The 115,343-nt window shown below is 57.4% G+C and carries 87 protein-coding genes and 1 tRNA gene (1 of these 88 running past the window's edge); 46 read left to right on the plus strand and 42 right to left on the minus strand.

The genetic code is table 11. From position 1 onward, the window contains the following. Positions 1 to 628: 628 nt before the first annotated feature. From JAO29_RS00005 to JAO29_RS00015, 3 genes are all read left to right on the plus strand, one after another. Positions 629 to 1,186 (plus strand): PEP-CTERM sorting domain-containing protein, encoded by a 558-nt coding sequence (locus JAO29_RS00005; RefSeq protein ID WP_334266114.1) that lies wholly within the window; start codon positions 629 to 631, stop codon positions 1,184 to 1,186. Positions 1,187 to 1,701: 515 nt separating this feature from the next. Then, the gene (gene rimO, locus JAO29_RS00010; protein WP_334266596.1) at positions 1,702 to 3,447 is read left to right on the plus strand and encodes a 30S ribosomal protein S12 methylthiotransferase RimO; all 1,746 of its coding nucleotides are present in this window, start codon (positions 1,702 to 1,704) and stop codon (positions 3,445 to 3,447) included. Between the two features lie 3 nt (positions 3,448 to 3,450). Continuing rightward, a complete protein-coding gene (locus tag JAO29_RS00015; protein ID WP_334266115.1) occupies positions 3,451 to 4,005 on the plus strand; it encodes a hypothetical protein in 555 nt (184 codons plus the stop codon). 122 nt (positions 4,006 to 4,127) lie between these two features. On the opposite strand, the gene JAO29_RS00020 is transcribed toward JAO29_RS00015, so the two are convergent. Beyond that, positions 4,128 to 5,051, minus strand: a complete 924-nt coding sequence (locus JAO29_RS00020) for a glycosyltransferase family 2 protein (protein WP_334266116.1) — start codon at positions 5,049 to 5,051, stop codon at positions 4,128 to 4,130. Positions 5,052 to 5,271: 220 nt separating this feature from the next. Here JAO29_RS00020 and JAO29_RS00025 point away from each other — a divergent pair, with 220 nt between their 5' ends. From JAO29_RS00025 to JAO29_RS00075, 11 genes are all read left to right on the plus strand, one after another. Then, positions 5,272 to 6,048: an SDR family NAD(P)-dependent oxidoreductase gene (locus JAO29_RS00025; RefSeq protein WP_334266117.1), complete on the plus strand. Its 777-nt coding sequence runs from the start codon at positions 5,272 to 5,274 to the stop codon at positions 6,046 to 6,048. A gap of 30 nt (positions 6,049 to 6,078) precedes the next feature. Continuing rightward, positions 6,079 to 6,288, plus strand: coding sequence for a DNA gyrase inhibitor YacG (locus JAO29_RS00030; protein ID WP_334266118.1), 210 nt, complete (start codon positions 6,079 to 6,081; stop codon positions 6,286 to 6,288). Beyond that, complete coding sequence (locus tag JAO29_RS00035) at positions 6,288 to 6,797, plus strand: phosphatidylglycerophosphatase A family protein (RefSeq protein ID WP_334266119.1); 510 nt, start codon at positions 6,288 to 6,290, stop codon at positions 6,795 to 6,797. Before JAO29_RS00030 ends, JAO29_RS00035 begins: the two co-directional genes overlap by 1 nt. A gap of 55 nt (positions 6,798 to 6,852) precedes the next feature. Further along, positions 6,853 to 7,893, plus strand: coding sequence for an SMP-30/gluconolactonase/LRE family protein (locus JAO29_RS00040; RefSeq protein WP_334266120.1), 1,041 nt, complete (start codon positions 6,853 to 6,855; stop codon positions 7,891 to 7,893). Positions 7,894 to 7,977: 84 nt separating this feature from the next. Beyond that, positions 7,978 to 8,322 carry a hypothetical protein gene (locus JAO29_RS00045; protein ID WP_442886285.1) on the plus strand — a complete coding sequence of 115 codons (345 nt, stop codon included), beginning with the start codon at positions 7,978 to 7,980 and terminating at the stop codon, positions 8,320 to 8,322. 179 nt (positions 8,323 to 8,501) lie between these two features. Further along, complete coding sequence (locus tag JAO29_RS00050; RefSeq protein ID WP_334266122.1) at positions 8,502 to 9,821, plus strand: Gfo/Idh/MocA family protein; 1,320 nt, start codon at positions 8,502 to 8,504, stop codon at positions 9,819 to 9,821. 113 nt (positions 9,822 to 9,934) lie between these two features. Then, positions 9,935 to 10,642 (plus strand): 2OG-Fe(II) oxygenase, encoded by a 708-nt coding sequence (locus JAO29_RS00055; RefSeq protein ID WP_334266123.1) that lies wholly within the window; start codon positions 9,935 to 9,937, stop codon positions 10,640 to 10,642. Next, the gene (gene alkB, locus JAO29_RS00060; protein WP_334266124.1) at positions 10,632 to 11,240 is read left to right on the plus strand and encodes a DNA oxidative demethylase AlkB; all 609 of its coding nucleotides are present in this window, start codon (positions 10,632 to 10,634) and stop codon (positions 11,238 to 11,240) included. Before JAO29_RS00055 ends, alkB begins: the two co-directional genes overlap by 11 nt. 153 nt (positions 11,241 to 11,393) lie before the next feature. Further along, positions 11,394 to 12,650: a competence/damage-inducible protein A gene (locus JAO29_RS00065; protein ID WP_334266125.1), complete on the plus strand. Its 1,257-nt coding sequence runs from the start codon at positions 11,394 to 11,396 to the stop codon at positions 12,648 to 12,650. A 70-nt stretch (positions 12,651 to 12,720) separates the two neighbouring features. After that, positions 12,721 to 13,350, plus strand: coding sequence for a glycerol-3-phosphate 1-O-acyltransferase PlsY (gene plsY / locus JAO29_RS00070; RefSeq protein WP_334266126.1), 630 nt, complete (start codon positions 12,721 to 12,723; stop codon positions 13,348 to 13,350). Continuing rightward, the gene (locus JAO29_RS00075) at positions 13,347 to 14,345 is read left to right on the plus strand and encodes an NAD(P)H-dependent glycerol-3-phosphate dehydrogenase (RefSeq protein WP_334266127.1); all 999 of its coding nucleotides are present in this window, start codon (positions 13,347 to 13,349) and stop codon (positions 14,343 to 14,345) included. Before plsY ends, JAO29_RS00075 begins: the two co-directional genes overlap by 4 nt. A 116-nt stretch (positions 14,346 to 14,461) precedes the next feature. Here JAO29_RS00075 and JAO29_RS00080 read toward each other — a convergent pair whose 3' ends face one another. Beyond that, positions 14,462 to 14,773, minus strand: a complete 312-nt coding sequence (locus JAO29_RS00080; protein WP_334266128.1) for a hypothetical protein — start codon at positions 14,771 to 14,773, stop codon at positions 14,462 to 14,464. 185 nt (positions 14,774 to 14,958) lie between these two features. Between JAO29_RS00080 and ftsY the strand changes: the two genes are divergently transcribed. The 6 genes from ftsY (at position 14,959) to JAO29_RS00110 (ending at position 19,811) form a co-directional block, all read left to right on the plus strand. Beyond that, a complete protein-coding gene (ftsY, locus tag JAO29_RS00085) occupies positions 14,959 to 15,948 on the plus strand; it encodes a signal recognition particle-docking protein FtsY (protein WP_334266129.1) in 990 nt (329 codons plus the stop codon). Positions 15,949 to 16,006: 58 nt separating this feature from the next. Then, on the plus strand, positions 16,007 to 17,167 hold the full coding sequence (gene ribD / locus JAO29_RS00090) for a bifunctional diaminohydroxyphosphoribosylaminopyrimidine deaminase/5-amino-6-(5-phosphoribosylamino)uracil reductase RibD (RefSeq protein ID WP_334266130.1): 1,161 nt from the start codon (positions 16,007 to 16,009) through the stop codon (positions 17,165 to 17,167). 33 nt (positions 17,168 to 17,200) lie between these two features. After that, positions 17,201 to 17,500: a GNAT family N-acetyltransferase gene (locus JAO29_RS00095; RefSeq protein ID WP_334266131.1), complete on the plus strand. Its 300-nt coding sequence runs from the start codon at positions 17,201 to 17,203 to the stop codon at positions 17,498 to 17,500. A gap of 59 nt (positions 17,501 to 17,559) precedes the next feature. Next, complete coding sequence (locus JAO29_RS00100) at positions 17,560 to 18,225, plus strand: riboflavin synthase (RefSeq protein WP_334266132.1); 666 nt, start codon at positions 17,560 to 17,562, stop codon at positions 18,223 to 18,225. Positions 18,226 to 18,250: 25 nt separating this feature from the next. Continuing rightward, a complete protein-coding gene (locus tag JAO29_RS00105) occupies positions 18,251 to 18,859 on the plus strand; it encodes a DJ-1/PfpI family protein (RefSeq protein ID WP_334266133.1) in 609 nt (202 codons plus the stop codon). 202 nt (positions 18,860 to 19,061) lie between these two features. After that, positions 19,062 to 19,811, plus strand: coding sequence for a glucose 1-dehydrogenase (locus tag JAO29_RS00110; RefSeq protein ID WP_334266134.1), 750 nt, complete (start codon positions 19,062 to 19,064; stop codon positions 19,809 to 19,811). A gap of 305 nt (positions 19,812 to 20,116) precedes the next feature. Here the strand turns inward: JAO29_RS00110 and rho are convergent, their stop codons facing one another. From rho to JAO29_RS00125, 3 genes are all read right to left on the minus strand, one after another. Further along, positions 20,117 to 21,367 (minus strand): transcription termination factor Rho, encoded by a 1,251-nt coding sequence (gene rho, locus JAO29_RS00115; protein ID WP_334266135.1) that lies wholly within the window; start codon positions 21,365 to 21,367, stop codon positions 20,117 to 20,119. Between the two features lie 163 nt (positions 21,368 to 21,530). Then, the gene (locus JAO29_RS00120) at positions 21,531 to 21,749 is read right to left on the minus strand and encodes a DNA-directed RNA polymerase subunit omega (RefSeq protein ID WP_334266597.1); all 219 of its coding nucleotides are present in this window, start codon (positions 21,747 to 21,749) and stop codon (positions 21,531 to 21,533) included. 738 nt (positions 21,750 to 22,487) lie between these two features. After that, a complete protein-coding gene (locus JAO29_RS00125; RefSeq protein ID WP_334266136.1) occupies positions 22,488 to 24,080 on the minus strand; it encodes a YifB family Mg chelatase-like AAA ATPase in 1,593 nt (530 codons plus the stop codon). Positions 24,081 to 24,232: 152 nt separating this feature from the next. Between JAO29_RS00125 and JAO29_RS00130 the strand changes: the two genes are divergently transcribed. After that, positions 24,233 to 25,678, plus strand: a complete 1,446-nt coding sequence (locus JAO29_RS00130; protein WP_334266137.1) for an L-serine ammonia-lyase — start codon at positions 24,233 to 24,235, stop codon at positions 25,676 to 25,678. A gap of 5 nt (positions 25,679 to 25,683) precedes the next feature. On the opposite strand, the gene JAO29_RS00135 is transcribed toward JAO29_RS00130, so the two are convergent. The 3 genes from JAO29_RS00135 to JAO29_RS00145 all read right to left on the minus strand — a co-directional run bounded on the left by JAO29_RS00135 (position 25,684) and on the right by JAO29_RS00145 (position 28,883). Then, positions 25,684 to 26,448: a class I SAM-dependent methyltransferase gene (locus JAO29_RS00135; RefSeq protein ID WP_334266138.1), complete on the minus strand. Its 765-nt coding sequence runs from the start codon at positions 26,446 to 26,448 to the stop codon at positions 25,684 to 25,686. 36 nt (positions 26,449 to 26,484) lie between these two features. Beyond that, positions 26,485 to 27,672 carry an acetyl-CoA C-acetyltransferase gene (locus JAO29_RS00140; RefSeq protein ID WP_334266139.1) on the minus strand — a complete coding sequence of 396 codons (1,188 nt, stop codon included), beginning with the start codon at positions 27,670 to 27,672 and terminating at the stop codon, positions 26,485 to 26,487. A gap of 392 nt (positions 27,673 to 28,064) precedes the next feature. Continuing rightward, a complete protein-coding gene (locus JAO29_RS00145) occupies positions 28,065 to 28,883 on the minus strand; it encodes a hypothetical protein (protein ID WP_334266140.1) in 819 nt (272 codons plus the stop codon). A 135-nt stretch (positions 28,884 to 29,018) separates the two neighbouring features. On the opposite strand from JAO29_RS00145, the gene JAO29_RS00150 reads away from it, so the two are divergent. Together JAO29_RS00150 and JAO29_RS00155 are read left to right on the plus strand one after the other, a co-directional pair. Beyond that, a complete protein-coding gene (locus JAO29_RS00150; RefSeq protein WP_334266141.1) occupies positions 29,019 to 30,086 on the plus strand; it encodes an NAD(P)/FAD-dependent oxidoreductase in 1,068 nt (355 codons plus the stop codon). Positions 30,087 to 30,194: 108 nt separating this feature from the next. Continuing rightward, on the plus strand, positions 30,195 to 31,328 hold the full coding sequence (locus JAO29_RS00155) for a citrate synthase (RefSeq protein ID WP_334266142.1): 1,134 nt from the start codon (positions 30,195 to 30,197) through the stop codon (positions 31,326 to 31,328). A gap of 71 nt (positions 31,329 to 31,399) precedes the next feature. Here the strand turns inward: JAO29_RS00155 and JAO29_RS00160 are convergent, their stop codons facing one another. Beyond that, complete coding sequence (locus tag JAO29_RS00160) at positions 31,400 to 32,005, minus strand: DinB family protein (RefSeq protein ID WP_334266143.1); 606 nt, start codon at positions 32,003 to 32,005, stop codon at positions 31,400 to 31,402. A 134-nt stretch (positions 32,006 to 32,139) separates the two neighbouring features. On the opposite strand from JAO29_RS00160, the gene JAO29_RS00165 reads away from it, so the two are divergent. Together JAO29_RS00165 and JAO29_RS00170 are read left to right on the plus strand one after the other, a co-directional pair. Next, positions 32,140 to 33,324: a cysteine desulfurase family protein gene (locus JAO29_RS00165; protein WP_334266144.1), complete on the plus strand. Its 1,185-nt coding sequence runs from the start codon at positions 32,140 to 32,142 to the stop codon at positions 33,322 to 33,324. Positions 33,325 to 33,376: 52 nt separating this feature from the next. Further along, a complete protein-coding gene (locus JAO29_RS00170; RefSeq protein WP_334266145.1) occupies positions 33,377 to 34,900 on the plus strand; it encodes an alpha-amylase C-terminal beta-sheet domain-containing protein in 1,524 nt (507 codons plus the stop codon). Here JAO29_RS00170 and JAO29_RS00175 read toward each other — a convergent pair whose 3' ends face one another. After that, on the minus strand, positions 34,901 to 36,769 hold the full coding sequence (locus JAO29_RS00175; RefSeq protein ID WP_334266146.1) for an APC family permease: 1,869 nt from the start codon (positions 36,767 to 36,769) through the stop codon (positions 34,901 to 34,903). 71 nt (positions 36,770 to 36,840) lie between these two features. On the opposite strand from JAO29_RS00175, the gene JAO29_RS00180 reads away from it, so the two are divergent. Further along, positions 36,841 to 37,407: a glutathione peroxidase gene (locus JAO29_RS00180; RefSeq protein WP_334266147.1), complete on the plus strand. Its 567-nt coding sequence runs from the start codon at positions 36,841 to 36,843 to the stop codon at positions 37,405 to 37,407. A gap of 87 nt (positions 37,408 to 37,494) precedes the next feature. Beyond that, the gene (locus tag JAO29_RS00185; protein WP_334266148.1) at positions 37,495 to 39,387 is read left to right on the plus strand and encodes a M61 family metallopeptidase; all 1,893 of its coding nucleotides are present in this window, start codon (positions 37,495 to 37,497) and stop codon (positions 39,385 to 39,387) included. A gap of 25 nt (positions 39,388 to 39,412) precedes the next feature. Here the strand turns inward: JAO29_RS00185 and JAO29_RS00190 are convergent, their stop codons facing one another. The 6 genes from JAO29_RS00190 to treY form a co-directional block, all read right to left on the minus strand. Beyond that, entirely contained in the window at positions 39,413 to 41,416 is a 2,004-nt protein-coding gene (locus JAO29_RS00190) for an enterotoxin (RefSeq protein WP_334266149.1), read from the minus strand. Between the two features lie 14 nt (positions 41,417 to 41,430). After that, positions 41,431 to 43,053, minus strand: coding sequence for an ArnT family glycosyltransferase (locus tag JAO29_RS00195; protein WP_334266150.1), 1,623 nt, complete (start codon positions 43,051 to 43,053; stop codon positions 41,431 to 41,433). A 111-nt stretch (positions 43,054 to 43,164) separates the two neighbouring features. Continuing rightward, positions 43,165 to 46,107, minus strand: coding sequence for a TonB-dependent receptor (locus JAO29_RS00200; protein ID WP_334266151.1), 2,943 nt, complete (start codon positions 46,105 to 46,107; stop codon positions 43,165 to 43,167). 45 nt (positions 46,108 to 46,152) lie between these two features. Then, positions 46,153 to 47,358 carry a DUF5666 domain-containing protein gene (locus JAO29_RS00205; RefSeq protein WP_334266152.1) on the minus strand — a complete coding sequence of 402 codons (1,206 nt, stop codon included), beginning with the start codon at positions 47,356 to 47,358 and terminating at the stop codon, positions 46,153 to 46,155. A 204-nt stretch (positions 47,359 to 47,562) separates the two neighbouring features. Then, on the minus strand, positions 47,563 to 49,305 hold the full coding sequence (gene treZ, locus JAO29_RS00210) for a malto-oligosyltrehalose trehalohydrolase (protein ID WP_334266153.1): 1,743 nt from the start codon (positions 49,303 to 49,305) through the stop codon (positions 47,563 to 47,565). After that, entirely contained in the window at positions 49,298 to 51,994 is a 2,697-nt protein-coding gene (gene treY / locus JAO29_RS00215; protein WP_334266154.1) for a malto-oligosyltrehalose synthase, read from the minus strand. Before treY ends, treZ begins: the two co-directional genes overlap by 8 nt. 680 nt (positions 51,995 to 52,674) lie before the next feature. Between treY and JAO29_RS00220 the strand changes: the two genes are divergently transcribed. Both JAO29_RS00220 and JAO29_RS00225 read left to right on the plus strand, forming a co-directional pair. Next, positions 52,675 to 53,886: a hypothetical protein gene (locus JAO29_RS00220; protein WP_334266155.1), complete on the plus strand. Its 1,212-nt coding sequence runs from the start codon at positions 52,675 to 52,677 to the stop codon at positions 53,884 to 53,886. A 37-nt stretch (positions 53,887 to 53,923) separates the two neighbouring features. Continuing rightward, positions 53,924 to 54,655 carry a hypothetical protein gene (locus JAO29_RS00225; protein ID WP_334266156.1) on the plus strand — a complete coding sequence of 244 codons (732 nt, stop codon included), beginning with the start codon at positions 53,924 to 53,926 and terminating at the stop codon, positions 54,653 to 54,655. A 158-nt stretch (positions 54,656 to 54,813) separates the two neighbouring features. Here JAO29_RS00225 and fucP read toward each other — a convergent pair whose 3' ends face one another. After that, positions 54,814 to 56,145: an L-fucose:H+ symporter permease gene (gene fucP, locus JAO29_RS00230; protein WP_334266157.1), complete on the minus strand. Its 1,332-nt coding sequence runs from the start codon at positions 56,143 to 56,145 to the stop codon at positions 54,814 to 54,816. Positions 56,146 to 56,237: 92 nt separating this feature from the next. Then, complete coding sequence (locus JAO29_RS00235; protein ID WP_334266158.1) at positions 56,238 to 57,098, minus strand: amidohydrolase family protein; 861 nt, start codon at positions 57,096 to 57,098, stop codon at positions 56,238 to 56,240. A gap of 136 nt (positions 57,099 to 57,234) precedes the next feature. Here JAO29_RS00235 and JAO29_RS00240 point away from each other — a divergent pair, with 136 nt between their 5' ends. After that, a complete protein-coding gene (locus tag JAO29_RS00240) occupies positions 57,235 to 58,989 on the plus strand; it encodes a S53 family peptidase (RefSeq protein ID WP_334266159.1) in 1,755 nt (584 codons plus the stop codon). Between the two features lie 76 nt (positions 58,990 to 59,065). Here JAO29_RS00240 and JAO29_RS00245 read toward each other — a convergent pair whose 3' ends face one another. From JAO29_RS00245 to cysD, 5 genes are read right to left on the minus strand one after another with little or no spacing between them, the layout of a single operon-like run. Continuing rightward, a complete protein-coding gene (locus JAO29_RS00245; RefSeq protein ID WP_334266160.1) occupies positions 59,066 to 59,647 on the minus strand; it encodes a nucleotidyltransferase family protein in 582 nt (193 codons plus the stop codon). Next, on the minus strand, positions 59,623 to 60,735 hold the full coding sequence (locus JAO29_RS00250; RefSeq protein WP_334266161.1) for an XdhC family protein: 1,113 nt from the start codon (positions 60,733 to 60,735) through the stop codon (positions 59,623 to 59,625). Before JAO29_RS00250 ends, JAO29_RS00245 begins: the two co-directional genes overlap by 25 nt. Positions 60,736 to 60,776: 41 nt before the next feature. Continuing rightward, a complete protein-coding gene (locus tag JAO29_RS00255; RefSeq protein WP_334266162.1) occupies positions 60,777 to 61,472 on the minus strand; it encodes a phosphoadenylyl-sulfate reductase in 696 nt (231 codons plus the stop codon). After that, positions 61,469 to 63,115 carry a sulfate adenylyltransferase subunit CysN gene (gene cysN / locus JAO29_RS00260; protein WP_334266163.1) on the minus strand — a complete coding sequence of 549 codons (1,647 nt, stop codon included), beginning with the start codon at positions 63,113 to 63,115 and terminating at the stop codon, positions 61,469 to 61,471. Before cysN ends, JAO29_RS00255 begins: the two co-directional genes overlap by 4 nt. Beyond that, complete coding sequence (gene cysD / locus JAO29_RS00265; RefSeq protein ID WP_334266164.1) at positions 63,115 to 64,056, minus strand: sulfate adenylyltransferase subunit CysD; 942 nt, start codon at positions 64,054 to 64,056, stop codon at positions 63,115 to 63,117. Before cysD ends, cysN begins: the two co-directional genes overlap by 1 nt. Before the next feature lie 359 nt (positions 64,057 to 64,415). On the opposite strand from cysD, the gene JAO29_RS00270 reads away from it, so the two are divergent. Together JAO29_RS00270 and JAO29_RS00275 are read left to right on the plus strand one after the other, a co-directional pair. Continuing rightward, positions 64,416 to 64,492, plus strand: a tRNA-Pro gene (locus JAO29_RS00270). 350 nt (positions 64,493 to 64,842) lie between these two features. Then, positions 64,843 to 65,322: a tyrosine-type recombinase/integrase gene (locus JAO29_RS00275; RefSeq protein WP_334266165.1), complete on the plus strand. Its 480-nt coding sequence runs from the start codon at positions 64,843 to 64,845 to the stop codon at positions 65,320 to 65,322. 108 nt (positions 65,323 to 65,430) lie between these two features. Here the strand turns inward: JAO29_RS00275 and JAO29_RS00280 are convergent, their stop codons facing one another. Next, positions 65,431 to 66,555, minus strand: coding sequence for a hypothetical protein (locus JAO29_RS00280; protein WP_334266166.1), 1,125 nt, complete (start codon positions 66,553 to 66,555; stop codon positions 65,431 to 65,433). Between the two features lie 1,649 nt (positions 66,556 to 68,204). Here JAO29_RS00280 and JAO29_RS00285 point away from each other — a divergent pair. Then, positions 68,205 to 68,384, plus strand: a complete 180-nt coding sequence (locus tag JAO29_RS00285) for a hypothetical protein (protein WP_334266167.1) — start codon at positions 68,205 to 68,207, stop codon at positions 68,382 to 68,384. A 126-nt stretch (positions 68,385 to 68,510) separates the two neighbouring features. Here the strand turns inward: JAO29_RS00285 and JAO29_RS00290 are convergent, their stop codons facing one another. The 4 genes from JAO29_RS00290 to JAO29_RS00305 form a co-directional block, all read right to left on the minus strand. Beyond that, a complete protein-coding gene (locus tag JAO29_RS00290) occupies positions 68,511 to 70,601 on the minus strand; it encodes a GWxTD domain-containing protein (RefSeq protein ID WP_334266168.1) in 2,091 nt (696 codons plus the stop codon). A gap of 60 nt (positions 70,602 to 70,661) precedes the next feature. Further along, positions 70,662 to 74,015, minus strand: coding sequence for a TonB-dependent receptor (locus JAO29_RS00295; protein ID WP_334266169.1), 3,354 nt, complete (start codon positions 74,013 to 74,015; stop codon positions 70,662 to 70,664). A 1,162-nt stretch (positions 74,016 to 75,177) separates the two neighbouring features. Further along, positions 75,178 to 75,318 (minus strand): hypothetical protein, encoded by a 141-nt coding sequence (locus JAO29_RS00300; RefSeq protein WP_334266170.1) that lies wholly within the window; start codon positions 75,316 to 75,318, stop codon positions 75,178 to 75,180. A 337-nt stretch (positions 75,319 to 75,655) separates the two neighbouring features. Then, positions 75,656 to 78,022, minus strand: coding sequence for an LpqB family beta-propeller domain-containing protein (locus JAO29_RS00305; RefSeq protein ID WP_334266171.1), 2,367 nt, complete (start codon positions 78,020 to 78,022; stop codon positions 75,656 to 75,658). Between the two features lie 280 nt (positions 78,023 to 78,302). On the opposite strand from JAO29_RS00305, the gene JAO29_RS00310 reads away from it, so the two are divergent. Then, a complete protein-coding gene (locus tag JAO29_RS00310) occupies positions 78,303 to 81,545 on the plus strand; it encodes a TonB-dependent receptor (RefSeq protein WP_334266172.1) in 3,243 nt (1,080 codons plus the stop codon). A gap of 117 nt (positions 81,546 to 81,662) precedes the next feature. Further along, on the plus strand, positions 81,663 to 83,042 hold the full coding sequence (locus tag JAO29_RS00315) for a hypothetical protein (protein WP_334266173.1): 1,380 nt from the start codon (positions 81,663 to 81,665) through the stop codon (positions 83,040 to 83,042). Between the two features lie 271 nt (positions 83,043 to 83,313). Here JAO29_RS00315 and JAO29_RS00320 read toward each other — a convergent pair whose 3' ends face one another. The 3 genes from JAO29_RS00320 to JAO29_RS00330 form a co-directional block, all read right to left on the minus strand. Further along, positions 83,314 to 84,774, minus strand: a complete 1,461-nt coding sequence (locus JAO29_RS00320; protein WP_334266174.1) for a metallophosphoesterase — start codon at positions 84,772 to 84,774, stop codon at positions 83,314 to 83,316. A 398-nt stretch (positions 84,775 to 85,172) separates the two neighbouring features. Beyond that, the gene (locus JAO29_RS00325; protein WP_334266175.1) at positions 85,173 to 87,299 is read right to left on the minus strand and encodes an outer membrane protein assembly factor BamB family protein; all 2,127 of its coding nucleotides are present in this window, start codon (positions 87,297 to 87,299) and stop codon (positions 85,173 to 85,175) included. A 69-nt stretch (positions 87,300 to 87,368) separates the two neighbouring features. Beyond that, positions 87,369 to 87,908, minus strand: coding sequence for a mannonate dehydratase (locus tag JAO29_RS00330; protein ID WP_334266176.1), 540 nt, complete (start codon positions 87,906 to 87,908; stop codon positions 87,369 to 87,371). Here JAO29_RS00330 and JAO29_RS00335 point away from each other — a divergent pair. Next, positions 87,795 to 88,964 carry a hypothetical protein gene (locus tag JAO29_RS00335; protein ID WP_334266177.1) on the plus strand — a complete coding sequence of 390 codons (1,170 nt, stop codon included), beginning with the start codon at positions 87,795 to 87,797 and terminating at the stop codon, positions 88,962 to 88,964. The two genes, JAO29_RS00330 and JAO29_RS00335, sit on opposite strands and share 114 nt — an antisense overlap. A gap of 45 nt (positions 88,965 to 89,009) precedes the next feature. Here the strand turns inward: JAO29_RS00335 and JAO29_RS00340 are convergent, their stop codons facing one another. Beyond that, entirely contained in the window at positions 89,010 to 90,509 is a 1,500-nt protein-coding gene (locus JAO29_RS00340; RefSeq protein ID WP_334266178.1) for a CehA/McbA family metallohydrolase, read from the minus strand. A gap of 172 nt (positions 90,510 to 90,681) precedes the next feature. On the opposite strand from JAO29_RS00340, the gene JAO29_RS00345 reads away from it, so the two are divergent. The 6 genes from JAO29_RS00345 (at position 90,682) to JAO29_RS00370 (ending at position 99,329) form a co-directional block, all read left to right on the plus strand. After that, a complete protein-coding gene (locus JAO29_RS00345) occupies positions 90,682 to 92,520 on the plus strand; it encodes a CRTAC1 family protein (protein ID WP_334266179.1) in 1,839 nt (612 codons plus the stop codon). Between the two features lie 63 nt (positions 92,521 to 92,583). Continuing rightward, positions 92,584 to 94,824, plus strand: coding sequence for a tetratricopeptide repeat protein (locus tag JAO29_RS00350; protein ID WP_334266180.1), 2,241 nt, complete (start codon positions 92,584 to 92,586; stop codon positions 94,822 to 94,824). Beyond that, entirely contained in the window at positions 94,821 to 95,177 is a 357-nt protein-coding gene (locus JAO29_RS00355) for a c-type cytochrome (RefSeq protein ID WP_334266181.1), read from the plus strand. The genes JAO29_RS00350 and JAO29_RS00355 overlap by 4 nt, the downstream gene beginning before the upstream one ends. Before the next feature lie 59 nt (positions 95,178 to 95,236). Then, positions 95,237 to 98,158: a sensor histidine kinase gene (locus tag JAO29_RS00360; protein WP_334266182.1), complete on the plus strand. Its 2,922-nt coding sequence runs from the start codon at positions 95,237 to 95,239 to the stop codon at positions 98,156 to 98,158. A gap of 6 nt (positions 98,159 to 98,164) precedes the next feature. Continuing rightward, positions 98,165 to 98,791 carry a response regulator transcription factor gene (locus tag JAO29_RS00365; protein ID WP_334266183.1) on the plus strand — a complete coding sequence of 209 codons (627 nt, stop codon included), beginning with the start codon at positions 98,165 to 98,167 and terminating at the stop codon, positions 98,789 to 98,791. Positions 98,792 to 98,807: 16 nt separating this feature from the next. After that, positions 98,808 to 99,329, plus strand: a complete 522-nt coding sequence (locus JAO29_RS00370; protein WP_334266184.1) for a hypothetical protein — start codon at positions 98,808 to 98,810, stop codon at positions 99,327 to 99,329. Between the two features lie 2 nt (positions 99,330 to 99,331). Here the strand turns inward: JAO29_RS00370 and JAO29_RS00375 are convergent, their stop codons facing one another. Further along, positions 99,332 to 101,005 carry a uroporphyrinogen-III synthase gene (locus JAO29_RS00375; RefSeq protein WP_334266185.1) on the minus strand — a complete coding sequence of 558 codons (1,674 nt, stop codon included), beginning with the start codon at positions 101,003 to 101,005 and terminating at the stop codon, positions 99,332 to 99,334. A 285-nt stretch (positions 101,006 to 101,290) separates the two neighbouring features. Here JAO29_RS00375 and JAO29_RS00380 point away from each other — a divergent pair, with 285 nt between their 5' ends. The 4 genes from JAO29_RS00380 to JAO29_RS00395 all read left to right on the plus strand — a co-directional run bounded on the left by JAO29_RS00380 (position 101,291) and on the right by JAO29_RS00395 (position 105,066). After that, complete coding sequence (locus JAO29_RS00380) at positions 101,291 to 102,148, plus strand: slipin family protein (protein ID WP_334266186.1); 858 nt, start codon at positions 101,291 to 101,293, stop codon at positions 102,146 to 102,148. Continuing rightward, positions 102,149 to 102,883 carry an SPOR domain-containing protein gene (locus tag JAO29_RS00385; RefSeq protein ID WP_334266187.1) on the plus strand — a complete coding sequence of 245 codons (735 nt, stop codon included), beginning with the start codon at positions 102,149 to 102,151 and terminating at the stop codon, positions 102,881 to 102,883. A 116-nt stretch (positions 102,884 to 102,999) separates the two neighbouring features. Continuing rightward, the gene (locus JAO29_RS00390) at positions 103,000 to 103,797 is read left to right on the plus strand and encodes a hypothetical protein (RefSeq protein WP_334266188.1); all 798 of its coding nucleotides are present in this window, start codon (positions 103,000 to 103,002) and stop codon (positions 103,795 to 103,797) included. A 57-nt stretch (positions 103,798 to 103,854) separates the two neighbouring features. Next, a complete protein-coding gene (locus tag JAO29_RS00395) occupies positions 103,855 to 105,066 on the plus strand; it encodes a hypothetical protein (protein WP_334266189.1) in 1,212 nt (403 codons plus the stop codon). A 386-nt stretch (positions 105,067 to 105,452) separates the two neighbouring features. Here JAO29_RS00395 and JAO29_RS00400 read toward each other — a convergent pair whose 3' ends face one another. From JAO29_RS00400 to JAO29_RS00440, 9 genes are all read right to left on the minus strand, one after another. Then, positions 105,453 to 106,172 (minus strand): lysophospholipid acyltransferase family protein, encoded by a 720-nt coding sequence (locus JAO29_RS00400; RefSeq protein WP_334266190.1) that lies wholly within the window; start codon positions 106,170 to 106,172, stop codon positions 105,453 to 105,455. A 306-nt stretch (positions 106,173 to 106,478) separates the two neighbouring features. After that, the gene (mpl, locus tag JAO29_RS00405; protein ID WP_334266191.1) at positions 106,479 to 107,927 is read right to left on the minus strand and encodes a UDP-N-acetylmuramate:L-alanyl-gamma-D-glutamyl-meso-diaminopimelate ligase; all 1,449 of its coding nucleotides are present in this window, start codon (positions 107,925 to 107,927) and stop codon (positions 106,479 to 106,481) included. 15 nt (positions 107,928 to 107,942) lie between these two features. After that, the gene (locus tag JAO29_RS00410; RefSeq protein WP_334266192.1) at positions 107,943 to 108,893 is read right to left on the minus strand and encodes a S66 peptidase family protein; all 951 of its coding nucleotides are present in this window, start codon (positions 108,891 to 108,893) and stop codon (positions 107,943 to 107,945) included. Beyond that, on the minus strand, positions 108,890 to 109,693 hold the full coding sequence (gene dapF / locus JAO29_RS00415) for a diaminopimelate epimerase (RefSeq protein ID WP_334266193.1): 804 nt from the start codon (positions 109,691 to 109,693) through the stop codon (positions 108,890 to 108,892). The genes JAO29_RS00410 and dapF overlap by 4 nt, the downstream gene beginning before the upstream one ends. Before the next feature lie 6 nt (positions 109,694 to 109,699). Then, on the minus strand, positions 109,700 to 110,401 hold the full coding sequence (locus JAO29_RS00420) for an MgtC/SapB family protein (RefSeq protein WP_334266194.1): 702 nt from the start codon (positions 110,399 to 110,401) through the stop codon (positions 109,700 to 109,702). A 51-nt stretch (positions 110,402 to 110,452) separates the two neighbouring features. Beyond that, positions 110,453 to 112,102, minus strand: coding sequence for a hypothetical protein (locus tag JAO29_RS00425; RefSeq protein WP_334266195.1), 1,650 nt, complete (start codon positions 112,100 to 112,102; stop codon positions 110,453 to 110,455). Beyond that, complete coding sequence (locus tag JAO29_RS00430; RefSeq protein WP_334266196.1) at positions 112,083 to 113,027, minus strand: PfkB family carbohydrate kinase; 945 nt, start codon at positions 113,025 to 113,027, stop codon at positions 112,083 to 112,085. The genes JAO29_RS00425 and JAO29_RS00430 overlap by 20 nt, the downstream gene beginning before the upstream one ends. Before the next feature lie 40 nt (positions 113,028 to 113,067). Then, the gene (gene mtnP / locus JAO29_RS00435) at positions 113,068 to 113,928 is read right to left on the minus strand and encodes an S-methyl-5'-thioadenosine phosphorylase (protein WP_334266197.1); all 861 of its coding nucleotides are present in this window, start codon (positions 113,926 to 113,928) and stop codon (positions 113,068 to 113,070) included. Positions 113,929 to 113,941: 13 nt separating this feature from the next. Next, positions 113,942 to 115,343, minus strand: partial view of a hypothetical protein gene (locus tag JAO29_RS00440; RefSeq protein ID WP_334266198.1) — the 3' portion only. Its footprint extends 167 nt past the window's final position; 1,402 of the gene's 1,569 nt are visible here — the last part of the coding sequence; the start codon falls outside the window, past its right edge; the stop codon is at positions 113,942 to 113,944.

Below are 115,343 nucleotides of genomic sequence, written 5' to 3' on the forward strand. Positions count from 1 at the left end.
CGCCGAGATCAATGGACGCTTCCCCGGGCTCGTCGCCTCGATCATCGACGCATACACCCAACAAAACAGGAACATACAAAAGCCGCGAAGCTGAGATAAGGATGAGCGTCGTTCCTCAGGAACAGGTGCCGCTGACGTTACCGGCGCTACCCCAATGACAAGCCCTGCTGCCGGACGACGACAGACTTACCTCTCCGCCGACTGATCGACCTCACGCCTCTGCCTTCTTCACCCATCTAAGGTGCAAGACAATTCAACTTCTCTCGGGAAAATTGCGCCTTATCGGAACCAGATCGATGCTCTCCAAATTGGCCATTCCCTTCGCGCTCAGCGACTCAGGATCACTTCGTCCTTCGACGACGCTGCTGTGGACGCTCCGATAATCGGTCGTATTTCCATCCTCAACATGCATTTACTTGCGCATCCTAAATAAATTTTCGATACACCAACCATAGAGGCGTCCGCTCCTATCCCATGGCGAATCATGACGTGCAGGCTACTTGCAATCTCTTGCAGCACCCCCAGAAAACGCTTTCAGTCTAGGAAAGCTGACACACTTCACATCTACTACTTCAGAAATACCTAGCACCTAATCTCTCTCATTTCATCTCTTTAGGAGAACCAGTCTGTGAAGAAAATCCTGTCGGCCTTTGTAGTACTCGCGGCCCTCGCTATCTCTCCGGCTCTGCATGCTACCCCAATCACCGGTCAGTTCTCTGTGACCGGCGATGCAGTGACTGACAACGGTACCTCTCTCGTCTTCACACCCAACACCATCTCTGTCGGCGCAGCCAGCACACTGAGCGGTGACTTCGTCACCCTTCTCACTGCTGGCGAACTGGGCATCATCACATCGCCGATCAACTATGCAAGCTACGTTCCCGGCTCTGCAGCCCTTGTCTTTGGAAGCGGAAGCGATTTGCTGACCTTCACCCTCAACTCGATCACCTCCGACCACGTCGGATCGTTCGGTCTCTTCACGGGTATGGGTACGATCACCAGCGCCAACAGCGCTTATGATCCCACCCTGGCAAATCTGTACTTCTCGACCCAGGCGGACGGCACTGTGACCTTCTCGGCCACAGCTGTCAGCACCCCGTCGGCGGTGCCCGAACCCTCCACCCTCATGCTTCTTGGCACTGGCCTCATCGGTGTCGCAGGAGCCATGAAGCGTCGCCTGTCGTAACCGCAGTCTCTTTGATCCGGCGATCCGAATAGCTCCTTCTCCGATCGAGCCATTCGACCGACGCTCATAGGAATTCACCCATGCAGATCTCGCCATGCGCGAACCCTGCATGGGTGAACTCGTTTAAGCTGTCTCGCCCCCGACCGTGTCAAGATCGGTAAGCCTCTATGTGCCAAGTAAACTCCAGATATCAGATGACTTCCCCAATCTCCTGAATTGCCGTATCGGTGGCCGCCCGCGATAAAATAGAATCAGGGTTGCGGGCTCGAGGTGAAAGATTGTGCGCCTGAGAGGAAAGAGGGATTCGCGACCGCTTCTCTCCTCCATCACCACGTAATACCTTCTGTTTCAAGACTTTGCGAATGACTGCTCAGTAGAATCAATACTTTAGCGCTTTGGTCCGGACCTAAGCACAGTAGTTTGAATACTTTGCACAAAATCAGCCGGGGTAGCACCGGGTTCGTTTATCCTTCTGAAAACTGGTAAACTAATAGGCTGTGGCTTTCTCATCGACAATGGAAATTCAGCCGGACGGTCTGACCGAATCCCCTCGCCCGAAGATCGGCTTCGTCTCGCTCGGCTGCCCCAAGAATCTGGTCGACTCTGAAGTGATGATGGGCCTATTGCACTCCGCTGGCGGCGAGCTCACATCCGAAGCGGAAGAAGCCGAGATTCTGGTCGTCAATACCTGCAGCTTCATCGACTCCGCCAAACAGGAATCGGTGAACACCATCCTGGAGATGGTGCAGCACAAGCAGGCAAACGGAGGCCGCGCCAGAAAGCTGATCGTCGCCGGCTGCCTCGTCGAGCGCTATCGTGACGAGATCCGGAAGAACATCCCAGAGGTCGATGCTGTCGTCGGAACCGGAGAGCTCGAGGCGATCCTCAATGCCGCTGGCCTCGCTCCCAGACCGGCTGCAACATCGGACTCGCCCTTCAACATCCTTCCCCCAGGCCAGGAGTCGCAGACGCTGGTCAGCCGCGCTGCCAGCGCCGTCCACCAGCACTCGCACCCCACTGAGCAGGGCTCACAGCTTCAGATCGAACACCGGAAAGAACTGGGGGAGACTGAGGCTGTCATCCTGAGCGAAGCCGCAGCCGGAATCGAAGGATCTGCGGTTCTATCGCTGAGCCAAGGTTCGGGAAGCATGCCCGGGACTGGCGCCACTGAAGTCTCGCCGCGAGCCATGCGAAGCAACTCGCCGGACGCGCAGTCCTCGCGCCCCGAAGGCGACCTGCGCGAACAGCAGGGCCGCTTCTCCCGCGCGACCTGGGACGGAGCCACTGCGGCACTTCCCGACTATCTTTACTCCGACGAGACGCCACGCATCCTCGCCACTCCGCGAGCCTCCGCCTACATCAAGATCGCCGAGGGCTGCGACCACCCCTGCAGCTTCTGCATCATCCCGCAGCTTCGCGGAAAATTCCGTTCGCGCCGCCTCTCATCGATCGTCGCCGAGACCGAGAAGCTCATCGCTCAGGGCGTCCGCGAGATCACGCTCATCGGCCAGGACACGACCTGCTACGGCGAAGACCTTGGCCTCACCGACGGGCTGGCCCAGCTCCTCGATGCTCTCGCCGCTCTGCCCGGCCTCCGCTGGCTTCGCTTCCTCTACACCTACCCGAATAAGGTGACGACGCGGCTGCTCGAGACGATGGCGAAGCACGACAACATCGCGAAGTACCTTGATGTGCCGCTGCAGCATGCGAGCGCCTCGGTCCTCAAGCGAATGAAGCGCGGCGGAAACGCGCAGATCTTTCTCGATCTCATCGAGAAAGCGCGGCGCATTGTTCCCGGCATCGTCATCCGCACCAGCTTCATCGTCGGCTTCCCCGGCGAGACCGAAGAGGACTACAAGGAGCTCGAAGCCTTCATCAAGACCGCGCGCATCGACTGGCTCGGAGTCTTCACTTACTCCGACGAAGAGGGAGCCAAGGCCTTCGAGCTCGACCCCGCACTCAAGGTTCCTGAGCGAACCATCCAGGCACGCCGCCGCAAGCTGATGAAGCTCCAGCAGAAGATCAGCGCGAAGGCCAAAGCGGAGTGGGTAGGCCGCGAGGTCGATCTGCTAGTCGAAGGCGAATCCGAAGAAACAGAACTCCTCTGGGAGGGCCGCACCATCCAGCACGCCCCCGAGATCGACGGCAAGGTCTTCATCAACGACTTCGGGCCCCACGAAGAGCTAGTCCCCGGCACCTTCTACCGCGCCGAGATCACTGAATCCCACGACTATGATGTTGTGGCGCGAATCATCGACTAGGAAATGAAAAGAATTACAGGCTTGCTCGCAGGCGCGATTGCGCTTGTCGTCGCTTTTCTCTTTTTCTGGCCTTGGTTGCGTCCTCGTGTCTGGCAGATGGCTTACGGAAAAACATACAGGGACAGCCGTTTCACGATGAATCTCAACCGAAATTGGCTGGTTGTGACAGGCGATTACGGGCATCAATCTTTAGTGCGGCCTTTCGCCTACTGGCCACCAATGATCGATGTCGATCGACTTACCCTTCATCAATCAGAACAATGCCCAGACCCAGATCAAGATGCGAAGGAAAATTTTCGCAAAGTGATCGGGGGCACCCTTCTGAACTCTCTGAGATACTCAAACAAATCCGAGTTCGTGATTCATACAAAAGCTGGGGACCTTCTTTGTCTTTCATCCGCGTTTCAAGTCAAAAGCAAGAATATGACTTCGACATACTGCCTTCTACAGAACGACTCGACGATAATCGCTTTTGAAGGAATGGATCCTGTACGTGAAGAAGTCTTGTCCATGCTGCCTACACTTACACAAATAAGATCATGTACTGCGAAACATTGAAACAGCATCCACGGACCAAAAACCACAATGAGTCTTCACATCGCTCGGTTCCCGGACGCAGCAAAGCGTAGTCGTTCGCATCACAAGTAACTCTATTACGAATCTCGTGGAGGCAGTAACGTCTACGCGGTCTTTGGATAGCCACGCAGCAGCATATGCGCCGCAATCTTATATCGCCGAAGCTCGTGAAACGGGTGCCGCGCAATCGACTTCAGCATCAGCGCGAGCGCGCCGGGAGAGCCGTTCTGGCGCAGCAGAATCGCCGCCTCCCCTTCAAGCCGGCTGATGATGCAGCGTCCGCGCGTCGCGCGCTCGAACCACGAGAAGTGAGGCAGAACGTGCTGCTCGATTACGCCAACCGAGTGCTTCAGGGTCTGCAGCGCCTTGTGGGTGCGCGATGCGGGATGCACGCGATACAGCAGCGTCGGCTCCGGCGTGTGAATGAACTTCGCGCCGTTGTGAAACAGCCGCAGCCATAACTCCCAGTCCTGCAGGTTGACGAAGCGGCTGTCGAAGCCTCCCACAGCAAGCACAGCGGATCTGCGCACCGCGGTAGCGCTCGGAATGAACGCGCATCGCTCCATCAGCATCGTGGGAAGCTCCGCCTCCGTGGGAAAAGGCATCAGCACATCAGGGTGAAAGACTCCGGTAACAGGATCAGGCGTCAGCTCCCTTCCTCCGCTGTAGCACACGTCGGACTCGGGCCGCTGAGCGATGGCGCGAGCCAAGTTCCGCAGGTGCTCCTTCTCCCACAGATCGTCGTGATCCATCAGCGCGACCCACTCGGTGGAGGCGGCAGTGAGACCGGCGTTCCGGCTGGCCGAGACGCCGGAGTTCGGGCGATCGAGGATGCGAACGCGATCGCCGAATGCCTCCGCAACCGCACGCGTCCCATCGGTTGACCCATCGTTCACCACAATAACCTCAACAGCGGGATAGTCCTGCGCAAGCACGCTCTCCAGCGTCTCGCGAAGAAAGTTCTCGCCGTTGTACACAGGGATCACAACGGTAAGCAGTGGAATGCTGTTCTCTGCTGCGTCTGTCATTGCGAGTTTCCCCACGGCGCGAATTGAACGGATCGATATCGTCAGGCTACATTGTCAGGCTACCTCGACTCCGAGTGAGTCGCCAGCCGTATCCGCAGCGATCCTCGTGGCTGTTCTTCACTAATGTTCAAAGAGGCTCAACCTCTTCGCCTGAATCCCTCACATCCATATCGTCATCTACTTTCTGTAGCCGGATCGAGACATCGGCAAGGAGAATTGGATGGACCTGCAGCTCAAAGGCAAGACAGCGATCGTAACCGGAGGCTCCGCAGGCATCGGCCTCGCCATCACGCAAGCACTTGCCGCCGAGGGCGTAACGGTCACCGTCCCGGGCCGCAGCAAAGAGAAGCTCGATAAAGCTCTCGCCGGAATCAGCACCGTCAAAGCCGTTGTTGCAGATCCCGGAACCATTGAAGGCGCCGACTCGCTGATCCAGCAGGTTCCCGAGACCGACATCCTCATCAACAATCTCGGCATCTACGAGCCCAAGCCCTTCGTCGAGATCACCGACGCCGACTGGCTGAAGATCTTCGAGGTCAACGTCCTCAGCGGAGTCCGCCTCTCGCGTCATTACTTTCCGCGCATGCTGGAACGCAAGCAGGGCCGCATCATCTTCATCTCGAGCGAGTCTGGCATTATGACTCCGCCTGAGATGATTCACTACGGAGTCACCAAGTCCTCGCAGCTCGCCCTCTCGCGGGGTCTCGCCGAGCTGACAAAAGGAACAGCCGTGACGGTGAATACGGTGCTGCCCGGCCCCACACGTTCTGAAGGGATCGTCGACTTCCTCAAAAACATCTCCTCCACCGCGGACCCGACCCCTGAGCAGGCAGAGAAGGAGTTCTTCGAAAAGCATCGCTCCAGCTCGCTTCTCCAGCGCCTTATCGAAAGTGAAGAGATCGCCAGCCTGGTTGCCTATGTCGCCAGCCCGCTCTCCGCTGCCACTAACGGAGCCGCACTCCGCGCCGAAGGCGGGCTGCTTCGCTCTATCGCGTAATTCCCCTCGAGATTTACAATCGATACTGCAATGCCGAAAGCGCTCTTCTGTCCGACCTGCCGCAACGTTGTCCTCATCGACAACGAGAACTTCCCTTTTTGCAGTGACCGCTGCCGCCTGCTCGATCTTGGCAAGTGGGCGTCGGGCGACTACAAAGTCTCGACACCCATCCAGGATCCCGACCTGCTCGAAGAACTTTCGCGGTCGCAACACAATAAACCGACAGACGACGAGAGCTAGTGCCTAACTCGACGACGCAGTTGCATCCTCCGTCAGAGAAGAAAACCCTTTGGGCCTGGACGCTTGCCACGTTCTTCGGTGCCGGCCTTCTTAAGCCTGGCCCTGGAACGTACGGTTCCGTCGCTGCCGCGCTGCTCTGGTATGCGGCAGCACACATCCTGGCACCATCGTTCCTTCAACTTGCAGTCGGCACTGCACTCTCCGCGTTCGTTATCACGCTCATCGGCATTCGAGCCGCAACCATCGTGGCCCACGAGTCTGGAAGAGAAGACCCAGGCTTTGTCGTGGTCGACGAGGTGGCCGGGCAGTTGATCGCGCTGATTGCGATTGTCCCCGACTGGCGGCACGCAGTCATATCGCTTCTGCTGTTTCGAATCTTTGACATTCTCAAACCTCCTCCGGTACGGCAGCTGGAACGGCTGCCCAAAGGAACGGGAATCATGATGGACGATGTGGCAGCCGGATTCCTGGCATTGCTTTGTGCGCAGCTGCTAAGACTTTTCATTTGAGACTATAAGCGGGCTCCTTGTATTGCATCTCCCCTCGTTCTACCCTTAGAGGGCGATGAGCCTCTTTCACCCCACCTCGGAAAACGCACCTCAACTGAATCGAGTTCAACCCCCTGCAGCCATGCCCGGTGGAGAGATCGAAGTGGAGGGAAATCACCTGGAGCCGGTGGGAGTCCGAATGCCGCACGCGAGCATCGGAGACGTCTTCGCCCCCGTTGTGATGAGCAGGCCAAACCGTGCCACCATCCTCATACCAGAAGGAAGCATCACGGGCGATCTGGTCATGCACCGGAACGGCGAGACCTCCAATCCTCTGCTGGCACGAATCGCAGTCCCGATGGCAGAGAACCTCCACCCTGTATCCAATCCTGCCGTCGACGCCAACGGGCAGGTCTTCACGACGCTCTCCGGCACGCGCGGCCAGGCGATGCCGGTCTCCATCTTCCGGATTCAGCGTGACTTCCAGATGGTGCCTTTTGTCCGCGACCTGATGAATCCGACCGGCCTTGCATTTGGCCGGGATGGCAATCTTTATGCGAGCTCGCGAGCCGATGGCACGGTCTATCAGATCTCGCCCGAAGGGACTATCTCCACCTACGCGGAAGGCATGGGAGTCGCAACCGGGATTGCCTTCGATCGCTCTGGCAACCTCTACGTGGGCGATCGTTCCGGCACCATCTTCAAGATCAATCGCGAACGCGAGATCTTCGTCTTTGCGACACTTGAGCCCTCCGTTGCCGCCTATCACCTTGCCTTCAACGCAGCAGGAACTCTGCTGGTGACAGGCCCTACGACCTCTTCCAACCAGTCCATCCACGCCATTGACCGTGACGGTAATATCTCCATCTTCTTCCAGGGGCTGGGCCGAGCGCAGGGTATGGCGTTCGATGTGGACGACAACCTCTACGTCGCTGCCTCGTTCCGCGGGCAGCGCGGCATCATTCGCATAACGCCTGCCAAGGCAGCCTCCTTTGCGATCTCGGGCAACAACCTGGTGGGCCTCGCCTTTGTAGAAGATGGGTGCGCTGTCTTAGCGACCCGGGATGCGCTGTACCACGTCGCGCTCGATATTGAAGGCCGCTCTCTGATTGATTAGATCCTCTCGCAACCGAATCACTCCCCGCCCGCCCGTCGGGCTCCCCGCCTTTGTTTCGTCAGCCAATAACACGACCGGCCCAATGTGACGGGAAATCCTGTCCTCGACCCGCATCGTTCCCGAAACGATGTGAAGGCCCGCTGGTTCGATCCCACAGCCTTCGCCATTCCACCGACAGGGACTGACGGAACTGCGCCGCGCAACCTGCTCAACGGGCCGGGCTACAAGAACGTGAATGCAGCACTCTTCCGCAACTTTAAATTTGCGGAGCGATACACGTTCCAATTCCGTGGGGAGTTCACGAACGTGCTCAACAATGTGAATCTGTCGACGCCCACATCGTCTCTTGCGAACCTGTCTACGGCCGGAAGGATCACAAGCGCGGGAGCCATGCGTCAGACACAGCTCGGTCTTCGCCTGACCTTCTAAGTCAACTAAACCGGCAGAAAGGCGCGCCTTAGCAAGCTGCGCCTTTCTGGCCTGGCATGTCTCTGGCCCATCCTGTACGGACTCGTGTACATTTATCCCGCACCGCCTGTGCGGCCTCCGGGCAGAAAGATTGCCCTTTTGCTCCAAAGCCCGAACTAACTCCTGAGGAGGAGAAGAACGTGATTACCCGACGCGAATTTCTTGATTCCATGGCAGCCACAGCTGCGGCTGCCGCCGTCAGTACGAGCGCAAAAAGCTACGCCCAGATCGTCGGGGCCAACGATCGCGTCAACTTCGCCGTGATCGGGTTGAATAGCCGAGCTTATGCCCATCTATCCTCGTTGAAGGCGAATGAGAAGACATCTCGCATCACCCACGTCTGCGATGTCGATACGCCGATCCTTGATAAGTTTTGCGGCAGGGCTCAAACCTCACTCGGCTACAAACCAGCTAGCGAAAAAGATTTCCGCAAAGTCCTCGCCTCAAAGGATGTCGATGCGATCACCATCGCGACTCCCGACCACTGGCATGCACCGATGGCTATCCTCGGGCTTGAGGCCGGCAAACATGTCTACGTCGAAAAACCGTGCAGCCACAACCCCGCTGAAGGCGCAATGCTCGTTGCAGCCCGCGATAAATACAAGAAGCTTGTGCAGATGGGAAGCCAGCAGCGGTCCTCTCCCCACACCATCGAGGTCATCGGGAAGATCAATGAGGGGCTGATCGGCCGTCCTTATTACGCAAAAGCGTGGTACAGCAATACGCGGAAGTCCATCGGTTTCGGCAAAGAGGTTCCCGTTCCGGCGACGCTCGACTGGGATCTATGGCAGGGCCCCGCCCCGCGCCAGCCCTACCACGACAACTATCACCCCTATAACTGGCACTGGTTCAAGCACTGGGGCACAGGGGAGACCCTGAACAACGGCACGCATGAGGTGGACGTCTGCCGCTGGGCTCTCGGCGTCGGCTTCCCGAATCATGTCTCCGCTTCAGGCGGTCGGTATCAATTCAAAGATGACTGGCAGTTCTACGACACCCTGGTCACGAGCTTCGAGTATGACGACAAGATCCTCTCCTGGGAGGGCAAATGCTGTCAGGGGATGAAGTTCTACAATCGCGATCGCGGCTCCGCCATCATGGGCACCACAGGTACGGTCGTCGTCGACCGCGGGGGCTATGAGGTCTACGACCTGAAGGGGACAAAGACGAGCGAGTTCAAGGCGGAGAAGTCCTCCGCATCGGCCGACCTTGTCGGTGCAGATTCCATGACCGATCTCCACTTTGCGAACTTCATCGGCGGAATCCAGAAGGGCGAAAAGCTCAATGCTCCCATCGAGGTCGGAAACGTGGCGGTCACCATGCTGCAGCTTTCCAATGTTGCCTGGGAGCTCAACCGCGGCCTCAAACTGAACCCGGCCAACGGCCATGTCGTCAACGACGCCGAAGCGATGAAGTACTGGGATCGCGACTACGAGAAGGGCTGGGCTCCGAAGGTCTAGGCCAACCCTCAATCCACCTTGCGGCAGCCTGTCATAGCAGGCTGCCGTTTCGCATTGAGATTGAAGATACAAACCGGAGTGCAGCATCTTAGGGTTCAGTGGAAGCTGAAGCAATGAACCTCGAACAAAAGATCAACTCTCTTGACTGGACCTCCCTCGCGAAGGATCTCAGTGAACATGGCTATGCCACAACAGGCCCACTGCTGAGTCCGGAAGAATGTCACGATCTCGCAGCGGGATACGCAAATTCCGAGCAGTTTCGGAGTTGTGTCATCATGGCGCGCCATGGCTTCGGGAGAGGTGAGTACCAGTACTATGACTATCCCCTTCCCTGCCTGCTCCAGACTGTTCGCGACACCTTCTATCTCCCGCTCGCGTCCATCGCAAACGAATGGAATCGAGCCCTTGGCAACTCCGAGGTTTATCCTTCTGAGCACCGCCAGTTCCTCGAACGATGCCATCAGGCAGGCCAAACGAAGCCCACACCACTCCTGCTCAAATATCAGCAGGATGACTACAACTGCCTGCATCAGGATCTCTACGGCGACCTCGTCTTTCCCATCCAGGCAGCTTTTCTGCTCAGCGCTCCTGGAGAGGACTTCACCGGGGGCGAGTTTGTCCTGACCGAACAACGGCCACGCATGCAGTCCCGCGCCACGGTCGTGCCTCTTCGCCAGGGTGAGGCCGTCTTGTTCGCCGTCAACCATCGGCCCCAACGCGGAACTCGCGGCACCTATCGCGTCGCCATGCGCCATGGCGTCAGTCCTCTCCGCAGCGGCGAACGTTTCACCCTGGGAGTGATCTTTCACGATGCACGCTGACAACAGTCTCTGGCCCGAACCAATCGAACCCACCACGGAGCATCCTGCGGAAGGAGTGACGCTGCTTCGCGCCTTCTGCCGCGACGAAGCTCCGAGGATCTACGAGGCCATACAGGAGGTGGAAGCCCGCTCCTCCTTCCGCCAGATGGTCGTTCCCGGCGGACACACCATGTCCGTAGCGATGACCAATACAGGCGAGGTTGGCTGGACGACAGATCGAACCGGCTATCGATACACATCCGCTGACCCTCTAACCGGGGCTCCCTGGCCAGCCATGCCCGGGACTCTGCTCTCTCTGGCGCAGCGCGCAGCAGAAGCCGGAGGGTTCCCGGGGTTCACGCCGAACAACTGTCTCATCAACCGCTACTCCGTGGGAGCTCGTCTCTCGCTCCATCAGGACAAGAACGAGCTCGACTACAGCCACCCCATCGTCTCCGTCTCGCTTGGACTGCCGGCCACCTTCCTCCTCGGCACGCTCCGCCGTACAGACACCCCGCGAAGAATTCGCATCGAACACGGTGATGTTCTGGTCTGGGGCGGTCCCGCGCGCCTCATCTATCACGGAGTCGCTCCCGTCCCGGCCGGGTTCACCCGCTGACTGGCCCCTATCGAATCAATCTCACCTTTCGTACTGTCGCTGCATCTCACTGACCAACCCCTCGCCTCTCAAAAGTCTCTATCATGAAGAACGAGGCCTCTTTCTATGCCTTGTGTTCGCCAAGACGCGGACATGAGAGGACATAAACGCACCATGATCGCTGAAATCATCGCAGCCGGATCCGAGATGCTGACCCCGCACCGGCAGGACACCAACTCACTCTTTCTTACGGCAGAACTTAACGATCTCGGCGTGGAGGTCGCATTCAAGACCATCGTCGGCGACGATCTCAAGCATCTGACCGAGGTCGCCCGCGCTGCATTCTCCCGCGCTGACCTCATCCTTTTTTCCGGAGGTCTCGGCCCCACGGAAGACGACCGGACGCGCGAAGCCGTCGCCGCTGCTCTCGGCATCTCCCTCCGCCGCGATCCGGAGATTCTCGCAACACTGCACAAGCGATTCGCCGCCCGCCAGATGACCATGCCGCCAAACAATGCCAAGCAGGCTGACGTTCTGGAAGGCGCCGCCATCCTGGCAAATACCACCGGCAGTGCACCGGGGCAGATGCTTGATACGGTCGTCGGTGAGTATCGCAAGATCATCGTGTTACTACCCGGACCGCCACGCGAGCTCAAGCCACTCTTCACAGACGTGGTCAAGCCAATGCTTGCCTCCATTCTTCCTCAGCACAAACTCGCTCGACGTATGCTCCGCATGGCCCTTGTTCCCGAGTCGCAGGTGGACGCACGCACCTCTCCCATCTACAACCAATACAGCGATGTCGAAACGACCATCCTTGCCGGACATGGTGAGATTCAGCTTCATTTCACCGCGGTCAAGCCCACCCTCGAGGAAGCACAGAACAGAGTCGACGAACTCGCCAGTCGCGTTGAAGCGGAGATGGACGACGCCATCTTCTCCTCGCAGGGGGAGAGTCTCGAAGAGGTCGTGCTGATGATGATGGAGATGCGGCACCTCACCCTGTCTGTGGCGGAGAGCTGCACCGGGGGTCTGCTCGCACAGCGATTGACCGCCGTCCCCAACAGCTCCCGCGCCTTCGTTGGAGGCGCCGTCGTGTACACGCCCGAGATGAAGATGCTGTTTGCCGATGTTCCGCGCGAGATGGTCGAGCTACACGGAGCCGTAAGTCCGGAGGTTGCACGAGCACTTGCCGAAGGCATCAGAGCCCGGACCGGAAGCTCGCTCGGCATCTCAATCACAGGACTCGCGGGTCCCGGCACAGCACCGGGCAAGGATGCCGAACGTCCCATCGGACGCGTCTACATCGGCCTCGCTGATGGCAGGGACACTTATATCAAAGAGCTGACTCTGAGCGGCGATCGGGAGCACATCCGCTGGTGGTCTTCGCAGCACGCGCTCGAATTTCTCAGGCAGACGTTGCATCGTTGATCTTTTGCAAACGCGTAAGTCGCCGACATCATCTAGTTAAGAACAACTTGATAGACTTGCACATACGATCATGACCCCTTGGCTGCTCTCCCTTTCACTGGCTTACCTGCTCGGCTCCATTCCGTTCGGGTATCTTCTGGTTCGTACCTTCCGCCACGAAGACATCCGGCTGACTGGCAGTGGCAATATTGGCGCCACCAACGTCGCTCGGTCCGGAGCGAAGGGGCTGGGCATCCTCACACTCGTCCTGGATGCACTCAAAGGGTTCGTTGCCGTCGTTCTCGCGCAGCACATCGCTGAGAGGTATGGCTTTCCGCAGGCCTACAACATTGCTGCGGCTGCTGCGCTTGCTGCTGTCGTGGGACACTGCTTCCCCGTCTGGCTCAGATTTCATGGCGGCAAAGGCGTTGCCACGGCGCTCGGGGTCTTCTTTGCGCTCGTCCCGCTCACGACGGTCTTCTACGTACTTGCCGTCTTCGTGATTATCGTCTTCTTTACGCGGTACGTCTCGCTGGCCTCCATTGTCGCAGCGGCACTCTTCCCCGTCTTCGCGCTCCCTCATGCTCCGGCCCGCACACCGATCATCGTGTTTTCCTATATCGTGATCCCGCTGATCGTAATCTTTAAGCACTCCCAGAACATCCGGCGTCTCCTGGCGGGAACCGAACATCGTTTTGGCGCTCCAAAGGTGGCTGCTTGAGCAGGATCAGCATACTGGGGGCCGGGGCCTGGGGAACCGCATTGGCAATCTCTCTGGCACGCCGCGGCGGACATCGGCTCACGCTCTGGGCACACTCGCCCGCGCTAACCGAGCAGTTGCAGGATGCTGGCGAGAATCTCACCTACCTGCCGGGATACATCCTGCCGATGGATGTCGTCATTACCAGCGATCTTCCCGCAGCTATCTTTGAGGCAGACATCCTCGTCTGCGTCGTTCCGTCGCAGCATGTGCGCGAGGTGTTCTCGCATATCGCGCCGCTTCTGACCAGGGAGCAGATCATCCTGTCGGCCTCCAAAGGAATGGAGGAGAGCTCATTTCTGCGCATGTCCCAGGTCATCGCCTCCGTCTGTGACAATCCCTTCGCCGTACTCTCCGGGCCTTCCTTCGCCCAGGAAGTTGCAGCCGGAATTCCCACCGCGATCGTTGCAGCGGCACCCGATCTTCGCCTCGCACAAGTCATCCAGCGGGAGTTCTCGTCCGCCTCCATGCGGATCTACACCAATGACGATGTCACCGGAGTGGAGCTGGGTGGTGCCCTCAAAAACGTGATCGCATTGGCAGCCGGGGTCGTCAAGGGTCTCAACCTTGGGCATAACTCGGCCGCCGCTCTCATCACGCGTGGCATCGCAGAGATCACGCGTCTCGCCGTCGCCTGCGGTGGCCGCCGTCAGACACTCTCCGGACTCTCAGGAGTCGGCGATCTCATCCTTACCTGCACGGGAGAGTTGTCCCGCAATCGGTCCGTGGGTATCGAGCTGGGCCGAGGGAGGCCGCTCGAAGATATCCTTGCCGGGATGGGGGGCAAGGTCGCAGAAGGGGTGCGGTCCACAAAGGCGGCGCTCGGTCTTGCCGCACGGTATGGCGTCGAAATGCCCATCACCGAACAGATGGACGCCATTCTCCACAAAGACAAGAAAGCAGCGGACGCCATTCGCGACCTGATGGCGCGACCTGGACGCAACGAACTGCAATAGTTCGACTTACTCTTTTCCTACATCCCGCATCTAATCCGGACATGGCTGATCCCATGGACCCACTTCGCAGGCACCCAAACTCTCGGACCGAAGAGGGGAAGATTGAACCGACCCTCTCAGACCCGACTCCAGAAGCTCGCAAAGGTGACGCGCGCTTTCTTCCCGTCGTCATTCTGGCGAGCATCGTACTCATCATTCTTTTGATCGCAGCCGTCGTTCTGATCAAGGGCAAGGGCCATAACATGGTTCCGCAACAGCAGGATAACCATCCGACGTCCAGCCTGGTCCATTCCCTTCCCGTGGAAGGCTAGATTTGCGCTCACGGGCAGACGCGTGTAGTCTGCCCGCAGCATTGCATCTGCAAAATCCCAGTACTGGTTGAAAGAATGCCAGAACCCAATCACGGTCATCACCACACCGAAACTCACATTCCGCCTCCCGATCTTCATCGGGAAAGGCGCATTCTTGGCTTCCGACCTCTCCACGTAGTGCTTGGAGCCTTGATCCTCGTCGCCATTCTGATCATTTATCTCCTCCTCATTGCTCGAGCCGGCTACTGATCTTGCCCTGAAGATCCTTCTCACCCTCTCGTGAAGCGATAAACTAGGGCAGCATGGTCTTCTCTTCTCTCTTCGGCAAACGTCCGGCTGAACCCGAATCGCCTGAGACTCCGGCGCCTGAGCAGCCGAAACTCGGCCTCTTCGAGCGCATGAGGCAGGCAGTCACTCGCACGCGCGAGTCCCTGTCCGACTCCATCAGCTCTGTTGTCGCTCTTACTCGCGAGGTCGACCAGGCCTCACTCGATGAGCTTGAGCCACGCCTGCTGGCTGCGGATATCGGCAGCGCGACCACGGCGATCATCATGGAGAACCTCCGCCAGCGTGCCCTTCGTACCGGCATCGAAAGCGGAGCTCAGCTCAAGCAGATCCTCAAGACAGAGCTCAAGCAGATTCTCGACAGCGTCGCGCACCCGATCCAGCATCCAGCCGCTCCGCCTGAGGTGATCCTGATGGTCGGTGTCAACGGGACCGGAAAAACCACCACCACCGGCAAGCTGGCAAATCTCTACCGTTCCCAAGGACGCAGCGTTCTCCTTTGCGCGGCAGATACCTTTCGTGCGGCCGCAATCGAACAGCTCGAGGTCTGGGCACAGCGTTCCGACGTCCCCGTTATCAAGACCAGGCAGGGAGGCGATCCCTCCGCCGCACTCTTTGATGCCCTGGCTGCAGCCAAAGCGCGCGGCAGCGACGTGATGATCGCAGATACGGCGGGGAGGCTCCATACCAAGACTGACCTGATGAAGGAACTGGACAAGATGCGCCGGACCGCCGAGAAGCTCGTCCCGGGTGCACCGCATCAGACCTTCCTCGTCATGGATGCCACCACCGGCCAGAACGGCCTGCAGCAGGCGCGGCTCTTTACAGAGGCCGCTCGTGTCACTGGTATCGTTCTCACCAAACTCGACGGTACCGCCAAGGGCGGAATCGTACTGGCGATCGCCACTGAGCTCAAACTTCCCGTTCTCTACGCCGGAATCGGTGAAAAGATCGACGATCTTATTCCCTTCGACAGCGGTGCTTTCATCGACTCGCTGGTCGGCTGAGAGCACTGCGTCGGGCCTCCTTCGCACGCGCTCGCCTGACCGTTTATCCTCAACAGGAATGGCATCGACCGAACCGGAACAGCATGATCGCGACTTTATGCAGCGTGCCCTTCAGCTCGCATCGGAGACGGTCGCTCTCGCCACTCCCAACCCGCAGGTCGGTTGCGTCATCGTTCGAGATGGCAAGATCCTTGGAGAAGGCGCACATCTCTACGACAACTACGATCATGCGGAGATCGTAGCCCTCAAACAGGCGGCCTCTCGTGGCCATTCTGTCGCAGGAGCTACGGCCTACGTCACCCTCGAACCCTGCAGTCATCATGGCCGCACCGGCCCCTGCGCGGACGCTCTCATCAGCGCCGGCATCTCTCGCGTCGTCGTCGCCACAACCGATCCCAACCCGATGGTCAGCGGGGCCGGGATCGGAAAACTGCGCACTGCGGGAGTAGAAGTTCTCGTCGGCGTACTTCAACAGCAAGCTCGCACCCTCAACGACGCCTTCGCGCACTTCATACGGACCCGCACACCCTTCGTCACCTTGAAAGCTGCGCTCTCCGCCGACGCGAAGCTCGCTCCATCTACCACTTCCCGCGTGCCGGGCCAGACCTACTGGCTTACCGGCGCCGAAGCCCGCAATGACGTCCATCGTCTACGTCACGCCTCAGATGCGATTCTTACCGGCATCGGCACTGTTCTCGCCGATAACCCGCAGCTTACTGATCGCAGCGGACACCCTCGCCGTAGACCTCTGCTTCGTATCGTTCTCGACACCTACCTGCGCATCCCTCTCTCTTCTCATCTGGTATCGTCAGCCAAGCGTGACCTGCTCGTCTTTAGCGGAAGCACCGCACCGGACACAAAACGCAACCAGCTGCTGAACGCAGGAGTCGAGATAGAAACAATTACAGAACACGACGGACGCCTCTCACTTCCCACCATCCTCGCCCGCCTCGGAGAACGCGGAATCCTCAGCCTCCTGCTGGAAGGTGGCTGTTCCATCAACGGAGCCTTCCTCGCCCGCGATCTCGTCGACAAGGTCATCCTCTTCTACTCCCGGCAGACACTCGGAGCAGAGGCCATTCCCTTCGCGGAAGGATTCTCTTCTCCCTCTGAGATCGAGAGCTCGCTGTTCAATGTCAGTCGAGACGTCCTTGGCGAAGACACCCGCGTGACCGGATATCTCCGTGATCCCTGGCCGACGCCCTCGTCCGCTGACTGATATCGTGGCAGCAGAACCCTCCCGGAGCACCTCATGTCCAATCAAAGCCGAGTCACCCGAAGCAAATTTGAGTATGAAGAAGAAGGCAAGATAGCCTACCTCGAATTCGAAACCGACGACCGCGGCTGGCTGACCCTGCTTCACACCGAGGTTCCTGCCTCGCTCCGCGGACGCGGCATCGCTGGAACCCTGGTCCGCACCGCATTCGAGTACGCCAGCGACAATCAGCTTCGCGTCGATGTAGTCTGCCCGCTTGCTGCCGACTACCTCAAGCGCCATCCCGAGCTGAAACCGGCCTCCCGCAACAGCCAGTCTTCCCCGCAAAGCGAGTAGCTACCGCTCCGTATCTCGCACGGGTCGATCTCTCCCACACTTCGCGTTAGGCTATAGATATGTTCACCGGATTGATTGAAACCACCGGGACCGTACTTTGCGTCATGCCGAATGCAGGTGTGACTCGCATCACCATCGGCGCACCTGCGGAGATCGTCAGGCGTCTCTCTACCGGCGACTCGGTCTCTGTCGGCGGCGTCTGTCTCACGGCTCTCGACATCGAGCCCCACGCCTTCCCTCCGCGATTCTCCGCCGATCTCGCCGCCGAGACCATCGCCCGCACGACGCTCGCCGGCCTCAAGCCCGATGCCGTCGTCAACCTTGAGCTGCCTACACCCGCCGGCTCTCCTCTGGGCGGCCACGTCGTCCAGGGCCACGTCGACGGAACTGCCACCCTCGTCGCTCTCGAGCCTCTCACGCCCGATACCGAGACCACCGACTACCGTCTGCGCTTCACTCTTCCCGAATCGCTCGTCCGCTATGTCGTCGAGAAGGGATCCATCACCGTGGAAGGGATCTCTCTGACCGTTGCGTCCATCCGTGGAACTGAAGTCGAGATCGCCATCATTCCGCACACCTATGGCGCAACCAGCCTCCGCACACTCTCTCCCGGCGCCCCCCTCAATATCGAGGTCGACGTGCTGGGGAAGTACGCCGAGCGTCAGTCGGAGAAGCCCGCTGGTTTCATCCTCACCGAGCAGTACCTCCTCGCCAACGGCTACTAGCCTCAACCACCCTAAAGGAACACACATGAGCTCGACTCCCTCCATCCCCAGCCCTTACAAGCCCGCAAACCTGCTTATGCTGGTAGGCGACTTTGTCGAAGACTACGAGGTTATGGTTCCCTTCCAGGCGCTCCAGATGGTCGGCCACACCGTGCATGCCGTCTGCCCCGACAAGAAGGCTGGCGACCACGTCCGCACTGCCATTCACGACTTCGAAGGCGATCAGACCTACTCGGAGAAGCCGGGCCATAACTTCGTCCTCAACGCCACCTTCGCCGACATCAGGCCCGAAGACTACGACGGCCTTGTCGTCCCAGGTGGCCGAGCCCCGGAGTACCTTCGCCTCAATCCCCGTGTCCTCGAGATCATTCGTCACTTCGCCGGCAAGGACAAGCCGATCGCCGCCCTCTGTCACGGCCCGCAACTCCTTGCGGCAGCCCGCGTGCTCCAGGGCAAGCGCCTCAACGCCTATCCTGCCTGCGCTCCCGAGGTGGAGCTGGCCGGAGGGACCTTTGTGAAGCTCGATGCCACCGACGCCATCACCGACGGCAAACTCGTTACCGGCTCCGCATGGCCCGCGCACCCGGCATGGCTCGCGCAGTTCCTCGTGGTCCTCCAGAAGCACCTCGGTTGATCGACCCTGAATGGAGCGGTCGGGTCTCATCTCCCATCCGCTCCTTCAAACCTAAGCCCTGAAATCTCTTCTGCTTGGAGTGGACCCGCGATTTCAAAGGAAAGTAAATAAGGGGGAGCTCCTCCATCAGAATGAATCCTTCCCTCCCTCCTTCTCATCAATTAGACGGTTATCGAATTATCGATACGAAGAGGTCAGAGAGATGAGCAAGCTTACAGGTAAGGTCGCAGTCGTCACGGGAGCTTCCAAGGGAATCGGCGCTGATATCGCGAAGGGTCTCGCCAAAGAAGGCGCTGCAGTTGTGGTCAACTACGCCGCAAGTAAGGACGGGGCCGAGAAGGTGGTCGCTGAGATTACAAAAGCTGGCGGGAAGGCCATCGCCGTACAGGGAGACGTCGCGAAAGAGGCCGATGTGACTCGCATCTTCGACGAGACCAAAAAAGCCTTCGGCAAGCTTGACGTGCTCGTCAACAACGCCGGAGTCTATCAGTTTTCTCCTATCGAAGACGTCACCACAGAGCTCTACAACCGTCTCTTCAACACCAACGTACTTGGAACCCTCCTCGCCACGCGCGAAGCCGTAAAGCTTATCGGTGACAACGGAGGCAGCATCATCAACATCGGTTCAGCCGTAACTGAGCTCAACGTTCCCACCAGCTCCATCTACACCGCCACCAAAGGTGCCGTCGACTCCATCACCGCCGTCCTGTCGAAGGAGCTCGGCGCAAAGAAGATCCGCGTCAATTCGATCAATCCCGGAATGATTGAGACCGAGGGCACACACTCGGCCGGCTTCATCGGCTCCGACTTCCAGACCACCTTCGAGGCCCAGACGCCGCTCGGCCGCATCGGCCAGGTCAGCGACATCACTCCTCTGGCAGTCTTCCTCGCCTCCAGCGACTCCGGCTGGCTGACCGGCGAAACCCTAGTCGCCTCCGGCGGTCTCCGCTAAAAGCAGGATGCTTTTCCCATGGGGAGGCGCGGCTCGGCCCGCCCTCCCGCATCCGTCTCAATAACGAAAAAAACAGCCGTGTCATCCTGAGCGAAGTCGAAGGATCTGCGGTCCAGCCTCTCTTCCAACACGCGATTGAATCTGTCCTCTGCACCGCCAGGCGCGCCATCGACCCCCATCACCGGGGTACTTTGAAGAGGTAAGGAAACCATCCCAAAATCAAAAAGGGCAGTCCTCACCACAAGGACTGCCCTCATCACCGGACCAGCACCACCCGGACCCGGTGATATCTCGTTGCGGTCGATCTAGATCGAGTTCATATTGTGCAGAAACTCCGAGTTGTTCCGCGTCTTCGCCAGCTTGTCCGTCAGAAGCTCCATCGCCTCCACCGGGCTCAGCGGGTTGAGAACCTTTCTCAGAATCCAGATGCGTTGCAGGTCTTCCTTCGGGATCAGCAGCTCTTCCTTACGAGTGCCCGAGCGCTGAATGTCAATTGCCGGGAACACCCGCTTGTCGACCAGCTTGCGATCGAGAATGACTTCCATGTTGCCCGTACCCTTGAACTCTTCGAAGATTACTTCGTCCATCCTCGATCCGGTATCTACCAGGGCCGTCGCGATGATGGTGAGCGAACCGCCCTCTTCGATATTGCGGGCCGCACCGAAGAACCGCTTCGGACGCTGCAACGCGTTCGAATCGACACCGCCCGACAGAACCTTGCCGCTCGGCGGAACGATCGTGTTGTACGCGCGGGCAAGTCGGGTGATCGAATCCAGCAGAATCACAACATCGCGCTTATGCTCGACCAGCCGCTTCGCCTTCTCGATCACCATCTCGGCAACTTGTACGTGACGCGCTGCCGGTTCGTCGAAGGTCGACGAGATCACCTCGCCCTTCACTGAACGCTGCATGTCCGTCACTTCTTCCGGACGCTCGTCGATCAGCAGAACGATCAGCACGATCTCAGGATGGTTGGAGGTGATCGAGTTCGCGATCGCCTGCAGCAGCATCGTCTTTCCGGTGCGCGGAGGCGCTACGATCAGGCCGCGCTGTCCCTTACCCACGGGAGTCAGCAGATCCATCACACGGCCCGAGATGTTGTCCCGAACCGTCTCCATCTTGACTCTCTCCTCGGCATAAAGCGGAGTGAGATTGTCGAACAGGATCTTGTTGCGGGTCTCCTCAGGAGACTCGAAGTTGATGGCCTCGATCTTTACCAGGGCGAAGTACTTCTCGCCTTCGTGCGGCGGTCGCACGTTGCCGCTGATCGTGTCACCGGTCTTCAGATCGAACTTGCGAATCTGGGAAGGAGAGACATAGATGTCGTCGGGACCGGGCAGATAGTTGTAATCAGGAGAACGAAGGAAGCCATATCCGTCAGGAAGAATCTCGAGGACGCCCTCTGCGAAGATGTGGCCTTCCTTTTCACTCTGAGCCTGAAGAATCTTGAAGATAAGGTCCTGCTTGCGGAGCCCGCTGGTGCCTGCGATATCCAGACCGCGTGCCAGTTTGCCCAGCTCGGCTATATTGTGTTCTTTCAACTCTGAAATTGTCATGCTTTTACCTTGAGATTCGATAGAAATCTAGGGAACTTGGGCGGGATATGCCTGAAAGGGAATCCTACGGAGAACCGGGAAGATCTGAATTTTATGGGATGGAATTGGGTAGTGCGGAAAGTGTTATGGGTGGATTGTGTCGTTGGAGCCCGAAGGCCGCGCGTTATGCCGCGCGGCGCTCCTGCAATTCTACCTTCTGAACAGGGGTTTCGCCCTCTCCCATCGGAATGGAGTCACGGAAACGGTCCAAAACTTCGTTTGTCGTGTCCTGCAGACGGGTGTTGGGCTTGTGAAGCTTCCGAGTAGCCTTCGATGCCAATTGGCAAAGCTCGTAGCGGTTCTTTACGTGAGTGAGGGCTCCAAAAACAAGATCCGAGCGCATCATCTTCTCCTTTAGTCAGTCAAGTTGCGGCACTCCCCGCAATCCAAGATTTCTCAAAATTTCGGTAGATTCGTTTGTTCCCGTCTACCACTTTCCGTTTAGACGCCAAATCCTGCAAAAGGATTCATACCATCGCCTAAATAACTCAATCTACAAAAGTTACACTTAAATCGACAGCAAACTACAAGAACTCCCGCGTAGCTCCAGAAGGAGCGACACGTCCTTTGAAACCCTGTTTTCTCCTGGTATCTTCAGCGGCTCAGCGCCTGGGTATGAAACAGAAGGAAGCAGAGGGGAACACCCGGTATTCCTGGCGCCCTGGTCGACCACGCCTGCTTATCCGGCGGAAACAGCATCGACCATTAGAAAAGTAAATCCTTCCAGGGTGGAGGTCAATACTTATTTTTGGAATTCCTTTTCCCGAAAATCCCATAAAACGGAACCGGCGCCCTATGAGCGCGCACCTTCTCCTCCCGGAGCCTCCCTCTCGCTCCTGTCAAGAGGTCCCATCTCATGAGATGAGGATAAGCCATTCATCTTTAGCGATTTAGCCCCTGCAAGGGATCGCCGATCTCACCCCTGCACCCCGGTAAAATTAAAGAAGGACTTCCAGGGGAAACACTCGAGCGCCTTCCCCGGACTCCGCACCGTCCTTCTCTGTGGTCCAGAGGTAAGATTCAGTGGTCCAAAGCTAAGTGCAATGCTTCCAAGATTTTGCGCAAATAAGTAGGGGGAGGGTCACGACCAGTAGCTGCGATCCAGGGTTCTATATTGGATCGCCTCTGCGATATGCCGGGTCCCCACGCTCTCCGCCGCGTCCAGGTCCGCAATCGTTCGAGCCACCTTCAGGATCCGGTCATGCGCTCTTGCACTCAGTCCCTGCTGCTGCATCGCGCGTTCCAGCAGACGCTCCGCATCGGATTCGAGCACACAGAAGCTTCGGATCTGCGGCGTGTTCATCTGGGCATTGGCGAAGACGCTGCGGCCTGCCCCTTTGCTCGAGCCCTTCGTCCGCTGCCCCGACTCCGCAAAGCGTTCATGTTGCCGGCGGCGCGCAGCCATAACCCGCTCGCGAATCTCCGCGGAGCCTTCGGCAGCCGCTCCTCCGCGTAGCTCCTTATACTCCACCGCCGGAACCTCTATATGGATGTCGATCCGATCCAGAAGAGGTCCGCTCACCTTCGACACATATCGCTGGATCATCGGAGGTGTGCACATGCAGTCTCGACGCTTGTCGTTGAAGTAGCCGCAAGGACAAGGATTCATCGCCGCCGCCAGCATGAAGCGGGCTGGAAAGCTCAGGCTCATCGCCGCGCGTGAGATCGTCACGGTTCCATCCTCGAGCGGCTGCCTCAGGACCTCCAGCACATTGCGCGGGAACTCAGGCAGCTCGTCGAGGAAGAGCAATCCATTGTGCGCCAGCGAAACCTCTCCCGGCCGCGGCACCATGCCTCCGCCGATCAGGCCGGCGTCCGAGATGGTGTGGTGCGGCGAACGAAAAGGCCTGTGCGCCACAAGTCCCTGCTCTCCATCCAGAACTCCGGCGACGGAGTGGATCTTCGTCGTCTCCAAAGCCTCCTCGAACTTCAGCGGAGACAGAATGGACGGCAGACGCTTCGCAAGCATGGTCTTGCCTGAGCCCGGCGGCCCGATCATGAGGATGTTATGTCCACCCGCCGCTGCAACCTCGAGCGCGCGCTTGGCGACATGCTGTCCGCGAACATCTTTGAAGTCAAACGGAAAGTGTTGTATCTCGTTCAAGAGCTCGGTCGCTCTACCTGCTAGAGGCGCGTGCGAGATCGTTCCAGTCGAGAAGGAGTTGAGCAACTCCCGTACCTCGATCAGGCTCTTCATGGGATAGACATCGACGCCCTCAACGACGGCAGCCTCGCGGGCGTTGCTTGCCGGAACAATGACGTTCCTGATCCCGTTCGAACGAGCTGCGACTGCGATCGGCAGGGCACCGGGAATGGCACGCAGCGAGCCGTCGAGTCCAAGTTCGCCGACCAGCAGAAAGTCATCGAGATCCTTGATCGCAAGCGCACCGTACGCTCCGAGGATTCCGATGGCGATCGGCAGATCGAAACCGGAGCCCTCTTTCTTCAAATCGGCAGGGGCAAGATTGATGGTGATCTTCGTCGGAGGAATTTCGAACCCGGAGTTCTTTATCGCGGAGCGCACGCGATCGCGGCTCTCACGAACTGCAGCATCAGGAAGGCCGACGGTGCTGAACTGCTCTTTATCGAGTTTGATCTGAGAGAAATCGACCTCGACGTCAATCAGATGAGCGTCGATTCCATAAACGGCAGCACTTCGGGCTTTGAAAAGCATCCTTGAGCCTGGTATGTCCTTGAGGCAGTTGAGTGTCCGGCGAGTATAGCACTGGCCGAATGAATCCTTGTTCCCACCGAAGTGGCAGATAGAGCTGCCACAAACAAAACCCATTTCAACTGATCTCATCGCAGACGCCTACAATATGGTCCGTGAACACTAGTCTGTTTGAGCTCTTCAAGATCGGGATCGGACCTTCGAGCTCGCACACAGTGGGACCCATGCGAGCGGCACTGCGCTTCGCCGAATCCCTCGATCAACAAGGGAAGCTGTCTGAGGTCGCGCGGGTCTCCGTCGATCTCTACGGCTCTCTTGCCCTGACGGGACATGGCCATGGGACAGACCGGGCGATCCTTCTAGGATTGATGGGCGAAGCTCCCGATACGGTGGATCCTTCCGTCATTGATGCCGAGCTGCTCGCCGTCCGCTCCACCGGAACGCTTTACCTGCTCGCTCGTGAGGCGATTCCGTTTACCGAGACGGAGCATCTGCTGTTTCATCGTGACCAGATGTATCCCGATCCTCAAGCGCCAACACATCCGAATGGAATGCGATTCACCGCCTTCTCCAGCGATGGAACCCTCATATCGGAGGAAGTAATCTACTCGGTCGGTGGAGGGTTCATACTCACGGCCGAGGAGTTGAAAGCTCAAAAAGATACGACGCAGGAGTCCACCCGGACGGTTCCCTTCCCTTTCAGCAGCGCAGCCGAACTACTTTCTTTGGCTCGGGAACATCATCTGACGATAGCCGACCTGTTGCTCGCCAACGAAGCTGCGTTGATCTCGGAGACTGCGATCCGCCATCCGCCAATCGAAGGAGACACATCGAGCATGAACCCGGAGGATCGGGTGAAGGCGGCAGTGATCACGCTCTGGAAGACCATGCAGGCCTGCACGGCCCGAGGGCTTGCGACAGAGGGCGTTCTTCCGGGTGGCCTGAACGTCCGGCGTCGGGCGCCGCGGTTAGCTCAACGACTTGAGGCCGGAGCAGCGAACGATCCCTTAGCTCCAATGGATTGGGTGACTGTATACGCAATGGCAGTCAACGAAGAGAACGCGGCGGGAGGTCGCGTGGTCACGGCACCGACCAATGGAGCGGCAGGCGTGATTCCGGCTATCGCAAATTACTATGTCCGCTTTGTCGAGGGCGCCAGCGATGAGGGAATCCTTCGCTATTTCCTGACTGCTGCAGCCATCGGCATTCTCTACAAAGAGAATGCAAGCATCTCGGGGGCTGAGGTGGGCTGCCAAGGCGAGGTCGGGGTTGCGTGTTCCATGGCTGCGGGTGGCTTGGTTGCTGCGCTTGGTGGAAGCAACGAGCAGGTAGAGCATGCTGCCGAGATCGCCATGGAACACAACCTCGGGATGACCTGTGATCCCATCGGCGGACTGGTGCAGATACCCTGCATCGAGCGAAATGGGATGGGAGCGGTTAAAGCCATCAACGCCGCCCGCATGGCAATGCATGAGACAGAAGGACACAAGCTGTCCCTCGACCAGGTCATTGCGACGATGTATCAAACGGGTCTGGATATGCAGTCTCGCTACAAGGAGACCTCGCTAGCAGGACTGGCCCTCAACATCATCGAATGCTGATGGGACTACACCGGCTCGAATCGGCCGAGGTTGATCCAATATCGGGTCTCAAGCTGCACCTCGCCGTCGGAAGCAAAACGCTCAAAAAAATCGCGCAGTGCTCTCTCAAAGAGCGGATAGTGCGGGTCTGCCCTCGAAGGGCTGTGCGAAAGTGACAGAGTCAGTCCCAGAAGATCCTGCCAATTCAGAGAGATCGTCTTCAGTATCTCCTGATGGTAGAAGTCCCGCGGCAGGTAGCTCTTCAGCTGCCCGTACACTTCATAGCCTGCATGTGTATCCGTATGGCTGGGAGAGAAATCGCGCAATATTTGCTCCAGTACCAGATTTTCTTCTCGCCCCTTTTCAGTTCGACCGAATGCAATGATTCCAACCCAACCATCGGGCTTGAGGATGCGCCGAAACTCGGCGAATGCCGCCTCCCGATCGAACCAGTGCATCGCTCTGCCGGCGGCGACGAGATCAACTGAAGATGAATTCACTCCAGTCGCTTCGGCGGTACCGTCAATCATGGTGAGGTTGAGATTTCCCTCATGTGCGATTCGGCACATCTGCCGCATCTCCGGATTGGGCTCGACCGCGAGGGTACGGTTGCCATTCGCGAGGAAGACGTCGCTAAGCATCCCGGTTCCTGCCCCAATATCGGCCACGAGCCAGTCCCGCGTCAGACCACAGACGGAACGAAGGATGGGCAGGAGGATCTCCGGCGAATACCTCTCGCGAAAACGGACGTAGTCGCCAACTTTGCCATCGAAGCGGCGAACGTTCTTCATCGATGCATTCTCCACCAACGAGTCGCAAGGGACAAATCAGCTTCGCTCGATGGCCATCGACACCGAGTTGCCGCCACCCAGGCAAAGTGCAGCAACTCCTCTCTTCGCATCGCGTCGGATAAGCTCATGGACCAGGGTTACAAGGATGCGCGCTCCGCTGGCACCGATTGGATGACCGATAGCGACGGCTCCTCCATTGACGTTGACCTTGTCGAGAGTCAGCCCTAGCTGACCGGTGACTCCGAGAGCCTGCACACTAAATGCTTCATTCAACTCGTAGAGATCCACGTCATCGCGTTGCCAGCCTGCCTTGTCGAGGACCTTGCGAACGCCGCTCACAGGAGCCATCATCACCCAGCGCGGCTCAACCCCGCTGACCGCCTGAGCGCGAATCGTTGCCATTGGCTGCAGGCCGAGTTCGTCTGCCTTATCCGAAGACATGATGACGAGCGCAGCAGCGGCGTCGTTGATACCGGGCGCATTGCCGGCCGTCACCGTTCCACCTTCTTTGAAGGCTGGCTTCAATGCTGCAAGCGTCTCAGCCGACGCATCCTCGCGGATGGTCTCGTCACGGCGTATCACTGCGGGTTCGACTCCCTTTTTCTTTGCCGGAACCGAGACGGGTACGACTTCAGCGTCGAAGCGTCCCTCCCGCCATGCCTGAGCCGCGCGTTGATGCGATTGAAGAGCAAAGGCATCCTGCTGCTGGCGAGTGATGGCGTACGTTTCTGCTACCAACTCACCCGTCATACCCATGTGCTGATCGTCACAGGCACACCACAAACCATCGCGGATCATGGAGTCGACCACGGTGGCGTCTCCCATTCGGAGCCCCTTACGCGCGGTGGGAAGGAGATAGGGTGCATTGGACATGGACTCCATGCCACCGGCGACGATGATCTCCGCATCTCCTGCGAGGATGTTCTGTGCTCCCAGTGCGACAGCCCGCAAGCCACTGCCGCAGACCATGTTTATGGTGAGGGCAGAGGTCGAGCCTGGGAGACCGCCGCGAAGCGCTGCCTGTCGCGCCGGATTCTGCCCGAGGCCTGCCGGAAGAACACAGCCCATAATGCATTCATCCACGGTCACTGCGTCGATGCCCGCTCTGTGAACGGATTCGCGAATCGCAATTGCTCCAAGCTCCACTGCAGACATCTCTGCAAACGCTCCTTGAAACTTCCCTACGGGAGTACGAACTGCAGCGACGATCACAACTTCTTTCATGGCTCACCTCAACGACACGGACGAAGCGACAGTATAGGACTTGATCGTACCGAACAGCTTTTTCATGGCTCACGTGAGGACACATCCCCGAATTCTTCAGCGCCTCGTCGTGACTTTCGGGAAGGCGATCCCCAAAAAAAATTCCAGAACTTATCGATTTCTCTTGACAGTGAATTTTCGTAAATCTATACCTTCGTTAGCTGCAATGAAGTGTGTTGCAGAGTCAATGTCTAATCACTAGGGAGAATAGGCAAATGGCAACGAAGAAGGCAGCAAAAAAAGCACCGGCCAAGAAGGCAACCAAGAAGGCCGCAAAAAAGAAATAACACTCAACAGGCAAACAAACGGGGGACGCTAAAAGCGTCCCCCGTTTTCGTGTTTCAAGACAGAAACTAAGGCGTGGCGCTCTTGCCCTTCGGCGTTGAGAGATAGCCCGAGACCTTATTCTTTTCGATCGAGTTCACAACCAGCTCATAGAGTGCGGGATCCTTCCCGCTATAGAACTGAACGGGTTCGTCGAGATTCTTATCCTTCTTCTCGATGATGCGATCGTCAGCACTTACGTTGAGGGTATAGCGTGAGTGCTTCTGGTCGGCCTTCTTCAATTGCAGCTTGATGCTCGACAGCAGCGTAGGCTGCTGGCCCTTCTGCAGCGTGAACTCATAGTAGTTTCGATCGCCCTTGTGCCTCAGAATTTCGAGTTCGTCGTGATTCTTGGCGATCAGTCCGCTCATGACCCCAGCGTCTCCAACCACGCGGGTCAACTGAGTCTTGGTCGCCTCAAGATCGGTTCTGGTTGCGGCGACGTCTGTCTTCACTCCTCCGACGTCTGTCTTGACGCTGGAGACCTCACTGGAGACGGCGCCAATCTGCTTCTGTGTTGCGGCCTGGGCCTCTTCGATCTTGGCCTGGGCAAGCTTCTGCTGTTCCAAGATGCTCTGAGCCCTTCGCTCGATCTGCTTCTGCGTCATTCCGACGCTTTGCCCCAGGGTCTCGCTGGTGGCGCGCAGCCGTGCATTCGTTGCTTCAATCTTCTGATTGAGCTCCGCATTCCTCTGGTCGGCCAGAGCGAGCTTCCGTCCGGCGGTGCCGAGATCCTTCTGCAGGGTGTAGCACCAGATCAAACCGCCAAGCGCAGCTAACAAAGCAACCGCCACAACTGCAAGCAATGCTCCAGAGACCGACCGCTCCTCTACGAACTCTTCCGCCATCGTATTCTCCTTCCGAACGCAAATCGTTGAACGCTTCTCTAACGTTGTCCAGCTCCGCATGCGTGCGGGCAAGATGGAACAGATACAAAGAGACTATATATCGTCTTCGATTTCCCGAAGCCATAGACTAGATCCATGGTTTCGCCTGATATTTGCATCGTCGGAGCAGGCATCATGGGCCTCTCGCTCGCGCTTGAACTTCGGAGCCGTGGAGCCAACGTGGTTGTCCTGGAGCAGGGTGCTCCGCTTGCCGAGGCTTCGGTGGCAGCGGCGGGCATGCTCGCCGCCTCCGATCCGGAGAATCCTTTGGAACTCCGCACCCTCTCCGCCCTTAGCCGCAGCCTGTATCGCGGGTACCTCGATCGAATCTTCGATCTATCCGGGATCCTTGTTCCTTTTCAGACGAGCACGGCTTTACAGGAGATCCATCTGTCTCACCTGGAAGCGGCCCGAGATCTTACTCTCCTGGCTCCCGAGACATTGTCGCTGCTGTTGCCTCAACTCAACACCAGGGATCACCGTTTTATCCTGCTCGACGAGCAGAGTCTGGATCCACGGGAACTGGCCCGGGCGCTACTGGCGGCAGTTCAATCAGCGAAGATCGAGGTTCGCCCCCAGAGCCAGGTCCGACTGGAGCTGAGCGAATCTTCTAACTACGAAGTTCACACGGGATCAGAGGTCCTGCGGCCATCTCGCGTCGTGGACTGCACAGGAGCCTGGGGTCTCACCGATCTTCAGCCGGGACACGTCCGAACCGTTCCTCGAAAAGGCCAGATGCTTTCCGTAAAGCTGCCCGCCATCATGCCGCTGCATGTCGTCGTTCGAACTCCCACCATCTATGTAGTTCCGAGAACAACCGGGCCGGCGGCAGGACGGGCGGTGATTGGGGCAACAGTTGAAGATGCGGGTTTTGACAAGACCGTGTATTCCAATGACATCGCTCGGCTTCGCGCGGAAGCCGCTGAACTGCTGCCGGATCTTGCCGATGCTCCCGAGATAGAGCGCTGGGCGGGGTTACGGCCAGGGACGAGTGATGGACTCCCGCTGCTCGGCCATGTACGTGACAATTTATTCATTGCGGCAGGTCACTACCGAAATGGCATTCTTCTTGCACCGGCTACAGGGTTGGTGATGGCTCAAATTCTTGCAGGAGAGCAGCCTGAGGTGGACCTGGATCCCTTTTCCCCCTTGCGGAAGATGTAGATGAAAGATCGCACAGATATTACGATATTCGCCCGGCGTCCGTGACAATCGTTTCTCGGCTGCGCTATAACCAGATGTAATTTAGTTTTGTGGGGGAGAAGTTTCATTATGTCCACTGCCGCTGCACCTAAGGGCCTGGAAGGCATCGTAGCCACCAACTCATCTATCTGCTGGATTGATGGAGACGCTGGGGTGCTGTCGTACCGTGGCATCGATATCCACGAACTCGCGCAGCACTCGACGTTTGAAGAGACGGCTTACCTGCTTTGGTTTGGAAAGCTGCCCAATGCGGCTGAGCTGGCTGATTTCTCTAAAAAGCTGAGCGAAGCCCGCAAACTCGATCCCAAGATTATCGACCTGCTGCGGAGTGTCCCGACGGCGGCGACTCCCATGCAGGTACTTCGTACCGCCGTCTCGCTGCTGAGCATCTACGATGCGGACGAGGCTGATAATTCTCACGATGCGAATGTCCGCAAATCATATCGGTTGACCGCACAGATAGCGATGATCGTCGCGATCTTCGATCGTATCCGCAAAGGCAAAAACATCGTCGAGGCTGACCCCTCTCTCTCCCATGCAGCGAACTTCCTGTGGATGTTGAACGGGGAGAAGCCGTCGGAGACGGCAGTTCGCACCTTCGATATCGCATTGATTCTGCATGCGGATCACGAGTTGAACGCCAGCACGTTCGCAGCGCGCGTCATTGCGGCGACGCTCGCCGACATCCATTCGGCAATCACCGGAGCCATCGGTGCTCTGAAGGGACCGCTGCACGGTGGAGCGAACGAGGCGACGATGCGTCTGCTCTACGCGATTGATAAGGAAGGGGCAGACCCCGTCGAATATGTCCGCCAGATGTTTGCCGATAAGAAGAAGATCTCCGGCTTCGGCCACCGGGTCTATCACACCGAAGACCCTCGGGCCACTCACCTGCGTCGCATGTCGGAAGAGCTGAGCCGGACCGCTGGCAACATGAAGTGGTTTGAGATGTCCCGAAAGATCGAGCAGTTCGTAAAGCAGGAGAAGAAGTTAAACGCCAACGTCGACTTCTACTCAGCTTCCACCTACACCCTGCTCGGCATCGACATTGACCTCTTCACGCCGATCTTTGCCGTCAGCCGCATCGCTGGCTGGGCTGCGCATGTAATCGAACAGCATGACGACAACCGCCTTATCCGCCCTCGTGCGGAGTACGTAGGGCCGGCTTATCCGACAAAATACACGCCGCTTGAAAACCGGTAACCGTGGCAGTTTGTGATCGCGAAACAAAGAAGCGCGCTAGATCGGCGCGCTTCTTTATGTTCTAAACGAAGTTATTTCTTGTCACTGGCTGGAGGAACGATACCGTTCATCCGCAGGTACTCCGCCAGTTGGCCGTAGTGATCGAAGCCGTGGGCGATGACACCCGCTGCCACAGTCGCCCGGGTATCGTTGCCACGAACACTTTCGAATGCATTTTGGGTTGTCAGGGTTCCCATCGCCTGGTGAACGAAAGCAAACGATTTTTCCAGCGCGGCGACGATCTGATCTTTATCTGTAAGGCTGCCGATGGCTTTTACATCGACATCGGGCTTCTCGCCGCTCAGCCTTCCACCATAAAAGTAATTCGCCTGAGCGACGTGAGCGACCATCTGGCCGAAGTTGCGTACGCCTTGGTTATTGGGGGAGAGGTAATCCGTCTTCTGGCTCTCAGCAAAGATGGCTGCACTGGGGGCGAAGCTGTACTTCTCCGCAGGCATTGCCTTCGCCAGCCCCATGAACTGGCCCTCGAAGGCGGTAAGTGCGCTGTCAAAGGACTTTGACGGTTCCACCATTGTTCCTGCTCCAGATTTTGGAGCCATGGCACCGGGCTGCTGTGCCTGTCCCGCCACGGCACAACATACGGACAAAGCGGCTATCACCATGATTCGCTTGCACATCACTTTTTCTCCCTTTGACTCGTATGCGTCAGATCCGCAGAGGTCGCGCTCAGGCTATCAGAACGTAGCCGTCGAGCCTACGACCTTCATCCCTAAAGACGGTGCAATTCTTCTGCACAGGCTAAAATGAATCTATGCAGCGTATTTACATGGACGCAAATGCTACGACGCCTCTCCTTCCAGAGGTTTTTGAGGCGATGCGTCCCTTTTACCTTGAGCACTATGGCAACGCCAGTTCCATTCATCAGCAGGGACAACAGGCACGCTCTGCCGTGGATCGCGCAAGGGAGCACGTAGCCGGCCTGCTGCATTGCCGGCCTGCAGAGGTGGTATTTACGTCGGGCGGCACAGAGAGCGACAACCTCGCTCTGTTCGGGGTACTCGCTAAAGGCGATCACCTTATCACCACAGCGATTGAGCATCACGCGGTACTCCATGCGGCACAGTCGCTGGAAGCCCGGGGCATCGAAGTTACCATTCTGCCTGTAACACCAGCGGGAATCGTTGAGCCGACCGAACTATTGGCTGCTCTGCGGCCCAATACGCGTCTGGTCAGCGTGATGTATGCCAACAACGAGACCGGCGTCATTCAGCCTATCGATGCGCTTGCAGGTATTGCACATGCTGGAGGCGCCTTATTCCACACGGACGCCGTACAGGCGGCAGGCAAGCTTCCACTGGATGTCAGCCCCCATGGATTCCTGAAGGATGTCGACCTGCTCACCCTTTCAGGGCACAAGATCCATGCCCCTAAGGGAGTTGGCGCTCTTTACGTCCGCCGCAGCGTTCAGCTCTCGCCAATGTTTCATGGCGGCTCACACGAGCGCCAGCGTCGGGCCGGAACAGAGAATGTGCCCGGGATCGTTGGGCTGGGCAAAGCAGCCGAAGTTGCAACAGCGTGGTTGAAGAACGACGGTCCTGCCAGCCTTGCATGTCTGCGAGATCGCCTGGAGCAAGGGATTCTTTCGCTTATTGAGGAGACTGGGGTCAACGGAGCAGGAGTTTCGCGCGTAGGCAACACCACTAACATCTACTTCGACCACGTGGAAGCCGAAGCTCTTCTGATCGCGCTTGATCTAAAGGGACTCTCTGTCAGTGGCGGGAGTGCGTGTCAGTCCGGAGCCAGTGAACCCTCGCATGTTCTTATCGCCATGGGACTCTCTGCAGCGCGTTCCCGCGCCAGTATCCGCTTCTCGCTGTCTAAACTGACGACACAGGCAGAGATTGATCAGGCTCTGCAACTGGTTCCCGCTGCCGTCGCGCATCTTCGGGAGCTTTCTCCGGCTTATAACAAGAAGACCCTTGCAGTAACGGTTTAGCCACAAATCCAGGCCCAGTCAAGTATCGTCACTTTCCTGTGGAGGCACCTCCATGCAGAAGACGAACCTGGAATCAGGGAGATGGATTATCTGTGTCTTCCTGCTGCTGTTCCTGCAGTTCAACGCATACGCCTATGCCCAGTCGGGTTTCGATGATGACCGGGTTATGCTGCAGGGTTTTTACTATGAGTCCTACCGCTTTGGCCATCCCGCGAAGTTCCCCGGGTATGGAACGAAGCTCTGGTATGACATCGTCAGAGATGACGCCGACGCGATTGCAGCGGCAAACTTCGACCTGGTATGGATGCCACCACCATCCTATGCCGGCGAGTTTAGCGTCGGCTATAACCCCAAGCAATACTTCGTTCTGGATAACAGCTATGGCACCCGCAAGCAGCAACAGGCGACTCTCACAGCCTTGCTGCGGGACGGAGTGGAACCCGTGGCTGATATCGTCATCAACCATCGTGACGGGCTGAATGGTTGGGCAGATTTCAAAGATCCACAATGGGGAACATGGTCCATCTGCTCCGACGATGAGGCCTTCTCCAATGCCATCTCCGGAATTGCGAACACACCTGTGGAGCAACGAGGCAAGTGCGAGGAGAGAGTCGCATATCGTCCTGACGGCACCTACCCGTATCCCTCATTTCGAGATATAGCGCACACAGATATCCGTGTACGGCGAGATATCGTGCGATATCTGCTCGCTCTACAGGCACTTGGATACAGAGGCTGGCGCTACGACATGGTGCACGGCTATAGCGCGCAGTGGATCGCTCTCTACGACGGTATTACTAAACCCACCTTCTCCGTAGGTGAATACGATTGGACTCAACAGGCAGAGCAACGAGGCTGGGTATGGGCGACCGCCACCAACGACTCTCCAACCGGCCAGGATCATCTGAAGAGCTCAAGTGATGTCTTCGATTTCGAGACCCAGTTCTCCTTGAAATCGATTGTGAGCGGTGCCTACACACAGCTCTATGGCTTTGGTGGCGGCATCGGCCTGGTAGGTGACACAACTGACGGCATGCCCTGGAAGCAACGTGCCGTTACTTTCGTCGAAAATCACGACACCGGATATCGCACCAATGATGACGGAACAGCCCAGACAGATCATCAGGCTGACTCGTTTGCCAACAACTGGCAGGTAGAACAGGCTTATGCCTACGTGCTGACGCATCCCGGAGTTCCATGCGTCTACTGGAAGCATTATTTCGACTGGGGCTCAGATCTACAAAGCAAGATCAAGGCGCTGATCAATGCTCGCAAGGTTGCCGGAATTACGTCAGGGAGCAGAGTGGAGATGCAGGAGAACGCACGCGATCAGGGCCTCTACGCTGCTCGCGTACATGGAAGCCACGGTGATCTGTACGTGAGAATCGGTGGTGACGACAATCAGTGGACACCCGGCAGCTCGGGTTATGCCAACTATCGGAACTATGCCAACGGAGCGGGCTGGTCGGTGTGGGTCGGCCTGCCAGGGAATCCTGCGGTCATGCAGGCCGCGCACCACGCCCCATTCCCCATACCGAAATACAAGAAAGCGAGCAGCCAGAAGGCTCCGTTCTGATCAGAGATACCAGGGAATATTCACCACCACGATTCTCTGATTCCCTTTTACTAATAACAACAACTTGAGCAGCTGCACGCGCTGATTATGGAGAGCATTCTCCCACCAGTGGCGCACGACCAGCTCCGGAAGCAGTACGGCGATCTTTCGTCCAGGATTGCTGTGCTCGAGTTCGATGATGTAATCCATCAGCGGATTGATGATGAAGCGGTAGCTCGAGGGAATCGTTACCAGCTCCGGAATCCGCAAACCTTCTTTCTTGATGGGACCAATGATCTTTTCGTCCCATTCCTCCTCAAGGCCCATCGGCTCGTCATCGGAATGAACGTGGACTACCTTGAGATCTTTCGACATCACCATGCCGAAACGCAGCGCTTTCTCGGCAATCCGGTCCCAACGGGCCATTGGAATCACGACCACGGGCTCCTGAAGATTGCTCAGGTTCAGCGGGGTCATATCCTTCATCTCGCGCTTGACGCGACTATAGTGCCGCCTCACTACCATCATGATGCCGATCAGGACCGGCACCAGGAGAGCCGTCACCCACGCACCCGCCATAAATTTCGCAACCAGAACCACCACCAGCGTGATCCCGGTTGCGACGGCACCGAAACCGTTGACGAACATGTGCCACACACGTCCGGGATGCTTTTCTGCTCTGAGCCAGTGAACCACCATTCCAGCCTGCGACAGAGTAAAGGCCAGAAACGCTCCAATGGCATACAGAGGAATGAGACGATCAGTCACACCGCCAAAGAGAATGAGGATGACAGCAGTAAATCCCGTCAGCGCATAGATGCCATGGGAGTACAGCAGCCGCCTTCCTCGCAGCGTAAAGACATGCGGCAGGTAGTCATGCATCGCGATGGCACGTGCCAGCCGCGGGAAATCGGCGAAGGCGGTGTTGGCGCTCAAGGACAGGGCCAGAAGAACGCTGCCCATCGTGGCGTAGTAAAACCAACCGCGGCCGAAGACGGCCGTCGTTAGAATGCTCAAAACGCTCTGATAGTTATGCGCCTCCGGCTCCATCGCAGTGATTCCATAAGCTTTCGAAAGCCATGTGATTCCGAAGAGGAGCACGATCAACGTGCCGACGATGATCGAGAGTGTCAACCTCGCCTTCTTGGCGCGAGGCTCCTCGAAGGCCATGACGCCGTTCGACACGGCTTCGACACCGGTCATCGCAGCGCAACCGCTGGCAAAGGTCTTCATCAGCAGCCACACGCCCAGGTACTTCACCGTCATCACTGCTGGAGGAGGAATCACAACGCGAGGAACAGGATGTCCTCCGCTGGCGTACACGTCGAAGGCTCCCGCTACAATCACCGCCAGCAGTGATCCGACAAAGAAGAATGTCGGCAGGATGAACGCAGCGCCTGTATCCTTCACGCCTCGCAGATTTACCACAGCAAGGATGACCAGGATTACCAGACAGATGGATAACCTGTGGTGATGCAGCTCAGGAACTGCCGAGGTAAGCGCTGTGACGCCGGCGGAGATACCGACCGCAGCCGTCAGGATGTAGTCGATCATCAGGGCTGCAGCAGCGAGAAGTCCCGCCATCTCCCCCAGATTCTCCGTGGCGACCGTGTAGGATCCACCCCCGCCCGGATAGGCTTCAATTGTCTGTCGGTAGCTGAAAAATACGATTACCAGCAGGATGAGAATCGCTGAGATAACCGGGACAATATGGTTGAGCCCCGCGATCCCCATTGGGATCAGAAGCGTCATCGCCGCTTCAGGTCCATAGGCTGCGCTGGTAAGAGCGTCGAGCCCAAAGATCGGAATACCCGCTGCAACCCCTATATGCTCGGCACGCTCGTCACTCGAGGCAAGCGGCCGTCCAAAAAGAACATCCGTAAAAGACATGGCCGTATTCGATACTAACTTGGTCAGTCAAGCGGACGATCAACTTTTCTTACCGAGATACACTGGATACCATGACAAATCTCTCGGGTATCCCTGTCCAGCGCATCACCGGTGAACCGGCATCGCTCTCGGAGTATCAAGGAAAAGTTCTGCTCGTCGTCAATGTCGCGTCTCATTGCGGCCTTACTCCGCAGTACGAGGCGCTCGAAAAGCTCTACTCCCGCTTCAAGGATGCTGGATTCGTCGTATGCGGCTTCCCCGCCAATGATTTTGGAGCCCAGGAACCGGGCAGCAACGAAGACATCGCTTCCTTTTGCAGAACAAACTATTCGGTAGATTTTCCGATGTTCTCAAAGATTGCGGTGACCGGCCCCGATGCCCATCCGCTGTATCAGGCTTTAATCCAGGCGCAGCCTCAGGCCAGCGGAGAGAGCCGTTCCGGTTTTCGCGAGCGCCTGAACGGTTTTCTGCACGACAAACATAACGGTGCAACGACGAATCCTGAGCCCGGCATACTCTGGAACTTCGAGAAATTCCTTGTGGATCGCAGAGGAAATGTCGTGGCGCGGTTTTCTCCGGAGATTGCTCCCGACGATCCCCGGATCACCGCTGCGATCGAATCAGCACTGGCATCCTAGAAAGATTGCCGGCGTCTGAGACCGATCCCGCTTCGTCTTCGCTATATCCACCTGTAACTCTCGCGACTCTAAAGGATCTCTGCGCTCATGTCCATTCGCCATACCGTTCTTCCTTTGACTCTGCTGGCCGCAATCTCTGGGATGGCTCAGACCGCTCCCATTCAGATAACCGCTGACCTGTCGGAGGCTCCGCGCAAGGTCTATCATGCTGAGATCGATATCCCGGTACATGCAGGCGAGGTATCGCTCACCACTCCAGAGTGGATTCCTGGGAATCACCGTCCCACCGGTCCTGTGAGCGACATCACGGGGGTTGTTTTTACAGCCAACGGAAAGACGCTGCACTGGCGAAGAGACGATCAGGATTTGTATCAGTTCCACGTCACCGTGCCTGAGGGAATCACCATGCTTCACGCTCACCTGGACTGCATCGTCACAGCGCGAGTGAGCCAGAAGCTGGCGGTGCTGGAGTGGGAGAAGCTTCTGCTCTACCCAGCGAATACTCCAGTCAAAGACATTCCCATTCAACCCTCGGTCACGGTTCCGAAGGGATGGGGTATAGGCACCGCCCTCACTCCCACCGACCGCTACGATCCACAACATCCAACAGGTGGAACGACTCATTACGCTGCGACAAATGTCGAACAGCTTGAAGACTCTCCTGTCATTACCGGGGAGTACTTCCACGAGTTTCCGCTCGCGCCCGAGATCACGCCCAAGCACTACATCGACGTTGTATCGGATCAGGCAGATGACTCGAAGCTTCGTCCCGAACTGCTGGCCGAGCTGAACAATCTGGTTCGGGAGACGGGTGCCGCTTACAACTCCCGTCACTATAACGTCTATCATTTCCTGCTCACGCTCTCCGACGTGGCCGGCGGAGAAGGGCTGGAGCATGGACAGTCTTCCGATAACGGCGTTGGCGAAAAGGGTTTTTCAGACAAGGCGCACCAATTGGCAGAAGCGGATCTGCTGGCGCATGAATTTACCCACTCGTGGAATGGCAAATATCGGCGTCCTTACAACCTCTACCAGGACACCTTCGCCAAGATGCAGCAAGGCTCGATGCTCTGGGTGTATGAGGGTCTGACGCAATACCTGGGCAACGTGCTGGCCGCCCGCTCCGGCCTCAAATCGCAGGCTGAGTATCGTGATCTTCTGGCCATGTCGGCTGCAAATCTGGAATATAAGCCTGGGCGTCAATGGCGGCCTACTGAAGATACCGCCATTGCGGCGAGTGTCCTCCGGGGAGGCAATCCAGCATGGTCCAACTGGCGCCGAGGCCAGGACTACTACCAGGAGGGAGAACTCTTCTGGCTGGACGCAGATACTCTCATCCGCAAGCAGACAAACAACAAGAAATCGCTGACAGACTTTCTGCACATCTTTTTGGCTAAGGGCGGAAACACCGGCCCGTTGATCGTCCCTTATAACCGAGACGAACTCGTCTCTGACCTCAAGCAGGTTGTTCCCTATGACTGGGCGAAGTTTATCCACGAGCGCATTGACGACATCAATCCACACGCTGATCTGGCCGGCATTGAACGTGGCGGCTACAAGCTTACGTTCACCGACAAGCCCAATAGCTCGGAACGTACGATGGTAACCGCAGGAGGCAGACGCACCAGCGGAATCAACGTCTGGTATTCTCTGGGGCTTCGGCTGACGGCGGAAGGCGTCATCGCAGACGTGCGTTGGGGCGGTCCAGCGGATAAGGCGAATCTTGCTCCCGGTCAGAAGATCCTTGCCGTGAACGGCAATGTCTTCTCTGCAGATGCTTTGAAGAACGCAGTCGATGGCGCGAAAGGTAATTCAGAACCGATTCATGTCATCCTGCAGGCGGACACGTTCGTCTCAACTGCCGGTATCGACTACCACGATGGCGAGCGTTACCCGGTGTTGCAACGGGTCGATCGAACTCCAGCTTATCTAGATGACATCACGACCCCTCTTACCAAGCCAGAGAAGGTCTCGAAATAGACGGGCCAGCGATATAAAGCCTGTACTAGCGTTCCGGTTGAAGCTCCAGGGTCAGCACCTGGAATGGCTTGAGAGCAAAACGGTGCGGTGTGCCTTCCGCGAGAGAGAACGTCGGCTGCGCTGCGTCTTCTCTCCACGGACTACGTGCATGGAATCGCCGTGCAGCCCCGACTGGAAGTTCGAGGACCGACCCTATGTCCAGCGCTAGATCCTGAGGCTTGTCCGATGGGTTGCGGAGCACAAGGATACTCTTCTCTTTCGACCACGAAGCCCAGCCATATACCTGCAACCATTCGGGATCGCCACCTACCCAGTGGGTATCCTTCAGGACATCCGCATTGTCGCGCGACCACCGCGCCGCCTCGGCAAGCACATCCCAGTTCTTCTTTGAGAGAAGTTCGGGGGTGAGATACATCTCCTGCAGCTGTGTTCCAGTGCCAAAGTAGGAGCGAACTTCGTCGGCGAAATCATCTCCCGGATCATCGTTCAGCCGTTTGTCGTAGCGTGCATAGATAATGCCGTGCAACATCAGAGAATTCAGAGGAAACAAGGGACCTCTTGCGACCACCCTCTCATAGGTCTGCGCGTCGCGATAGGTAATCCAGCGCTCACGTTTTGTTCCTACACCAGCCAGAGCATCATCTTCTCCGCCGCGCCAGATTGAGTCCGCATAACGCAGCCAGAAGGGCGAGGCGGTCGTTCCGGTAGTCAGGTTGATGTAGATATCAGGCTTAGCTTCACGCAGTTCGCCGATCAGGTGGATCATCGCATCGAAGTCACTGTCGAAACGGCTCCCAGGGACGACGTGATTGACATTCCCGGTGCCGTCGAATTTGAACTGGTTGACCCCCTGCTCGCGAATCATCTTCAGACATACGTCTCGAAAACGCTGATAGTACTTCGATCCGGAGAGCGCGAAACCGCCACCAACAATCTCAAATCCCTGGGCTTCTCCGAACTTTATGCGCTCCTGCTTCGGCTTCGAATACCCACCCCAGGGAGACATCCACACGCCAGGTGCGAACTCATACTTTGAAGCAGCCTCCCGGATGGGAACAAAGCCATCAGGGAATCCTTTGTTGAAACTCCAAAGCGAAGCGTGATCATCCCATCCATCGTCAAAGAGGAACGAATCCATCTTGACCCCACGCTTCACGTGGAGTTCCTCCCCAAAGGTATGGACACGACCAAGAGCCATCGTTTGATCGTATGGCGTGAAATATCCCATGTCGTACCACGAGTTGTAGTGCAGGAAAGTACGGTAGGGATGGGCTCTTTCTCTCTCAAGATAGGTCAGGAAGTCCCGCCGAAGCTGCGTCGGCTGAACCACACCGATAACCGACGAATACGTGATCGATTGATCCTTGAGCAAAGGAAGGGTTCTCTCCAGTTCGGCGATCCCCTCGCCACGCACGACACGGCTCTCGGAAAGAGGATGCTCGAACCCGAGAAAGAAATCCTCCACAGCAAGCGGCGAGCCATTCACCGTACCTACAACACGCAAGGAAGTGAGCGCCGCTGGGGTGGGTCTGACATCAACCAGACGCACGCGGCGCATTGCGAGATCCTGCTTCGGAGCCTGCAAGGTAAATACCTCACGGATGTACGTCGATCCGTCGCGCAGTTCCAGAGTCCACCGAACCCGCAGGCCTGTCTGCTCATCCTCGAGGACCGCATGGATTTCTCTACCAGCGAAATGTTCCGATTGGCGCGATGCGGAGGGATCTGGCTTCAGATCTTCGGCCACAGGGCGCTCTACGATGTGCATCTGATCTCCGCGCACGATGGAGCCATCTGCAAACAGAACGCTGAGAGGTCCCTCCATCTGCAGCGTGCGATTCTTTCGAAGATCCTTCACTTCAACATGCAATCCCTGTTCGCTCGCACTACAACGAGCTGCAATCACACGATTGCCGAGTACCAAGTTACCGGCTGCGCCTTCAATCTGTGCTTTCCCGCCATCCTGAGTCTGCGCTGATAGACAACTTCCCACCACCAGGACCAACAATCCCGCAGTACCACCCCGCATTCGGCCTCCAGACATCAGAAAAACTTTGTCGAATTAGAACACATCGTACATCCGGCATGGAGCTCACGAAGATCTCTCGACCTGTCGGTTGAGCTTACTTCACTTCGCAGAACGTACACTCGATATCCATCGGGCCATTGTTCTCGACTCCACCAGTGGTTTGGCCGAGTCGGAGTCCACTCGTTCTTCAAGGTGTAATCCCTGGCTAGAAAATCTGCGAATTCCGGCCAGCGCTCGAGCTTCTGATAGTTCCCTGGACCATCGATGTGGAGCCATCCGCTGACCACAATGACCTTCGGAGGATTGCTGGTAATCTCGTGGAAAAAATGCTGACGCGTTGAGCGGATTACAGCCTTCGTCTCGGGACCGAACAAGAGAAAATCCGATAGGACTCCGGTAGACTGCACGATGCGCATCTTGTAGAGTGTCGTGCCACACCCTGAGATCGAGTCGATACATTGGATATTTCCAGATAGCTTTGAGCCACCCAGTTCGCTAAGAGTCTGCTCCAACGATGTGATGAAATCGGCATGTCGCGCGTATCGGTGAATGAGAACGATCGATGTTGGGGCTATGACAAGTGAGCCTGTGATGAGCCCGATAGCAGCCAGCGCCGAACTACATCTGTCGATGCGACCTGAGTGGACTCGTAATGCAGCCGTGAAGTCTATCGCGATCAAGGGCAGAAGAAAGGCCAATAGTGGATAGCGATAGTAAGGATATCCGCGGGCCTGCACGACATAAGAGAGAAGCCCGAATGCGATTCCGCACAGCAGAGCAACACGCTCCCAACTGAGTTTCGGCCTTCTGATTCCAATCAGCACGAGCCATATCACCACAATGGACATGAGCGGAGAGATACTGTGCGATAGTAGAAACCCTGGCGCTTTATGGCCCAGACTCGCATAGTATGGAACGATTCCCGATAGCCCTTTGATGTAAGCGCCAAGTGCGTCTTTTTCAATAAGAAAGCCAAGAGCGATCAACGGACCTATCAGGAAAGCCGACGATGCTACCAACACACAGGATGCAGTCGGTTGCGCTCGTCTGCGCAAAGTCACAACCGCCAATATCAGCAAAGCCGCACCAAGAGGCAGGATTGTGGGCTTGATCGTCGCGGCAAGGCCAGAGAAGAGCCCAAACAGCACGAAAGGCCACCGTCGGTTCTGGCGAACACCTGTGAACAAAAAGGCTGTTCCAATCAACAAGCAGATCGACATGGTCAGATCGCGCTGCCCTGCCTGCCCCAACCCATCTCGTCCGTGCACCAGAATGAATAACGAAGCAGCAAACAAGCCCGCGAACCAGTCCGGAAAGGTAATAACAAAGATCGCTGCTGCAGCGAAACCCATCAGGGCGAAGTCAAAGAGCCTCCAGGCAAGCTCTCCTCCGCCCAACGTGTGCATCACGGCCCACTCGATGATGTACACGCCCGGCATATTCATATCGCCAAGATCGCGATAAGGGGCCATGCCGTGATCCATAAGGAAGCAGATGTAGTGGATAAGACTGGCGTCACCCACCAGGGGCCACTTCCAGCTCCAGAGGAAGAAAAGCAGCGTACAGATCACCAGGCAGCAGGCAAGGACCGGTCTCAGAGCCCGATCAGCCCACTGCGTTGTGAGACGGCCTTCCATGGACGCATGGTAGCTCCCGCTCTATCAGGAAGTCCGCCTTTTTTGCACGTACAGTTAACGATCAAGGGGCGCGGTCCTCAATGTGACCGTGTCCCTTTCGATCTTTGTGCGCTAGAAGTTGAAAGATGCCTGCAGCATGATGCGGCGGACTGCAGTCTGAGAGCTGAATGGACCTGTCGCCAGCGTCGTGAACTGACCGAATCGTGGCGAGCTCAAGCTGCTGGTCGGAGTCCCATAGGGCACCATATTGAAGAGGTTCATCGCCTGCGCCCCCAACGTGAACGAGTATTTATGACCGGAGTTGGCGCCTCCCATGCCCATGGGTCCGAATCCGCGTCCACCGCCGCCACCGCCACGCTCGCCTCCCCCGCTGCGCCTGCGGCTGTCAGGACCTTGACCCTGCGCTGCCGCCGCACCGGTCCTGGCCCCAAATCCGAACACCTTCGACAGACGCAGATTGAAGGTTGCGTTCGCCGGACCTGTGCAGTAGTTGATTGGCACTGAGGTCAGACTCCCCGTCTGCGTGGGGCTGAATGCAGAAGAGTCCCGGCAATTTCCGCTTTCGCCAGTGGCGAAATAAGGACGCGCGTTATAGATCGACGACCCGAACGGATCAAGTCCGCTGGTGAGGTTGTACGGCGTTCCCGCCTGTGCAATGACGAATGGGCTGGCTGTGATGCCGTACCGGAATTGCATGCTTCCGCCCACAACTCCGAACTGCCGTCGTGCGAAGGTCGCCCGGCCATAATCGACACGTGTGTCGGTATTGCTCGTTGGGAAGAAGGTGGCTCCAGAGGTATTTGCGTCAGCAAAGCTCAAGGCGTAGAAGCCGAAGAGGTTGATGCCGTGGATTCGCGAGTTTCCGTTCACCATCAGCTGATTCTGACGGTAAACGCCTCCCGACTGGAATTGATAGTTGTAGGGCGTTCCAGCGGAATCGGCATTGTAGAAGTTACGGCTCAGATATTCATGTACGCCGCGCGCATTCAGATAGTTGACCGATACGGTTCCCGCACGGCCAAGCTGCTGATCGATTCCAACCGCAGCCTGCAGCGTGTACGAGCTGCGAATACTATTTCCGAGCGTATACAGCGTTTGGCGGCTCGGGGTCGTCGATCCACAGTGCGTCGTATCCGTTGGGTTGCACGCAGTCCCAGGATTGATGAACGTTGACCTGACCTGGGCTGTGCCATCCAGCTGCTGCGTATTCATGTAGTTATCGAGCGAAAAGCGATCGTAGAAGATTCCGTATCCGCCCCGAATCACCGTAATAGGCGACTTACCCTGTCCTCGCGGTATGCCCCATGCAAAAGACACACGTGGAGCGAAATCGTGGGCACTATTGATCACATTCTGTGCTTCATAGCGGACGCCAAAGCTGATCGTCAGGTTCTGCTTCGTCTTCCAGTCGTCCTCTGCATAAAGGCCGATATCGTTCAGGCGTCCGTTAACCGTAGGTTTATTGATTGCGGTGATCGCATACTGACCTGGATTACCGCATTGATAAGACGAGATGGTGCCGTTCGCTTGATCGCATGGCGTCGTGGTCTGCTGGCAGTTCGATGGCCGCTTGATATTGGGGTTCGGGTCGGTGCAAGGGTCAAGCAGGTAAGAATACGTAAACGTACCGTTGGCTCCTTGGTACGAGGTCAGCGACTCCCCAGTCGTTCGGAATCTTCCACCCAACCGCAGGAAGTGCTTCTCCAGAGCGACCGAGGTGTAGTTCTGGATCTCAATGTGATTCGCTGTGCTCCGTTGAATTCCCTGGCTGGATCCGCCCGAGGTAAAGATACCCTGAACCGACAGGGTTGGCGTTGTGCTCAGTGGATTCTGGGAAGAATACTCCCGCTGGTACTCAAATCGAGTCTCGTTGATTACGTGCGAATTGACGATCTGTGTATCGCTGATCTGAATCGTATGTTCGGTCGCATCACTGTTATATCCCGCATCAGGCAGCGTTGTATTTCCGATGCCGTTGTTCTTCGAACCGTTAACGTAGTACTGGTACCGGACCGTCAACGTATTCTTGTCGCCAAGGGCGAAGTCGAAGCGTGGAGAGATATCGCTTCGGGTCTGCGGATGAGAGACCGCGCGCGCTGACTCGGGATAGGACGGATAGTACGCACAGGTCCGATCGCCAGGCAAGCAGGGCTCGGTCGCGTCTGCCGAGCTGGCGTAGAACCCACCGGGGTTAACAATGGAGTTGTCCTGGATGTCACGATGGCCGCCGCTGACCGTGAACGAAGAAAAGCGGTTGATCGGTCCGCTGATGCTGCCGATCATAAAGATCGTGTGATAGTCAGGCTGATCGTTGCCCGCCCCCAGGAATGGATTGGACGTATTGAGAAATTTGTCGCCACCCTGGATGCTGTAGTTACCGTGAAATTTGTCGGTACCGGGCTTGGTAAAGACCTCCACACGACCATAGCCAAGCTTGTCGTATTGGGCTGAGAACGGATTCTGATTGATGCGGATCTCTCGAATCGAGGACTTCGGCGGAAGCTGTCCGCCCGTGAATCCATCAACGTAGATCTGGCCTCCGCTCGGACCCGCCGAGGGTCCTGCCAGCGCAGAAAGCTCCGACGACAGCTCGTCCGGGTCGTCTGATAATGCCTCCAGATCCTTACCCTTGATCACCGTCGAGCTCGCATTACTGTCGGAATCAACACTGACCTGCTGATTCTGCGCCGTTACTTGAACCTCCTGCGACTGAACCTGCAGCGCCATTTTGATGTCCAGGGTGAGCGCTTGCCCCGGATTGATACGCACTGCTTCTCGCACGAAGGTGGCAAATCCCGTCATGGTGGCGGTCACGACGTACGTTCCGGGTGCCACCCCGTTAGCAGTATAGGCACCGTCTGAACCCGACTGTGTAACAACCGTCTTACCCTTCGAAGGAGTAAACGTAACGGTCGCCCCAGGGATTACAGCCTCATCTGGATCGGTTACCACTCCGTGTACGGTGACACCTGCCGGCTGCTGTGCTCGCATCGTAAGAGATGTCAAGGCAAACAAAAAAAACAAAAAGAACTTCCATGGCCTACTCTGTCTCATTCCTTCTCCTCAAACCTGATCACTGAATCGATCTGCCTCGGGACTTTACTGGGGACCGGCCCCACCCTCTTCGCCCCCGCCGCCGCCACCACCCATATTCCACGGCGAAAGTGTCATCGCTGCACTTCCCTTCGGGGTCGCCGCCAGGATGGGCTCCACACCGGACAGCATCGTCACCGCCGTAACCTTCTCGCTTCCCGCGGAAGGCTCCGAAGCCACAATCATTACGGCATCGCCCACCTTAAGATCTGATAGAGAGTTCGTCGGAAGCCGTGAAAGCATCTGCGACAGGTCTCCACCGGCGGAGCGGCCGCCCGCTCCCATCCCACCGCCTCTCACGGGACCCCCTGCAGGTGACGCTTGTCCACCTCCCGGTGCTGCGGGAGAACCAGCCTGACCAGGCTCCGCCGAAGCCGCTCCACCCCTGGCCCGGGCTGCGAACCTTGCCGCCATCTCGGGCGACAACTTACGAAGATCAGAGTTTGCGGTCACCGCGACCGTCATCAACTTCTTCGTGGCAAGGTCCTTCAATGTAAGCGTTCCGGCAGCCGGGTCGATAGTGGCAATCGTCCCCGCCAGATTTTTGAATGCTCCGCTGACAACATCTTGTGCCTGAATTGTCAGACCATCTGCAGACTTATCTCCGCGCACCCGAAGCTGATCACCCGTCTGGATCTGGTCCAGGGTACTGGGCTTCGCATCCTCGAACTTGATGGAATCCGCTCCATAACGCCGGAACTTCGTCGACGGCGTCGTATCTACCTGGATCTTCCTGCTTCCGGAGGAGATGGTGATGGTGGAGCCGCTCACTGAGCTCACAATGCCCCCGGAACCCCGCTTCTGCCAGTCTGCCTTCTCGGATTCATTCTTCTGGGCGATATCCATCGACTTCATCAGGATTACTCGCGCGGCGGTCAGTGAACCGTCATCTGCGGGCTTACCCACCACTAGAACCCTGTCACCAGCCGCGATATCTCCTAGTGTGATGGACTGAGCGGACTTCAAATCTGTGCTCCCAGGAGCCAGTTGCACAATACGTGCCCCCTCGGCGATCGTCACGCTTACCTGGGCCCCTCCATCGAGAGCCAGCGTCAGCGTGTTCCCGGATACCGCTTTTACGGTTCCGATCTGTCGTCCGGCAGCAGGAGCTGGGGCTTGGGCGAAGGCAAAATATCTTGGGCTTGGGACTGCGGCCGTCAGAAGCATGGCGACAGCCAATGCCGCCCCGCGGACTCTCGTATCTATGCGCATCTCATCTGTCCATTCCTGCAAATAACCGGGCGATTCGCTTCTACGAACCTGGCGAGGTGACCGCCCAGATGTACCTTGGAGCTGTACATGGAAAGACGACGCCGAATTTCAAAAGTTTCCGGACAGTGACGAGATTCAGATCCGTATCGGAGAGGTAACCTGCAACTTTCGTGGACTTGGGCCCCGGGTCTTGTCGTCTCCTCCTTATACGGAGGAGAGGATTGCCACTCGCGATGGGGGGAGGTTCAGATTTCCCGCATCCAGGCGAACGTCGTCTTCTGATCGAAGCACCATCGTGTAGCTTGCGCAGTCGTCAAAACTGACCGGTGAACTTCCCAGATTCAAAGCAATCCTCAAGGTGCTTCGATCCATCACCAACCATTTTCCCTTCTCATCGAAGCGTACGGCTACATGGCCTAGTTCACCTTCGCTCAGACATTTGGATTCCCGGCGGAATGCGATCAGACTCTTGCACCATCTCAGCATCTCAGCGTGACGGCCCTCGCGGACCTCGTCCCAGTTCAGCTTCGACCTTTCAAACGTGTCCCTGCTCTCAGGATCCGCCACCTCTTCCGGGAGCCACCCAAAGGCCGCGAACTCCCGCTTGCGACCCTCCGAAACGGCCCGTGCCATCTCCTCCTCCTCATGATGGGCGAAGTACTGGAAGGGAGAAGATGCAGCGAACTCTTCCCCCTGAAACAGGAGTGGGACGAACGGCGAGGTCAGGACGAGTCCCAGAGCAGCCTTTGCCCTATCCAGGCCGACGATGTGTTCTAAACGATCTCCCGTGGCCCGATTTCCAACCTGATCGTGGTTCTGGATAAAGCCGACGAAGCGATGCGTGGAGAGGTTCTCTACTCGTCGACCATGATTGCGATGACGATAGTAGGAATACATGCCGTCGTACACGAAAACCTGTGTCAGAGCCTTGGCGAGGCGCTCCATGGATCCGAAGTCGCTGTAGTAGCCCTTCCCATCGCCTCCAGGGTCCAGCACCGTGAACAGAGCGTGGTGGAAATCGTCATTCCACTGAGCATCCATTCCATAGCCGTTTGCCTCGCGCTGCCGGACCACTCTTGGATCATTTAGATCGCTTTCCGCTACCAGCACGAACTGTCTGCCAAGCCGCGTCGAGAGATCCTGGACCTCCATCGAAAGTTGTTCCATAAAGTGGATTGCTGAGCGATCGACATACTCGTGGACTGCATCCAGGCGCAGACCGTCTATGTGGTACTCCTCCAGCCACATCAGCGCGTTGTCACAAAAGAATCGCCGCACCTCATCGCTCTGTGCGAACTCGAGATTTACTGCATCGCCCCACGGGGTGCAGTGATTGCTCGTAAGATAGGGACCGAATCTTCCCGCATAGTTCCCTACCGGCCCGAAGTGGTTGTAAACAACGTCCAGTAACACTGCCAGCCCCTGTGCATGACAAGCGTCGACGAGCCGCTTCAGGCCATCAGGGCCTCCGTAAGCTTCGCGTGCGGCAAACAGCGCCACACCGTCGTACCCCCAGCCGAAATCCCCGGGAAACTCCGCGATGGGCATGATCTCGACGTGGGTCACTCCAAGTTCAGAAAGATGAGGAAGCCTCTCGATGGCGCTGTCGAAGGTACCCGCCGGTGTGAAGGTCCCGATGTGCAACTCGTAGATGATGGCGCTGGATAAAGGCGGAGCATGCCATCCCTGATCCTTCCAGGCAAAATCCCCTGTGCCGTAAACCCTAGATGCTCCATGGACGCCGTGGGGCATCCAAAAAGCTCGCGGATCGGGATACGGCGTAGTGTCGTCGTCAAGGAGGAAGGAGTAGTCCGTTCCGGGACCAGCTTCGTCTACCTTGGCGCTCCACCATCCTCGATCCCCAACCTGACTCATCGCGTAAGCGGCTTCACCGATCCGTACCGCTACCTTTTGGGCTCGCGGAGCCCAGACCCGAAACTCATGCATGCTCAGCCTCCCGTACCAGTAGTGCCACAGGGAAATCGCGGAGAAGGTTCTTGAGAGCAACTGGCCCGCCCCTGAATGAGGCACCGGTCAATTGATCTTTCCAGTCTCCCTGCGGCAAAAGAACTGTAGTGTCGCGCCAGGCGCCACCAATCTTTGTCGTCCATCTCGGCACAACCGTGACAACGGAATCTGCACGCATGAACGCTATAACGTGGTCCCATCTAGCTCCCTCGACGGTGAGAGGGATGTACGCCGCTTCACGACCGAACCACTCCGGATGCTCCCGTCGAAGCAGAAGCGCGCGATGCACCACCCACAACTTCGGCATACCGTCCTCAGATCGCGCGAGAATCTGCGAGGCCACATTAGGACCTGTAAGCTGGCGTAACTCCGTCAACATGCGCCTTCGCCGTTCATAATCTACCGGTCGGCGATTGTCGGGATCTACCAGGCTCAAATCCCACACCTCCGTTCCCTGGTAGAGATCCGGAACGCCGGGCGCCGTATGCTTTATCAGCGTCTGCGTAAGCGAGTTGATCCTTCCCGCTTCCTTGATGCGATCCACAAATTGCTCGAGATCCTTCAGAAAGGGAGGGTGCTCCAGAGTCTTCGCAATAAACTCCAGCAGCGCATCCTCGAATTCCTTGTTATTCGCGGTCCAGGTTGTCTGAAGCTTTGCCTCACGCGAGGCCTTTATCATGTAACCCTGCGCCCGCTCGACTGTGATGGGCCATGCGCCGATCAACGTCTGATAGTAGAGATACTCCGTATTCGGATCGGGCATGGAACCTGTCGCTGTTTTCTTACGAAATCCGGCATTCATGCGCGACCAGCGATAGATTGCCGTCCCAAATCGAGGTGCAACCTCACTCAGCACAGCCAATCTGGCTCGAACATCGCCGCTGCGCTTGGTGTCATGTGTGGCAAGGGCGGTCATGGTGTAGGGATGAGTCGCCTGCATCTTCTCGCAGTACGCATGGAAATCTTCCACGCTCATCCCATCGTTATCGGGATCAGCTCCGACCTCATTCATTCCTGAGAGCCGGTTATAGCAGTACAAGACCGTATCCTCGACGCCCTTGGCCATCACTGGCCCGGTGAATTGCTGAAAGCGCAGTACGAACTCACTTTCTCTTGGACCTGTGACGACCATCGTCAACACGTCACGCAAAAAATCGAAGAGTCCACCGTCAATATCCTGGCGCCGCGCCTTTGCGCACTCCGTTGCAGCCGCGATGTGATCGCGGTCCTCATCCGTGATTTCGTTTCGCTGAGGTACGACATAGGTACGGTAGATGTCGAGACAAGCCGCCACCTCGCGGATTGCCCTTCGCATTTCGGCTTGCGTGTAGTCCCGCTGATCCCGATTCGACTCACATATCTCGACAAAGATCGAGGTTAGACGATTGACATCGCTTCCTAAAGCTTCCTGCGAGACATTGATCTTTTTGTCGTGCGCCAGAGTGTCGTAGTTCGCCAGGCTTGCTGCCATCTCTTTGCCCAGAAACTGCTGATAGATTCCGGTAAGTTCAGTAAGTCCCTGAGGCCACAAGAGCACATTCCCAACGGCATTCATGAAGTCGTAGCCGGTCGTTCCCTCAATAGGCCAGTTAGTGCGAAGAAACTCTCCGGGTTCAAGAATCTTCTCTCCTACAATCCACGCATCAGGAGCACGCAGACGCAGGCGCTGAAAATACTCCAGAGGATCACGGAGACCATCAGGATGGTCCACACGCACACCATCAAGGACCCCACGCTCTAACCAGTCCAACACCAGCGTGTGCGTCTCTTCGAAGACATGCTCGCGCTCAACCCGAAGCCCCACCAGGCTATTCACATCAAAGAATCTTCGATATCCCAGCTGCTGCCCAGAGGTCTTCCAGTACGCGAGACGGTAGTTTTGCTGATTGAGGAAGTCATCCAGGAGATCTTCGTTCGAGTTCAGCCCCTCAAGAGCCCGGTCGATGCCGTCGCAGACACCCTGCTCTTCGCCGCAAAGTCTCTCCAGCAATCCATAGAGCACGGTCTTGTCGTTATGGAGCGCAAGTACCTTCCGCCTGTCTTCGTACTGAGGAGAGGGCAATCGCCCAAAGGATGCGGCCAGGAAGCTCAACGTTTTGGACCGGGACAACTCGGCCGCTTTCCCCAGAATCGTCTGCATCGACTGGGGAGCCACAGGCATCTCCTGGCCCGATGCCTCTACTTGGAAATTGATACCCTGCCGGGAGACGCGAATGCCACCCTGGTGCAACACTCGCCCATACTGGTCTGCCAGAATCGGAACGAGAATCTTGTCTCGGAGCCTCTCTTCCATCGGCTGCCAGTCGATGTCGAAGAAGGAAGCGTAGCGGCTGGACGCTCCGTTCTCCAAAACATCCCACCAGTAGCGATTCTCTTTCCCCAGTGACATGTGGTTCGGGACAATATCCAGCACCTGCCCCAACTTGACCTCTGCTAATCGCCTGCAGAACCTCTCGTGCGCCTCTGCTCCGCCGAGTTCCTCATTGACCTGCTGGTGCGAAACCACATCATAGCCGTGGGTACTTCCGGGAGCCGCCTGGAGATATGGCGAACAGTACACATGGGAGACACCCAGGTCGCGCAAATAATCTGCTACGGACGCAGCATCATCGAACGTAAACTCCTTATAGAGCTGGAGACGATAAGTAGAGATGGGCACACGTAGCATGGACAACCTTGTTGAGTAAAATGAAGGATGAAGTGAAATCAGGGTTCAGCGTTGTTGGCACTTACCTCCTTAGAGACCGGACCTACTGTGAGAGGTTGTACCTTGTTTCGATGTCTGCCGGATCTGACCACCGCAATAGGGAGGTTACTTCGCACCTCTCTGATTGAGCACCAGAATCATCGTGAAGAAACGCGCAGCGCTCCTGACCATCTGTGAAATCTTCCCGAAACACACAGCACCATCCGCCCTCTGTGCAGCGCAATCGACGCCGAGTACACCACCGCTTCACTCTTGCCGATGCCAATTGGCGGACGCCGGAGGTCCGTTTGGATTTTCCACGATGAGGATGAATGCCATGGGGCCAAGCATCTACTAGGCGGCCACAACGCCGGGCGGCCCCCATAGCGTGGCACTCCGACCGGGACGCCGGCTTTTCTACCACCAATCCCGTCCCGCTCAGCTTCCCAGTAGTGATGGATCCCGCTGGGGCTATCAGGCGGGAAACGCCGAAGACGCTTGCGCTTATACTTTCTCTCGACTCGAGCTACAATCATCATCGGCTCCCGCCAGATGATCTTTTGCGAATTCCCACCGTGAGGTTTACCTTTGCCTCCCGTCAGCATCTCACTTAGAAAACGCCTGAAGCCGGAAGGCGGACCAAGGATAGCTGCAAAGCAACGATGGCTTCTTCGCCGATCAATACCGCCACCGCAAAACCAGACACCGGCTCACTCGTCGGAACAGGGGTGCTGATCCATCTCAGCACCATCTCCCCCGACACTCTCGAACTCACCTTGTCGAATCTGGCCAAAGCATTCGTCAACGAACCCGTGCTCGTGGCAATTCCGGAAACAGCGGGCGCAAATTTAGCAGGCTCGTTCGAGTCGCTTCGGCTGCTGCCCTACACCCCCGCAGCTGTTTCCAGCACCCCCTGGGTCCATACTGCAGCGGATTATCTCAACACCTTCAAGCTGGCGCAGGAACACAATTCCCCGGCCTGCGTGCTGCTGGGGGCAGAATCCCAGACCATGCTGCCCGAGTCTATTCGTAGCCTTGCTCACGGCACGCTTTCCTCCCCCGCCGACCTCGTCGTCTCTCATTACCACCTTGGAGCACGGGAAGGCCTGGTCAACTCCGCTATCCTTTACCCGCTCAGTCGAAGCCTCTTTTGTGCGAGCCCGCGTTTTCCGCTGGCGATTGACGTGGGATTATCTCCCCGCATGGCGGAACATCTAGCTACAGCCTCGCAGCGCTTCACAGCAGCGAATCAGGAAGACGCTCTGCTCTGGCCGGTCTCCGAAGCAGCGACCAACGGATTCAAAATCGTGGAGGCGGACATCCCTTCCCGCGTGGCTCCCCAGCCAGCCACACCGGATTTGAATACATTGCTCAACCAGATCCTCAGCTCCTTCTTTGCCGACATCGATGCTCGAGCATCGTTCTGGCAGCGCATGCGCTCGACAGTTCCACCCCGCACCGTGACAGAGACATCTGTTCCAAGTGAGCAATTCGACGTTACGCCCATGTTGGACTCCTTCCACCTGGCATACTCCAATCTGCACGAGATCTGGTCCCTTGTGCTTCCACCCCACACACTTCTTGGGCTTAAACGCCTTTCGGTCATGCCACGCGAAAGCTTCCGTCTAGCCGACAACCTTTGGGCGCGAATCATCTACGACTTTGTCTTGGCGTATCGTCTGCGTACGATCAACCGTGGCCATCTGCTTGGCGCATTGACGCCGCTATATCTTGCATGGGTCGCTTCGCACCTTATCCTTGTTCAGAGCGGTGTTGCTCCTGAACAACACATTGAAGAAGTCGCCCAGGCATTCGAAACTGATAAACCGTATCTTGTGTCACGCTGGCGTTGGCCCGATCGTTTCAATCCGTAGCCCCGCCGTGTATACAACCGCGTAAGGAGATCTGCCCATGTGGCAACAAGTCGAACTCGCCCTGAGCCAATCAGCCCACCGGGCTCTCGTCACACTGGCCAACTTCCTCCCCGGCCTGCTCGCACTGCTGCTTGCCGTCATGATCCTTACCGCGATCGGGGCCATTCTGGCGGCCTTGCTGAAACGACTTCTTACGGCCATCCGTTTTGACGAAAGACTCTCAAAGAACTCTCTCGTTCCGCTCGACTGGGCGCCATCGCACGGCCCTACTCTGCTTGTTGCGCGCGCCGTCTTCTGGGCCAGCGTCGTACTCGGATTCCTTATCGGAATCTCTGCCTTCGATGCTGCTTATGCGGGCAACTCCCAGATGTCGTTCTTTCTTCTTCCCTACCTCACGCATTCCGTAGGGGCTATCATCCTCTTCATCGCGGGAACGCTTCTGGCGCGCTTCCTTGCCCGAACCGTGCTGATTGAAGCGGTAAATGCGCGCCTTCAGTACGCTCGTTTTCTCTCCGTAGGAGTGAAATGGCTGGTTCTGGTCTTGACTGCAGCTACCGTGCTCGATCACCTCGAAATCGGGGGAATGGTCGTTGATCTTGCATTCGGCATCCTCTTCGGAGGAATCGTTCTTACCCTCTCACTCGCCATCGGCCTGGGTTCACGCGACATTGTCAGCCGTTCCCTTGAGAAGAATGTAGATACGGAAGTTCTGCCGCCAGACCCGACCTACAAGGCCCAGCCTACGGCCGAGACGCTGCGCCACTTCTAGCTCCGGCTGAGCCACCCAGACCCATCCCGGGGAATCTCGAATCAGCGACAGATCAGATCACAGAGTGCTATTTTCGCGTGATAATCTTCACTTTCATTGTCGAAACGCTATGATCCTCGGCATGCATTTTTGCCTGCCCTTCTGTTGTGCATTGCTTCTCAGTAGGCCGGTCCTGAAAGCAGGCTGCGCTGCGTCGACTGATAGAAACCGAATACTGCTACGCCGATAAATCCGAGCAACGGCACGATATAGCCAAGCGCCAGGCTGCCTGTCTGTCTTGCAATCAGTCCAGCAATCGGAGGAAAGATCGCTCCTCCTACAATCGCCATGACCAGCATCGATCCGCCAAGCTTCGTGTTGCGTCCTAGCCCTTTCAGGCCGAGGGCGAAGATCGTCGGATACATGATCGAGATAAAGAAGCCACTCGCCACCACCGCCCAGGCTCCGACCATCCCGGGACGCAGAACCACGATCAGCATCAGCACCGTATTACATACGCCATAGATCCCAAGCATCAGGCTCGGCCTCACATAGCGCATCAGGGGAGTCGATACAAATCTCCCGACCAGCATTGTGATCAACACAGCCGTCAGGTAATGCGCAGCCGTGCGTTCACTCGCAACCGTGTACTGTTTCATGTAAGGGATCAGACTGCTCCACGACGAAATCTGGGCGCCTACATTGCAGAAGTTCGCCGCCACTGCAATCCATATGGCCGGGTTGCGCAACAGCTCAGCAAAGCTTCCATGATCTTCGCCAGCCCCTTCATGCTCCGACTGAATTACTGGAAACTTGGTTCTCGACAGGATCAGCGCACAAAGCAGAACGACGACGCCGAATGCCATGTATGTTGGGACCACCCGCATGATCTCACCATGCAGATAGCTGTGATACGTGCCGGCGACCTTCATCTGTTCGATATCGGCGGGACCAGGCTCTACTCCTGAAAAAATAAAATACGTACCGATCAGAACACCGACGACCGTTCCGGGAGGATTGAAGGCTTGCGAAAAGTTCAGCCTTTGCTCCGACGTCGCAGGATCCCCAAACTGCGCAATAAAAGGATTGGCTGCCGTCTCCAGGATCGACGCTCCGCATCCGACCGTAAACAGTGCGATGAGGAACATGGCGTATTCTCCCCGCACAGCCGCCGGAAGAAACAGCAACATCCCCAAGCCGAAGAGTACAAGACCGGTTACCATCCCTGCCTTGTATCCCCATCGACGCATGAGTAGCCCGGCAGGAATCGCCATGCAGAAATAGCCGAAGAAGTTCGCCGTCTGAACTAGCTGTGCGCTGAACTGCGAGAGTTCCAGCGATTTTTTGAACTGCTGTACCAGGATGTCCGTGAGGTTATTCGACATCCCCCACAGAAAGAACAACACCGTCACCAGCACGAATGGCAGCATGTGGCCTACAGGAAACAGCGGGTGCTTCCCTCCCGTTTTCCCTGAATTGCTTGATGTCCCAATCGGTGCTGAGATCTGCATCGGTTCTCCGTTCTGTAGAAGCTGCAATCCTGTCTCCGCGAGAGATGCTACATGCTCCCGCATATACTTTGCTTGGATATCTCAAGAGGCAACTACAACCTGTACACCTGGGTTGCATTCCCTCCGAAGATGGCTTCGCGCTCCAGCGTGTCGTAGCCGGCGAAATACTCCTCAAGCAATTCGAACCACTGCGCATAGCCGCACGCCACCAGGCATACCGGCCAGTCGGATGCCGCCATCACTCGTTTCGGTCCGAAGGCTTCCATCACCACATCCAGATAAGGCCGCATCGCCTCCAGCGTCCAGTCGAGCCAGTCAGCTTCCGTCACCATACCGGACAGTTTGCACGCAACATTTTCGCGCTTCGCCAGCTCGCGGATCTCTGTCGCCCAGGGCTCCAGAACACCTTCGCGGATTCTCGGTTTAGCGATGTGATCTAAGACGAACTGCTGCTCTGCGTGCTGGTCGACAAACCGGATAGTCTGCGGCAGATGGCGTTCATAAATCAGAATGTCATAGACCAGCCCCGTTCCGGCCATCTGCCGTATCCCGCGATTGAAGTCCTCTCGCAGCAGGTAATACTCATCCGGCTCCCCCTGGACGATGTGTCGTAATCCCTTTAGCTTCGGCCTCTGGACAAGCTCTCGCAGCAGCTCAGCAAATCTCTCTTCCACAATTGGAGCCCAACCCACCACCCCGAGAATTTTTTCGCTTTTGTCTGCCAACTCCAGCACCCAGTCCGTCTCCTCCAGAGTCTGTCTCGCCTGAACCACGACTGTTCCGTCTACACCGGCAGCGCGCATCTCGCCGCTTAGATCGGCAGGCAGGAAGTCTCGCCGTAGCGCGGCCATTTTGTCGTCAATCCATCCATATTCGTCAGCCGTGTATCGCCATAGATGATGGTGAGCATCAATTCTCTCCGCCACGCCGCGCTCCTTTACCTTTGCATTCAAAACTATACTTCCAATCATGAAAGAGTCGCCATCGGTCCCAATCCCAATGTAATCCTTTCTCTTTCATCCATTCGGGATTAACATGGCTTCGCTCTGGGTCTTAGTTTGGGCATCACACTCCAGATGGAGGAACTTGATGGCGCCGAAGAAAACTTCCGCTCGCTTTTCCGCACAGCAACGCATGCTTCTCCCCGGCAGTGAGAAAGCTGCCGCACCTGGCGCACCCGCCACTCCCGCACCTCCTTCCAGGAGGATCACGATATCGGTTATCGTCCGGCGCAAGAAACCTCTCGGCACCGCGCATATCACCGGAAAGCAGCGCCTGACCCGTGCGGAATTTCGCGCAAACCATGGAGCAGATCCAGAGGCGGTACGACTTGTCCGAGCCTTTGCGAAAGAATACGGCCTCACCGTGCAGCCCGGAACTCCCGCACCCGGCCGCCGAACCATCAAGCTGACCGGCACCATCGCTAACTTGCAGCAGGCGTTTGGCGTCTCCCTCATGCACCAGACGGTAGGAACCAGCCAATGTCGCGTTCGTGAGGGCGGCATTCACATTCCTGAGGAGCTGGCAGGCTATGTCGTCGCCGTTCTTGGACTCGACAATCGGCCACAGGCTCAACCACATTTCCGAATTGCCGGCCCGGAAGGAGGAGCGGCTGCTCGAGCAGCCCAGGGCCAGGGCTTCGCGCGCCCTCACGCTAATGCTGGGGTCTCTTACACTCCTGTGCAGGTTGGCCAACTCTACGGGTTTCCAGCGAACGCGAGCGCGACAGGCCAGACCATCGCGCTCATTGAGCTTGGAGGCGGCTTCCGCCAGGCTGACATCACCGCTTATTTCAAATCTCTCGGTCAAACACCTCCGAAGGTAATAGGGGTATCGGTATCCGGTGGCAAAAACTCCCCCGGCGACGCCAACGGCGCCGACGGTGAAGTGATGCTCGACATCGAAGTTGCCGCTGCTGTCGCTCCTGGTTCACGCGTCGTCGTGTACTTCGCGCCCAATACCGACCAGGGCTTTGTCGATGCAATCGCCTCCGCAGTCCACGACACAACCTACAAGCCCAGCGTCATCTCCATCTCATGGGGAGCCGCCGAGACCAACTGGACGGCTCAGGCGATGAACGCGCTGGACGCCGCCTGCCAGTCGGCAGCAGCCCTTGGCATCACCATCACCGTAGCCTCTGGAGACAACGGCTCTTCCGACGGCGTAACTGACAACGGCAAGCACGTCGACTTCCCCGCCGCCAGTCCCCATGTACTGGCTTGCGGCGGAACTCGGCTGGCGGGCTCTAATGGAACCATCACCTCCGAAACCGTCTGGAACGACCAGAACGATGGAGCCACCGGGGGAGGGGTGAGCAATGTCTTCAGTCTTCCCTCCTGGCAAAGTAAAGCCGGTGTTCCCAAACCCACAGGTCAGACCGGAGGACGGGGCGTCCCGGATGTCGCAGGCGATGCCGATCCTCAGACCGGATATACCATTCGCGTGGATGGACAGACCCTCGTGATCGGAGGGACAAGTGCCGTCGCCCCCCTCTGGGCCGGCCTTATCGCTCTCGCAAATCAGCTAAACGGCAAAGCTGCCGGTTTCATCAATCCAATCATCTATACGGCGAAGGCGAAATCAGCTTTCCGGGATATCACGCAGGGCAACAACGGTGCCTTCAAGGCCCGAACGGGCTGGGATGCCTGTACCGGTCTTGGATCTCCAATCGCGCCGAAACTCATCTCTGTCGTCGGTTCCACCTCCAGTTCTGGAGGGAAAAAGTCGAAAGCCGTTCCACGAAAGGCAGCAAAGAGCACACGCTCTGCAGCAGAACGTAAGCTTCCCGGTAAACGCAAACCACCAACCCTGACTCTGAAGCGCGGCAAGACCACCTCGAGGTGATCCCTGTTCACAAGTCCACCTTCACGCGAATAGTAAAAGGAGCCTCGGCCATGGCAGACAATGGCCGAGGTTCGATTCAAAATAAACTTCGCGCACGACTCAGATCCTCATCAGTATCGATGTCGAGATCCCCGCCTTCAAGCTCCACCGACTGAGCCTCCTTCAGGAGCGCTCGCGCACCCTCATCTCCTCGGAGTTCTGTCAGGTCGGGGAAAATCTCACGGGGAAAATACGCCGGAACTCCGCGCCTGCCCGCATAGGCCGATGCCGTAACCCATCGAGTGCTCATAAGAAGACGAAGGTGCTCTGGTGTAACTGCAGGCATGTCGCAGGTCATTACGATGCAGCCTTCCACGTTCGGATCCGGATCAACACTACGGATGCCTGCAGCGAGCGAAGTCGCCATCCCCTCGCTCCAATCTGCATTCATCACAACTGCTGCATCTTCGAACGAGCATGCGCTCATGATCTTGTCCGCGGAAGCTCCCAGCACCAACACTATTCGTTCACAACCAGCCTCCCGGCTTATGCGCACGGCGCGCTCTACGAGCGTCTCGCCCTCCAGACGGATAAGTTGTTTTGGATAACCCAAGCGGCGCGAAGCTCCAGCAGCAAGCACGATCGCAGCGACGCTCAAGATGCCAGATCCACGGCGCATTGCTGCTTCAGGTAGCGATCGAAGCCACCTTCTTCCACAAACCGCCTCACCGTTTCGGGAGTAAGACGACGCGAGGCTCCCATCTTGCCCATACACATCGCCTGCGCCTCCGACATCACCGCAAGAGCGATCGCCTCCGGCCCCTCGCCCCCGAGATCGAGCCCCACAGGAGCCCAGATCCTCTCGCAGCAGGTCTCCAGCGGAAGCCCGGCCTTCGCCGCCGCCTCGCTTACCAGCAGCGAGCTCCTGTGACGCGCGCCCAGAAGTCCCAGATACCTCGGGGCAACGGGAAGCAATGCCGCCAGAAGTGCGCGATCCTGCTCGTAGCTGTGCGTCATCAACACAACCGCATCTTCACTACTGATCCTGAGATCCTGGACTTGGTCGGCACTGAGTACTACAACCGCATGTGCGTCGGGAAATCGCTCTGCTCTTGCCAGCTGCGAACGACCATCAGCTACCGTTACTTGCCAACCCATCATCGCAGCCATCGCAACCAGCGGACGCGCATCATCACCCGCGCCCAGCACGAACAGTCTCTGCGGCCCTCTAAGCTCTTCTACAAATCTGCCTTCATAAGTCTCTTCAGGCCTAAGTCCTCGAGCACAACTCAGCTTCTTCTCTCCAAGCCCCTCACTCGCAAAGATCAACTCTCCGTCGCCAGCCAGAACAGCCCGCCGCAGAAGCTTGCCCTCTCCGGGAAGCCAGGTCACGACCGTGGCGCACTCTCCGGAGAGCGACCGTTCAGCAGCCGCAAGCAGAGCTTGACACTCTGGAGTATTCACAGGCTCCAGTAATAGATCCACGACCCCACCGCAGCCAAGCCCGTACGGCACCTCGTCGGTATCGTCAAACATCGTGGAGTAGCGTTCCACGACAGCGCCAGACCGCACTTTCCAGACCGCTTTCCGAAGCACCTCAGCCTCCAGGCAGCCGCCGCTGATCGTACCGGCGTATTCACCCGAATCAGCTAAGAGCAGTCTTGCACCTGGGCGGCGGTAGCTCGATCCCTCAACCTGGATCACCGTCGTCAGCACACGGGCTGCCCCTCTCTTCCAAAGTCCGATGATCTGTCGCCGTTCCATCATAGGGAGAGATTAGTCCTCGACAGCCTCACTCGCCACCCACTCTAGCTCTTCTCAGAAAACGTGTGGATCCCGCACTCGAGCTTCTTCCCACCCCATCGGCCACTACGAGCATCCGCACCGACCTCCGGAATCGCTGTGCAGGGCGCACACCCGATGCTTGTATATCCACGCGCATACAGTTCCAGCTGCGGAATCTCCTCGCGCTCCGCATAGGCCGTCACTCGAGCCCAGTCCCAATCTGCCAGCACGCTTATCTTCTTCAGCTCTTTGCCAGTAGGAGTCCTGTGATCCTCAACCTTCTTCAGGTTGGCGCGAGTCGGCGACTGCTCTCGTCGCAACCCGGTGAACCACCAGTCATATGGCTCCAGAGAGCGCATCAGGGGTTCCACCTTGCGCGCCTGGCAGCACGCCGTCGGATTCACAATATTCAAAATCCCGAACTGCCCCTCGAACTCCTTCACCGTCGTCGTCGGTAACGCATTGACGAGATTCAGTTTCCACTCCTTCACCAGCCGGTCGCGATAAGCGATTAGCTCAGGAAAGTGATAACCCGTCTCCAGAAAGATCACCGGAACATCCGCAATATGCTTGCGCAACATATGCAGCGCCACCATATCCTCGGTCTGAAAGCTTGAGGTCAGGCAGACCGAACCCTTCTCCGCGGCTTGCGCGATCTGTGCCACCAGGTCTTCTGCAGTCAATGCTTCGTAATCTACCGCCGTCTCCGTCAAGCTCATATCCGCACCCCTGCCACCCGCAGAATCTCGTCATCCTCTAATCCATCGCCGACCACAACGTCACCCTCAGCGAACTCCCGCACGCTGCGCGCAACGCCTGCGAGCGTATCTGCCGAGAGTTTTCGAGCCGTGATCGCAGTCACCCCCGCCATATCCAGGGCTCGGACAACCGCCGTCAACGCATGGTCGCTAATGAGCGGATCGTCAATCAAAACGGCGCGTTGCCCTCTTGCTTCCATCGCATCGCGCAGGCGCTCTGCCAGTTCGGGTCGACCCGACACAAACACCAACGCTGCCTGAGAACCATGTTCGCCTGCAGTGTCTACTCCGTCGACGATCATCGCTGCGCCTACCGTTGCATTCGTCAGGCCATCGATCAGAATCAGCGAGCCTGTCGTCCTGCTCTCCGCATAGGGATCGAAGAACAACGGCAGATTCGTCTCCAGCTCGACCTCGGCAATCTCATTCATTGCCAGATGATCCGCCTGAGCGTGTTCCAGGGAGTTCACGTCGACCCGATATCGAATGGCCTTCACAGTAGCTCGCACGGTGCGGGTGGTGTGCTTGGCAACGTACGTCCGGCCCACCACAAGAGGCTCCTCGTGCATCCAGACCACCATCGCGCGCAGACGTCGCGTAATCTTCGGCAGCCCGGCAACGCCATCCTGCCCAACCGCCACCAGCATCTCACCGCGGCTAAGATCGATCTCGTCTTCAAGCTCTACCGTGATGCTCTGCGGATGCGCCGCTGCTCCAAGATCGCCATCCCAGGTCACAATGCGGCGAACCGTCGTCTCTCGACCCGATGGCAACGCCATCACTCGCTCGCCCTTGTGCAACACACCTCGAGCCACCTGGCCAGCAAAACCGCGGAAGTTTGCATCAGGTCTCGACACCAGCTGTACCGGGAAGCGCAGCGGCCCGTCATGATCGCTCACAGCCAGCGGAACGATCTCCAGAAACTCCAGCAGCGTAGGCCCGTCATACCAGGGCATCTTTGCGCTCGGAGAGACGACATTGTCGCCTTCCAGCGCGCTTACCGGAATCACCGTTACACTCTTCAGGCCCAACTCTGTGGCGAACTCCAGAAACTCCGAGCGGATCGAAGCAAACGTCGACTCCGCATAGTCCACCAGGTCCATCTTATTGACGGCAGCCACCACGTGGGGAATTCCCAACAACGCCGCGATATAAGTATGCCTGCGCGACTGCGGTAGCAGCTTGCCTTCGCGCAGATAAGCCTTCGCATCGATCAGCACCACCGCGACATCCGCCGTCGATGCACCCGTCGCCATATTGCGCGTGTACTGCTCATGGCCCGGCGTGTCGGCGATGATGAACTTCCGCCGTGAGGTTGAAAAGTAGCGATATGCCACATCGATGGTGATACCCTGCTCGCGCTCTGCCTTTAGACCATCGGTCAGCAGCGAGAGATCCACGTGACCATTTGCCGCCCGGTTCACACGGCTCTTCTGCACAGCTGCAAGCTGGTCCTCGTAGACACTCTTGGTATCGTGCAGCAGCCTTCCGATGAGGGTGCTCTTGCCGTCGTCCACACTTCCGGCCGTCGTAAAGCGCAGCATCTCCTGGCCAAGATGCGCTTCCAGAAACTCTTCGAAATTCTTTGTCGCCGTCGCACTCATCAGAAGTAGCCCTCCCGCTTCTTTACCTCCATCGAACCCTCTTCATCGTGGTCGATGGCCCTGTTCTCACGCTCGCTTCTCCGGAAGGTCAGGAGCTCTTCAATGATCTTGGGCAGCGTATCCGCCTCACTTCGCATCGCGCCCGTGCAGGGAAGGCAGCCAAGCGAACGCATCCGAACCTTCTCCATGCGGACCTCTTCACCGGGCAGCAGCTTCATGCCTTCCTGGTACAAGGTCATCTGTCCGCCGCGCACAATCAACGGCCGCTCCTGGGCGAAGTACAACGGAACAATCGGAATCTTCTCGGCATACAGGTAGAGCCAGATATCCAGCTCCGTCCAGTTCGACAGCGGAAACACTCGTATACTCTCGCCCTTCCTCAGGCGCGAGTTATACATGCTCCAGAGCTCAGGCCGCTGGTTCTTCGGATCCCACTGCCCCGCCGCATCGCGGAAGCTGTAGACCCGCTCCTTCGCTCTGCTCTTCTCCTCATCCCGCCGCGCTCCACCAAAAGCGGCATCGAAACCGCCCTCGGCCAGGCCGTCCAACAGACTCCGCGTCTTCAGCAATCCGCAGCAGTTCTGCGTCCCCAGCGTGTAAGGATTCGCTCCTGCCGCAATCGCTTCTTCATTTCTATGAACGATCAGCTCCGCGCCTATCTCTTTGGCATACGCATCGCGAAACGCAATCATCTCCGGAAACTTGTAGCTGGTATCGATATGCAGCAGCGGAAACGGAATCTTCCCCGGATAGAATGCCTTCTGCGCCAGCCGCAGCATAACGCTCGAATCCTTGCCGATCGAGTACAGCATCACCGGTCGCGCAAACTCCGCCACCGCCTCGCGCAGAATTGCGATGCTCTCGGCTTCAAGCGCCTGAAGATGATTCAATCTCACCGGCGAGAGAATCGTATCCGAGTCAAGAGCAACTGTCTGGGTCATAGAGAGGTCACCTTCCGGAACTGCTCGAATAAGCTTCGAGAATCCGTTCTGAGATCAGGAATATCGAACCATTCGGTCGAGATTCATTCGTTGTAGAGGGGAACGATGGCTGCCGTTCTAACGACAACAGCGCGCACACGGACACGGGAGCATCCGGCAACAACAACAAGCGCGCTTTCGAGAGAGAACCATCCCTTTAACTATAGAAGCCTCTGTTGCGTCCCGCAACCCGCCGGTAAAAGTCTGCTAAACTAAACCAGTCGGAAACAGCGTTCCGAAGGCTGGCGGTATCCCGAATCTCCGCTAAGCCTTTATGGTAGAACGCACCTTCTCCGGCAATTCCTCGCAGTATCTTGTGTCGGGGCGTAGCGCAGCCTGGTAGCGCACCTGCTTCGGGAGCAGGGGGTCGGAGGTTCGAATCCTCTCGCCCCGACCATTCAATGACTTACGTGATTTTCTCTCGCATTTTGCATCCCTGTGTGGAGAAAACATGGAAGAGCGATTCGAGCAGTTCATCCGCGAACGGCAATACCTTCACAACGTCTCAACCCGAACAATCCAGTGGTATCGAGAGAGTTTGAGATGGCTCCCGTGCGTGTCACCCTCGCAAGCCCAGCTCATCGAGACCGTAATCAAGATGCGGGACCGTGGCCGCAAAGCTACGGGATGTAATGCGACCATCGCGCAATCAATGCCTACATGCATTGGGCCAGCGGGTCGCAGCGTAAATGCGGCTCCGGCTGCCAGCACCCGCGTATCCAGGAACTGAAAGAGCCGCAGGAGGTCTTGCCCACATTCACCGAGGCACAGATCAAACGTCTCTTAGCGGCAAGACCGAAGGGGAAACACCACCGTCGTACCCATGTTCTCGTGTGGTTCCTTCTGGACACCGGCTGCCGAATCAGTGAGGCGCTCGGAGTGCGGGTAGCTGACATCGACTTCGACAATCTATTAGTGACGTTCGACGGCAAGGGTGGAAAGCAGCGGGTCGTCCCCTTCAGCTTCGAATTGCGCCGTGTGCTCTTCCTCTACTGCAAAGACTGCCCAGGCGAACGGCTGCTATTTGCGAGCAGGATGCAGACCCGATTAGGGAGGCGAGATATGCTGCGAGACGTAAAGCTCCACTGTGAACGGCACAGTGTCACGCCGCCAGCTCGCACCCTCCATGCCTTTCGGCATACTTTCGCAGTGAACTACCTACGGCGCGGCGGCTCCGTCTTCCATCTTCAGAAGGTCTGGTGCCGCGCCCTGGGATGGGAGCCATAAACGGGAGAAACCGGACGATGGAACCCGCTTCTCATGTCCGTGGGGACGAGAGCCATGCGTCGAAGGTGTGGCACCAATTTGAATGGTCCTTCAAAGGTGAGTGAGCTATCAATTAGCTATCTTGCTTTCGGCAAGCCTCCTTCTTCTTGAAGGAGTTAGGAGAAATGCACGGGTCGCTCCATTGTGAACGCCTATCCCCGTGATCTGCCCATCGTTGTTGATCGCGTTCGCTTTCTCCAGGACCCATCCGGAGTCTTCAGGAATCATGCTTTGCAGATCGTGCATGGCCCGATCTTTGTAGAGGAATGCGTGCTGGTCGAAGAGATTAACGCAGTAGCCGACGACATCCCCAGCATCGTTGATGCCTTGTCCAAAGCTATTTACCAGGCCAGGAAGCGTACCCAGATCCTGCATTGCCCCATGACTGTACAGAAATGCGTGGAGATCCCCCACAGAGATGCCTGACGTTCCTGTCACCTCCCCGGATCGATTGATGGCGTATCCCATGCTTGAACGACCACCCGGAAGGGTACCCAGATCCTGCATGTTCCCGCCGCTGTAGAGGAAGGCATGGTCATACCCCGAAACGGTGCTGGAATAGCCTGTGACCTGGACGCCTTTGCTTTCGCCTCTACCCCAGCCGTCATTAATCCCGGTGCCAAAGCTCGTGCTTCCTCCTGGTAGCGTCCCCAGGTCCTGCATCGTCCCGTCGCTGTATAGAAAAGCGTGCTGGTAGAAGAAGGTATGCTGGGCGTTCGAAATCTCGGCCCATCCTGTCACTTGTCCAGAGGAGTTGATCGCAGCTCCTTCGCTATTCATTCCGTAAGGGAGCGTGCCTAAATCCAACATGCGGCCATTGGTATAGAGGAATGCATGGACGGCGCCACAATCCGAATGCACGCATGGTTGAGTGTAGGAGTACCCTGTTGCACGAATCTTTCCTTCACCTTGGCCGCCACTAATGCCGTACCCTTCGCTTACTGTCGCCCCTGGCAATGCACCCAGGTCATGCAATCTCCCCTTCTTATAGAGGAACGCGTGGGAATAGCAGGCTTGGCATGTGAGGTTTGCAGAACCGATGACGTCACCCGCCTCGTTGATGCCGAACGCAAGGGTTTGGCTTCCCCCAAAGGTACCAAGGTCGGTGATGGTATAGTTTTGCGCCGTTAGCGATGGAACTGGAAACAGAAATGCGCAGAGCGTCAGAGCAACCACGAAATAAAGACGTCGCATGGAACCTCCTTGAGGTTGAAAGATTGTCTAGGAGAGGAAAGGCCCAAGCTGCGTCGTGTACTGCCTGCTCCGAGACCTTCACCGGATCCCGGTAGCTTCTGTGGTGCACCAAATGGGAAGGGGACTATCAAGAAGACGTATCGGACTATGAATGGCGGTTGCCACATCTGTCGGTGCGAAAGCTCACATAGCGGGCGGCTAACAAGGGCCAAGAAGGCGCACAGCTGGATTTAGAAGCTCTCCTGACGGAAGATCGCAGCTTGTTGGATTTTGGTGGTGAAAGGTGCAAGCCGTTCGAGCCAAGATCGGTATCGAAAGATAGCGGGATAATGGTGGACGCGGAAGGAATCGAACCTTCAACCTGTCGATTAAGAGGTGATTCTTCCGCGCCTCCAAACCCCACGTCTTTACTGTGTCTTCTCGTCCTCCAGTGGCTATCTGTTGCGCCAATGCATTGCGGTGAGCCTACCCCGTGGTGTCATGCCGGATTGGGGAGGCTCAAGCTCGGGCTGCCTGCGGCGCTGGAGTTCGGACGAACCTGGAGAGCTCCCCCGGCGAGCGGGACGCGTTAAGCGCCGGTGCAATGCGGAGCGCCTCGAGGTCCATGGGGGCGCTATGTTCAGTGAAACTTCCCTCCATCCCCGATCACGTGACAATAGGGCGCAGACAGCAACTGCGCCGAGCCCTAGTCGATACTTACTTGGGCGACGAAGCGGCAAGAGGCGCGCGAACGGCTGTTCACGTCCTTCAGGATTAGGTTCTCCTCCACATCAATGGCTGATAACAGGCCTTAGCGCTCATTGAAGGTTGGTTTGGAAGCGTTATAGAGCTGTAGCCCTTCGAGATTGAATTCGAATGGCCACTGTTGATTCAGCATTATGGTGTATCCAGTTCAGCTTTATGGGGTATGGAGTTCAGGCTTACGGTGTAAATCACAAATATTTCAACTAAACAAACCAGATTTCCAAGGTTTTTTGGGGTATTAGCCTTGGGACGGTTGGTGAAAGAAGAACTTGACTTGCATCGACGTCCGAAACGCGATGTGCGTACCTGAAGTACCCGGAGATCTTTCGTGACACCAGAACACAGCACGGCTAGCCATTCCGTCGTCGCAGATATCGCGCAGCCTGCGGCTCGTAATCATCGATCTAACATCGGCAACCGCGAGTCCATCGCCTCGCCGTCCTCAAAAGCAGAAAAGGGGAATAGCCCTAGTGCTCAGCGGAACTGTTCCTGAATTATTTAGCCATCCAGATGGACAGCCGCCGTAACCGCGATCTCTCGGCGAATGGAATTCTGATAATGACCAGCGGGGGAACCTTTATATTACTGACTTCACTCGGTCAGTGATAGCCACCCGGATGCAGGCGATGCCGTTCAGTCTTGGGGACTTGGACTGAACAGTTCGAAAGTAGCATTCTGAGCAACTTGGCCTTTTCCATCGGATTCTGCGAAACATACAGTGAATACGCCTTATTGCGAGTTCTAAAGTTCTCTGAGCGTCAAGGGCTCGATTTCCGGTATCAGCGATTTCGAGGCTCTGAATTGCCATCTTGATCTGCTGCTCTTCCATCCTCCAGTCGCTCGTCTTGCGCTCCCAGAAATCCTCGGTGATCTTGCCGTCGAGCTTATCCACGTAGGCCGCGTCCATGCGATTGCGGATCGCGGCCAGCCGTGACTCGAAGCGCGTTCGTTCGGCATTCACCCTACCGGCAGACTGGCTCTGGTCCTCGCGCAACATCGCAACGATCTGGCAGACGATCTCCGGTGACCTGAAGCCCTTTCAGTGGCTCGCCAGCCCGTCGTTCGCCCACGGGTGCGTGGATTGAAACAAAGCCTTCGAATCTGACAGGAAAGTAGCGGAAACTTAGGGCAGTCACTAATGTCCTGAGACAGCAGGCGCTTGATTCGTATGGGACGGCGGAGGGCTTCGGCTCCCCGTTTTTTATCTGTGGTCAGTTTGTGAGTTTTGCAGCTCGTTGCTTATAGTCCTCGGCCCTGGAGACGTTGCCTTGCTTCTCGTAGATGCTTGCGAGCGCGAGGTAGAGGTCGGCGGTGGGCGGCTGGATCTGGAGCTGCTGCTCAAGGAGGCTCGTTGCACCTTTGAAATCGCCGGTCTGTGCGCGAGCCTGCGAGATGAGGATGGCCGTTTGCGGGCTGACCTCGTGGGGAATGGGATGCGCACTGGTGAGATCGGCGACCTCTTTGTAACGGCTGCTCTCCGAGAGCACGATCACGAGGCGGTCGAGCGAGGGCACGTAGGTCGGATCGTCTGCGATGGAACGCTGGAGCCAAGAGATGGCGCGGTCGTTCTGGCCGGACATGATGGCGGTGAGAGCTCGCTTGTAATCGTCAATGGCGAGGCCGCGGCCGCTGCCTTCGCTGGCGTCATAGGCCGTCCAGAGCTCTGTTGGTGCCGCTTCGTTGATGATGCGGAGGGTCAGGGTGCCGTAGGCCTTCTGCTGCGTGGTCTCGTCGGTGGCGGTGATGACGACGCGGTAGTTTCCGGGAGCGAGGTTCTCGGTGGGAAGGGTGTGTCCGGCGAGCAGTGTGCCGGACTCATCGAAGCTACCGGCGTCGATTTCCTCATCTTCTTGGTGCGGCTCTGTTCCTGACTGCACAGAGCCGAGGACGTAGTGGAGCTTGATCTTCTGACCTTCACGAGATGAAGGTGAGGCTGGCCCTGACCAGAGTTGGAAGACGAGGCGGAGAGGCTCTCCGGCGTGGAGCAAGGCCTGCTGAACTCCCTGAGGACTGAAACGGAGACCAGAGATGCTGAAGGGAAGCTTCGCTTCAGTGTCGCGTATTGGGGGTTTGGAGGAGAAGACGAGAATGCTGCTCACGGCCCAGTTGGTCCGGGCCGGATCAGGAACCTTGACGCTAATGCGCTGGCGCACGGCGGAATGGGTGAGGTCGTTGGTGAGCGTGTAGACAATCTGGTACTGGCCGGGAGCGAGCGGGATTCGGGTCTCGGCTCCGAAGCGCTTCTGGCGGAGGTCAGTGGCTTCGAGGTCGCCCACGGTGGCGGTGAGCTTGTCGTTCTGCTGGTAGATGGCTTCCTTGCCGTCGGGGGTGAGGACGGATGTCTGGAGGGTGAGGGAGTAGCCGGGCTTTTTGCCGGGCAGGGCTCCGATGATGGAGGGCTCGGGGCGATTGTAGGAGACGAGCGCGTGGGCGGTCATGCGGCCGGTGGAATCGCGGAAGATGGCGGTCTGGGCGGCGGCGGTGTTGGCTCCGAGGAAGACACTGGTGGTGATGCTTTCGCGGGCGGCGCGGCGCTGGGCGAGGCGTTCCTTTTCGACGTCGTTATCGGGCAGGCCCTTGATGGTGCTGAGGAGAACGTCGGATTGCAGGCTGGGTGTGTAGTCGTTGAGGTCGACGGGCTCGCCGGGGATGAGGGAGATAGTGGTGCGGGCTACTTCGTTGCCAAGGGAACGCTTGATGATGTCGAGACTGTTCTTCTGGTCGTTCTTGCCTTCGAGACCGGTGACGAGGCGCACGGGGCCGTCCTGGTAGGGAGAGTAGAGGGCGAAGTCCTCGCCGATGCTGCGCTTGTAGAAGACGATGTAGAAGTGCGTGGGCAGCGCGGGGGTCTTGGACTGATAGAACCAGATGCTGATGGGCCGGAGGTTGCGGGCGGCAGGGTAATTGGCTCGCTGCTCGGGCGCGCCGAGAGTGATGTAGATGCGGCCCATGTCGGTGCGCCAGCCGTCCTGCGCCTTGATGTTGCCGAAGGTGGCGTTGGCGTAGGCGAGGCGGCGGTAGTGCTCTTCCTTGTACTCGTTGATCTCGGAGCGGGGGTCGGGGTTCCGGAGCTGCCAGAAGGCGATGATGAAGTTTTCGCGCTCGGTGTCGGATTTGAGAGAGAGGAACTCTTTGCGCTCCTCGTTCTGGATGATGTAGGGAACCTCTTCTTCGATCCAGTGGCGATAGCGCGGGGAGAGAGTTTTTACGGGGTCGACCGCGTGCAGCGAGAGCGACGTGAGGAGGAACAGGAGCGGGAGCAGCAAGACTCGTTTTGAGAGACGGCGGGACAATGGAGGCATACTCCTACAGAGAAACGGGAGAGGATGCACCCTCTCCCGTGAATTTAAGACTGTGCCTGGTTAGAACTCAAACCTGACAGAGCCGCGAGCGTAGAACGGTGTCTGGAAGGAGGACGGCCGGTTGTAATCCAGGTTGAGAGGTGGCGCAAGACCCACACCCGCAGCTCGCGTCTGGAGATACTGGATCCTTCCCGTCTGGAACTGGCTGTTAGTAACGTTGAACATATCCATGGCTACCTTCAGGCGGTACTTCTCAAATCTCGAACCGAGGGGAACTGGATAGTCGAGGTGCAGATCGAGCTGTGTCGTCGACGGGGTGCGTCCGAAGTTGCCACGGCCTCCGATAGGGATCTCCCCCTGACTGAGATAGATGGGGTGATCGCCGAGACGGCTGAGTGGCACTCCGGACTGGCCGCGCAGGCCGGTTCCGAAGGTGAGACCGTGGGCTTTGTGGAAGAACGGAGTGTCAGTGCCAATGTTGTAGCTCAGGAAGATATTCCCGACGGTACGACGGTCGGTGCTGAGAAAGCCCGGGGTGAACTGGTCGCCGAGGAGGCCCAGCTTACCCTCTGTGAAGTCGAACAGCGAGCTGATTCCAGGGTCGGACTGTCCGTTATCGTTGCGGTATGCGCCTTCGAAATTGCCCCAGAGGTTGCCCCAACGGAAGTTCACGACAGCAAGCCAGTGATTACTGAAGCGCTTGTCGACTTCGAACTCGACGGCGTTGTAGCGGCGGACGGGATTGACGAATCCGTCCGGAATTCCGTCGCCTGGGGCCGCATCCATCGTGTTGGGATTGAGGAAGCAGGCTCCGCCTACGGGTTGATTGAGACCATTGAGGAACGGGCCACCAACTGCGAAGAAAGTGTCGCTGGATGCTGTGCATCCTGGTACTGGCGGCTTGTAGCTGGAGGTGCTGGGATTGCCTGACGGGTTCGCGGCGAGAAACTGGGCCTGGGTATAGGGGAGTTCCTTCTCGTTCTCAGCAATGTCAGTGCTCTTGGTAACATTGGCGATGCCTCCGGCATTGTTTGGAGTTATCATCGATCCTTCCGGCGAATACGCCGTAATGTCCTCGATAATTCTGGGAAGGCGACGGTCGGTATAGCGAGCCTTGAAGACGATCGATCGGGTCAGCTCGCGCTCAGCTCCGATAACATACTCGTCTTCATACTCGCCCTTGGTTCCGGGGATAATTCCCTCGCCAGTGGAGGAGGAGAAGTTTGGACCACCGAACCTGGAGACGACTCCGGAGGCGCTGGTGGAACGTGGAAGCCCGTTCAGGTTGTGTGCGGCGTCCGGGATGATGGTGTAGGAGCCATCCGCATTGATGACGGGTGCGAAGACATAGCTGGTGTCGTCCTGCTCGTTGCCGAGCTGACGGATGGCTGCGTCGAGAGGCATGGCCCAGTAGTTGCGGCCAAAGTTGAAGAACAGCTTGCTTCTGTGGTCTCCCATCGGGTCGATGTTGATGCCGATGCGTGGCGACCAACTGCCCGTGAAGGTGTAAGCAAGCAGGGTACCTGCAACCCTCTCCTGTTCCCAGCGAACACCGGCGTTGATGGTGACGTAACGGTTGATCTGGTAGACATCGTTGCCGTAGGCAGTGTGATAACGGCCCGTCGCGTCCACCACCAGACCCTGGTACGTTCCGCGAGTGTTGGAGGCGTAGATCTTCTGGCCATACTTATTGATGGGGCATTGCGTGCAGGTGCGATCGGTTGTGGTAAGCGCTGAATTGGTGTTGGCCGCCGAAATCTGGAACAGTGCATTCGTCAGAGCGCCAATCGCGCGGGCGGGAATTTGAGGAAAGAGTGCAGACAACGTCTGACCGGCTACGTTCTGATTTGGAATTGGGTATAGCGGGCCGGACCGCGAAGGCTCGTCGTGGAAGTTGGTGTGATCGTAGGAATAGCCTGCGGAGAAGGTGTGCTGGCCGAAGAATCCGAAGGTCTTGGAGGTATTGGCGGCAATGCTGTAAGTATTATTCTTCGATGGCTCATAGTTTCCGAGCCCGGAGGCGACGGCAGGAAGCGAAGTGGTAAGAGAATTGGGGCTCGTGTCGGTGATGTTATAGTCGGCCGTCGCCGGCTGTTCATCGAAGTGGTTGTAGTTATAGGCGTAAGAGGCGTCTACCAGCCATGAGGGTGTTATCGAGTGAGTAAGACGGGCGACTGCGTTGCGGGATCCGAACTGCCATGAGCTGGCCGTGGTGTGCGGGAAGTAGGATGAGAGCGCATTCTGTGTTACTGCGAGCGGCTGGGCGTTATGACGCGAGGGATCTCCGAAAGCGGACGCCTCAAATGTGGTTGAAGGGCTGATGCGGTACGTGATCTTGCCAGCCCAGCTCAGCGTGGTCGTGCTGTACGTGAGGTCTCCTAGGGCCACGGTCGGCGGGGGAGCATTCGGATTGCCCAGCAGGATGTCCTGCCTGAGCGCGGGATTGAAGGCTCCGAAGAAGAACAGTTTGTCCTTGAAATGAGGGATATAGCCTCCCAACTCGGCTACCGCGTCGTATTGAGGGCTGGAGAGCGTGGAGGGCGGGGTGATCTGCTGGAATCCAAACTGGTAAAACTGATTTCGGGGGGCATAAAACATTCCCGGTCCAAAGTAAGCTCCCACGGCGCCGTGAAACTGATTGCTCCCGGATTTAGTGACGATCTGGACGATGCCTCCGGTGGCTTTACCGTACTGCGGCTCAAAGGCAGTCGTTTTTACGTCGACCTCTTTGATGAAGGCAAGATTTATCCCAGTTCCAAGTGAGCCATGATTACGGTTATATGTGCCGATGCTGCCGAAGGCCTGGTCTGTGATGGTCACGCCATCGACGACATACAGATTCTCAAGCCCCGAGGATCCTCCGATCGAAGGATTCGCCGCGCCTGGCCCGTTTTGCATGGGACTACCTGCTACCTGGCTGGCTGCTACTCCGGGAGCGGCATAGAAGATGGCGGAGACGTTTCGCGGCATGGGGACGCTGTTGTAGAAGGTGTCGGTCAGGTTGCTGGTGATGGCTGTGCTCTGGGTGTCGATCGCCACGGCTGCGCTGGTGACTTCGACGGAATCGGAGACGCTTCCGGTCGGCATCGTGATGTTCAGCGTTGAGTTGGAATTGACCACGACCTCGTTGTGCTTGGACTGAACTTTTATAAAGCCCTGCTTCTCTATAGTTACGTCATAGAAGCCGGGCGTAAGATTGGTGGCTCTAAAGCGACCGAGGTTATCAGTGACGAGGGCCGTGGTTCCCTGCGGACCGATGAGAGTGACGGTTGCACCAGGCAGAACGGCTCCGGTCGAATCGGTGATCTCACCGTTCAGACCACCGGTAATCGAACCCTGCTGTTGTGCGAAGATGGAAAAGGAGACCAGGAGCAACACAAAAAGCTGTGACAGGTAGCTGAAAAAACATTTCATGCTTCCCCCCTGCTTTATGCCCACAATGCTGCGGATGCCGGCCGCTCGGTGGGCAGCCCGAATTTTCTTAGGTAGCTTGCAATCATCATGCCAAAAGTGCGGGAAATAGTGACTTCTGCAACTGAAAGATTACAAAGAGAATCATGTCGGATTTGACACAACCTGGGGATGAAATCTATGGGAACTGGGATGAGCTGCCTTTTTTTCGGGATAAATCAACATTCGATTTGGGGTTTACCTTATAATGCGCCTCATTGTCAAAAGTTTATTTAGGACGATTTTTCGGGTGTCTTGTTTCATTTGAAAGCGTTCCTGTGAAGAGCTCGAGTTCGATGGAAGACTCGGAATAAGGTGCCGCCACATGAGGTTCGGGAATATCGGACTCCCATCGATGTTCGTGGCCTCAATGGTGTCAAACCCGCCGGGAGGTACGGGAGAGTAGGAGCCTGATCTCAGTCCCACTCAAAATCCCGACGAATATCGACGATGGTTGCTGTTAGCTTCCCGCTGACGATCTTCTGCGCAGAAAACTCGAAGGCTAGTTGTCCGCCAAAACTGGTGCATGGAGGGGTTACGTCATCCGCAATCATGGAATATGTGGAGCAGGTGAAGGATTGTTGAGGGTCGGACCTATGAGGGGCACGCCCCACCCGAAAGCGACTACAGCTTGGGGTGGAGATCGGCAGGGCTCATTGCCCCAACTCCGTCTGGAGCACCAGGACGCTCGCCAACATTGCCTTTATATCTGACAAGTACGACCAAGGTCCCAATGAAGGCGGTCTTCGGAGGTGGATCGGAGAGCACAAGTATCTGCCCTCTCTTTCCCGCTGTCCCGAGACCGAGGACGGTCTGTCCAAAGTCTTAATTGTTGGGCCACTTGCCTGTAGAGCCGAAAACAATCAGCTGATACGGGAGGGTCGGTGATCGAGGTGATGACCCCTTGGTGACAGATGAATTGGCGAGAACTCCGATGACAGGGAAGAATCATAATTCGGATTCCTGATGGCATAACGAAGGCTCTCAGAATCTACTGGCGAACCCTCGAAAGTTCGAAAGTCGTCTACTAGGGCCGACCATTTCTAAAATCAAAGACTTAGGATCTTCGCTCTTGCCTCGAATTCTAAGGCGACTTGCTATCTTTGATTTTTCCCGATTCCGTCCGCTAGCTGTTATCTCTCTCATCCAAGCCATGCGTCACCTTCGCGTGCTCTTTCATCGCGTCAAGGATGAGGCGAACGAGGTAAGTTCTCAGCGTCCAGAGTTCAATCCCGACGTTCGCGGTTTCGAGACCTTGGATTGCCATCTCGATTTGCTGCTCGTCCATCCTCCAGTCACGCGTCTTACGCTTCCAGAAGGATCGCTAGTTCGAGTCTGGTCGTCCTGGAGCCTGTAAAAGTTCGAAATCGGTGCCGAGCCCTTCGAACCGGTGGATCGCTATGCGCTAAGTTGTTTCAGTCCAGATCCGCACACCTGGCAGAAATGCCACTGGAAAATCGCAAAAAATACGTCTCAGGGCACTTAGAGCATTCGAATTCATAATCTATGTCGTATTTGAGATGCGTGAGAGTCCTCACGGATCTTGCCGTCGAGCTAGAATCAGCGGATATCATCGAGACCATCAACGTTGTGGCCTAATCGACTTAGAGTGGCTTAGGACTACTTGGGACGTTTTCGACCGTACGATGGGCGTGCATTGGTTGTGCCACCGGGATCGGCAATTTAGCGCTACCCAGATGTTTCGCGATGGGAGCCAGATACACAGATTGAATATTTGAAAACACGGGATCTGCCCGGACAACGAAGAGAGATCGTTCATCAGGTGAGATCGAGAACTGCGACATGCCGACGGGTGGCAGACGTCCGTTGAATTTAGCTACAGTTGTCTCTTTTCCCGTAACAGAGTCGTGGAGCCTTACTACCGGCCCATCAGAACCCATATTGAGGAAGAGAATGCCCTTCGCGGTGAGAGCCCATGATTCCGAGTAGCCTTGGGCAAGCGAGTTCACGATGACAGTCTGCTTTCCGGTCAGGAGTTCAAGGCGAGAGATGATCGAGTCCATTCGGCCATGAGCAAAGTAGAGGTATCTTCCGTCTGCAGTCTGAACGATTGGTGCGCCCCCATCGTCAGTGATCTTCTCTGCGATGCCGCCAAGAATGGATATTCGGTAGACAAAATTCCTATCAATGGCAAACACGGACTTTCCGTCAATTGAGCATGCAGGATGGGTCAACGGAAGATCGGTAATGCGTCGCAATTTGCTGGTGGATGAGAGAGAAACCTCAAACAACCCGTGCTCAAACTGCGGCGAGAAGATGAGTCCTCGACTATCACGCTCCCAACAGTAAACGGAGGGGCTCATTCCTCCCGTATCAATAAGAGATGTTCCTGTGCCATCGCGATTGCTTACCCAAAGCTGAATTTGTCCGGCATGATCGGAGCGGTATGCCATCCTTGAACCGTCAGGAGAGAGCGACGGTTCGAGATCCTGGCCGGGAGTACTTATGATCGAAGTCCAGGCAGTCGGCGCTGAAGGTTCTTTGGTCAGGTCAAGCGACCAGATATTTAGATCTGGGCCATAAGCTGAAAAAGCAATTTGGCCTGATCTCCGGAATATCGAGAATTGGGTAGGTAAGTCTGTTCCGAAGGTAGAGGCCAGCGTCGCAGGGGCGTTCGGAATTCGGAGGTCGCGACGCCAGAAACGAAATTCATTGTCGAGCCTTCCGCTAAATACCAGATCATCATTGGTCTGCCAGTCCACGTCACTGAGCAAATGAGATTGATCCGTCAATTGTCGAGCCTCTCCGCCTGAAACTGGCAATACGAATACGCCATCCTGAAACTGATATTTCACTCGGATGAATGCGACTCGTGTTCCGTCTGGCGAAAAACGCGGCGCGACGTCTCCAATGATGTCCATATTTGGAAAGGTCAAGCGAAGTTTTTTCCCATCGCTGACATAAACCAGATACAGGCTAAAAGGATCGCTCTCATTAAGTTTGTCATTCACTACCAGGAAGTTGCCGTCGGGAGACCAATCGAGACAGCGGTAGTCCAGTCCGTACCGATGCGGAAATAGAGTGGCCAACTTGCGTGTGGTCTGATCCTGCAGCGAGAAGACGAAAATTCCAACCGTATCCTGTGTCGTTCGAATAAATGCCAGGGACCGTTCGTCAGGCGACCACACTGGACTGCTGATGATGCCCTTTCCGGAGATCAATTGGCGTGGCCTCGCCTCCTCCCCTGCCTGTATATAAATAGTCGAATCTCCCTGATTTGGAGGAACATCAACAAATGCCAGCTTCTTTCCTTCCTGTGACCAGGACGGCTGGTATTGAGTTCCTTCCATTCTGGTGAGCGTGGTAAGTTCAAGCGGCTGAGCAGCGGCCCGCCGGAGGTGATCATGACCTCTCAGATAGAGGAGGAGAATAGCAGCCACATTAAGGAAAACGCTCATCGCGATCAGCAAGAATCGGCGGTATCTATTGTTGCGTTGAATAACGGCTATTTCGGTTCGGTTCTCTGTTTGGTTCTTTGCGGTGTTCTGGTACGAGCCCAATGCTGGTTCGCCTTCCGTCGCATCCGGACTTCGAGGTGAGTCTTGTTCAACTGGGTTCTTGTCGATGACGTGGTGGTATGGACCGCTTTCGACTGCCACCGGTTCTACAAATCGATAACCTCGTCCGTGAAAGGTAGCAATATATCTCTTTCCGTTTGTCGTTTCTTCAAGGGTCTTCCGCAGGATTGAGATGTTTTGCGTCAGATTCGCTTCTTCTACGGCTTGATCGGGCCAGAGATGCTCGAACAATTCCGCTTTGCTCATCACCCGGTTATGGTTCTCAAGCAGGACAAGCAAAGTCTGAAACACCTTTGGGGTCAAGGTGACGACTGTGTCGTGGTAACTGAGAGTCCGAGTTTCCGAATTAAGAGTGTAGTAGTCGAAACGAAAGATCATGATTGTTGCGATCGGGTCAAAATACAGCGAAATACCCCGATTTTTGATTCTCAAAATTGCGATTTGAGTTGGGCTTTAGGACATCTGGATAGTTCTTGTGTGATCCTGCGATTGTTGGTTATCGGTTCAAAGGAATGCACGAACAACGATACCCAAAAATTCTAATCCCCAAAGTATGAATACCACGTCAACGAGGGCGAAGCCGCGCCCTTCAGGGTATTCACAGCTTTGTAACTCAGAGTGTCCCGAGTTGTCGGGTGCGCTCTTCAATGATGCTTCGTGGCTGAAAGTGCACGGAGCGGCACAGTGCTCTTTTTCAAATGGAGAAAGTTCAGTGAGAATCGTACGCACCTTTAGGAATTGGCTGGCAGTGATGGCCATTTGGGTCGTCGCTGTCGCGATTATGCCGCCGGCATACGGACAGACCGTGACCGGCTCTATCTACGGCACCATTAGCGACAATACGGGAGCGATTATCCCTGGCGCGGATGTCACAGTCAGAAATATCGACACCGGCCGAACGTTATCCACGAAGAGCAATGACTCCGGCGCGTTTGTCTTCCCCGTAGTTGATCCCGGCAACTACAGTGTATCGGCCTCGGTGACGGGCTTCGACCGCGTAACCCAGCAAGACCTTCGCCTCTCGGCCAATCAGAACATTAACGCCAGCTTCACATTGCATGCAGGATCCCTCGCTACGGAGGTTACCGTAGATGCTGGTACAACGCTCGTCGACACGCGCGAATCGCAGTTGGGAGAGACAATCGATCAGCGCCGCATTCAGGATCTGCCGTTGGTTGGTCGCAGCGCGTACGACCTGGTGCAAACCGTTACGGGCGTTACCAATTACTCGCCCGGCGCGACGATCGGTGACAACACCGGTACTCAATTCAGCGTAAACGGCCTTCGATCCAACCTTAACTCCTACTATCTCGATGGCGCCTACGATAATGTGTTTGCCCGTGGCGGCGGCAACCTGATGCCCAATCCCGATGCGCTCCAGGAGTTCCGTCTGATCACGACCAACTTCGATGCGGAGTTCGGACGGTATCCTGGCGGCGTAGTCAACGTCATCACCCGTTCCGGCACCAACCAGTTCCACGGTGTTGCGTATGACTATCTAAGGAACACGGTTCTCAACGCGCATAACTACTTTACTTCCGGCGTATCCCCGCTCGTCTACAACGTCTTCGGTGGTGCAATCGGCGGACCGGTGCTTCGCAATAAGGCATTCTTCTATACAACGTATGAGGGTACCAGGATCAGTTCTCCGACAATGGTCACCTCTTCCTCACTGGTGGTCCCAACTGAAGCGGAACGACAGGGCGACTTTTCAGCCGACTCAGCCCAGATCAAGGCATCCCTGAAGAACATCACCACGTGCGGCAATCGCTACGTTATCTGCTCCACGGCGTTGGATCCGGTCGTACAGAAGATGCTGGCCGTTGTTCCAGTCGGTGCACCAGCGACGTCCGCTACGCCCGGAGCGCCAGCCCAGCAAATGATGGGAAGTCCTACCAAACGAGATGAAGGCTCGGCTCGGCTCGACTACCAGTTGAATCAGGCGCACAAACTCCAGTTCACCTACTTCAACTCGCAAGGTACAGGCTACAATCTCACCGCCCAGGGGAATGGCATTCTCGCTTTTGGCGGGGATACGACCTATAGCGGCCAATATAACTATGTGCTTGGGGATACGTGGATCGTCTCGCCGAGAGCCGTCAACAGCTTGCGCATCTTCAACACTCTGAACAAGTCGATCATCGGAAACTCCGTCTCCGGCAATACCTGGGCGGACTTCGGAAGCTCCATCGGGCAAAATGCACCCTACAACGCTCAGCCGTTTATCAATATCACCGGATATTGGATCATGGGAACCGCAGGAAGCGGCCAATCAAATAACTCGCAGGGATCCTACGGCATTTTGGATACCCTAAACTATACGAAGGGCAATCACACGCTGAAGTTTGGCGGCTCCTACATCATGGACGTCTCGCGGTCGGATGGCCAGTTTCTGGTTGCCGGCAAGCTAGGCTTCACTGGTAGTACTACGGGCAATGCTCTTGCCGATTTTCTTGAAGGCCACGCGAACACCTTTCAGCAGAATAATGGAACCTCTTCCCGCCTCCATTCCCCGGACCCTTCACTCTTCATCCAGGACGATTGGCATATTAAGCCTCGCCTTACCCTAAACCTCGGACTTCGTTGGGAGGTCTATTATCCCTTCGCCGGGCAGAACAACCTTACTACGTTCCAGCAGGGAGTCCAGTCCACACGTTTCCCCAACGCTCCGCTGGGTGTACTTGTATCGGGCGATCCTGGCGTTCCAGACGGCATTCTTCATACCTCCTACACCAAGTTCGCTCCGCGCGTCGGTTTCGCCTATGACGTGTTCGGCAACGGTAGAACGTCACTGCGGGGAGGCTATGGCATCTTCTTTTCGGCCACCCAGGAGGACATCGTCGGCAACCTCCAGCAGCAGCCCTTTTCGCTTGTCATTACCATCAATAAGACTCCTAATCTCAATACGCCCTATGCTCCCGCCGCCGACCCATTCCCTTATAAGGTCGACCTGAAGAATCCAACCTTTATTCCCGGCGCCACGATGGCCGGCATGGCCCCCAACAACAGTGCTATCCCGTACCTCCAGCAATATAACCTTACGCTCGAGCAGCAGCTCGGAAACAACTGGAGTGCGCACGTCGCGTATGTCGGTAGTATGGGGCATCATTTCTACCTACTCCGCGATGAGAACTCCCCCGTCTACGCACCTGGTGCCTCCACCAGCTCGGCTGGCCTCAATGCACGTCGCCCAATTCAGCCGTATGCCGGAATCAGTCTCTGGGATACTTCAAGCAGCTCCGCATTCGACTCCTTCCAGGCGACCCTCACTCACCGCTTCACCCACGGATTTTCTCTGAATGGAAGCTACGTGTGGGAGAGAGCGTATGACAACACCTCTGGCGATCCAACCAGCACGACTGCGTTTCAACTCTCCAACCAGAACTGTGTTTCCTGTGACTGGGGTCTTTCCTCAATCGAGGTTCCACAACGCTTCGTCGTCTCTTACCTCTATGCCTTGCCGGGAGTTCATCGCTGGGGTCTGCTCGGCAAAGAAATCTTCAACGGATGGCAGATCAACGGCATCACAACGCTCTCTAGCGGATCTCCATTCAATGTTACTTCGGGCGTAGATAGCAATCTGGACGGTATTGCAACGGACCGACCGGACCGGGTTGGCGATCCAAACCTTGGCGGCGGACGCAGCCGGGCGAAAAAAATCGCGGAGTACTTCAACACCGCGGCCTTTGCAGCTCCCGCTGCGGGTACGCCTTACGGCAACTCGCCACGTAATCCGCTGATTGGTCCCGGCGAGGTCAACACGGATATCTCTGCATTCAAGCGATTCGCAATCTACGAAAACAGTGATCTGCTCTTCCGTGGAGAAGTCTTCAACGCGTTCAACAATGTGAACCTGAACAACCCGAATGGAACCCTCAGCAGTTCACAGTTCGGCAAGATCACGGGTGCGGGCGCCCCAAGAATCGTACAGCTTGCTTTGAAGTTGGAGTTTTAGCTGCACGGTTTCGCGGGAGAACCAGAAATGAATCTCTGCTTCTCCCGCACCGCACCTCCTGTGCTCTGTCAACCGCCGAAGGAATTCCAAACCACCGGCCCTCGAAAGGACAATCTGATGTCACGTACTCCTGCCTTAATTCTTCGGACTCTCACCATGACAGCCCTCATACCCGCCTTCGCCGGTGCCGCAGCTTATGCATGGGCAGGTCAGCAAACCAAGCACGCAAGCGCGACTGCCACGAAAGCCAGCCAACATTCCAACGCAACCGCGCCTGAATATCACATCTACAGGGGAAGCACGCACGCACACACAAGTTTCACCTGGTCACATGGGGAGCAGTGGGCCAAGAGCGGGTGCAAGGGAGTGCCTCTCTACGGTCCTGACCACAACGACCCTGATGTCCAGAGTTGGGCGCCGGAGGACCATCAGGCAGCCAGTGGTAAATGCCCTTCGATGATTATTATCGGATCAGCTCAGTATCCCGGACCATACAACCAGCTAAGGCCTGACTGGAAGCAGTATCAGGGGCCACCCTCCGTCCACTATGCGTTGGCGAAGGAAAATGGCTATGATTTCTATGCCGTCACCGATCACTCCCAGGACGCTGGCTTCCAGCCTGCGAGCCCGACGAACGCCACATGGATGAAAGCCAAGCGGCAGGCCGCCGAAGCAACCACCTCAGAGTTCGTCGCGATCGCCGGTTATGAGCACTCAGAGAACAATGGACCTAATGGCGTCGGACATATCAATGTCTTCAACAGCGCAGGGTACCTCAATGCCCTCGATCCCGGAGTCGATCTTCCTTATCTTTACAAATGGCTTAAGACAGCGAAATCCAATGGCGCCGGCCCTGTAGTCGCCAGTTTTAACCACCCCAGCGCCGACCAGTACAATAACTGGGCATATCGCGATCCCCAGATTACCGAAATCATCACGATGCTCGAGGTGATTAATTCCAATAACAAAATTCATGAACCTGCCTTTATCGCAGCTCTCGACAAAGGGTGGAAGGTCTCTCCTGTCGACGGGAACGACAACCACAACACCACGGGAATTGCACGCAATACCTCCCGTACGTTTGTCCTTGCCACCAGCCGAACCAAGGTTGCCATTCTCGACGCGATGAAACATCGTCGGACCTATGCATCGCTCGATAACAACATTCAGTGCCGCTATACGGTGAACGGTGCCATCATGGGCTCAACGCTCGCGCGGCCAGACAACTTCAAGTTCGATATCCGAATCAGCGATCCTGACACGAACCAGCCCAAGGACAAGATCACTAAAATCGAGATCGTGAAGGACCATGGAGAAGTCCTCAAGACCTTTGTCCCTGATACGCCTGACTACACCGTAAACTGGTCTCCCACCGTCACAGACTCTACGAGCAAGTACTTCTACATCCGCGTGTGGAACGCGGGTGGAGGCGATGCTCCAGGTGGTTCTCCCGAAAAACCAATCGCCTGGCTCGCGCCCGTATGGACTGGCCGCTGATGCTAATTGCGATCCTGCAGTCCAGTTCATGAAAATTCGATTTGAGTGTGAGAAGCATCCATGCCATCGTCAGGGAGTACCGATTGGTCCTCTATGGCGATGGCATGGTTTTGTCTGGCAAGCTCTAGTCGAGAAGAATCAATGAAGAAGTTGAAGAAGCGAAAGTTCTCTCTTCGTTGCAACACAGCTTAGCGTGAGTAACTGCCCCGCCTGAAGCCATTCCATAGAGCTGAGAGCTCCAGCAGAACATTAGGTAAGAGAGACGGGGGTCTCATTGGGAACCTCCACCCAGACGATTGCCCAATGGACTGCGGCACACGCATGATTTGTAATCCTCAGCATGCGAATGATTCATCCCGCATACATATCCAGGCCAGATCGCCTGTAATTGCTGCCGCTGTGCACCTGCAGACCAGTCGAGGATGTAATCCTGGCTAAACTGCGTTGTGCCACTTGAATCGGCCTCCAGGTTTGCAATCATCTTCCGCAGAGTCGCCGGGGTAAATCCCGTGTCTCCAGACCACTCTGAAAAGGTGTACTCCTTTGCCCAGCTTGAGCCCTCTGGATCGGGTGAGCTGATCACCGTAAAGTCCTCAAGCTCGGCAGTCTGCGGATCCAGCTTCGCAATGGTAAACGATGGATAGTTCCCGCCGATAGACGTAATGGACGGCACATTCTTCAACGGCACATCTCCTGCCGCGCCGGTCAGCAGCCTCAATTCATCCACGTGAGTGTGTCCGAAGATCCCCAGCTTCACAACATCGGCATTTCTCGCGATCGTGTCGCCCAGCAGATCCGTCGGCATATGCATTGCCGGTTTGCCTTCGGCAGTACATAGATTCATGTTCTTTTTCTGCTGTTGAAAGGTCGCGTAGGGAGCGACGCCCGGTGGAATATGTCCCATCACCCATACCCGCTCATGGTGCACTCGCGCATCATCGAGTTGAGTCTGCAGCCAGGCCATCTGGTTTTCGCCGGGCTCCGGATTTTTGTCACCTTTGCACGACTTATAGCCACCGGCCAGGAATGTATCGTCGACTACGATTATGCGTGTCTTTTTCATCGGCGGGGCCATCTTCACACTGTAGTATCCGCCTTGTCCGAAGCTCTCTGTTGCAGCCTTGGTCCAGGTAGGGCCTACACCATCCGCGGCTACGTGTGACAGTATCTTGAACCACTCCATGCCTGGATCCAGACGGTAATCGCCACAGGATGAATCGTTATTCCCCAGCGCGAGATAGAAGGTCGCGCCAGGAATGGAATGTTTGAACTGCAGCACTTCATACTCGATGGTCTTCGCCGTAAACACGGTGTACTGTTCGGGCGTAGCCCCCGGCAGCGTCTTCGCGAACATGCAATCGAAGCGATGTGCCAACAGGTCGCCGCTGATCGTGATAAAACTTGCTCCTGCGGCGTCGCGATGGATCGCGCGTATTGCCGAAGAAAATAGCGAGTATGGCGTGTCAATGCCGCGCAGCTTGCATGCCGTCCGCAATGCCTCGAAATCTTGGCTCTGGGTCGGAGAATCGGCGCTCGCGAAAATGGCCTCCCATCCGCTCGCCGGAGCAGCCTCCAACTGCTTCACCTTCGCCGGATCGTGAAATGGATTGAAGTGTGTATCGCTGATCATCAATGCAGACGGTGTGTTGTTTCCTTTAGCAGCCCATAACGGAGCCGCAATCGACCCCAGAAATCCCAGCACCATCAAAATATTCCGCACAACTATCCTCATCTCTATCCTCTTCAGGTATTTTGCGGCGAGGGTCTGTCGGAGACGGTCACCACGGAAATCTCACTTATTAGAAATGGGTAACGTTGATAGAACATTAGTAGGCAAAAAATCGTGAATGAGCATTTCACATCAGCATCAAGTAGCCACTGGGTCTGGAGAGGCTGGGCAGAGCGTGGGCGGCGCAGCTGATTCCGGCTGACCCACTCTGTCTGCCCCGGATGAACACAAATGATGTGGGATGGGGCGTCAGCAAATGCCTTTAGTAAGTTCATTCCTTCCGGGCAGGCGGGAATGGAAAGCCCTTCCCTGAGGGTGGTCTCCACTGCGATTCAAATTCACAGTGCGTCATCTGTCATTTCAAGCAAACCCTTCTTCCGGAAAATCTTTGTTCCTCCCGTTCATCGCAGAGCAAATGCAATGTACAGGCCACCCAAAGGCTTCTTGCTGGTCTGGCCGCCCCCTGCTGCGATCACGATGTATTGGCGGCCATCGATCATGTAGGTTGCCGGTGTAGCCAGCCCGGAGAAAGGCAGCGTCGTCTCCCACAACAGCTCTCCGGTGTGGCTGTCGTAAGCATGGAATTTCTGATCGAAGACCGTTGCTCCTATGAAGACAAGCCCCCCGGCTGTCACGATCGGCCCACCATAGTTATCAGAACCGGTCTTCGTCATCCCCTTCGCGAGAAGCTCTGGATACTCTCCAAACGGAATCTTCCAAAGATATTTGCCGCTGTTCATATCTATCGCGCTCAGTGTTCCCCAGGGCGTGGAGGTCGCCGGATAATCATCCGGATCAAGAAAGCGGCGAAATCCGATTGTCTTGTACGGCATGTCATCATCCGCTACGGGAGTGGGATTGTGGCTGGCTTCAGCTCTTGCCGGTTCATGGCCCGCGGGGTTCCGTCTTTGTTGTTGTGGCGCCCGCGTCAAGTAATGGACAAGCTCGACAACTTCCTTATCGTCCAGGCTGTTGAACGGCGGCATTCTGCCTTTACCTTGACGGATAGTGGCGGAAAGTTCTTCCTCCGTGAGGAGACCTTCAATCCCCTGGAGAGCCGGCACCGAAGGAGGACTTCCAGCACGATCGATCCCATGGCACACACTGCATTGGCTCTGGTAGATGCGCTCACCCGCGCTTCCTGGGGGCGTCGGAACAGTCAATCCAACCAGCCAGGCCGTATCATTTGCGTTGACATAGAGCACACCGTTTGCCCGGTCCACCGCCGGGCCGCCCCACTCCCCTCCCCCTGCAAAGCCGGGCATATCTATAGTTAGCTGGTCAACGCTGGGAGGCGTAAATTGCCCACCGGGCAGGAAACTCCGGAACTGTTTTAACGCCCACGCGTGGGCTTCAGGAGTACGCTCAGTCAGAGTCGCCTCGGTCACCTCTTGATGAGTGAATGGAGCCGGAAGCAACGGTAAGGGCTGAGTTGGTGAAGTCACTTCTCCTGGCACCGTACTCGACGGATAGCTGCTTTCGTGAATAGGGAAAAGCGGAGCACCCGTGTCCCTGTCGAACAGGAATACGAAACCAGACTTCGTGGTTTGCGCGATCGCGTCGACCGACTTCCCATTGCGGCGAACAGTCAATAAGGCCGGAGGAGCCGGAAAATCGCGATCCCACAAGTCATGGTGCACTCCCTGGAAATGCCATAGGCGCTTTCCCGTAGAAGCATCAAGAGCAAGTAAGGTATCCGCGAAGAGGTCGTTGCCAATCCGGTTCTTTCCATAGAAATCGAAGACAGCCGAACCCGTGGGTACATAGACGATTCCGCGTTTTGTATCGACTGCCATCCCGGCCCAGTTGTTTGCCGCGCCCGCTTTCTTCCAGGCATCCGCTGGCCAACTCTCATAGCCGAACTCCCCGGGATGGGGGATCGTATGAAAGGTCCAGCGAACGGTGCCGGTGTGCACATCGAAGGCTCGTATATCGCCAGGAGGCGACGGGTACGTCTCAGGGTTCTGGCCTCCGACGATGATGAGATCCTTATAAATCGCTCCGGGACTCGTGAGTTGGACCGATTGCGAGAGGTAGTCTTCTCCGCGAAGGCCCTTCCGAAGATCGACCTTACCGTTCTCCCCGAAGCTCAGGATTGGCTTACCATTCTTCGCATCAATTGCGTAGAGAAAGCTGCGGAAACCCGCGAAGATACGGCTGTCATTGCCATCCGACCAGAAAGAGACTCCTCGCGATCGTGCGATACCTGTGAGTCCGGAATCGAACTTCCAAAGTAGCTTTCCCGTCGCTGCGTCGAGAGCAATCACGTGATGCGTTGGCGTACACGCGTACAGGACACGACCGACAATAATGGGATTCACTTCGAGCCAGCCGGTCTCACCCGTATCGTAAGTCCACGCGGTCGTAAGCTGCTTCACGTTGCCACGATTGATCTGCGAAAGAGTCGAATAGTGGTCTTGCTCGTTGCTACCCCCATAGACCGGCCAATCTTTATCGACCTGACGCTTCCCGGCCTGCTGGGCTATTCCGTAGTGCCCGAGACACAGGCTCAGCCCTAGAACTGTCACTAAAGCTGCCCCAAATCTCCCCATTCCAATCTCAATCCTTTGAAATAGATTCGTGATAATTGCGCGTCACTATGATCTAGCTTCGGCTTCCGCTCGATTGTTGAGTGCCTTCATATACGCGAAGCCATATGCCTGTTCCGTGAAATGCCCACCTACAACCGTCGGAGTGTGATCGAGAATGATGATCCCATCGAAATTGACCTCGCGAGCGGCCTTCATAATTTGGTACATATCGTAGTACCCGTTATCCATAAAAGTCTCTACAAAATGCGGTAACGGAGCGCTTACATTTCGGAAATGCAGCTTCCATATCTTCGCTGCGCCAAAGTAGCGAATCATCTCCGCCGGATCCTTCTGCATCAGTTGCCGGCCCCCTTCGTTCCAGCACCCACAACACAAGCAGATCCCCACATTCGGGCTAGATTCAAATGCGATGGGTAACTGCAAAACAACAGCTTCAATCGGCAGGGAGTGCCTGGCTGATTGGGAAGCAAAATGGGAACAAACAAGCTCGAAATACCCGTGGGGTTCATCTGGCGGTACTATCCTTTCAGGATGCCGGACCAGAGCCAAGCCGCGGGCCAGATTGTCCTCTCCGGGACGATCCACATCCTGCTCCAGTTCGACGTCTGCGAAGAGATTCGCCTGGACCGCCTCCGCGATCTTCTAAGCGCTCCCACTCTTCAGCAGCCAGCCCTCAAGCACCCCGCGCCCGGATACGTTCGTTACAAGCGACCTCCAGTCGTTGAACCGACCGAGCCTCTCGTTCTGGAGGGCGGAGAACGGCTCGAAGGCGAGATCAAGTACTACGACTACGGTGTCGTCAGCGTTCTCCTGCACCTGACATTCTCCGATTCGTGGGAGACTCTCATCGCGCTTGCAAGCCGCTGGGCCTGGGAGATTGACTTCGCATCTCATGCCTCGGACATCGTTCGTCGACGTCTTCACCTTGCCGCCTCCGCGCTGGTAAAGCCCTACACCGATTGGCTCTCTGAGGATTACCTCATCGTTCACATCCACCACATTACCGGCTCTCTCGATGCGCCCGATCTTATCGCCCGTTACGGTTCACAGATTGCTCAGGTCGTTCGCGGAGACACTCTGGCTCTCTCCAGCCACGAGCGTCAGGAGGTCCTCCAATCCACCATCTCCTACTACCCCACCGATCTGGCAGTAATCGGCTGGAACGCGGCCTTTCTGTACGACACACCCGCCGGAGCCGAAGCCGCCATCCAGTTGCTCGAATATGCCAACTCTCAGCTTCTCGAGTTCCGCCATTACGACGACCTCTTGACCAAGGTTCTGGATACGGTCTATGACTCATTCGAGCAGCGCACTGGGATCTTCAGCGGGTTCCGTCGCGCCGGCTCGGCAAACCGTCTTCATACCGTCCTTCTTGAGGTAATGGAGTTGACCGAGCACGCTGACAACGCCATCAAGTTCCTCAGCGACATGTTCGCCGCGCGGCTCTACCGTCTCGCTGCCGCAAAGGTGGGAGTTCCCGACTACAAAGATCTCGTCCAGCAGAAGATCGATACCGCCGAAGATCTCTATCGCTTCATGGTGGACCAGTTCAATCAGAGCCGGGCGTTCTTCCTCGAGTTCACTGTCGTGGTCATCCTCATCATTGAGCTCATATATCTCTTCCGCGGCAAAGGGTTCTGAGCAGAACAGCCTCCCCTCGCTTCGCTCTACTGATTTCGTTTCGTTCTACTGATTCAGATACACCGGGTTCCCAAGGATCAGCAGTCGTCCATTCTCTCCTCGAACATTCACAGCCACCCAGTGCCTCTTGCCGTCTACGGTCTCATCAAACTCTCGCGTCTCGCTGCTGCCTTTTATCCCATCGCCCAGTGGCTTCGCTACCCCATCCATCACTTCTTCCGCATGGGCTCCTGCAAGATTCGTGACCGTTAGCGCGAAATGAACCTTCGTTCCCGCAGCCGCTTTCATAGCGTCACCCATCATCACCTTCTGCGCCCCGTCTTCGGCCGTAAAGCTGATTGCGCGATCTCGCGACCCCTGCAGATCGACAAACACATGTCCCGCGCGAATCCCCTTCAGCACAGCCTCCTCGGAAAGATTCTCTGCATAGACGACCGTCGTGGGCAGTCCAATCGCCGACTCGTGTTCAGGATCATAGGAAGCGTTATGGTTATCGCTCCCCCCGATCGCAGTAATGCGGAAGCCTTCGTTCAGACGTCTCTGCCAGAACGGAATTCCTGACTGGGGACCATCCATCGATCCTCCATTCACGGCCTCGATCACGTGCACCCTGCTGTAATCCGTATCCTTCACCGACCATCCACACCCCATGCACTCCGCGCCCGTCGGCGATCCCGGATGATTGATGGAAAGGAGCGCATGCTTCTTCTCGACCTCATTCGCCAGGTCCTCGAAGGTCGGTACATGCTTGCTCGTCAGTCGGAAATCGATAAATTCGGTAGTCCCAAAGACATTTGCATGTCCATCAAAGGTCGTAATCTCCCGCCCCGGAATGAGCAGCATGCGATCGAAGTAAGGAGCCAGTTCGCGCATCTCGTCGAACTGAGAGATGGTGTTGTGATCGGTGATCGCAATAAAATCCAGTCCGCGAGCACGCGCTGCTTCCACCGTTTTGAATAATGGGCACGGAACCTTCTTCCCCGCTTCGCTCGTGCAGCTTCCATCGCTGTGTGCATCATGCATATGCAGGTCGCCGCGGAACCAGGCAGGTCCGCCGCGAACCGGTTCAGGGACAGCTTCTGCACCAAACGTTGAAGCGCCAATCCTGTCTCCCTCGCGCCCGAAATATACCTTTGCTATATAGCTCGATGTCACGCCGTCCGGCATGCTGGGCACGCCGAGCAGTAAGTTCCACACCCCCGGCTTGATCGGCCCCGGAAGATATGACGGAGTGGCATCCGCTTCGGAGACCGTGAACGCACTCTTGTTCCCTCCACTCCATCCACGGAACCTCTCGCTGTCCAGAAGCCCAAGATCGAGCGTCGCCTTCTTATCGTGACCCGTGTAGTGAAAATCCACGCTCACGCGCACGACACCAGCTGGGACCGTAAATGGAACCTCCACATAGCTCTCACGGCTGGCCTGGGTAATCGTTCCTCGCAGCACGAGATCAGGCTTGCGTTCCTGTGCGCTCACTCCCGACGTCCACAGCATCCCAAACAATGCCAAAGAAACCATCACGCTGCGCGAAAACCATCTGCCCATTCCATCATCCATCAGATCTCTCAACTTCCTTTCACAGCGCCAAATACAACCAACCTAACACCGCGTGCTTTCCTTGGCATTACCCGGCCCGGTTTACTCTTGCGGCATCTCCCGTGGTAAACATGTTGACGGCCTGGAGTAGCCAAGCTCCCGTCCTACATAAGGACTCCGCATGAAACGGTTTTTGCTCGCCGCCGCACTTTGCAGCCTGTTCGCCACCCTTCCCGCTCTGTGCGCTTTGCAGTCTGGCCCGCAACACGACCGGCCGCAGGAAGGAGGTCAGGCTCCAGCATCTGGCGGAGTCAACACCGGTGGAACGCACGAGGCAGTCTACGATGCCGAGCATCGCCCCATCACCGCTGGAGGCTTTGTCAAAAGCGGCCCTATGGTCTTCGAAGACGCCACGCAGAAATCGGGTCTCGCAACATGGACCCACACCATGGGAACACCGCAGAAGCACTTTATCCTTGAGGCCAATGGCTCCGGCGTCGCTCTGATCGACTACGACAACGATGGCTGGCTCGACATCTACCTCGTCAACGGCTCCACCTTCGACGCGCTCTCCGGCAAAGCTCCTGCGCCAAAGGCGGCGCTGTTTCACAACAATCACGATGGAACCTTCACCAACGTCGCCGACAAAGCCGGCGTCACCAACCAGCGATGGGGCTTTGGGGCCGCGGTCGCCGACTACGATAACGACGGCTGGCCAGACATCTACGTCTCCAACTTCGGCAAAAATCGGCTCTATCACAACAATCATGACGGAACCTTCACCGATGTCGCAGAGAAGGCCAACGTCACCCTCGGCAACTGGTCGACAGGGGCAACCTGGGGCGACTACGACGGCGACGGCAGACTCGATCTCTTCGTGGCAGGTTATGTTCATTACGACATTGCTTCCGCGCCTGCTCCGGACAAAAAAGAGAGTCCCAATGCCTTCTGCCAGTTCCGCGGCCAGGACGTCATGTGTGGTCCGCGCGGACTGAAGGGCGAGCCCGACCACCTCTTTCACAACAACGGCGACGGAACCTTCACCGATGTCAGCGAGAAAGCAGGGGTCGCCGACACGGCTGGCTACTACGGACTCACCTCTGCCTTCGTCGATCTCAACAACGACGGCAAGGTGGACCTTGTCATCGCGAACGACTCAACCCCAAACTACCTCTATCTCAACAAAGGCGATGGCACCTTCGAAGACATAAGCTACGCATCCGGCTACGCTCTCAACGAAGGCGGCCGCGAAACCGCTTCGATGGGTATCGCTATAGGCGACTTCCGCAACACCGGTCTTCTCGATCTCTACAACACCACCTTCTCCGACGACTACAACCCCTTTTATCGCAACGATGGAAACGCCAACTTCACCGATGTCAGCTACCAACTCGGTCTCGCAGAGCCGACGGTTCCCTTCCTCGGCTGGGGCAATGCGGCGATCGACTATGACAACGATGGCTGGAAAGATCTGATCAGCGCGAACGGTCACGTCTATCCCATCGTGGATCAGATGCCCTGGGGCACAAGCTACGCGGAACGCCCCACGCTCTTCCATAATCTCGAAGGGAAGAAATTCGATCCCGTCCCCGCGGTCCAAGGCTCAGGGCTCGCCCGCGTTGTCGCCGGACACGGCCTCGCCGCTGGCGACCTCTTCAACGACGGCAAACTCGACGTGGTCATCAATGTCATCGATTCCCACCCGCTGCTTCTTCGCAACGTCTCTGCCGACAAGCACCACTGGATTGAGCTCAAGCTGATTGGCGGTCCAAAAAGCCCCCGCGACGCCATCGGAGCTACCGTCTATCTCACCTCTGCCGGCAAAAAGCAGCGCGGCGACGTCATCTCCGGTGCAAGCTACGCCTCGACCCACGATCCCCGCATCCACTTCGGCCTGGGCGACTCAACCACCATCGATTCCATCGAGGTGCACTGGCCCAGCGGCACGGTAGAAAAGTTCACGGCTCCCAAGCCCGATCAGATCCTCACCTTGACCGAGGGTCAGGGCTCCCGTCCCTGAACATCACCTCAACCTTTTGATGGATGGCCAACTCGGCCTGCAGTTCAATAAAATCAGCGCGCGATGAAATCCAGCTTCCTGCCCCGGCGAATCGGCCGCCTGCTTGTTGCCACCCTTTTGGGCACCAGCGCCGCGTGTTTCATCGCCGCTCTTCACACCTCGACCGCGTACGCCACGAATGAATCTCCGCAGACGACGCAGCGTCACGCCTACTCCCAGTCCACCGCCGAGCACTACAGCTATCGGTTCGGCGCCGGTCAGCCCTTCCTTCCTTCGTTCGCCGCAACCGGCAACGGGGAGTTCATCGATCCCAAATCTTTCCCCACTGCAAAGTACTGCGGCCATTGCCATCAGCAGGCGCACGACGAGTGGCGGCAGTCTGCTCACGCAAACTCCTTCCGTACCCCCTGGTACACACGCAACGTCAATCTGCTGACACAAGAGAAAGGCGTTGAGTTCACCCGCCACTGCGAGGGTTGCCACAATCCCACCGCTTTGGTCTCGGGCGCGCTGACCAAGGGCTCCACCGTCGATCGCAAATTCGACGAGGACGGCGTCACCTGCTCGGTGTGCCATTCCATTCAGAAGACCGATACCCGTGGCACAGGAAGCTACGTGCTCGGACAGCCTGCCGTGCTGGTTGATGAGAATGGCGAGCCCATCTACGGCGAGGTCTCCGACAAAGCCATCCTCACGCACCTAGACCGGCACTCCCAAGCCGTCATGAAGGACTTCTACCGCACCAGCGAATACTGCTCAGCCTGCCATAAAGCCGCTCTGCCGAAGCAACTCAACGACTACAAGTGGCAGCGCGCCATCTTCCTCTATGACGAGTGGCAACAGTCCAGCTTCTCCAAACAATCACCGCTGCCCTTCTACACCAAGGACACAGTTTCAAACTGCCAGACCTGCCACATGCGCCGGGAAGAACTCTCCCTTCCCGATCCCGGCGCGAAGGACGGCAAACTTGCAAGTCACCGCTGGATCGGTGCCAACACCATCATGGCGAAGTTCTACAACTACGACGTGCAGTTCGAAAAGACTGTCGCCTTCCTGCGCGACAACGTCTTCAACATCGACATCTTCGGTATCGAGAAGAATGGCGGCAGCATGACAGCCCCGCTGGGCACCACTCCTGTCACCCTCAAAGCCGGAGATACGGTCACCATCTCCACCATCATTCAGAACAAGGGAATCGCACACAGCCACGTCCCCGAGCAGAGAGACATGTATGAAAGCTGGGTAGAGTTCGAAGCCAAAGACGCCTCTGGGCACGTCCTCTCGCACTCCGGTGCCCTCCAGGCCAATGGCGAGATCGATCCTCGTGCGCACAACTTCACCAACCGGCTGGTCAACATCAGGGGCGGACTCAACGATCTCCATCAGGTCTGGGACACTCGCGTCGCCGCCTATAACAACACCATTCCCTCGGGCCGTTCCCAGATCGTTCGCTACCAGTTCCGCATCCCCGCTGGATCCAGAGGACCCATCTCCATCACCACACGCGTAAACTACCGGCGCTTCGATCAGCACTTCATCGACTTCGCCATGCAGAAGCAGCACTACGTTCAACCGGTAGTCGTGATGGCCTCCCGCACCCGCACCTTCCAGCTAGGAGACAATCCTGCAGCAGCCCCCGATCCTGCCGACAATCCCCTGTGGATGCGCTGGAACAACTACGGAATCGCCATGCTCGATGCACAGCAGTACGCCGAGAGCGTACGTGCCTTCGAGCAGGTAGCTGCGCTGCGGCCCGACTATCCGGATGCCTTCACCAACGTCGCCATAGCCAACTTTCAGTGGCAGCGCTACGACGATTCGCGCACCAGCCTCAATAAAGCTCTCGCTCTCAATCCCCACAGCGCCCGTGCACTCTACTATCTTGCCCTCGTGGAGCGAAACCAGGGCAATCTCGATGCCGCGATAGCGAACCTCCGCGAAGTCGCCGTGCAGTTCCCACGCTCTCGCGATGCGCACCGCGAGCTTGGCTTCTCCTACTACCAGCAACACAAGTACGACGAAGCCCGCGCGGAATACGAGAACGTTCAGGGTATCGATCCCGACGATCTCGCGGCCCACTACATTCTCTCCATCGTCTACCGCCGCCTCGGCATGAACGATAGAGCCGCCCACGAGGCAGCCATGTTCGCAGATCAGAAGGACGATCCTACAGCCAGTACCTATGCGCTTGAATACCTGCGCAAGCACACCGAGGTGGCCAACGAAACGGTGCCCTGGCATACACACTCCGACCTGCCGGTGCAGCCCTCCACCGCCAAACGGGATGGAACCCCCGCTCAATGAAGCTCCACGTCTTCGCGTTCGGTCTCTCTCTCTCAACAGCGTTCGCTGTGTGCCAGCAGGAGACACCTCCGGCGCAGGCGAGCAGCGATCCCGCCACTCGCGGAGCTCATGCCTTCCTCGACAATGGATGTCCCCAGTGCCACTCCGTCCATCATCACGGCGGCACCAAGGGACCTGACCTCTCCGACGCGGGTCACCGGCTCACCCGGGATCAAATCCGTAACCAGATTCTCAAGGGCGGCAAGCAGATGCCCGCCTTCGGTCAGATCCTCCAGGGCTCAGAGGTGAACGATCTGGTCGCGTATGTTAGTTCGCTAAAAGATGGTGATGAGAAGATAAATGAGAAACAGTAGCAGCGAGATTTCAGAAGACCGGGGAAGATAAAACCACTACCATTCCCTACAGCCAGAACATGAGGTCTTCCTTCCATCGCGCACGCTTTCTCCTTCCGATCTTGCTGCTGGTTCTCGTCTCCACCTTCGCCGCGGCACAATCCTCTTCCAACCTCAGCCATCAGGCCTGGACGACGGAGAATGGGCTTCCACAGAACAGCGTGCACGCAATCTTTCAGTCCCGCGACGGCTATCTCTGGATCGGCACCGAGGGTGGAATCGTTCGCTCCAATGCCGTCGAATTCAAAACCTTCCAGCACGAGAACACTCCGGCCATCACCAGCAATGACATCTGCTGCTTCGCGCAGGGCTCCGAAGACAGCACGGTGTGGATAGGGACAGCCGACGGCATCCTCCGCTACAGCGGCCACTCGTTTCAGCGCTACAGCACCGCCGAGGGCCTTCCCTCTCCAGACGTGCTCTCCATGGCATCCGTAAACGACTCCATCTACGCCTTGACCGGCGCGGGTTTAGCGAGCTTCGACGGCAATCGCTTCTCTGCTATAAAGACCCCTTCTGCGCCGACAGCTATCTCCGCTTCGGGCGACAGCCTCCTCATCGCAACGCCCGCAGGTCTCTTGCAATATCGCGGCAACGCTCTCAGCCCGGCGTACCAGCAGTTGATGCCCGCAAACCAGCCCATTCGCGCCTTCGGTTATCTCCCAGATCACTCCGTCTGGGAGCGTACCGCAACCGAGCTCACCTTCACCGCCAACGGAAACCCCAGGACGATCGGCCCATCCGCGCTCAATGGCGCGCATATCCAATCCTTTCTTCCAAGTTTCCAGGGAGGGATGTGGATCGGCACCAATCATGGCCTCTATCGGATGGACGATCTCCTCTCCACTCCGCGGATGGAACCAGACCTCAACACTGACAACATCCTCTCACTGCGCGAAGATGCGGAAGGTGACCTTTGGGTCGGGACTGAGAGCAGCGGGCTGCACGTCCTTCGTCACCGCAACTTCCATACCCTGCCTGGCAGCGGCGAGAACATGGTCACCGCGATCACGCAGACCACCGATGGCTCCGTCTGGGTCGGCTCCAACGGCGATGGGCTCAATCGCTGGCTCTCCGGAACCAAACATACCTTCTCCACGCGCGAAGGTCTTATCAGCGACGTTATCCTCTCTCTCGCTCCCGGACCCCAGGAAGATCTCTGGGTTGGAACCGCGGATGGCCTCAATCACATCATCGCCGGGCGCATCACGTCCATGACCTCTGCCGATGGACTGCCGGACGATTTCGTACGTTCTCTTCTTCTCGACACGGATGGCAGCCTCTGGATAGGCACCCGCAGAGGACTCGCTCATCTCAATGGCGGAAAAATCAGCACCGTCACGCAGGCCAACGGCCTCGGCAGCGATCTGATCGGCGCGCTCGTCCGGCCCATGGGCTCTACCGATCTCTGGATCGCCACGCTCAACGGGCTCTCCGTCCTTCATCAGGATGGATCCATCCACACCTACACCACTAAGGACGGTCTGTCAGGCAACACCATTACGGCCCTGTTCTCCGATACCCAGGGAAATCTCTGGATCGGCACACGGGGCAATGGCCTCTCCGTCCGCACCGTCGAGGGTCGCTTCATCGCCGTGCGCCGTACCGACTTCCCCGAAACCATCGACTCCATCGTCGGCGACAATCGTGGCTCTCTCTGGCTGGGCTCTGCCCACGGCATTCTTCGTACCCGCGTCTACGAGATGATCGCCTGCGCCTCCGCGGCTTCCTGCACGCTGCACATCAACCGCTACGGCACCTCCGACGGCATGCCCACCGAAGAGATCTCGGCCATCGGTCACCCCTCCGTCTGGAAGACCGCCGAAGGCTCGCTCTGGTTCGCCACCCGCAAGGGGGTCGCCATCGTCGATCCCGGCAACCTCTTCCTCAATCGCGTGCCGCCTCCCGTCGCCATCGAGCGCTTCACCGTCGATGACGTTGAGCAACCGAGCGGCATCACCATCGGGCCCGGTCACAACCGCTTCGCCTTCCAATACGCCGCACTCAGCTTCGTCGCTCCGTCTCGCGTTCAATATCGCTATCGGCTTGATGGCTTCGATACTCACTGGATAGAACCCGGACCGCGGCGCACCGCGTACTACACTAATCTTCCGCCGGGCAAATATCGTTTCGTCGTCCAGGCAGCCAACAACGACGGCGTCTGGAACGAGCGTGGAACAGCAGTAGCCTTTACCATTCGGCCTCCCTTCTATCGCACCTTCTGGTTTATCTTCCTTGCAACTTTTCTTACGGGTCTCATCGTCTTCGTCCTCTATCGCCTGCGCCTGCGCCGCCTCCGATCGCAGTTCAACGTTGTGCTCGCAGAGCGCACGCGCGTCGCACGCGAGATCCACGACACCCTCGCCCAGAGCTTCGTTGGAGTCTCCGTTCAGCTTGAGCTCGCCAACCAGCTCCTCGCGCACGAACAGGTCGACGCCGCTCGTCAGCAGATTGACCAGACCCGCGCCTATGTTCGCGAAGGCATCGATGAGGCCCGGCGCAGCATCTGGGATCTCCGTGCCGCAAGCTCCCAGAACACTCTGCCCACACGGATCTCTCACCTCGCAGAGAAGACCAGCTCGCACTCATTACCGGTGCAGGTCCAGATCGGCGGAACCTATCGTGCACTCGACGCCTCCCTCGAAAACGAGGTGCTTCGCATCGCCCAGGAGGCTCTCGCCAATGTCGTTCGTCATGCCGAGGCCACATCTGCTGCGATAAGCCTCAACTACGAGCCCGGCGAGCTTCAACTCACGGTCGTCGACAACGGACACGGCTTCTCCTCCAACGGCACGCAAAGATCCTCTACAAACGGACACTTCGGTCTTCAGGGGATGCGCGAACGCGCCCATAACATCGGTGGCAAACTCTCCGTCATCAGTTCCCCCGGGAATGGAACCCGGATCACCCTCACTGTACCTCTGGCAACACAGAAAGGTTGATGCGCCATGGCCGACCGGATTCGCATTCTCGTCGTCGACGACCATCACGTCGTGCGCCAGGGTCTGGTCGCCCTGCTCAACATCATGCCTGAGATACAGGTCATCGGGCAGGCCGCCGATGGCGCAGAGGCCATCCGCCTCTACCGCGAGCTGCAACCCGATGTCACCCTCATGGACCTCCAGCTTCCGGGGCTCTCGGGAGTCGAAGCCATCCGGCGCGTCCGTCAGGACGACCCCTCCGCTCGATTCATCGTGTTGACGACCTTCGATGGCGATGAGGATATCTACCGCGCGCTCGAAGCAGGCGCCCGTGCTTATCTCTTGAAGGGCATGACCGTCGAAGAGCTCACATCCACCATCAGGATCGTCCACGCCGGAAAGACGCGTATCTCTCCAGGAATCGCCGAGAAGCTCGCGGAACGCATGGGCGGACAGACCCTCACCGCACGCGAACATGACGTCCTCGAGCGCATCGCTGCAGGGCGCTCCAACAAGGAGATAGCCTCCGATCTCCAGATCTCCGAAGCCACCGTGAAAACTCACATCAACAGCCTGCTCGGCAAGCTCGGCGTCGGTGATCGAACGCACGCCGCCACCCTCGCCATCCAGCGCGGCATCATTCACCTCAAGTAGACCCTGGGCACCCGATATGCGCCTTCAAACCTCTTTCGCTCTCCTGCTCGCACTCACGATGGCCTTCCCCTCCATGCTGGCCGGACAATCCAAAACCGCGTGGCGGACCGCCACACCGGCAGAGCTAGCCGCCGCTCTGCCCGCAAGAGCCCCCGTCGAGCACGAGCGCATCGAGACCGAGATGCGCACCGCCTCGGGAATCATCAACGCCCAGCACAAGATCATCGCAGGCGTGGTTCTCATCACCGCCGGTTACTCGGCCGATGGAAAATACTCCCACTACCTGGTCGTTCAGTCCCCTATCAGATTCGAGGATGTCTCCCTGCCGGCGGGCTCCTACGTCATCGGTTGGACGCGCCAGGACGACGCGCTCTCCGTAACCTTCTATGACGCATCCTCAGGCGCGAAGCGTGGTTCCGCCATGGCCCGGCATCTCACCGAGGGAAACAGGGTTGAAAGCTTCCGCATATGGGCGCCCAGCGAACACACCTATCTCCAGATTGGTCGTTTCGCCCTACCCTACCGCCTCGGAGAATGACCTCAGTTCCCGTTCGCCGGCTTCTGCTCCGCGGCCATCTGTCCTTTGCGAATCTCTTCACCCAGCAGGATCGCCTCCGCGATCTCCAGCATCGACTTCCTCCGCTGGCGGCTCTCGCGCTGCATCATCCGGTAGGCCTCTTCCTCTCCCACCTTCATATCGCGCTGCAGAATCCCCTTCGCTCTCTCGACTGCCTTGCGAGCCTCCAGTCGCCCCGTCAGCTGCGCATTCTCATTCTCCAGTCGCGCTCGCTCTACCTCGGCTCCCACCAGGTAACCGATCGTCGACAGCAGGCGAACCTCATTCGTCGTGTGCTGGTACGAGTGCCGGTGCTGCAGATTGATAACGCCGACCGCCTTGCTCGCGCACAGGATCGGCATCGAAAGCATCGCCTCAAAGCGATCCTCTGGAAGATTCTTGAACAGCTTGAACCGCGAATCCTCAGACGCATTCGAGGCCAGTACCACCGGCTCGCGATGTTCCGCCACCCATCCCGTAATACCCTGGCCCAGCTTGATCCCCAAGTGATCGACCACATCCGCATGAGGATTCTTCGAGGCGCGTAGCGTCAGCTTGTCTCCCTCAAGCACATAGATGAAGCATGAGTCGCACGGAATGACCGTCGTCACAAAATCGACGATCCTGCCCAGAACCTTGTGGAACGAGTCTGCCGACGCAATCCGGCTCGTAATCTCGTGAAGAAAATCGATTGGTGCAATGGGAGTAGCTTTCTCTTCCACGCCAGCCTCCTTCTCAGCTTCCAGAGACCCCGCAGATCGCGAAACCGCCACCCGCAATCCTGCCTGCCGCGCGCTCATGCTGCGAGCGTTCTTATTCTTCTTCTCTTCCACCAGCTTGCCCGAGAGCTGCGCTGCCTCGTTCACGAGAAATCCCATCTTCGGGTGCGACGGCTCAAAGTCCGGTCGAACTCCAAACTCGCTCAGCGCCTCCGTCGTCGTCGGTCCGATCGAAGCAACCACCACCGACCGCAGCCCCGCCCGCAGAGCGTCCACCGAATCCATCTGCTCCGCTATCTCGAACAGATGAACCACCTGGATCCCCGTCGTAAACAACACCACGTCGATGCCGCCGCTGGAAACACTCAGGACGGCCTCCCGCAAGGGCTGAAGATCTTCTGGCAACGCCCACTGATAGACCGGAACCTTGGTGACCGACGCCGCCTTCTCATTCAGAACCTCCAGCAGATCAGGGTTGGAGGTGCCGTACTCCTGCACCGCTACACGAAGCCCGGAAAGTCCTGCGCCAAACTCTTTATCGAGAGCATCTACCAGCTCCCGCCATGTATTCGGCTCCGGAGCCACCACGGCAATCGGAACTCCCAGCTCCTTCAGCGCCGCCACCGGCTTCGGTCCACGTGCCGCGACCCGCGTCTGTTTCAACGCGGCGACAAACTTCTCGCGTTTCTCGTCATCCTCAACAATCTTCATCAGCGTGCGCACGCCGACTCCCGTAAGGAAAACAACCAGGTCGAACTCGCCGGCGATCAGCTTCTCTACAAAGTCCAGCGCCAGCCGGTTCGACTCCAGTGAAACCTCGCGCATCGCAGGCACAACGAAAGGCTCGCCTCCGAAGGTCCGGATCAGCTTCGCCATCTCATTCGCGCGCCTCGACTCCAGCGAGAGGATCCTCAATCCATCAAAGCTTGCAGGTGCCATCACAACTCCCAACGGGCCGAATGCGCCAGTTTGCATTTACTACAAGTTAAATTTCAATTTGAGCATGGGTCTGTTGATCATCATTTTACAGAGAGCTTCCAAATCGACCAGACTTATCTGGCACTTCTCCCGCCTCGATAAAAAAATTTCATCAGCTGATCAACCCAAACGCTGCAGCTCCTCTACCTCCGGCAGCAGGCTTCTGCTCGCCCTGCCGCCGTCTCGATCCGTTCCCGCCCCCCTTCAACGCGTACAATCACATGCGATAACTGAAGTGAGGTCTCCGTGGTCGATACTCCCATCCTTCTCCTGATTCTCATCATCGTCCTATACCTCATCAGCTCCATCAAGATCCTCAAGGAATACGAGCGCGCCGTCGTCTTCCGCCTCGGCCGCGTCCGCGAACACGCCAAGGGCCCCGGAGTCATCCTCGTCTTCCGCCCCCTCGATCAGATCGTCCGCGTCTCCCTCCGCCAGGAAGCCATGGAGGTCCCCCCGCAGGACATCATCACCCGCGACAACGTCACCCTCAAGGTCAACGCCGTCATCACCCTTCGCGTCATCGACCCCACCAAGGCCGTCATCGAAGTCGCCAACTATATCTACCAGACCAGCCAGTTCTCCCAGACCACCCTCCGCTCTGTCCTCGGCGAGGTCGACCTCGACGAGCTCCTCGCACACCGCGATCGGCTCAACCAGCGCATCCAGACCATCATCGACGGCCACACAGCACCCTTCGGAGTCAAGGTCGTCTCGGTCGAGGTCAAACAGGTCGACATGCCTGAAACCATGCTCCGCGCCATGGCCAAACAGGCCGAAGCCGAGCGCGAGCGCCGCGCCAAGATCATCCACGCCGAAGGCGAATTCAACGCCGCACAAAAGCTCGTCGACGCCGCCGCCCTCATGGCCACCCAGCCCATGACCCTGCAACTCCGTTATCTTCAAACGCTTACCGAGATAGGTGTCGAGAAGAATACGACCATCGTTTTTCCGCTTCCAATGGAGCTGATGAACCTGTTGAATAAAACAGTCCAGACCGCGGACGCTGCGAAGAATTCCTTCGGGCATCAGGGCGGGACCGGCGTTCCGCAGGCTCCTGTCCCATCGCCCGCGAGACCTTCGCCAACCGAACCCATAGAGTAGGTGCCCTCACGACGGCTCCTGCCCACCAAGGATCCGACCGTGAACTCCCGCTATCTCGAAGACGACGACCTCGACACCGACTCCACCGACCGCGAGATCTCTCTCAGCCCCTCCACGCTGCTCGGCATCTTCTTCCTGCTCGCCATCATCTGCGCCATCTTCTTCGGTTTTGGCTACAGCATGGGCCACCGCGCCGCAAACGCCACTGCCGCCGCAGCAGACGGCGAAGCCGCTCCCCTGCACACCTCCGGCAACAGCAAGCCCGCCCCGGGCCTGGCCAACCGTCAGGGCGATCTCACCCCTGCCGACGCCGCCGCGGTAGACTCCTCCGACGATTCGAAAGTTGATTCCAAAGCCGGCAGCACTTCATCGGTCGGTGATTCCGAGTCCCCGTCGCCCCAACCCCAGCTTCAACGGACCTCGGTGACGCATGCTGCCCTTCCGCAGCTCAAGCCTGCTGTCGTGGTCAGACCCCCAGCGGCGATCCCGGCTCCCGGGGTGCGCCCGGTCGCTGCCGGACCATCAGCCATCGTTCAGATCGCCGCCATCTCCCATCAGGAAGATGCCGATATCCTCGTCAGCGCCCTCAAGCGCAAGGGCTACACCGTCGCCGTCCGCCACGAACCCCAGGACAAGCTCCTGCACGTTCAGCTCGGGCCCTTCCCCTCTCGCAAAGAGGCCGACGTCATGAAGCAGCGCCTCAGCGCCGACGGATACAACGCCATCGTCAAATAGATCGGGCGATCCGTCGCGTAGATTGGGCGATCCGTCGCGGCACAACGACAGCGAAATCTTTACCGAACCAGTCCAGAACCGGGGCCTATACTGTCTCCGTCCCGGAGACCCACACCATGCGCTCTGCGTCTGCGATGCTCCTGCTCTCCACTCTGCTCGCGCCACCCCTCCTCGCCCCGCCCCTCCTCGCCGCCCAGAATCCTCCGCCGAACAACCACGTCTTTGTACTCCGTGACGGCGGAACCAGCGGAAGGATGGAGAGCATCACCGTCCCGCCCATCGTAGGCGCTCCCTTCACCCTCACCCTCGTCACCGAATGGTCCCGCTCTCTTGCCGGCAGCGGAACCCTCACTCTCACCAATCAGCGGCCCATCATGCGCGACGGAAGAGGACGCATCTACCAGGAGCGCTGGTTTCTCGTTCCCAAAGGAGGCACCCAGAAGTCCGAGATCGAGATCATCCAGATCATGGATCCCGTCCAGCACACCTGGTACAACTGCGCCGTTCGACCCAAAATCTGCGAGCTGCTCAACTTCAACATGCGCACCGATGCGGTCTACAAGCCCTCGCTCGGTGTCACCGGCCCTACTCTGGACGGCAAGGCCTATCGCCAACACGAGGATCTGGGAACGAGCAGCACCAGCGGCGAAGACGTCACCGGCTCCCGCGATATCCTCACTCTCAACCCCGGGGTCATGGGAAACGAACAGCCTCTCGTCAGTACGCGCGAGTCCTGGTACTCCCCTCGCCTCGGAATCAATCTCGTCTCCAAGGTCAGCAGTCCCACCAGCGGTCAGCAGGTCTTCACCGTAACCAGCCTCACGACCTCCGAACCCGATCCGAAGTTCTTTGAAATCCCCGAAGGTTATAAGATCATCGATCACCGCAGACCGGAAAGCAGCGGCCCAAACTAGCTCGCCCCACTTCGCAACTGTCAAAACCACGTACCGAACTTCGCCCGGGAGATCACTTTGCACTGTCGGCTCAGACCTCTCCCATGCACATTCCTGCTCGGCATCCTCTCTTCCCTTCTCCTCGGCACGGGGTGCGCTCATCGAACGCCTGCACCTGGCGGAACGTATACGCTTGAGGAAGCCTCCGGCTACTCCCTGCTCGTTCCCTCCCTCTCCAGCCCATCAGCCAATCCCGCCTTCCAGACCAGCAACCTCGTCCTGCCCTCCCACAAACGAAAAGACACTTCTGCTCCTGCCCCATCCTGCGTCATTCACGGCTCCGTCTTCTCGCTCATCCCCAGTGACCGGCGGGACCGCTGGAGCGTCACAAGCCTTAGTCCCCTCGGCTGGAACCAGCAGGCAGGCGATCTCGACATTCACGCGGAATGGAATCATTTCCTCGACCAGCTATCCCAGCTTGAGCGCCGATCCTGCTTTCCCCGCAGCCAGACCTTCTACAGCAGGCGCCGGGCGATCGCTGAGAAGATTCCGCTACCCGCAAACGAAGCAGCCTTCTTCTCCTACTCCTTCAGTGGAAGTGGATTCGTCGATCTCGCTCCCGGCATGCAACTCAAGATCGAGCAGCCGCTCATCCAGAGCGCGAGCGCGTCAGCACGCGGAAGTTACAAAGGCTCTCTCGAGGCCGACTATCGTGTCACCGCCTCATCCGACCTCGGTGTCGAGCTTCTTCTCTCCCGAACGGTAAATCGCAAAGCTGCGAAATCCCTTCCTTCAGGCGCAGATCTGGTTTTTGACATCTCGAAGCGCTTCAGATCCTGGCCATTTCTCAGGCTCTTCCTGCAATCCATCGGCGACAGCAAGACACAACCCACGGCCATCCTTCTCGGAGCTCGCACCGTCGGCGATCTTCAGGAGGCGACCCTTCGGGTTGAAGCAGGCGGACGCACCAATTGCCCATCCAGCACCCCGTCCTCCGTCGAATGTGTCTCTTTCGGAACCAAAACCGCGGTAAGCCTGCTGTCCTCGGTCAGCATCAACGGCAAGACCGAGCTTCGTCCCTTCGGTACAACGTTTGGGTACCTGATTGATGTTGCCGCGTCTGGCAAAGGCCACAACGAGGTGGCCGCAGAGACTCATCTGCTCCAGCAAGCTTCGCTGCATCGATCTCTCGTCCAGGGAGGATACGCGGAGGTGGACTTTCCCCAAACCCTCGACTCCGTAAACCAGATTGTCCTGCTCCCCGGAGACAAGGTCGCATGGGAACAGTAACCCTTCCCGACTCGCCTCTTCCGCCGGAGCCTTCCTCTCACGGACCGTTTCGGATCAGCTCAGCTTCGCCGCGATTTCATCCCCTTGAATAACCATCTCTCCGCAAGGCAGGAGAACCACCCCTTGCCCCCCAAAAGCGTGTCATCCTGAGCGAAGCGCAGCGAAGTCGAAGGATCTGCGGTTCCCGTATCTGCGGTTCCAGGATCTGCGGTTCCGACTCTCCGCGTACTCAGACGTCGCCGGTTGCCGCATTCATCTATCTCATCGGTTGAGTGGCATCATCGAGCGTAGCTCGCCGCGCAAGCCAATCGCTCCAGCCGTGCCGACAATCTCCCGAAGCGACGGGGCTCCAGTCCCTGAGGAACCCCTCCGTCACCAGCCCAGACTCACCCCTCGAGGGGCTTCATCTGCTCCGGCAACGCCGCTGCAATCTCTTCCCTGACCGCCCGCAGAAGCTCTTCCCGGCTCTCGAAATCCTTCGGCTCAATCGCCGGTAACAGCTGCACCCGCGCTATCCCGGGCGTGATCGCGGAGCTTCCCTTTCGCATCATCGACTCCGTACCCGAGACCGCCACCGGAACCACCGGGGCCAGCGTCTCCATCGCCAGAAAGAAGGGGCCTTTCTTAAAGGTTGACAACCTTCCGTCCTTCGACCGTGTTCCCTCGGGAAAGACAAGGATGTTCAGGCCGCTCCTTATCGCCTCTCCGGCCGCAACAACGCTGGCCTGCGCCGCGTCGCGCCTCCCTCCACGCTCCACCGGGATAAACTTCCCCAACCGCATCGCATACCCCAGGATCGGAATGCTCATCAACTGCTTCTTCAGAAGCACAGCCGACTGTCCGGGGAGCACCGGCAAAACCACTGGAGGGTCGAGGTTCGATACGTGATTGCACATGAAGATGCACGGCCTTCCCGCTGGAACGTTCTCCAGGCCCGTGACCTCAATCTCAATTCCTGCCGCTCGCACTCCTGCGTTCGCAATCCACATCGCGACCCGATATAGGAGGCGAACATTCCCAACCATCAGGGAGTAAGGAATCCCAAAAACTCCCGCCGGAAACCCCAGCGTCAGGTAAACAAAAAGCAGCTTTAGCGTGGCAAACATCCACTTAGCAGAATATCTCACCTGCGACCGGAATCACCGGAACGCACACTTTTGCCTGTCAATCCCGTAGAGCCCATAAGTTACTTATCAGCAGATACATAACTCTGCCGACCAGTTTCTTCCCACCCGCTACAATAGAGAAGGAAGTTCAGAGTAAGTTACATCAGGCACCGCCACTGAATCAGTCACTATCTTGCTTATTATCAATAGTTTGCTGATAAGTAACTTGGTTTGAATATTTTGAACATCAAGTCCACAGCTAAGTGCTTTGATTGGAATATTTTGCGCAATTTACCGGGGGGATGGTCAGCTGAACTGGACCGCTACACGTGCCGCGACGGCCGCCTTGGTGATCGCTTGAGGAAGTTTCTGGTAGATCCCGCCAAACCCGCCGTTTGAAAGAATCACGACCACATCACCATTGCGAAGCTCCGGCGTGAGAGCACCGACGATAGCATCGGCGTCCTGGTAGACCTCCGCTGGGATCCCTCGATTCCTCAGCCCGTCAACCACGTGGGTGGGATCCAGTCGCTCGGCAACCGGAATATTCTCCGACTTGAAGACCCCAGCGATGGCCACCCGGTCCGCGAGAGCCAGGCTGTCAATCAATGCGCCCTCGAAGACATTGCGGCGCAACGTATTCGACCTCGGCTCCAGAACCGCAATCAGCCTCTGTTCGGGGCGGCTCTCACGCAACGCCCGCAGCGTCTCGCGGATGGCGGTCGGATGATGCGCAAAATCGTCGATGATCGTGACGCCCTCCGCTACGGCCTTCACCTCCAGCCGCCGCTTCACGCTGTGGAAGCTCGCCAGCGCCTCAACGATGGCCTCGACAGCAACGCCTTGGCCCGACGCCAGCGCCGCCGCCGCGGTCGCATTCAGCGCATTGTGCTCGCCGGCCATGGGCAGCGCAAGCTCCGCGAACCTCTCGCCGCCGCGCCACAGCGTCCACCGCGTGATCGGGCCGTCATGCCGCAGATCAGAGACTCTCCAGTATGAGTCTTCCCGCAGCCCGTAGCGCTCAACCGCGCAGAACGCCCTGGCCACACACTCGCTGACGTTCTCGCTCCCGTCGTAGGCCACCACGCGCCCGCGCCGGGGAACGAGATTGATAAACCGCTTGAAGGCCGTCTTCACCGCCTCCAGATCTGAATAGATATCCGCGTGATCGAACTCGACATGCGTCAGGATCGCGGCATCGGGAAAATAGTGCAGAAACTTCGGCCCCTTGTCGAAGAAGGCCGTATCGTACTCATCGCCCTCGAGGATGAAGGTTCTGGTCGGTCGAACCATGAAGCTGGTTCCGAAGTTCTCGGCAACCCCGCCGATCAGAAAGGAAGGCGCAAACTTCGGTTCCCGACGCGACGCCGTCTCGTAGATCCACGCCAGCATGCTGGTCGTCGTCGTCTTCCCATGCGTTCCTGCGACGACAAGCGACTCCCGGCTGGCGAGAAACTCGTCATGCAGCACGGAAGCCATGGAGGTAAAAGGAATGCGCTCGTCCATCACGCGCTCCAGCTCCACGTTGCCGCGAGAGATCGCATTTCCCACGATCACCAGATCGGGCCGGCGATCGAGATTCCGTTCAGCGTACGGTTCGTGAACCGTGATGCCAAGCTCGCGCAGAAGATCGCTCATGGGCGGATAAGCAGCCGCATCCGAGCCGGTCACCTCGTGACCGAGCTGGGTGAGCATTCCGGCAAGCGAAGCCATCGCCGTGCCGCAGATTCCTATGAGGTAGATATGTTTCCGCATGCGCCAAGGAAAAGACTAAACCGAAACAGCTGCTTCGAGGAAGCTCAGGCGCGGATTCTTCGCGTCCGTCAGATCGAGCCTGACCCTGACGCCGAGCGGAAGCGTTCGATTCGCTCCATCCACGTGCCCACAGCGCAGACCGATTGCGACTGGTCCGGGGAAGCCGCGCAAGCCATGAAGAATCGCTCTCTCCAGAAGATCCTCTTCCTCCGGCGAAACGCACTGCGCCATGTCGCCGAAGACGATGCCTGTGACTCCATCCAGCCTTCCGGAGTAACGCAGATGCAGCAGCATCCTGTCCCATTGGTAGGGTTTCGTTCCAATATCTTCGAGAAAGAGAATGCTCCCGGGAAAATGCGGAGCAAAGGGAGTTCCAAGACCGGCGGCGAGGATGGAGATGCAGCCACCCAGGAGATTTCCTTCCGAGAGCCCCGGCTGCAGCGCGCGAAGGCCATCGTTCCCGTCCAGCGACCATTCGCTCGCGCCCTCGAAGGTGTTCTGCCAGCTCGCGCGGTCGACCCCGTTGTCACGTGCGAAGTCGGACGCAACCATCGGAGCGTAGAAGGTGATCAGCTTCGCCTCATTCTGAAGCCAGGTATGGAGCGAACTGTGATCGCTGTAGCCGATAAATGCCTTTGGATTGGAACGGACCAGATCTTTGTCCAAATAAGGCAGAAGCTCGGCCGAGCCCCATCCGCCTCGGGTACAGATGATGCCATCGACAGTGTCGTCCGCGAAGGCTGCGTGCATGTCCTCGAGCCGTTCGCCGAGGGTTCCTGCGTAATAGAGAGGACCTCCGCCGAAGGCGTACTTCCCGAGCTTGGTCTGGTATCCAGCCGCCTGCAGTTCAGCCAGCCCGCGTTCAACCAGTTCGCGCTTCGGCGTGCTCGCCGGCGAGATAACGCCCAGCGTGGCCCCGGGGCGGAGCGCTCGCGGCTTGAGGAACGCCTCCTCGCTTGCGGTCACAGGCCAGAGACCTCGCCGCGACAGATGATCTCCGCGGGGCCAGTCAGCCGCATGACCTGATCGTCCGCGGACCAGACGGTTCGCTGCTCTCCACCTTCGGCGACGGCCTTCAACTCGCGAGAAACACCACGGAGCTTCATCGCCGCGGCAGATGATGCGCAGGTTCCGGTTCCCGACGAGGTGGTGGGGCCGCAGCCTCGCTCGAAGATGCGAAAGGCGATCTCGCCATCGGAGAGAACTTTGACGAACTCAACGTTGGTTCCGTGCGGAAAGATAGGACTTACGCTGATTCTGCTGCCAAGAGCCTGCCATGAGAGCCCGTAGGAGCTGAAATCTTCAGACTCTACAAAGATCACGAAGTGAGGATTTCCAACGTTGACCATGGCGCCCGCGATGTTCCCTATCTCAGGAAGCTCGATCGTCCGCTCCATGACACGCGGAACCCCCATCTCGCTTTCGATCAGGTAGAGCGGATCGGCCTCTTCAACCACCCTGCAGCTGCGAGGGCCGCCGTGCGTTCCCAGAACCACCTCGTCCCTGCCCTCGGAGCTTGCCAGCCACGCAGCCACACAGCGGGTTCCGTTGCCGGAGAGCTCCGCTTCGCTTCCGTCCGCATTGAAGAGGCGAAGGAAGAACTCGCCGTTCGGCCTTCGCTCCAGAAATTCGATACCGTCAGCTCCCACGCTGGTATTGCGGCTGCAGAGCTTCCGGGCCAAGGCAGCGTGTTGCCGCGCAGCAACTGTCTCTTCGAGGACGAGGAAGTCATTGCCGCATGCATGTGCTTTCACAAAAGGAATCATCGCTCTCTATTCTTCCTCAGGATCGCGAAAGACCACAACATGTTCTGTAGCGCCGCTGCTGCGGAGGTCCCGAAGCAGCTCCACGTGGCGCCTGCGAGTCGCCGGAACCGCAAAGGTCAATCTCTCGAAATCTCCGGCAGCCTCACGCTCGCTGACCTTTAGAGGGATTCCTAAGCGATCGAGCACGCTAAGTACGGAGACGTACATTGCCTTGCGATCGGAGCCCCGAACCTCATAGAGCATGGTGACATGCTTCCAGCCGGCCTTCGACTCCACATATCCCACTACTGCCAGAGAGAGCAGCGTGACGACAGCTGCCATCACGGCTTCAAGGTAGAGACCAGCACCGCAGGCCATTCCTATGGAAGCGACAACAAATACAGTCGCCGCACTGGTGAGACCAAGAACGCGGTCCCGGGTATGCAGGATGATCCCCGCCCCGAGGAATCCGATGCCCTGCACAATATTTGCAGCCACCCGTCCTTTGTCTGGATTTGAGTCGCCCGCGAGAACCGCCGAAAGGAGAGTGAAGAATGCGCACCCCAGGCACAGAAGAAGGTTGGTTCGCAATCCTGCAGCCTTGTGGCGCCATTCGCGCTCCAGCCCGATGGCGCCGCCCAGAACACAAGCTGTCAACAATCGCGCGGCTGTGCCGGTCGAGAGCAGTTCCTGATCGATCTGGCTGAAATGAAACTGGGGGACGAGCATCGGGCCTGCGAGGAATGGTAGCACTTCGCCCGGTGAAGTCCGGGATTTCTCTCAAAAGTGGGTTGAACGATAGATCCGGGCGCATGGCTGGCCGGTCGTACACAAGACAGCCAGCTCTGTCAGTCCTTCAGGATTGGCGGTCACCGCCTGCGAGACCGGATCCCCGGCGATTGCGATGATATAGGCGGCGTGCCTGGCCGGGTCTGCCAAGGCGACCTTCCAGCTGTCGTAATCCGTCTCGCTGATCGTCTGCCTGAGGGGAATTCCGGCCCGCTGCAAGGCTCCTACATGATCGGAGTTGTACATCAGGATGGGCACACCCGCGGGAAAGGACTTTATCTCGTTTGCGATGGCCTGCTCGAACGCGATGCGGGTCGTGGAGTTGACCATCGCCTCCTTGAGGACGAGGGGAACACGATACATTATCGAGATCGTGCTGATCGCAATGAGCAGCAGAGTGACAGGCGGCATAAGCCGGACCAGCAGCGGTTGCGATGCCGCCCAGCGCTGCTGCAGCCATCCCAGAGCTACGCAGGCGAAGACTGCAAACGCGGGCAGCATCTCGGTGCCGTATCGCGAGTTGTAATAGGAGTGAGGAAAGAGCGGAGGGATGAAGATCGGAACGGATCCGTAGGCGATTGAGTAGATATAAAAAGGCAGGGGTATCCACAGCAGGGTTGAAACCAGTTCGAGACGTCGGCGGATCGCGAGAATGAGTCCCGCGATGGCGAGCGCCGCAACCCCAAAACCTGTCTCCCATGCCGAGGCATCCAGCTGTGCCGTTCGGAGATAAAGCACTGCAGCCCAGAAGGGATTATGCCAGCCGGGATGGTGTGCCGCTCCCTTCGATGTCCGCCGTTCAATCGCCAGGGCAGAATAGGGACCACGCATAAAGTCCAGAGGGTCGTGAAAGAAGTGCTGGTTGTAGGCAAACCAGGCAACCGGCCCAGCCACAGAGAGGGCGGTGAAGATTCCGAAGTGAAGCCTGACCTCAGCGCGAACCTTCTCAGCGTGGAAGAGCTTCCAGGCGATGACGCACCATACGACTGCGCCGAAGATCCAGCCATCATAGCGGGTGAGAACGCCCGCGAGGACCAGGAGCCCGAGGGCGATCAACCTGCCCTTGATGGCAGGCAGGCGTGCTGCGCTGATGGCAGCGGTACACTCCATCGCGAGAAGAGTGGTCCAGATGACGATGGCCAGAAACAGCGGCTCCGTCATTGCGGTGGTCGAGAGATAGAGAAGATTGGGATTGAGCGCATAGAAGGCCGTCGCCACCAGTGCCCATTGCGGAGGCGCTATCCGCCTCGTCAAGCGATAGAGACCGGCTACGCTCAGAACATAGGACAACAGAGATGGCCAGGCCCCGGCGAGTCCGTTCTGCCACCACTGAATCTTCTGCACAAACGGAAGCATGAGCAGATGAGGAAGTGGCAGCCACACTCCACCCAGCTGGATGAGGCCGGGATTCCTTGTGTCAAGGATTCTCCTCGCTATGCCAAGATGCGCCACTGCATCGCCATAGAGCAGGAGGTAGTCTCGGCCCATACAAACCACCAGTGCGATGAAGGCAAACGCGGTCGCGGCCACGGCGAACGGCATAGCCTCCTCGCGTTTGGAAGGACGTATCTCGAAGCTCAAGGGCTCGAGCCGGTCGGCTTCCTCACCACGGCGATTCCGTCTACGTGTTCGCGTACTCAAGGTGTGAGATCTCCTTGAACAACCTGAACCGCTCGTCGATCTCTTCGCGGGTTACATTCTGTAGACGCTCAGTACCGAAACGCTCCACAGCAAACGAGCCCATGACACCGCCGTAGAACATCGCTGTACGGAAGACGGCTGGCGTCAACTCCGGCTGTGAGGCGAGGTAACCGTAGAACCCGCCAGCGAAAGAGTCCCCTGCGCCAGTGGGATCGACTACCTCGGCGAGAGGAAGGGCAGGAGCACGGAATGGATGGAGAGCACGAACTCCGGAAGAGAAGGAATGTTGTCCGAAGAATGCGGTCGCGCCGTACTCCCCGTGCTTGACGATAAGCGTCTTCGGTCCCATCGTCAGAACCTTCTCCGCGGCCAGGACAAGATTGCGATCGCCCGCCAGCATACGGACTTCACCATCGTTGATGAGCAATACATCCAACTCGCGCAGGACCGAGGCGAGATTTGCCGCATGATCTGCGATCCAGTAGTTCATGGTGTCGCCACAGACCATGCGCACCTGGGGCATCTGGCTGCGGACGCGAGCCTGGAGGACAGGGTCAATGTTTGCGAGGAAGAGATATTCACTATCCCGATAGGCTTCAGGGATCTTGGGACTGAAGGTCTGGAAGACATTCAGATCTGTGCCCAGCGTCTCCGCCTCGTTGAGGCTGCTGACGTAGGATCCCGTCCAGTGAAAGCTGAGGCCATCGGCGTGCTCGATACCGCGGGTGTCGATTCCCCGCCGGGTGAAGACAGCTTCGTGTTCGGCGGTGAAGTCTTTTCCGACTACAGCAATCACCCGAACGTCGGTGAAATAACTGGCAGCGAGAGCAAAGTGCGTTGCCGCGCCTCCCAGACAATGATCGACAGAGCCACTTTGGGTCTGAATACTATCGAACGCCACTGAACCTACAACAAGTATGGACATCAATCCTCTTTCTGTGCGAAGCCTAAGGTCCTGTTTCGGACTAGAGATACTTATCCAGCAGCAGCGATAATTTTTGCTTCGTCTCCGAAGGAATCGCCTTCCGGTCTGTCAGGATGGCATGTTTAAGTGCGTCACCGCAGGCGCACTTTCTTTCCTGAGGTAGTGAGGTCACGGCGGCACGAACGACTTTTTCAGCGTTCTTGGAGTTCTGATGCATCACTGCCACGACCTGATCGACGGTCACATCGTCATGGCCTTCGCGCCAACAGTCGTAGTCTGTAACCATTGCCATGGTCGCGTAGCAGATCTCAGCCTCACGAGCCAGCTTTGCTTCCTGCAGATTTGTCATACCGATGACATCTGCACCCCAGCTGCGATAGAGGTTCGATTCAGCCCGGGTCGAGAACTGCGGCCCTTCCATACAGACATAGGTGCCCCCACTCTTTCCGACGACTCCATTCGCATCGCACGCCTTCTGGAAGGCTGACGATACCGTCGCACAGACAGGATCACCGAATGCTACGTGGACGACTATTCCGCCGCCGAAGAAGGTCGACGTGCGCGCAAAGGTGCGATCGATGAACTGGTCGGGCATGACGAAGTCGGTGGGCTTGTGTTCTTCCTTGAGAGAGCCGACGGCCGAGACAGAGAGAATGCGCTCCACTCCCAGCATCTTCATCGCGTAGATATTGGCACGAAAGTTCAGCTCGCTGGGAAGGAGCCGATGTCCTCTTCCATGACGAGCGAGGAATGCAACCTTGCGGCCTTCAAGGGTTCCAAGAACCAGGGCATCGGATGGGTCCCCGAATGGGGTGGTCAACTTTTCTTCGTGAACATTCGTCAATCCCGGCATTGCATACAGTCCGCTGCCGCCAATGATTCCGATTTCGGCCTTCTTCAAAATGAATTTCTCCTTATTTAGCAACGGGCTCGAATGGGAAGCGCCCTTGGGAAGTATATCGTTCACGCGGAACAGGTCTGATCACACCGTATGAACCCAGTAGACGGGACAGAGAGAGAGCCGGCTCGCTGCCGGCCTGAGCCAGGCGGATGGGACCCTTTGGCTGCTCGTCGCGGATGCTGTCACGCAATTTACGCGCAAGCTGCAGGTCAAATCCCTCACTGACGAAGACGCTCGAACCAGAGATCGACAGCAGGACATCGCCTTCATTGGTCGAATAAACCTGCTCCTTGTCTCCTCGCTCGTCCTTTTCTCGCCGAGTGACCTTCGAGTACTTGCGCGGGATCTGGGCAGCGTAGATTCGCATGAAGGTGCTGGCTGAGTCTGGATTCTTCCATTGTGAGTAATAGAGGAGGCCAATCGAAGCCGTAGTTTGTTTCTCCGCAGCAGAAGCAGACTTGCGCTGAGCAGCGTAGTAAACACCGCCATCCCACTCTGGAGCGAGCCCATCGGAGATCTCGCGGCCGCCGAAGAGCTCCGTAAGGATACGGACATCGAGTTCCCCCATCACGCCCAGATCATAGGGGTCCCACTCCGGATCCAGAAGCGGATGAATATCAGGCATCCGAAGCACGGGAACAGGAACATGCGCGAGGTACTGCTCCGGGTGAAGGATCTCAAAGCTGGAGGAGGGAGGATTTGCAAGTACGCCAGCAAAGGCAGCCTCTTTGCCACCCTTCACCAGGATCGCATGCTCGAAGTTAAGTCCATCGGTATAAGGAAAGAGCAACGATTCCTGCAGCAGCAGTGGAGCCCGAGCGAGCACGGGGGAGCCGGAGGTGTCCCCGACCATTCCTTTCAGACGCGACATCATCTCCGGTGGAGCGTCTGCCAGCGTCTTGCCGGAGGGTTGCAGCGTGTAGTCGATGAAGGTTGCCATCGCCTGACCTTCCGCGATTGCTTCTCGCGCTGTGTCTGCCTCATCTACCTGGAGATGATGATTATCGGCCTGGGCGTTTCGGGAGATGCCTTCAAGGCTGACGTCAGACCACTTGGTCAGGTCAACTTTCTGATCCTGAAGGGCGTGCGTAAGCTCATGCGCAAGTACTGGTTTCTGCTCGTCGGGCTCGATCCAGTCCAGCAGATTTACGGTCTTGGTTTTGTTGTCATAGAAGCCGGCGATCTGTTCGGTAAGCAGCGAAAGCAGAAATGGGCGGAGTTGGAAATCACGATCGAGCAGACCGAACTTCTTCAACACCAGCTCGGAGCGCTGCATCCTTCGCGTACTCTCATCCTCGTCGAACTTCTTTTTGAGGTACTTCGTGACCTCCTCCCGGGAGATCAACTTGCGCTTGACACTGTGCTTAATGGGAAGTTTCGTATCCGTGCTGACGAAGCTGAGGATTTGATCGACG

Origin of the sequence: Edaphobacter sp. HDX4, from assembly GCF_036877565.1 — a bacterium.
GTDB lineage: Bacteria > Acidobacteriota > Terriglobia > Terriglobales > Acidobacteriaceae > Edaphobacter.

Excerpts from the sequence above, each read along its gene's own strand:
- rimO (WP_334266596.1), top strand. The coding sequence starts at position 1,702 with ATGGAAATTCAGCCGGACGGTCTGACCGAATCCCCTCGCCCGAAGATC.
- JAO29_RS00015 (WP_334266115.1), top strand. The coding sequence starts at position 3,451 with ATGAAAAGAATTACAGGCTTGCTCGCAGGCGCGATTGCGCTTGTCGTC.
- JAO29_RS00020 (WP_334266116.1), bottom strand. The coding sequence starts at position 5,051 with ATGACAGACGCAGCAGAGAACAGCATTCCACTGCTTACCGTTGTGATC.
- JAO29_RS00025 (WP_334266117.1), top strand. The coding sequence starts at position 5,272 with ATGGACCTGCAGCTCAAAGGCAAGACAGCGATCGTAACCGGAGGCTCC.
- JAO29_RS00030 (WP_334266118.1), top strand. The coding sequence starts at position 6,079 with ATGCCGAAAGCGCTCTTCTGTCCGACCTGCCGCAACGTTGTCCTCATC.
- JAO29_RS00040 (WP_334266120.1), top strand. The coding sequence starts at position 6,853 with ATGAGCCTCTTTCACCCCACCTCGGAAAACGCACCTCAACTGAATCGA.
- JAO29_RS00055 (WP_334266123.1), top strand. The coding sequence starts at position 9,935 with ATGAACCTCGAACAAAAGATCAACTCTCTTGACTGGACCTCCCTCGCG.
- alkB (WP_334266124.1), top strand. The coding sequence starts at position 10,632 with ATGCACGCTGACAACAGTCTCTGGCCCGAACCAATCGAACCCACCACG.
- JAO29_RS00065 (WP_334266125.1), top strand. The coding sequence starts at position 11,394 with ATGATCGCTGAAATCATCGCAGCCGGATCCGAGATGCTGACCCCGCAC.
- plsY (WP_334266126.1), top strand. The coding sequence starts at position 12,721 with ATGACCCCTTGGCTGCTCTCCCTTTCACTGGCTTACCTGCTCGGCTCC.
- ftsY (WP_334266129.1), top strand. The coding sequence starts at position 14,959 with ATGGTCTTCTCTTCTCTCTTCGGCAAACGTCCGGCTGAACCCGAATCG.
- ribD (WP_334266130.1), top strand. The coding sequence starts at position 16,007 with ATGGCATCGACCGAACCGGAACAGCATGATCGCGACTTTATGCAGCGT.
- JAO29_RS00095 (WP_334266131.1), top strand. The coding sequence starts at position 17,201 with ATGTCCAATCAAAGCCGAGTCACCCGAAGCAAATTTGAGTATGAAGAA.
- JAO29_RS00100 (WP_334266132.1), top strand. The coding sequence starts at position 17,560 with ATGTTCACCGGATTGATTGAAACCACCGGGACCGTACTTTGCGTCATG.
- JAO29_RS00105 (WP_334266133.1), top strand. The coding sequence starts at position 18,251 with ATGAGCTCGACTCCCTCCATCCCCAGCCCTTACAAGCCCGCAAACCTG.
- JAO29_RS00110 (WP_334266134.1), top strand. The coding sequence starts at position 19,062 with ATGAGCAAGCTTACAGGTAAGGTCGCAGTCGTCACGGGAGCTTCCAAG.
- rho (WP_334266135.1), bottom strand. The coding sequence starts at position 21,367 with ATGACAATTTCAGAGTTGAAAGAACACAATATAGCCGAGCTGGGCAAA.
- JAO29_RS00120 (WP_334266597.1), bottom strand. The coding sequence starts at position 21,749 with ATGCGCTCGGATCTTGTTTTTGGAGCCCTCACTCACGTAAAGAACCGC.
- JAO29_RS00125 (WP_334266136.1), bottom strand. The coding sequence starts at position 24,080 with ATGCTTTTCAAAGCCCGAAGTGCTGCCGTTTATGGAATCGACGCTCAT.
- JAO29_RS00135 (WP_334266138.1), bottom strand. The coding sequence starts at position 26,448 with ATGAAGAACGTTCGCCGCTTCGATGGCAAAGTTGGCGACTACGTCCGT.
- JAO29_RS00140 (WP_334266139.1), bottom strand. The coding sequence starts at position 27,672 with ATGAAAGAAGTTGTGATCGTCGCTGCAGTTCGTACTCCCGTAGGGAAG.
- JAO29_RS00145 (WP_334266140.1), bottom strand. The coding sequence starts at position 28,883 with ATGGCGGAAGAGTTCGTAGAGGAGCGGTCGGTCTCTGGAGCATTGCTT.
- JAO29_RS00150 (WP_334266141.1), top strand. The coding sequence starts at position 29,019 with ATGGTTTCGCCTGATATTTGCATCGTCGGAGCAGGCATCATGGGCCTC.
- JAO29_RS00155 (WP_334266142.1), top strand. The coding sequence starts at position 30,195 with ATGTCCACTGCCGCTGCACCTAAGGGCCTGGAAGGCATCGTAGCCACC.
- JAO29_RS00160 (WP_334266143.1), bottom strand. The coding sequence starts at position 32,005 with ATGTGCAAGCGAATCATGGTGATAGCCGCTTTGTCCGTATGTTGTGCC.
- JAO29_RS00165 (WP_334266144.1), top strand. The coding sequence starts at position 32,140 with ATGCAGCGTATTTACATGGACGCAAATGCTACGACGCCTCTCCTTCCA.
- JAO29_RS00170 (WP_334266145.1), top strand. The coding sequence starts at position 33,377 with ATGCAGAAGACGAACCTGGAATCAGGGAGATGGATTATCTGTGTCTTC.
- JAO29_RS00175 (WP_334266146.1), bottom strand. The coding sequence starts at position 36,769 with ATGTCTTTTACGGATGTTCTTTTTGGACGGCCGCTTGCCTCGAGTGAC.
- JAO29_RS00180 (WP_334266147.1), top strand. The coding sequence starts at position 36,841 with ATGACAAATCTCTCGGGTATCCCTGTCCAGCGCATCACCGGTGAACCG.
- JAO29_RS00185 (WP_334266148.1), top strand. The coding sequence starts at position 37,495 with ATGTCCATTCGCCATACCGTTCTTCCTTTGACTCTGCTGGCCGCAATC.
- JAO29_RS00190 (WP_334266149.1), bottom strand. The coding sequence starts at position 41,416 with ATGCGGGGTGGTACTGCGGGATTGTTGGTCCTGGTGGTGGGAAGTTGT.
- JAO29_RS00195 (WP_334266150.1), bottom strand. The coding sequence starts at position 43,053 with ATGGAAGGCCGTCTCACAACGCAGTGGGCTGATCGGGCTCTGAGACCG.
- JAO29_RS00200 (WP_334266151.1), bottom strand. The coding sequence starts at position 46,107 with ATGAGACAGAGTAGGCCATGGAAGTTCTTTTTGTTTTTTTTGTTTGCC.
- JAO29_RS00205 (WP_334266152.1), bottom strand. The coding sequence starts at position 47,358 with ATGCGCATAGATACGAGAGTCCGCGGGGCGGCATTGGCTGTCGCCATG.
- treZ (WP_334266153.1), bottom strand. The coding sequence starts at position 49,305 with ATGCATGAGTTTCGGGTCTGGGCTCCGCGAGCCCAAAAGGTAGCGGTA.
- treY (WP_334266154.1), bottom strand. The coding sequence starts at position 51,994 with ATGCTACGTGTGCCCATCTCTACTTATCGTCTCCAGCTCTATAAGGAG.
- JAO29_RS00220 (WP_334266155.1), top strand. The coding sequence starts at position 52,675 with ATGGCTTCTTCGCCGATCAATACCGCCACCGCAAAACCAGACACCGGC.
- JAO29_RS00225 (WP_334266156.1), top strand. The coding sequence starts at position 53,924 with ATGTGGCAACAAGTCGAACTCGCCCTGAGCCAATCAGCCCACCGGGCT.
- fucP (WP_334266157.1), bottom strand. The coding sequence starts at position 56,145 with ATGCAGATCTCAGCACCGATTGGGACATCAAGCAATTCAGGGAAAACG.
- JAO29_RS00240 (WP_334266159.1), top strand. The coding sequence starts at position 57,235 with ATGGCGCCGAAGAAAACTTCCGCTCGCTTTTCCGCACAGCAACGCATG.
- JAO29_RS00245 (WP_334266160.1), bottom strand. The coding sequence starts at position 59,647 with ATGCGCCGTGGATCTGGCATCTTGAGCGTCGCTGCGATCGTGCTTGCT.
- JAO29_RS00250 (WP_334266161.1), bottom strand. The coding sequence starts at position 60,735 with ATGATGGAACGGCGACAGATCATCGGACTTTGGAAGAGAGGGGCAGCC.
- JAO29_RS00255 (WP_334266162.1), bottom strand. The coding sequence starts at position 61,472 with ATGAGCTTGACGGAGACGGCGGTAGATTACGAAGCATTGACTGCAGAA.
- cysN (WP_334266163.1), bottom strand. The coding sequence starts at position 63,115 with ATGAGTGCGACGGCGACAAAGAATTTCGAAGAGTTTCTGGAAGCGCAT.
- cysD (WP_334266164.1), bottom strand. The coding sequence starts at position 64,056 with ATGACCCAGACAGTTGCTCTTGACTCGGATACGATTCTCTCGCCGGTG.
- JAO29_RS00280 (WP_334266166.1), bottom strand. The coding sequence starts at position 66,555 with ATGCGACGTCTTTATTTCGTGGTTGCTCTGACGCTCTGCGCATTTCTG.
- JAO29_RS00285 (WP_334266167.1), top strand. The coding sequence starts at position 68,205 with ATGCGATTGCGGATCGCGGCCAGCCGTGACTCGAAGCGCGTTCGTTCG.
- JAO29_RS00290 (WP_334266168.1), bottom strand. The coding sequence starts at position 70,601 with ATGCCTCCATTGTCCCGCCGTCTCTCAAAACGAGTCTTGCTGCTCCCG.
- JAO29_RS00295 (WP_334266169.1), bottom strand. The coding sequence starts at position 74,015 with ATGAAATGTTTTTTCAGCTACCTGTCACAGCTTTTTGTGTTGCTCCTG.
- JAO29_RS00300 (WP_334266170.1), bottom strand. The coding sequence starts at position 75,318 with ATGGCAATCCAAGGTCTCGAAACCGCGAACGTCGGGATTGAACTCTGG.
- JAO29_RS00315 (WP_334266173.1), top strand. The coding sequence starts at position 81,663 with ATGTCACGTACTCCTGCCTTAATTCTTCGGACTCTCACCATGACAGCC.
- JAO29_RS00320 (WP_334266174.1), bottom strand. The coding sequence starts at position 84,774 with ATGAGGATAGTTGTGCGGAATATTTTGATGGTGCTGGGATTTCTGGGG.
- JAO29_RS00335 (WP_334266177.1), top strand. The coding sequence starts at position 87,795 with ATGGGAACAAACAAGCTCGAAATACCCGTGGGGTTCATCTGGCGGTAC.
- JAO29_RS00340 (WP_334266178.1), bottom strand. The coding sequence starts at position 90,509 with ATGGGCAGATGGTTTTCGCGCAGCGTGATGGTTTCTTTGGCATTGTTT.
- JAO29_RS00345 (WP_334266179.1), top strand. The coding sequence starts at position 90,682 with ATGAAACGGTTTTTGCTCGCCGCCGCACTTTGCAGCCTGTTCGCCACC.
- JAO29_RS00350 (WP_334266180.1), top strand. The coding sequence starts at position 92,584 with ATGAAATCCAGCTTCCTGCCCCGGCGAATCGGCCGCCTGCTTGTTGCC.
- JAO29_RS00355 (WP_334266181.1), top strand. The coding sequence starts at position 94,821 with ATGAAGCTCCACGTCTTCGCGTTCGGTCTCTCTCTCTCAACAGCGTTC.
- JAO29_RS00360 (WP_334266182.1), top strand. The coding sequence starts at position 95,237 with ATGAGGTCTTCCTTCCATCGCGCACGCTTTCTCCTTCCGATCTTGCTG.
- JAO29_RS00365 (WP_334266183.1), top strand. The coding sequence starts at position 98,165 with ATGGCCGACCGGATTCGCATTCTCGTCGTCGACGACCATCACGTCGTG.
- JAO29_RS00370 (WP_334266184.1), top strand. The coding sequence starts at position 98,808 with ATGCGCCTTCAAACCTCTTTCGCTCTCCTGCTCGCACTCACGATGGCC.
- JAO29_RS00375 (WP_334266185.1), bottom strand. The coding sequence starts at position 101,005 with ATGGCACCTGCAAGCTTTGATGGATTGAGGATCCTCTCGCTGGAGTCG.
- JAO29_RS00390 (WP_334266188.1), top strand. The coding sequence starts at position 103,000 with ATGCGCTCTGCGTCTGCGATGCTCCTGCTCTCCACTCTGCTCGCGCCA.
- JAO29_RS00400 (WP_334266190.1), bottom strand. The coding sequence starts at position 106,172 with ATGTTTGCCACGCTAAAGCTGCTTTTTGTTTACCTGACGCTGGGGTTT.
- mpl (WP_334266191.1), bottom strand. The coding sequence starts at position 107,927 with ATGCGGAAACATATCTACCTCATAGGAATCTGCGGCACGGCGATGGCT.
- dapF (WP_334266193.1), bottom strand. The coding sequence starts at position 109,693 with ATGATTCCTTTTGTGAAAGCACATGCATGCGGCAATGACTTCCTCGTC.
- JAO29_RS00420 (WP_334266194.1), bottom strand. The coding sequence starts at position 110,401 with ATGCTCGTCCCCCAGTTTCATTTCAGCCAGATCGATCAGGAACTGCTC.
- JAO29_RS00430 (WP_334266196.1), bottom strand. The coding sequence starts at position 113,027 with ATGTCCATACTTGTTGTAGGTTCAGTGGCGTTCGATAGTATTCAGACC.